Raw genomic sequence first — 93,757 nt, 5'->3', positions numbered from 1 at the left:
ACGCGTCGTCGTCATCGACTGCACCGACACCGGCGCGTCCCCACCCACCGCCACCGAACCGACCTGGATCTGCCGGCTGCGCCGACGCTCGGCGAGCTTGGTCGGAACGGACGGCATGCCGAGAGAAATCGCAGTCATCTGCTGTGCAACCCCAAGTCGTGGATCAGGATCCGGTCCCGGAACGGCGGGCTCCAGGGTCCGAGATTACGCCACGGCCCCCGACGCCAGCACATCCCTCCGGGAAACCCGCCCGATGGAGCACCGCCCGGAACCCGAGGTCCCGGGCCGCCGCCAACAAGGCATGACCAGGAGGTTCTGACCGGGTTAACGGCGTCCGGCCCCGCTCGGACCCTCGGGAGCGCTTCGGTGTCGAGCCCGGTACGCCAGAAGGCCGCGCTCTTCACTCGGTGAGTTTCCCGAGTGAAGAGCGCGGCCCCGGCCTCGTGGCGGAAGCTGTCCGTCTGTCAGCTGATCTTGACCGGGTTGACGACGTCGGCGACGAGGACCAGGAGGGTGAAGCAGATGAACACTCCGGCCACCACGTAGGCCACCGGCATCAGTTTCGCCACGTCGAACGGGCCCGGGTCCGGGCGGCGCAGGACCTTGGCGAGGTTGCGGCGCAGGGCTTCCCACAGGGCGCCCGCGATATGTCCGCCGTCGAGCGGAAGCAGCGGGAGCATGTTGAACAGGAACAGGGAGAGGTTGAAGCCCGCGACCAGCATCAGGGCCATCGCGAGCTGCTGGGTGGGCGGGATGTCCAGGGTGAAGATCTCACCGCCGACGCGGGCCGCCCCGACCACGCCCATGGGCGAGTCGGGCTGGCGTGGTGCGCCGTCGAAGGCCGCGTTCCACAGGGCCGGGATCTTGCCGGGCAGACTCGCGATGGAGTGGGCGGCCTCGCCGATGCGGTCGCCCATCCAGGTCACGGAGTCGCCGAAGTCCTGCCGGACGATGCCGGTGGCGGCGCTGAAGCCGAGGAAGCCGGCGGTGACGTACTGGCCCTGGACGATCTGGCCGCTGGAGTCCTTCTTGGCGACCTGGTTGGTGGCGATCGTCGCGTGCAGGGTCAGTCGCTCGCCCTTGCGGTCGACGACGATCGGGACCTTCTTGCCGGGGGCGGCGCGGATGAGGTCGGAGAGCTGGTTCCAGCTCTCGGTCCTGACCCCGCCGAAGGAGACGATCTTGTCGCCCGCCTTCAGGCCCGCCGCGGCGGCCGGGGAGGCGGCGTCGCCCGACGCACAGGTGTCCCGGTTCTCGCTCTGCGCGATGACGCACTGCGAGACCGAGCTGACGGACGTCGTCTGCTGCGAGATGCCGAAGCCCATCAGGACGGTGAGGAACAGCACGACCGCCAGGACGAGGTTCATGAAGGGGCCCGCGAACATCACGATGACCCGCTTCCACGGCTTGCGCGTGTAGAAGAGACGGGTCTCGTCACCCGGTTTGAGTTCCTCGAAGGCGGCCGAGCGGGCGTCCTCGATCATGCCGCGCCACGGTGAGGTGGAGCGCGCGCTGATCCGGCCGTCCTCGCCGGGCGGGAACATGCCGATCATGCGGATGTAGCCGCCGAACGGGACGGCCTTGATCCCGTACTCGGTCTCGCCCTTGTGCCGGGACCAGAGGGTCGGACCGAAGCCGACCATGTACTGCGGGACGCGGATGCCGAACATCTTGGCGGTGGACAGGTGCCCCAGCTCGTGCCAGGCGATCGAGAACAGCAGGCCGACCACGAAGACGACTATGCCGAGGATCATCATCAAGGCTGTCATGCACGCGCCTCCGCGGTCGCCTTCTGTGCGGTCAGTTCGCGGGCCCGGGCCCGGGCCCAGGTCTCCGCTTCGAGGACGTCCGACACCGTGAGCGAGGTTCCCGTGCGGGGGGTGCCGTGCTCCTCGACCACCCGGGTGACGGTCTCCATGATCCCGTTGAAGGGCAGCGCGCCGCCACGGAACGCCTCGACGCACTCCTCGTTGGCCGCATTGAACACCGCCGGGGCGGTGCCCGCGAGCCGCCCCACGTGCCGGGCGAGGTTCACCGACGGGAACGCCTCGTTGTCGAGCGGGAAGAACTCCCAGGTCGAGGCGGTGCTCCAGTCGAAGGCGGGGGCGGCGTCCGGGACGCGTTCGGGCCAGCCGAGACCGATGGCGATGGGTCCGCGCATGTCGGGGGGCGTCGCCTGGGCGAGCGTGGAGCCGTCGGTGAACTCGACCATCGAGTGGACGTAGGACTGCGGGTGCACGACGACCTCGATGCGCTCGAAGGGGATGTCGTACAGCAGGTGCGCCTCGATGACCTCCAGGCCCTTGTTGACCAGGGTCGCGGAGTTGATCGTGATCACCGGGCCCATGGCCCAGGTGGGGTGGGCGAGGGCGTCGTCGACGGTGACGTCGGCGAGTTCGGCCCTGCTGCGGCCGCGGAACGGGCCGCCGGACGCCGTGACGACGAGTCTGCGCACGTCGGCGCGGGTGCCGGCGGCGAGCGCCTGGAAGAGCGCCGCGTGCTCGGAGTCGACGGGGATGATCTGCCCCGGCTTGGCGAGCGCCTTGACCAGGGGGCCGCCGACGATGAGCGATTCCTTGTTGGCGAGCGCGAGGGTGCGACCCGCCTCCAGGGCGGCGAGGGTCGGCGCGAGGCCGATGGAGCCGGTGATGCCGTTGAGGACGGTGTGGCAGTCGGAGGCGGCGACCTGGGTGGCCGCGTCGGGTCCGGCAAGGACCTCGGGGACCGGCTCGCCCGCGCCGTACTGCGCGGCAAGGGCCTCGCGCAGCGCCGGTACGGCCTCCTCGCGGGCCACCGCGACGGTCTTCACCCGGAGCCGGCGGGCCTGCTCGGCCAGGAGGGACACCCGGCCGCCGTTGGCGGACAGGGCGGTGACCCGGAAGCGGTCGGGGTTGCGCAGGACGAGGTCGATGGCCTGGGTGCCGATGGACCCGGTGGAGCCGAGGATCACCACGTCCTTCGGCCCGTCTCCCGCGAGGGGGTCGTGGACGAGGTGCGGGTCGGCGAGGGGCGCCGGACTGGCGGGGCTGTCGGTCATCCCCCCATTGTTGCCGCAAGCGGCGCCCGGAAGGACAGCGCGTCCCTCGGGCGGGTGCCATGTCTGGGCTTGGTGGTGAAGGGACGGAAATCCTCCTTTGTGAAACAGCCGTGAAGATCATGTGATAACACTGCTGTTCTCAACGACTTCCCCGGGGGGATTTCCCATGCGTTTTCGCGCCACCCTGCCCGCGGCCCTCGCGGGCGCCGCGCTGCTCACCGGCACCCTGCTCAGCACCCCGGCCGAGGCGGCCGGGGGTGTGTCGATCCGCCATGTCTGGTTCGACAGCCCGGGCTCGGACAACGGGTCCAACACGAGCCTGAACGGCGAGTGGGTGCAGCTGAAGAACACCAGCCGTTCGGCGGTGTCCCTGAAGGGCTGGATCCTGAAGGACGCCGCCAACCACAAGTACGTCTTCCCGAACGTCCGGATCGGCGCGGGCAAGACCCTGAAGGTGCACACCGGCAAGGGCACGGACACCGCCTCGCACAAGTACCAGAACCGCCGCTGGTACGTGTGGAACAACACCAGCGACACCGCCACCCTCACCAAGGCGAGCGGCGCGAAGGTCGACTCCTGCTCCTGGACGAGGCGGGACCCGAGCGACAAGTGGTGCTGACCGGCACCCGCCGCGGGACGCCGGCCGTCACCTGACCGGCCGGGCCGTCACCCGGCCGGTCGGACCGTCACCCGGCCGGTCGGCCGCCCGGCCGTCACCTGATGGGCCGGTGCATGTTCTGCCGACGGCTCGGGCCGGGGGTCGCGTCCGCGATCCAGGGGCCGTCGCCCGACGGGTCGACGACCCCCTGCTCCAGCCACGCGTAGACGCCGCCGAGTACGCCCTTGACGACCTTGCGGTCGAGGCCGTCGGTGTTGGACCACAGCCGGCCGAACAGCTCGTCGACCCGGATGCGGGCCTGCCGGCAGAAGGCGTCGGCGAGCTGGTAGGCCTCGCGTCCGTGGTCGCCCTGGCTGCGCAGCAGTTCGGCCCGGACGCAGGCCGCGCTCATCGCGAACAGCTCCGCGCCGATGTCCACGACCCGGCCGAGGAAACCCTGCTTGGTCTCCATCCGGCCCTGCCAGCGGGACATGGCGTAGAAGGTGGAGCGGGCCAGCTTGCGGGCGTGCCGCTCGACGTAGCGCAGATGCCCGGAGAGGTCCACCTCGCGTTTGAACTCACCGTACGAGGAGGGCAGTTGCCCGGGTCCGGCGACCAGCCGGGGCAGCCACCTGGCGTAGAAGGCGCCGGCGTTCGCGCCCGCCCTCGCCTTGTCCGACAGGGTCTTGTCGGGGTCGATGAGGTCACCGGCGACCGCGAGGTGGGCGTCGACGGCCTCGCGCGCGATCAGCAGGTGCATGATCTCGGTGGAGCCCTCGAAGATCCGGTTGATGCGCAGGTCGCGCAGCAGTTGTTCGGCGGGGACCGCCCGTTCGCCGCGGGCCTTCAGCGAGGCGGCGGTCTCGAAGCCGCGGCCGCCGCGGATCTGGACCAGTTCATCGGCCATCCGCCAGGCCATCTCGGAGCCGTACAGCTTGGCGAGGGCGGCCTCGATGCGGATGTCGTTGCGGCTCTCGTCGGCCATCTGCGAGGACAGGTCGACGACGGCCTCCAGGGCGAACGTCGTGGCGGCGATGAAGCTGATCTTCGAGCCGACCGCCTCGTGCAGCGCGACCGGCTTGCCCCACTGCTCCCGGGCCGCGGACCACTCGCGGGCGATCTTCAGGCACCACTTGCCGGCGCCGACGCACATCGCGGGCAGCGACAGCCGGCCGGTGTTCAGGGTGGTCAGCGCGATCTTCAGGCCGGCGCCCTCCGGGCCGATCCGGTTGGCGGCCGGTACCCGCACCCGGTGGAAGCGGGTGACGCCGTTCTCGATGCCGCGCAGGCCCATGAAGGCGTTGCGGTTCTCGACGGTGATGCCCTCGGAGGACGCCTCGACCACGAAGGCCGTGATGCCGCCCTTGTGGCCCTCGGACTTCGGCACCCGGGCCATGACGACGAGGAGGTCGGCGACCACACCGTTGGTGGTCCACAGCTTCACCCCGTCCAGGATGTAGTCCTCCCCGTCCGGCACGGCGGAGGTGGCAAGGCGCGCGGGGTCGGAGCCGACGTCCGGCTCGGTCAGCAGGAACGCCGAGATGTCGGTGCGGGCGCAGCGCGGCAGGAAGGTGTCCTTCTGCTCCTGGGTGCCGAAGAGCTTCAGCGGCTGCGGTACGCCGATGGACTGGTGGGCGGAGAGCAGGGCGCCGATCGCCGGACTGGCCGAGCCGACCAGGGCGAGGGCCTTGTTGTAGTAGACCTGGGTGAGGCCGAGGCCGCCGTACTTGGTGTCGATCTTCATGCCGAGGGCGCCGAGTTCCTTGAGGCCGTCGACGACCTCGTCGGGTATCTGCGCCTCGCGCTCGACACGGGCCGGGTCGATCTTCGTCTCGCAGAAGTCGCGGAGCTTGGCGAGGAATTCCTCGCCGCGCTGTGCGTCGTCGTCGGCCGGGTGGGGGTGGGGGTGGACCAGGTCGAGGCGGAAGCGGCCGAGGAACAGTTCCTTGGCGAAGCTGGGCTTGCGCCAGTCCTGTTCCCGGGCGGCCTCCGCGACCTGCCGGGCCTCGCGCTCGGTGACCGTGGGTTTGCTGGTGGTTGCGGACATGAGGCTCACCTCGCCGCGAATAGGGATGTTGAGGACCGTTCGTTACCGACCAGTGCTACTGGATCGTTGGTACCCGAAACGGGCCGCGTCCACCAGTCCTCACGCAGTCTTCGTGCGGTCCTCGGGCGCCCGGCGGGGCGGGAGGCTCGGGGCCCGGCCCCGGGGCGCGGGCCCGGTTTCCCGGTGGTGCATCGTTACGCCGTCCGGGGGACGGCGGCCGGCACCGGCCCGCTCTCAATCTCCAGGGAAAAGGCGTCGAAGCGCTTCGACGGCAGCGCGGCATATGGACACCCCGCACTTGCTGGGGCTAAGGTCGACACACCCTCACTCACCCACTGTCGGACATGCGCATTGTCGAAGCGCTTCACACGTTGGAGAGCCGGATGGTCACCCTCGCCGAGGTCGCCCAGCACGCCGGAGTCTCGGCGAGCACGGTGAGCTATGTCCTCAGCGGCAAGCGGTCCATCTCCGCCACCACCCGGCAGCGGGTCGAGGAGAGCATCAGGGAACTCGGCTACCACCCGAACGCGGGCGCCCGTGCCCTGGCCAGCAGCCGGTCCAACATCATCGCGCTGATGGTTCCGCTGCGCACCGACATGTACGTACCGGTGATGATGGAGATCGCCATCGCGGTGGCCACCACGGCCCGCACCCACGGGTACGACGTCCTGCTGCTCACCGGCGAGGAGGGCCCGGACGCGGTGCGCCGGGTCACCGGCAGCGGGCTCGCCGACGCGATGATCCTGATGGACGTGGAGCTGGAGGACGAGCGGCTGCCGCTGCTGCGCGGCACGGACCAGCCGTCGGTGCTGATCGGGCTGCCCGCCGACACCGGCGGTCTGACCTGTGTCGACCTCGACTTCGGGGCGACGGGCGCGCTGTGCGTCGAGCACCTGGCGCGGCTCGGACACCGTGACATCGCTGTCATCGGCGAGGCGCCCGCCGTCTACGAGCGGCACACCGGCTTCGCCGAGCGCACCCTCGACGGGCTGCGCTCCCGCGCCCGGGAGCTGGGACTGCGGGTGCTGCACCGACCGTGCGAGGGCGGATACGACGCGATGGCCCTCACCCTCGCCCGGATCTTCGACGAACGCCCGGGCACCACCGGGTTCGTCGTGCAGAACGAGGCGGCCGTCGAGCCGCTGCTCGCCCTGCTGCGGCAGCAGGGCCGGGCCGTACCCGAGGACGTGTCGGTCGTCGCCATCTGCCCGGACCAGGTAGCCGTCCAGGCCTCGGTGCGGCTGACGTCGGTCGCCATCCCCGCGCAGGACATGGGCCGGTACGCGGTGGAACACCTGGTCGCCAAGCTGGACGGCCGCGGGAGCGACGACGTCGTGCTGATCGCGCCGGAGCTGACGGTGCGGGCGAGCACGGGCCCGGCGCCCGCCGCGCCCTGACCCACCGCGTATCCGCTTGCGGGCGGCCGGTGGACCGACGCGTGGACCGGCGTGGCTGCCGATCTCCGAGTGAGCACGGGACGGCGGACGGGCCGGCCCCCGGTGCGGGGGGCCGGCCCGTCGTGGCGGGCGGTGCCCGGTCAGCCGCCGCTGACCGTCAGGCTGTTGGTCGTGAAGTCCAGACCGCCGGAGGAACTGGTGATCTCGTAGCCGAACTGCACGTCACCGATGGTGACATTGCCGAACCAGCCCTTGGTGTCCTTGATCCATTTGAGGATCGGCAGGATGTCGACGGTGCCGGAGCTGGAGTTGGAGCCGCGCACGAACGAGAAGACGTCGTTCGAGCCGTTGTTGCCCTTGTAGACGGACCAGGTGGAGCCGCCGAGGGTGAGGCTGCCCTGCGAGGTGCCGAGCGGGCCGACGGCGCCGGTCTTGTTCACCCAGAGCATGACCTCGTACCTGTAGCCGGTGTCCCAGATGTCGTACGACGTGTTGTACGCGCCAAAGGACGGGACGGTCACGTTGTAGCTGCTGGTGAGGGAGGTCAGCGAGGTGATCGGCTTGTTGATGACCTTCTTGGCGTTGGGGTAGGACTTGATGCCGCCGGTGTTGGGGTGGTCGGCCCAGACGCCCCAGTTGGTGCCGGAGTTGGCCCAGACGCACTGGCTGCCGGCGCCGGAGCCCCAGATGTTGTTGTAGAGGGTGTAGCCGTTCAGCGTGGTGTTGCCCCACTGGTCGCAGGAGTTCCAGACCGCGGCGGAGGCGGGGGCCGAGGCGAGGCCGACGGTGGCGCCGAGCGCCAGGGCGGGGGCGAGCAGGGCCTTGGCGACCCTGCCGAGGGTGCGTGTTGCCATGGTGTCCCTTCCATGGGTGGGGGGAATTGCAGCGGTCACCGCGCCCCCGGGGTGAGGACGCGATCCTCTCCGGCGCCGACGCCGCACGGCCGCGCGCCGGAGGAAGTCCGCGGATCGATGCGTACGGTGGGCTGGGTCGCGGCCCGGGGCGGATGCCGGCCGAGGTCGACGGTGGCCCCGAACCGGGGCGGGTGCCGGGCGGGACGGCCGGGTGTGCTCGCCGTCGTTCGGGCGGACCGGGGTGTGGGGGGCGAGGATGACCCGGCCTCGGGCGGGGGCCGTGCGCGTGGGCGTCGTGGTGGTGCGGGTCGGTTCGGGGCCGGTGGCGCGCGTCATGGCGCCAGCACCGCCGTGCCGTGCCGGGACAGGGCGAGGGCGCCGTCGACTCTCTCTCCGGTGAGCAGGTCGCGGTGGGTGCCGGGCAGGCGCACGGTGACCGGTTCGCGGCCGTGGTTGAGCAGGAACAGCAGGTCGCCGCGGCGGACCGCCTCAACCCGTGCGGGCAGCCCGTCCAGTACGGGACGCGCCCCCGCCTCGGCGGCCACGCGGGCGAGCAGAGCGCGCAGCGCCTCGGGTTCGGGCAGCGTGGAGACGTACCAGGCGCGCCCCCTGCGCAGCACGGCGGGCAGCCCGTCGAGTTCGCCGCCCCGGTACGGCACGGTCTCCTCGGCGCCGTCGCCGGCCTCGATCTCCTCGGACCAGAGCGTGCCGCGAAAGCCCTCGCAGGCGACGGTCCTGCCGGGCTCCAGCGGCCACCACTCGTGCAGGGTGCGGATGCCGAACAGCTCGCGCAGCCGGGCGTCCATGCCGCCGGGCCGCACCCGGTCGTCCTCGTCGGCGATCCCGGTGAGGAAGCCGCACACCAGGGGGCCGCCGCCGCGGACGTACCGGAGGAGGTTCTCGACGGCCGTGTCGGTGAGGAGGTAGAGCTGGGGTACGACGACGAGCCGGTAGCCGGACAGGTCGTGCTCGGGGTGGGCGAAGTCGGTGGTGAGGTGGGACTCCCACAGGGCGCGGTGCCAGGCGTGCAGAACGGCGGCGTGGTCGACCTCGGTGGAGGGCCGGGCCTCCTGGGCGCTCGCCCACCAGGCGTGCCAGTCGTGCAGGATCGCGATGTCGGCGGCGATGCGGGTGCCGGCCACCGCGCCGCCGATCCGGGCGAGGTCGGCGCCGAGCCGTTTGACCTCCTGGTGGGTGCGGCTCTGCGGGCCCGCGTGGGGGACCATCGCGGAGTGGAACTTCTCCGCGCCCTGCCGGGACTGGCGCCACTGGAAGTAGCAGACGGCGTCGGCGCCGCGGGCCACGGCCTGCAGGGACCAGAGCCGGTTGAGTCCGGGCGGCTTCGGGTGGTTGACGCCGCGCCAGTTGACCGGTCCTGCCGCCTGTTCCATCAGCATCCAGGGCCCGCGGGCCTGGGAGCGGGTCAGGTCCTGGACGAGGGCGGCGTGCTGGGCGCCGAGCGGGTCCTGCGGGTCGGGATAGAGGTCGACGGAGACGACGTCCTCCTCCCCGGCCCAGCGCCAGCCGTCCTGGCCGATCCACAGCGGCATGAAGTTGGTGGTGACCGGGATGTGCGGGGTGTGCCGGGCGACGATGTCGCGTTCGGCGGTGTAGCACTCCAGGAGCATGTCGGAGGTGAAGCGGCGGAAGTCCAGCACCTGGGTGGGGTTCTTCAGGTAGTGGACGTGGCGGGGTGGCAGGATGCCGTCCCAGCTGTCGTAGCGCTGGCTCCAGAAGGCCGTGCCCCAGGCGGTGTTGAGCGCGTCGAGGGTGCCGTACCGGGCGCGCAGCCAGCGGCGGAAGGCGGCGGCTGCCTCGTCGCCGTGGTCGAAGGTGCAGTACTCGTTGTTGATGTGCCACATGGTCAGGGCGGGGTGCTCGGCGTAGCGGGCGGCCAGGTCCTCGGTGATCGCGGCGGCGTAGCGCCGGTAGGTGGCGCTGGAGTGGGAGAAGTGCTGACGGCCGCCCCACCATTCGGTGCGGCCGTCGGCGTCCCGGGGCAGGGTGTCGGGGTGCAGACGGCCCATCCAGGGCGGCGGCGCGGCGGTGGGCGTGGCCAGGACGACGTCGATGCCGGACCGGTGCAGCAGGTCCATGACCCGGTCGAGCCAGCCGAACTCCCGGGCGCCGGGACGGGGTTCGAGTGCGGACCAGGAGAAGACGCCGAGGGTCACGGTGGTGACGCCGGCGTCCCGCATCAGCCGCACGTCCTCGTGCCAGGTCTCCTCGGGCCACTGCTCGGGGTTGTAGTCGCCGCCGTAGAGGATCCGGCCGCGGGTGGCGTCGGCGAGCACGGGTGGTGTGCGTCCCGCCGTCACGCCGGTTCCCCGTGCGGGTCACGGCGGCGTCCGCCACGCCGGCTCGAATGGGACGCGCTCATGACACAAACCTCGCTCTGTGGACGGGGGCGGCGGGCTGCCCGCGGGGTCGGCACACCTTCATCCCTTCACGGCGCCGGTGAGCATGCCCTTCTTGAAGTGCCTCTGGACGAAGGGCGACAGGACGGCCACCGGCAGCAGGGCCATGACCATGACGGCCATCTGGATGGCGAGCGGCGACAGCTGCCCCGTGTTGATCTGCGCGGACAGCCCCACCGGGCGCTGCTGTTTCTGCACCAGCTGGATCATGACGTTCTGCAGCGGCATCATGTCCTGGTCGGTCAGGTAGATCGACGCGTTGAACCAGGCGCTCCAGTAACCGACCGCGTAGAACAGGGTGATCACGGCGAGCACCGCGCGGGACAGCGGCAGCACGATCCGCCACAGGATGCGCCAGTCGCCCGCGCCGTCGATGCGGGCGCTGTCGATGAGTTCGGGCGAGATGCCCATGAAGAAGCCGCGCAGCACGAGGATGTTGAAGACGCTGACGGCGCTGGGCAGGATCAGCGCCAGATAGGTGTCGGTCAGGCCGAGTGCCTGCACCAGCAGATAGGTGGGGATCAGGCCCGCGCCGAAGAACATCGTGGCGAGCAGCGTCAGCAGGATCCAGCGGTGGCCCAGCGAGCCGCGGCGGGACAGGCCGTAGGCGCACAGCACCGACACGGCCATGCTGAACAGGGTGCCGACGACGGTGACCCCGATGCTGACCAGCGCGGCCCGCTGCACCTGGCCGCCGCTGAGCAGTTCCCGGTAGGCGACGAGGGTGAGGCCCTTGGGGATCACCACCAGGCCGCCCGTGGCGTCGATGGTCTTCTTCGGGGACAGGCTGGTCACCACGACGATCCACAGCGGGAAGAGGATCGCGAAGCAGGCGAGGCCGAGCACCAGGCCCTTGCCGGCCAGGCCGGCCCTGCGCGGCGTCTCCTCCCAGACGGGCCGGGGCGGCGCGGACCAGCGGCTCGGCCTGCGCGGCTGGCGCTCCCCCGCCGCCACGGGGCGGTCGGCTACTGCGGTCATTTCCGGTACACCCCCTGCTCGCCCATGAGGTGGGCGACCTTGTTCGCCACGAGGACGAGGGTCAGTCCGACGACGCCCTTGATCAGGCCCGCCGCGGCGGCATAGCTGAAGTCCTGGTTGCGGATGCCGTTCCACCACACGTAGGTGTCCAGCACCTCGGCGGCGTCGGGTCCCACCGCCTGCCGCTGGAGCAGAAGCTGCTCGAAGCCGACGGTGAGGGCGTCGCCCACCCGCAGCACCAGGAGCAGGGCGATCACCGGGCGCAGCGCGGGCAGGGTGATGTGCCACATGCGGCGCCAGCGGCCGGCCCCGTCCATGGCGGCGGCCTCGTACAGGTCGGGGGAGACGGAGGCGAGCGCGGCGAGGAAGACGATGATGCCCCAGCCGGCGTCCTTCCAGACCATCTGGGCCGTCACCAGGTACTTGAAGATCCCGGGGTCGGTCATGATGTCGAAGCCGGTGTGCCCGTGTTCGCGCAGGGTCTGCGCGATGATGCCGGCGCCGCCGAAGACCTGCTGGAAGACGGTGACGACGAGCACCCACGAGAAGAAGTGCGGCAGGTACATGATCGCCTGGGCGACGGCCCTGACCCGGGGCCTGACCACGCTGTTGATGAGCAGCGCCAGCAGGATCGGGACCGGGAAGAACAGCACCAGCTGGAGGAAGAACAGGACGAACGTGTTCTGCACGGCGTGCCAGAACGCGGAGTCCTCGAAGACCCGCTGGAACTGTTCGAAGCCGATCCAGGGGCTCTGGAAGACGGCGACGAAACCGTTGTCGCTCAGATACGGGTCGTAGTCCTGGAAGGCGACCACGTTGCCGAGGATCGGTACGTAGTTGAAGACGAGGAGCAGCAGGAGGGCGGGCAACGTCATCAGGATCAGCGTCCGGTCCCGCCGGAACCTGATCCCGAGGCCCAGCTTCCCGCCGCGCCGGCGCGGCTCGCGTCCGGCGCCGCCTGGCGCCTGCGGTGTCTTCCCCGTCGTCTTGGCCTCGGCCCTGCTGCGAGGCACCGTGCTGTGCGACACGGCCGTTCTCCCTGCCTCAGCCCTGTATGCCCCGGGTCACCGCGCCGAGCCGGCGTCGTCGAGCAGCTTGCGGTACCAGTCGCGCAGGTCGTCGCCGCCCCGCTTCTTCCAGTCGGACACCGCCTGCTGCACGTCGCCGATCTTCTTGCGGCCGCGCACCACGTCGTCCTCCAGCTGTTCGAAATCGTCGGCGAGGTTGGACCAGCGGGTGGGCTCGGTGATGGTCAGGCCGTAGAAGGACGACTTCTTGGTGAACGCGCCCATGCGCTGCTGCCACTCGACCATCCCCTTGGTGACCTCGGGGAAGTCGGGGTGCGCGACGAAGGGCGCCGGGTCGCCGGTGTAGTCGAAGGCGCCCAGCACCTCGTTGACGCCCTTGGTGGTCTTGGTGGGTACGCCGTCCTTCAGGGTGAAGTCGGTGCTCTGCAGGCCGTAGTTGGTGAGCAGCCACTCCTTGGTGCCGTACGGCGCGGCGCAGAAGTTCGCGATCGCCAGCAGGTCCTCGATCTGCCGCTTGGACGCCTTCTTGCTGACGAAGGTGAAGATGTTCGCGGGCTGTACGGCCCACAGCAGCGGGTCGCCGCCGTCGTGGGTGAAGATGTCCATCGCGGCGGTCTCGAAGTCCGGGTTCTGGGCGCGCTGTTCGGAGGTCTTGCCGAACCAGTCGGACAGGTCCTGGTTGTAGACGAGGACCTTGCCCGCGGTGAACCGGGAACCGGCGTCGGAGGCGGTCTTGCCGGCCCGGGCGTCGGGGTGGACCACGCCCGCCGCGAACAGCTTGCGCGCCCACTCGACGGCCTCCAGGTACTCCTCGGTCTCCACCCGGTTGACCAGCTTGCCGCCCCGCAGGTTCCACCACAGCGCCTTGTCGCTGCCGTTGAGGACACCGAAGGCGTTGAACGCGGTCCACTTCATGTCGTCGCAGGCCCACACGCCGCCCTTGGCGTCGGTGGCCTCCTTCGCCCAGGCCAGGAACTCGTCGGTGCTCTTCGGGAGTTGGTAGCCCTTCTGGTCGAAGATGTCCTTGCGGTAGAAGGGCGCGATGTTGGTGACGTAGGAGGCGGGCATCGGGATGGCGCGCAACTGGCCGCCGAAGATGGCGCGCTGCCAGGCGTCGGTCGGCACCGCGGCGAGATTGGGGTAGTCCTTGACCTTGTCGCCGGACAGATGGGGGCCGAGGTCGGCGAACTTGGCGTTGACGGCGCTCGGTATCCGGCCGTTCAGGTTCCAGCCGGGGACGACCACCACGTCCGGGATGTCGCTGGAGGCGAGCACGGCGCCCAGCTTCTCGTCGTAGGTGTTGCCGTCCTGGTTCTGCCAGCCGACCTGCACGCCGATGGCGTCGTTCATGGCCCGGTAGTAGGGGTTGTCCCCGGACGGCGGGGTGCCCCACAGCGGGGCCATGACCGTCAGCCGGCCGCCGCTGCCGAGCTTCTTCGGCACCGATGTCTTCAACTCGTCCATCGCGATGGCCTTGGTGAAGCCGGCCGCCGAACCGTTCTTCGCCGGGATATCCGGGGCCACGACGCTCGACGCCACATACGCCGGCAGCAGCTTCTGCGCCGCCTTCCCGGAGGTGGTGCCCTCCTTGCGGCCCTCCTGGCCGCCGCCGCATGCGGTGAGCAGCGGCGTGCCGCCCGCCACCGCGGTGGCGACGACCGCCGTGGAGGCGAGGAAGGTTCTCCGGCTGGGCGCGGAGGCGGGGGCCTGCGCGGCGACCACCCGGTGTACTGGCGCACCGCCCCGGTGCTCAAGCACTGGCTCGCGCACAACAACGAGACCAGCCGGGACGTCACCTCCTCGTCGGTCCGCCCGCGCGTGCTGCGCGAGTACGACCTGCGCGCCTTCGAGGACGCCGTGCGGGCCGGTGCGGTGGCCGGCGTGATGCCCGCCTACAACCTGGTCAACGGCCGCCCCAACCACGTCTCCCCGTATCTGCGCGAGCATCTGCGCACCTGGACCGGACAGGACCTGCTGGTCTGCTCGGACGCCGGCGCACCCTCCAACCTGGTCGACTCCGGGCACTACTTCGACACTCACGAGGAGGCCACCGCCGCCGCCCTGCGGGCCGGCGTCGACAGCTTCACCGACCACGGCACCGACGGCTCGCAGATCACCGCCCGGCTCCACAAGGCCCTGGCGCAGGGCCTGTTGACCGAGTCGGACATCGACACGGCCGTGCGCCGCCAGCTCTCGGTGCGCTTTGGGCTCGGCGAGTTCGACCCGGCCGACGACCCGCACGCGGACACCGGCGCCTTCGACACCCCGGAGCACCGCTCGCTCGCGCGGGAGGCGGCCGAGCAGGCGGTGGTGCTGCTGAAGAACGACGGTGTGCTGCCGCTCGCCCACGACACCCGGATCGCGGTGGTCGGCCTGCTCGCCGACGAGTGCAAGCTCGACTGGTACAGCGGCACCCTCCTGCACCGGTCCACACCGCTGGAGGGCCTGTACGAGCGGTTCGGCGCCGAGCGGGTGGAGTTCACGGAGGGCGTGGACCGGGTGCGGCTGCGCACCCGCGCCGGGACCTTCCTGCGGGTGCCGCCCGCCGCCGACGCGCCCGACGAGGTACGCGGCGCCGAGGGCGCGCTCGACCCGGCGCTGCTCGCCGGCCGCACCGACCTGCCCCCGCTCACCACCGGTGCCACCGGCACCGAACTCGCGCTGATCGACTGGGGCGGGGGCGTGCTGACGCTGCGCGCCCCGGACGGCCGCTACCTCTCGGTCGCCGACGACGGCTTCGTGCGGGCCTCGGCGGACCAGCCGGGCGGCTGGGTCGTCCAGGAGACGTTCCGTCTTGAACCCCACGCCGGCGGTCACCTCCTGCGGCACATCGGAACCGGTCGTCATGTCCGGGTCGCCGCCGACGGGGTGAAGGTTGCCCCCGCCGGCGAAACGGCGGCTCCCGAGGTCTTCGAGCTGATCACCGACGAGCGCGGCGAGGACGCCGTCGCCCGGGTGGCCGACGCGGCCGACGTGGTCCTGGTGGTCGCGGGCAACGACCCGCACATCGGCGGCCGGGAGACCGAGGACCGTACGACGCTGGCCCTGCCCGCCCAGCAGGAGCGGCTGCTGCGCGCCGCCCGCGCGGCCAACCCGAACACGGTGCTGGTCCTGGTCTCCGCCTACCCGTACGCCGTGCCCGTCGCCGGGCTGCCCGCCGCGCTGTGGACCGCGCACGGCGGGCAGGCCGCGGGCACCGCGCTGGCCCGGGTGCTGGCCGGTGACGTCTCCCCCGCGGGCCGCCTGCCGCAGACCTGGTACGCGTCCGACGCCGACCTGCCCGATCTGCTCGACTACGACGTGATCGGCGCCCGCCAGACCTACCTCTACTTCGAGGGCACCCCGCTCTTCCCGTTCGGCCACGGCCTGTCGTACGCGTCCTTCTCCTACGCCGGCCTGTCGGCGGGCGCGGCGGACGACTCGGTGCGGGTCTCCTTCACGGTCACCAACACCGGTGACATCACCGCGGACGAGGTCGCCCAGCTGTACACGCGCGCCCTTGACCCGTCGGCCGTCCGCCCGCGCCGCGAACTGCTGGCGCACCGCCGGGTGACGCTCGCCCCCGGACAGCGGGCGGAGCTGGCCTTCGACGTCCCGCTGTCCGCCTTCGCGTTCTGGGACGTGGCGCGGGACGGCTGGCGCCGCGAGCCGGGCCCCTACGAGCTGCTGGCCGGCGCCTCCAGCGAGGACATCCGGCTGCGCCGCACCCTCGCCCTCGACGGCGAGCCCGCCCGGCCCCGCGCGGTGCTCGACCGGGGCCTGGACGCGGCGGGATTCGACGAGCAGTCCGGTGCCGCGCTGGTGGACCGCACCAAGGAGTCCGGCGACGCGGTGACCCCGGTCGACGGCGGGAGCGCCGAACTCCTCTACCGCGACTGCGACTTCGGCGCGGGTGCCCGGGAGGTGACCGTGCAGGTGTCCGGACGGGGCGAGGTCGAACTGCTCGCCGGCGGGGACTCGGCGCCGGTCACGCTGACCCTCGGCGCGCCCGGCACCGGCCCGTACGCCTACACGTCGCTGCGCGCGCGGATCGCCGTCGCGGGCGTGCGCGACGTCCGGCTCAGGCTGCGCGGCCCGTTGCGGCTCGCGCACGTCGGCTTCTCCGGCTGAGGGTCAAAAGCGACCGGCACGGAGAAGGGGCCCGGCACCGGAAGGCATCGGTGCCGGGCCCCTTCGGGGATGACGAGCGCGCGTCACGCACGACTGTACATGGAAACGGTTCTCATTAGCCAGTGACCGAGAGTCAGAGCGCGAGGCCGGTGAGGACCAGAACCCGCTCGTAGGTGTAGTCGTCCATCGCGAACTTCACGCCCTCGCGGCCGACGCCCGACTGCTTGGCGCCGCCGTAGGGCATCTGGTCGGCACGGTAGGAGGGGACGTCACCGATCACTACGCCGCCGACCTCCAGCGCGCGGTGGGCCCGGAAGGCGGCCTGCACGTCATGGGTGAACACACCCGCCTGGAGGCCGTACTTGGAGTCGTTGGCCGCCGCGAAGGCCGCGGCCTCCCCGTCCGCCTTCTGCACGGTGAGGACCGGGCCGAAGACCTCCTCGCAGGCGATCGTCACATCGGCCGGCACCTCGGTCAGGACGGTCGGCGCGTACGATGCGCCGTCCCGCTTGCCGCCGGTCAGCAGCCGCGCGCCCGCCGTGACCGCCTCGTCGACCCACGCCTCCACGCGCCGGGCCGCGTCCTCGCTGACCAGTGGGCCGACGTCGGTCTTCTCGTCCGACGGGTCGCCGGTGACCTGGGCCTCGACGGCGGCGACGATGCGCGGCAGCAGCCGGTCGTACACCGCGGCGTCCGCGATCACCCGCTGCACGGAGATGCAGGACTGGCCGCCCTGGTAGTTGGAGAAGGTCGCGATGCGCTGCGCGGCCCAGTCGAGGTCGGCGTCGCTCGCGTAGTCGGCGAGGACCACCGCCGCGCCGTTGCCGCCCAGCTCCAGCGTGCAGTGCTTGCGCGGCACCGAGTCCATGATCGCGTAGCCGACCTTCTCGGAACCGGTGAAGGAGATGACCGGCAGCCGCTCGTCCTGGACCAGGGCGGGCATCCGGTCGTTGGGGACCGGGAGGATGCTCCAGGCACCCGCGGGCAGCTCGGTCTCGGCCAGCAGCTCGCCGATGACCAGGCCGGACAGCGGGGTCGCCGGGGCGGGCTTGAGGATGATCGGGACGCCGGCGGCGATCGCCGGGGCGATCTTGTGGGCGCACAGGTTCAGCGGGAAGTTGAACGGCGCGATACCGAGCACGACGCCCTTCGGGAAGCGCCGGGTGAGCGCCAGCCGGCCCTGGCCGCCGGCGTCGGTGTCGAGCCGCTGGGCCTCGCCGCCGTTGAACCGGCGCGCCTCCTCGGCGGCGAACCGGAACACGGAGACGGCCCGGCCGACCTCGCCGCGCGCCCACTTGAGCGGCTTGCCGTTCTCGGCGGAGATCAGCCGCGCTATCTCCTCGGTCCGCTCCACCAGGCGCCTGCTGACGTGGTCGAGGGCGGCGGCCCGGACGTGGGCCGGGGTGGCGGCGAACTCGTCCCGCACGGCGTACGCGGCGGCCACGGCCTCCTCGACCTGGGCGTCCGTCGGCAGGCCGACCCTGCCGACGAGCCGGCCGTCCCACGGGGAGGTGACGTCGAAGGTGTCCTCGCCGGTGACCTGGCGGCCGGCGAGCCAGAAGGCGTGGGTGGAAGTCATCGTGAGAGTCCCGGCCCTTCCGCGTTGGGGGTGTTCCTTGCTTTCGTGCTCCACCGTAGGCCGAGGCCGCTCCACGGTCGCTTGTCCGACCCGTAGCAGTACGGACACGGGTTTCTACGCTTTGTCGTAACGTCCCCTGAAACCGGGTCACCCGAGCCGCCGGGGGCCGACGTCACTCCTGGGACGTTGTCTTCAGGGAGAGCCACAGGTCCATTCGGGTGTCCGGGTCGTCCAGGGAGCGGCCCAGGATCTCCTCGACCCGCCGCATCCGGTAGCGCAGCGTGTGCCGGTGCACGCCCAGGTCGGCCGCCGCCGCGTCCCACTGCCCGTGCCGCGACAGCCACGCCCGCAGCGAGGCCACCAGATCGCCGCGGCCGGTCGCGTCGTGCTCGTACAGCGGTCGCAGCAGCCCGTCCGCGAACGCCCGCACCGCATCGTCCGCGAGCAGCGGCAGCACGGACCCCGAGGCCATCTGGTCGTGCTCCACCAGCACCCGGCCGCGCCGCCGCGCCACCGACAGCGCCTGCTCGGCCTGCTTGTAGGCGGCCGCGGCCGCGATCGGCCCGGCAGGCGCCGACAGGCCCACGACCAGTTCGTCCTCCTCCGCGGCCGTCGGCTCGGGCGCGGCACGGGCCGCCTCCAGTGCCATCGCGTACCGCATGCCGGCCGCCGCGGCGGCGCCCCCGTCGGCGGCGAGCACCACAAGGCGCTCCCCCTCGGGCACCACCAGCACGGCCTCACCGGAGCGCGCCGCTGCGGACTCCACGGACTCCACGAGCCCGGCCAGCCGGTCGCCGCCCGCGTCCAGGGCGGCGAGCGCGGCGACCGAGTCCGGCTTGGTCAGGGGCACCCGCGCGTGCCCGTCGGCGTGCGCCCGCGCGGCCGTGCCGGAGGCCGACTCGGCGACGATCAGCCGGAACGGCGCGTCGAGGAGCCCGCCGTACAGGTCGCCGGCGACGGCCCGGGCGTGGTCCGGCTGCCCGGCGAGCAGCATGCGCAGCACGGCCGCGCCGATCCGCTCTTCCGCCGCGTGCAGCGAGCGGGAGCGCTCCGTGGTGAGGGTGAGCAGGGCGATGGCGGAGTGCACCGCGTACCGTTCGGCGGTGCCGAGGGGAGCGGCGGTGCCCACGGCGAGGGCACCCCGCGGGCGCCGTCCGGTGCCGAGCGTGTGCAGTTCGACCCGGTCCTCGTTGTCCGGGCCGCCGGCCACCGACGAGGCGGGCGCGGGCCGGTCCCGCAGCCGCTCCACGTCCGCGGTGAGCCGGGCGGCCCGCCGCCCCGCCCACTCCGGGGCGGTGGCGACCACCGCGCCCGAGGCGTCGTACAGCGCGGCCCAGCCGTCGACCTGTGCGGCGAGCGCGGTGAGCAGCCCCTCGGGGCCGGCGTTCAGGGCCTGCCGGGTCAGTTCCCGCTGGGCGGCGAAGCCGGCGGTCACCGACCGGTACTGGTCGGCGGCGATCGCGGCGGACACCGCCTTGCTGATCGCGAGGAACGGGGTGCGGCGCGGCACCTCGAGCAGCGGCAGCCCCTCCTGTGCGGCAGCGTCGACGAGGGCCGTGGGGATCTCCTCGTAGTTGACGCCGACGGCGAAGCCGAGCCCGACGACCCCGGCGCCCGCCAGCCGCCGCACATACCGGCGCATCGCCTCGGGATCCTCCGCGTCCAGCTTCAGCGCGGTGATCAGCAGCAGTTCCCCGCCCTCCATGTACGGAACGGGGTCCGCCAGCTCGCTCACGTGCGCCCAGCGGACGGGCACGTCGAGGCGGTCCTCGCCCGCGCGCACGGTGAGTTTGAGCGCGGAGTGGTGGACGAGCGAGGCGAGCGTCGGGGGCATGGGACCTTCAGGTCGAGTGGCAGTCGGGTGGCATCGGCGATCATGCGGAGATCGGGTGATCATTTTGACCTTTTGGCCGCCGCGTATGAACAGCCTATGCCGATTCTGACTGACCGTACGGTCGGCCTTGATCCGATGGACGAATCGGCCGATCGTCCCCGTCGCTTCTCAGCCGCGGAGGTCGACCAGCAGCGGCGGGGCGTGCTCGCCCCGGACCGTCGTCAGGGACAGCACCGCGTGCCCCGGCGGCAGCGCGTGCGCCAGCTCCGAGGCGGACCAGCGCTCCCGCTCGACCTGCCGGACGGTGACGGCCCGCGCGGTCGGCGCCTTGCCGGTGATCACCCGGCGCACCATGTGCAGGGCCTTGCCCGCCGGGGTCTCGGCGATGATCTGCCGGTCGGTCACGTCCCGTGCCTCGGTCCACTCCTTGCCCCACACCTCGGCGAAGCCCTGCCCGTCCCACGGCGTCAGCCCGGACAGCGCCATCCGGCAGCCCACCGACCCGAGCAGCGGACCGCGCAGCGGCCTGGGCACGTCGTCCAGGGTGCGCAGGGTGAGCACGGCCCCGGCGTTGCCCGACCGCAGCCGCTGGATGCCGCGCACCGCCTCGGGGGTCACCACGCCGGTGGCGTCGTCCAGGACCAGGCAGGCGAACAGCGACCGGTCCTCCCGTACCGCGACGCTCGCCGTGAACTGGGCGAGCACCAGCCGGGCCAGGATCCGCGAGGCGTCCGCGTGCCCGCGCTCGGGCAGGTCGATGCGGACCCGTACGGGATGGTCGAGGGCCTTGAGCGAGAAAGGCCGGGAACGGCCCGAGGTGTCGAAGAACCCGGCGAAGGCGGGCCGGTCGAGCAGCGCGATCCGGTCGGCGAGCACCGCGCCCACGTCACCGGGGTGTCCCAGCTGCCGCTCCCGTGCGTCGAGTTCGCGCAGCAGCGACTCCTGCCCGGTCTCCTGCACCGCCTTGCGCAGCGCGGCCAGCGGCCCCGGGGTGCCGTCGAGCAGCCGGCGCAGCTCCGGTACGGAGGGGAAGCGGCCGTGGACCGCCCGGAACGGGCCGAGCAGCTGGGCGAGGACGGTGGTGGAGCGGCGGCTGTCGCTCCCGGGGTGCGGGTCGGCGAGGTCGCCGACCAGGGCCTCGGCGAGGATGGCCGCGGCCTCGTCCGGGTCGGTGGTGCCGCCGTACAGGTCCAGGTCGTAGACCGAGTCGGGGTGGGCGATCCGTACGACGACGTCGTAGGCGTCGGCGGGGCCGAGTCCGGCGCCCGCCGCACCCACCACCACGACGCAGGCGCGGCCGGCGAGCGCGTGCAGGCACAGCGACTCGGCGAGCGGACGCACGATGCCGCCGGTCTTGCCGGCACCGGCCGGGCCCACGGCCAGCAGCGAGGTGCCCAGCAGTTCGGGGCCGAGGGCGAGGCCGCTGCCGCGGTACTGGTAAGGGTTGCGCGGATCGTCGGCGGTCGTACCGAGCCGCACCTGCCCGGTGACCAGGTCGTGCCGCGCCTGCCGCCCCGGCAGGTCGCGCGCGCCGGACGGGTGCGGGCAGGCGGCGGCGCCGTGCTTGACCACGGCGGCCGAGAAGGCGGCCAGGCTGTGCCGGCCGCTGTGCACGCCCTGCCAGGCGCGGGCGATCCGGGCCAGGTCGACGTCCCGCATCAGCCCGGCCCTGGCCTCCGCGCCCAGCCGCTCGGCGGCGTCCACCGCTCCTGCGGCCCGCAGCTGGGGCCACTGCGCGGGGTCCTCCTCGGGCGCGGGCGGGCGCTCGGCGACCGGGACGGCCCTGCTCCAGGCGGGCGGGCCGAAGCGGCGCCAGACCTCGCCCCAGCGGCCGAGCCTGCCCACGACGAGCATGATGGCGACGGCGATCAGGGTGTAGTAGCCGTACCAGAGAATCGCGTTCCCGACGCGGTTGTCGCTGTGCCGCCAGGAGCCCGGCGTGAACAGTTCGAGCGGCAGCACCCACCAGCCGCCGAGGTAGCCGTTCCACAGCAGCGACCAGACGAGCCAGCCCACCAGGAACGCGATCAGCGCCCCGCTCAGCAGCTGGCGTGCCGGGGTCTGCTCGGGCTCCTGGGCGGGGCGCGGCCGGTGCCCGAAGCGCCAGACGCCGGGTGCCGCGTCGGGGCGTGGCGCGCGCAGCCAGGACAGGAAAGCCGAGCCGTCCGGCAGCGGCGGCACCCCCGGCGGCAGGGCGGGGCGCGGGGGCAGCGCGGGGCCCTCCCGCGGCACCGGGGAGCCGGCCTGCGGCGCCGGGGAGCCGTCCTGTGGCACCGCCGGACGCGGCACGGGGTTCGCGTGTGTGCCCCGCGCGTCCTGCGTCCCGTCGCTGTCCATCGCCCTTGCCCCCTGACCAGCCGTTCCGATCACCATCAGCGAGTCAATCTAACGCTCCCGCAAGGGGAGTTCACCGCTTACGCGGCCGAGCCCGCGGACCTGGGGTCGGACCCGCTATGTCCACGGCGGACAACCGCGTCCCGCGACAACTCCCACATGGAGCATGCCCACCGTCCCGGCCCGGCCCTAGCCTGCGAAGAAAGAAGGCAAAGCGTCCGCAGACGCACCGCACCCGGCACCGCCCGGCAGACCGCCCGGTACGCAAGATCATCAGGGAGCCCCCATGTCCGCACTTCCGCAGGAGCGTCGCGTCGTCACCGCCATCCCCGGCCCGAAGTCGCAGGAGCTGCAGGCCCGCCGTAGTGCCGCGGTCGCCCAGGGCGTGGGCTCCACGCTGCCGGTGTTCGTCACCCGCGCGGGCGGCGGCGTCATCGGGGACGTCGACGGCAACAGCCTCATCGACTTCGGTTCCGGCATCGCCGTGACCTCCGTCGGCGCCTCGGCCGAGGCCGTGGTGCGCCGCGCCTCCGCCCAGCTCGCCGACTTCACCCACACCTGTTTCATGGTCACCCCGTACGAGGGCTACGTGGCCGTCGCCGAGGCGCTGGCCGAGCTGACACCGGGTGACCACGCCAAGAAGTCCGCGCTGTTCAACAGCGGCGCCGAGGCCGTCGAGAACGCGGTCAAGATCGCTCGCGCGTACACCAAGCGGCAGGCGGTCGTCGTGTTCGACCACGGCTACCACGGCCGGACCAACCTGACCATGGCGCTGACCGCGAAGAACATGCCGTACAAGCACGGCTTCGGCCCGTTCGCCCCCGAGGTCTACCGGGTCCCCGTCGCCTACGGCTACCGCTGGCCGACCGGCCCGCAGAACGCGGGTCCCGAGGCCGCCGCGCAGGCCATCGACCAGATGTCCAAGCAGGTCGGCGCGGACAACATCGCCGCGATCATCATCGAGCCGGTGCTCGGCGAGGGCGGTTTCATCGAGCCGGCGAAGGGCTTCCTGCCCGCGATCCGCCGGTTCGCCGCCGACAACGGCATCGTCTTCGTCGCCGACGAGATCCAGTCCGGCTTCTGCCGCACCGGCCAGTGGTTCGCCTGCGAGGACGAGGGCATCGTGCCCGACCTGATCACCACCGCCAAGGGCATCGCCGGCGGTCTCCCGCTGGCCGCCGTCACCGGCCGCGCCGAGATCATGGACGCGGCGCACCCGGGTGGCCTGGGCGGCACCTACGGCGGCAACCCGGTCGCCTGCGCCGCCGCGCTCGGCGCCATCGAGACGATGAAGGAGCTGGACCTCAACGCCAGGGCGAAGAACATCGAGTCGGTCATGAAGGGCCGGCTGGCCGCCATGGCCGAGAAGTTCGACGTCATCGGTGACGTACGCGGTCGCGGCGCCATGATCGCCATCGAGCTGGTCAAGGACCGCGCCACCAAGGAGCCGAACCCGGAGGCGACCGCCGCGCTCGCCCGGGCCTGCCACCAGGAGGGCCTGCTGGTCCTGACCTGTGGCACCTACGGCAACGTGCTGCGTTTCCTGCCCCCGCTGGTGATCGGCGATGACCTGCTGACCGAGGGCCTCGACATCATCGAGCAGGCGTTCGCGCGCATCTGATCCGACCGGCAGAGCCGCCCGGGGCGGCGGCCGTCGGGCCGTGTGAAGAAGGTGTGCGAGGTGGATGGCGGGATGCCGTTCCGTCTGTCTCAGGGCCATCCGCTGCCGTAGATTCTCACCAGATGAGAGATACACCCCGCCCACAGGGGACTGTGGGCGATCCCAGGCCGGGGCCTCCCCAGCTTCGACCTGGTCGTGCCCTCGCGCACACACCCGGGGCCCTGGGCCCCGGTTCTCCTCACCGATCGGACGGTCGCTCGCCCCAAACCCCCCGGGGCGCGCGGCGTTCCGATCCGGACGGCCGCCTCGGAACTACCCCCCCTGTTCCGGGGCGGCCGACCTCCTTCCTCCTTCCCGCGGGCCTCCCGGCCCTGCTCCTCGCCCTGATCACCTGGCAGGTCGTGGCCGGCGGCCCGCTGGTGCGCGCGGACGAACGGCTGAGCCGGGCCCTGCGGCACCCGGACCGGCTCTCCGGACTCCTCTCCGACCTCGGCAACGTCCAGGTCGCGGTCCCGGTGCTCGCGGCCGTCCTCGTGGCGGTGTCCTGGCGGGCCCGCCGGGCGGGCGCCGAGCGCTGGTGGGCGGCGCCCGCAGCGGCGGCCGTGCTGATGCTCCTCGTGCCGGCGTTCGTCGTGCCCCTGAAGGACTGGACCGCCCGCCCCGGCACCTCGGCGGTGCCGCCGGGGCTCGGCTACTACCCCTCGGGCCACACCGTCACCGCCGTCGTCGCCTACGGTGCCGCGGCGCTGCTCCTGCTGCCCCTGCTGAGGGGGGCCCGCGCCCGCCGCACCCTGGTCCTCGGCTGCGCCGCCGTGAATCTCGCGGTCGGCTTCGGTCTGGTGCGGCGCGGCTACCACTGGCCGCTGGACGTGCTGGCCGGCTGGTGCCTGGGCGCCCTGCTGCTGTGGGTGCTGTGGCGGCTCGCCCGACGGGACGGCGGCCCGGTCAGCCGAAGTAGGAGTCGAAGGTCTTCTGGAACTCCCAGCTCCCGAACCGGTCCCAGTTGACGGACCACGTCATCAGGCCGCGCAGCGCGGGCCAGGTGCCGTGGGTGGCGTAGGAGCCGCAGTTCGTCTTCTTGGTCAGGCAGTCCAGGGCCTTGGTGACCTCGGACGGTGCGACATGGCCGTTGCCCGCGTTCACGGACGCCGGCATGCCGATCGCGACCTGGTCCGGGCGCAGCGGCGGGAAGACGTTGCCGGCGTCGCCCGCGACCGGGAAGCCGGTCAGCAGCATGTCGGTCATCGCGATGTGGAAGTCGGCGCCGCCCATGGAGTGGTACTGGTTGTCCAGACCCATGATGGGACCCGAGTTGTAGTCCTGGACGTGCAGCAGGGTCAGGTCGTCGCGCAGGGCGTGGATGACCGGCAGGTAGGCGCCGCAGCGCGGGTCCTGGCCGCCCCACTTGCCGGTGCCGTAGTACTGGTAGCCCATCTGCACGAAGAAGGTCTCCGGGGCCATGGTCAGCACGAAGTCCGCGCCGTACCTGGCCTTGAGGGTCTTCACGGCGGAGATGAGGTTGACGACCACGGGGGTCTTCGGGTTCCTGAAGTCCGTGTCGTCGGCGTTCAGGGACAGCGAGTGGCCCTCGAAGTCGATGTCGAGGCCGTCCAGTCCGTACTCGTCGATGATCTTCGAGACGGAGGAGACGAAGGTGTCGCGGGCCGCGGTGGTGGTCAGCTGGACCTGGCCGTTCGCGCCGCCGATCGAGATCAGCACCTTCTTGCCCGCGGCCTGCTTGGCCCTGATGGCCGCCTTGAAGTCGGCGTCGCTCTCCACGTTCGGGCACTCGGTGACGGGGCAGCGGTTGAAGCGGATGTCGCCCGAGGTGGCGGAGGTCGGTTCGCCGAAGGCGAGGTCGATGACGTCCCAGCTGTCGGGTACGTCGGCCAGGCGGGTGTAGCCGGAGCCGTTGGCGAAGGTGGCGTGGAGGTAGCCGACCAGGGCGTGGGCCGGCAGGTCGGAGGTGTCTCCGCCGCCGGATCCCGCGGAGGTGGTCGCGGTCACGGCCGCCGATCTCGCGGACTCGCCCGCGTCATTGACGGCCGTCACCTGGAAGCTGTATGCCGTGGCCGCGGCCAGTGCGCTGACCGTCGCCGAAGTGGCGCTCACCGTCTGGACCTTGACGCCGTCCCGGTAGACCGCGTACCCGGTCGCGCCCGTGACGGCGGTCCAGGACAGGGCGACGCTGGAGGAGGTGACGGCGCCGGTGCGCAGGCCGGTGGGCGCGGCGGGCGGCTGTGCGGTGCCGGCGTCGGGGCCGGTCAGCGAGATGTCGTCGGCGTAGTAGGCGCCGGTGCCGTACCAGCCGTGTGTGTAGAGGGTGACCTTGGTGGTGCCGGGGCCGGTGCGGAAGGTGGTGGTCAGGCGCTGCCAGTCGGGGGCGGACTGGGTCCAGCTGGAGACGTCGGTGGTGCCGGTGCCGGTGGCGCCGAGGTAGACGTAGTCGCCGCGGACGTAGCCGGACAGGGTGTACTGCGCGTCCGGCCGCACGGTCACGGTCTGCGCGCACTGGGCGTTGTCGCTGCCGGCCGGGGTCGCCCGCAGCGCCGCGGCGCCGCTGTGCACGGGTGAGCCGACGGTCGTGCCCGCGGTGCAGGTCCAGCCGTCCAGGCCGGACTCGAAGCCGCCGTTGCGGGCGAGGTCCGCGTCGGCCGCACGGGCGGCCGACGAGAGCACGGTGATCGCGGGTACGGCCAGCAGGGCGGCCGTGAGCGCGGCGAGGAGGGGTCTGGTGCGATGGGGGCGGTCCACAAGTGCCTCCGGACTGGGGGATGGGAGGGCGGAGCGCGCCCAACTTGGTCCAGACCAATCGGAGTTGTCAAGACCTCCGGCGGCGGGCGGACCGCCCGCTACCCGTCCCGGTGCACCACCGCCCCGGCCGCCGCCTCGTGCATCGCCAGTTCCAGCAGCGCCGGGTCGGTGAGCGTCCCGGAGCCGTCCGGAGCCACCAGCCAGCGCACCCCGCGGGTGGCCCGGCCGGGGTACGGCACGACGATCCAGGTGCCCTGCCCGGCCGTGCGGACACCGGTGCCGAGCCAGCGCGCCGCGGTGCCCGGCGGAACGAAGAATCCCACCCGGTTGTCCCCGAAGTCGACGAGCACCGGGCCGGGTTGGTCGAGGACGCGGGTGAGCACGTCGAGCGTCGGAAAGCCGAGCCTGCCCGGCAGGATCAGCACGTCCCATGCCTTGCCGGCGGGCAGCAGCGCGATCCCATGGGGGCTGCGCTCCCATTCCCAGCGGCAGGACTCGGGGTCCGGTGCGACGGATGCCAGCCACTCGACGGCCGTCTTCGCCCCAGTCATCGCAAGACCTCCCTCTGTCGTGGACACCGTTGGCGTCACGAGGGAGACAGCGGACTCCACCGAGCATTACGCAGATTCCCCACCCCATCCCGAGTGAACTAGATCACAACCCCCAACAGCGCCCCAAAGGGGCGCAGGGAACTGCGCGACCACCCCGGCCACAGCAGCGCCCCGAAGGGGCGCGGGGAACTGCGCGACAAGCCCCCACCCACCCGCAGACGACCGACAACCCACAACGGCCCAACCCAGCGGAGCGCCTAGCTGTCGAAGCCCAGCCCCAACCGGTCCATCAGGCGGAGCCACCCGTTGCGCCGCCCGGCATGCGCATCCGCACGGGCCAGCGACCACTTGGTCAGCGCGATGCCGGCCCAGGCGAACGGCTCCGGCGGAAACGGCACCGGCTTACTGCGGACCATCTCCAGCGCGGTGCGCTCCGTGCGCTCCCCGGCCAGCAGGTCCAGCATCACATCGGCGCCGAACCGGGTGGCGCCGACACCGAGTCCGGTGAAACCCGCCGCGTACGCCACCTTCCCCTGGTGGGCGGTGCCGAAGAACGCCGAGAAGCGGGAGCAGGTGTCGATCGCACCGCCCCACGCGTGCGTGAAGCGGACGCCCGCCAGCTGCGGGAAGCAGGTGAAGAAGTGCCCGGCGAGCTTGGCGTAGGTCCGCGGGCGGTGGTCGTGCTCGGCCCGCACCCGGCCGCCGTACGGGTAGATGGCGTCGTAGCCGCCCCACAGGATCCGGTTGTCCGCGGTCAGCCGGAAGTAGTGGAACTGGTTGGCGCTGTCGCCGAGCCCCTGCCGGCCCCGCCAGCCGATCGACGCCAGCTGTGCGGGCGTCAGCGGCTCCGTCATCAGGGCGTAGTCGTAGACCGGGACGGTGTAGGCGCGCACCCGCCGGACCAGGTTCGGGAAGACGTTGGTGCCGAGCGCGACGTGCCGGGCGCGGATCGCGCCGTACGGGGTGCGCACCGCCATCTGGGCGCCGTACGGCCGCAGGGTCAGCGCGGGCGTGTGCTCGTACACCCGCACCCCGAGCCCCAGGCAGGCGCGCTTGAGGCCCCAGGCCAGCTTGGCGGGGTGCAGCATGGCCACGCCCCGGCGGTCCCACAGGCCGGCCCGGAAGGTCGGCGAGTCGACCTGTTCGCGGACCGCGTCCGCGTCCAGGTACTCGATACCGTCGGCGAGGCCCTTGTCGACCAGTTCCCGGTGCCAGGCGCGCAGTTCCTCGGCCTGGTAGGGCTCGGTGGCCACGTCGATCTCGCCGGTGCGCTCGAACTCGCAGTCCAGGGAGTAACGGGCGATGGCCTTCTCGATCTCGTCGAGGTTGCGGGCGCCCAGCTCCTCCAGCCGGTGGATCTCGTCCGGCCAGCGGGTCAGGCCGTTGCTCAGGCCGTGGGTGAGGGAGGCGGCGCAGAAGCCGCCGTTGCGGCCCGAGGCGGCCCAGCCCACCTCGTGGCCCTCCACCAGCACCACGTCCCGGCCCGGATCGCGCTCCTTGGCGATGAGCGCGGTCCACAGGCCGCTGTAGCCGCCGCCGACTACCAGCAGGTCGCAGGTTTCGGTGCCGGTGAGGGCGGGCTCGGGACGGGGCTTGCCGGGGTCGTCCAGCCAGTACGGGACCGGCTGGGCCTCGGAAAGGGACGCAGTCCACTGGTGGGTACGGCTCATGGCGCTCGGGGCCATGATGTCAACTCCCTACGGGTTTCCGGGGGGCCGCGCGGGCTATGCCTTCTGCCTGTTGCGGCGGTTGCCGATGACCATGGAGGCCAGGACGAACAGTACGGCGATCAGGAACATGGCCGTACCGATGACATTGATCTGGACGGGCGTTCCGCGCTGCGCCGAGCCCCACACGAACATGGGGAAGGTGACCGTCGAACCCGCGTTGAAATTGGTGATGATGAAATCGTCGAAGGAGAGCGCGAAGGACAGCAGCGCGCCAGCGGCGATCCCGGGGGCCGCGATGGGCAGCGTGACCCGGACGAAGGTCTGCACGGGCCCCGCGTACAGGTCGCGGGCGGCCTCCTCCAGGCGCGGGTCCATCGACATCACCCGGGCCTTGACCGCGGTGACGACGAAGCTGAGGCAGAACATGATGTGCGCGATCAGGATCGTCCAGAACCCGAGCTGCGCGCCCATGTTGAGGAAGAGGGTGAGCAGCGACGCCGCCATGACGACCTCGGGCATGGCCATGGGCAGGAAGATCAGCGAGTTGACGGCGCCGCGGGCACGGAAGCGGTAGCGGACCAGTGCGAAGGCGATCATCGTGCCGAGCGCGGTGGCGCCGACCGTCGCCCACACGGCGATCTGGAGGCTGAGGGAGAGCGAGCCGCACATGTCGGCGACCCCGCACGGGTCCTTCCAGGCGTCCGTGGAGAACTGCTGCCACGCGTAGTTGAAGCGCCCGTTCGGCTTGTTGAACGAGAACACCGTGACGATGACGTTGGGCAGCAGCAGATAGCCGAGGGTCAGCAGCCCGGCGATGACGACGAGATGGCGCTTGAGCCAGTTGACGAAGGGCATTTAGACCAGATCCTCCGTCCCGGACCTGCGGATGTAGAAGGTGACCATGAAGAGGATCGCGGCCATCAGGATGAAGGAGAGCGCAGCGGCCGTCGGGTAGTCGAGGATCCGCAGGAACTGTGTCTGGATGACGTTGCCGATCATGCGGGTGTCGGTGGAGCCGAGGAGTTCGGCGTTGACGTAGTCGCCGGTCGCCGGGATGAAGGTCAGCAGGGTGCCGGAGACCACGCCCGGCATGGACAGCGGGAAGGTCACCTTGCGGAAGGTGGTGAAGGGCTTGGCGTACAGGTCGCCGGCCGCCTCGTGCAGCCGCCCGTCGATGCGTTCCAGCGAGGTGTACAGCGGCAGGATCATGAACGGCAGGAAGTTGTACGTCAGACCGCACACCACCGCCAGCGGGGTGGCCAGCACCCGGTCGCCCGCGGTCCAGCCGAGCCAGTTCGTGACGTCCAGCACGTGCAGCGAGTTGAGCGCGCCGACAACCGGCCCGCTGTCCGCGAGGATCGTCTTCCAGGCGAGCGTGCGGATCAGAAAGCTGGTGAAGAACGGCGCGATCACCAGGACCATGATCAGGTTCCGCCAGCGGCCCGCGCGGAACGCGATCAGATAGGCCAGCGGGTAGCCGAGCAGCAGACACAGGACGGTCGCCGCGGCGGCGTAGAACACCGAGCGCAGGAACTGCGGCCAGTACTCGCCGAGCGCGTCCCAGTAGGTGGCGAAGTGCCAGGTGACCTTGTAGCCGTCCTCCAGGGAACCCGTCTGCACGGACGTGGACGCCTGGTAGACCATGGGCAGCGCGAAGAAGATCACGAGCCAGAGGATGCCGGGCAGCAGCAGCCAGTACGGCGTCCAGCGACCGCGCCTGCGCGGGGCCTTCCGCTCGGTCACGGCGGGGCTGGGAGGCGAGGGCGCCTCGGTGAGCGTCGACATCGCTACGCGGCCTCTTCCTCGACGGTCTCCACGCCGGCGTCGATATCCTGGGCCGCGTCAAGACCGAACGTGTGGGCGGGGCTCCAGTGCAGGACCACCTCGGCGCCGGGCACCAGCCGGCCGTCCCGCTCGACGTTCTGGACGTACACCGCGAGTTCGGGGCACACGGCGCTGTCCACGACGTACTGCGTGGAGACGCCGATGAAGCTGGCGTCCGCGATCCTGCCGGTGACGCGGTTGCGGCCCTCGGGGATCTCGCCCGCGTCGTCGGCGTGGGTGAGGGAGATCTTCTCCGGGCGGATGCCGACCAGCACCTTGTCGCCGGTGCGTGCCGAGACGGAACAGCGGGCCTCGGGCAGCAGCAGCTTTCCGCCGCCCGCCTTGAGGACGATGTCGCCGCCGCTACGGGTGTCCACCTCGGCCTCGATGAGGTTGGACGTGCCGAGGAAGTTGGCCACGAACGTGGTCCCGGGGTTCTCGTACAGGTCGGTGGGCGAGCCGAGTTGTTCGACGCGGCCCGCGTTCATCACCGCGACCGTGTCGGCCATGGTCATGGCCTCCTCCTGGTCGTGGGTGACATGGACGAAGGTGATGCCGACCTCGGTCTGGATCCGCTTCAGCTCCAACTGCATCTGGCGGCGCAGCTTGAGGTCGAGGGCGCCCAGCGGCTCGTCGAGGAGCAGCACCTTGGGGTGGTTGATCAGGGCGCGGGCCACGGCCACGCGCTGCTGCTGGCCGCCGGAGAGCTGGTGCGGCTTCTTGCGTGCCTGCTCGCCCAGTTGCACCAGGTCGAGCATCTCCTCGACCTGCTTCTTCACCGACTTGATGCCGCGCCTGCGCAGTCCGAAGGCGACGTTCTCGAAGATGTCCAGGTGCGGGAAGAGCGCGTAGGACTGGAAGACCGTGTTCACCGGCCGCTTGTACGGCGGCAGCCGGGTCACCTCCTGCTCGCCGAGGTGCACGCTGCCGGAGGTCGGCTCCTCCAGGCCCGCGATCATCCGCAGGGTGGTGGTCTTGCCGCAGCCCGAGGCGCCGAGCAGGGCGAAGAAGGAGCCCTGCGGCACGGTCAGGTCGAGCGGGTGCACGGCGGTGAACGAGCCGTAGGTCTTGCCGATCCCCACGAGGCGGACGTCGCCGCTGCTGTCTTTGGTGTTCATCCTCGTCACGCCCCTGTGAGCTTCGCGAACTTCTCTTCGTAGGCCGTCTCTTCCTTCTGCGTCAGCGCGCGGAAGGCATGGGACTTGGCCTGCATGGCCTTGTCCGGCAGGATCAGCGGGTTGTCCGCCGCCGACTTGTCGAGCTTCTGCAGATAGGGCTTGACGTCGTCGACCGGAGACACGTAGTTGACGTAGGCGGCGAGCGCCGCGGCCTCTTCCGGCTGGTAGTAGAAGTCGATCAGCCGCTCGGCGTTCGTCTTGTGCCGCGCCCTGTTCGGGATCAGCATGTTGTCGGTCGACGTCATGTAACCGCTCGCCGGGATGATGTAGTCGACGTCCGCGCTGTCCGCCTGGAGCTGGACGATGTCGCCGCCCCAGGCCACGCAGGCGGCCAGGTCGCCCTTGGTGAGGTCCGAGGTGTAGTCGTTGCCGGTGAAGCGGCGTATCTGGCCCTTGTCGACGGCCTTCTGCAGCCGGGCGATCACCGCGTCGAAGTCGTCGTCGGTGAACTTCTCCGGGTCCTTGCCCATGTCGAGCATGGTCATGCCGATGCTGTCGCGCATCTCCGACAGGAAGCCGACCCGGCCCTTGAGCTTCGGGTTGTCGAGCAGGTCGGAGACCGACCTCACCTCGATGCCGTCGAGCGCCTTCTTGTTGAACGCGATGACGGTGGAGATGCCCTGCCAGGGGTAGGAGTAGGCGCGGCCGGGGTCCCAGTCGGGGTTGCGGAACTGGGGCGACAGATTGGTGAAGGCGTGCGGCAGGTTGGCCGCGTCCAGCTTCTGGACCCAGCCGAGGCGGATCACCCGGGCGGCCAGCCAGTCGGTGAGGACGATCAGATCGCGGCCGGTGTCCTGGCCCGCGGCGAGCTGCGGCTTGATCTTGCCGAAGAACTCGTTGTTGTCGTTGATGTCCTCGGTGTACTTCACCTCGATGCCGGTCTGCCGGGTGAACGCGTCGAGCGTCGGATGCGTCTTGCCGCTGTCGTCGACGTCGATGTACTCGGGCCAGTTGGAGAAGTTGACGACCTTCTCCCGCGCCGAGCGGTCCTCGGCGGACGTGCCGCCCTGCGTCTTGCCCGCCGCGGGGATCCCGCAGGCGCTCAGCGCCCCGAGTCCGCCCACCGCGAGCGCGCCGCCCGCGGAGGCGCGCAGCAGCGAACGGCGGGACAGGGCGGCCCTGCCGTTGCGAAAGCTGCGCCGCATGGCGGCCACCTGGGCCGGGCTGAGGCGGTCGGGCTCGTACTGCTCCATGCGCGTGGTGCCCTTTCGGGAGGGATGGCGGGGCGGGCCGTGGTCGGCGACCGCCCCTGTCGTCTCTATCGGTCCCCGAAGATCGTGCGGTGCCAGTCCTTCCTGGCGACCGCCGTGTTGTCGAACATGACGTGCTTCACCTGCGTGTACTCCTCGAACGAGTACGCGGACATGTCCTTGCCGAAGCCGGACTGCTTGAATCCCCCGTGCGGCATCTCGCTGATGATCGGGATGTGGTCGTTGACCCAGACGCAGCCCGCCTTGATCTCACGGGTCGCGCGGTTCGCCCGGTAGACGTCCCGGCTCCACGCGGAGGCCGCGAGGCCGTACGGGGTGTCATTGGCCAGCCGGATCCCCTCGTCGTCACCGTCGAACGGCAGGACGACCAGCACCGGGCCGAAGATCTCGGACTGGACGACCTCGCTGTCCTGGGGCGCGTCGGCGATCAGGGTGGGCCGATAGTACGCGCCGTCGGCCAGATCGCCCAGGGGTGCCGCGCCGCCGGTCACCACGCGCGCGTAGCCGCGGGCCCGGTCGACGAAGCCGGCCACCCGGTCGCGCTGGACGTGCGAGATCAGCGGGCCGAGGTCGGTGCCGGGGGCGAACGGGTCGCCGAGCCGGACGCTCTCCATCAGGGCGGCGGTCCGCTCCACGAACGCCTCGTACAGCGGGCGCTGCACGTACGCGCGCGTGGCGGCCGTGCAGTCCTGCCCGGTGTTGATGAGGGCACCGGCGACCGCGCCGTTGGCGGCGGCGTCGAGGTCGGCGTCGTCGAAGACGACGAAGGGTGCCTTGCCGCCGAGTTCCAGGTGGATGCGTTTGACGGTGGCGGTGGCGATCTCGGCGACGCGCCTGCCGACCGCCGTGGAGCCGGTGAAGGAGGTCATGGCCACGTCGGGGTGGGCGACCAGGCGCTCCCCCGCCTCCTTGCCGGTGCCGGTGACGATGTTGACGACGCCGTCCGGGATGCCCGCGGCGGTCGCGGCCTCGGCGAACAGCAGCGAGGTCAGCGGGGTCAGCTCGGCGGGCTTGAGCACGATGGTGTTGCCCGCGGCGATCGCCGGAAGGATCTTCCAGGCCGCCATCTGGAGCGGGTAGTTCCAGGGGGCGATGGAGCCGACGACGCCGATGGGCTCCCGGCGGACGTACGACGTGTGGTCGCCGGAGTACTCGCCGGCGGACTGCCCCTGCAGATGCCGGGCTGCGCCCGCGAAGAACGCCGTGTTGTCGATGGTCCCGGGGACGTCGAACTCACGGGTCAGCTTGAGCGGCTTGCCGCACTGCAGGGACTCGGCGCGGGCGAACTCCTCGGCGCGGTCCGCGAGGACGGCGGCGAACCGGTGCAGGGCGTCGGAGTGCTCGCCCGGGGTGGCGGCGGCCCAGTCGGGGAAGGCCGCGCGGGCGGCGGCGACCGCGGCGTCCACGTCATCGGGGCCGGCCAGTTCGTAGCGGTACACGTCCGCGCCGGTGGCCGGATCGATCACGCGGTGGGTGCGGCCCGACGTACCCTTCGCCAGGCGCCCGGCGACGTACTGCGCCCCGTCCGCGAAGCGCTCCTGTGCCGGGAATCGTTCCGGGGTGGCGGTGCCCGGTTTGTGCATGTCGCTCTCCTCCGCCGTCGCCCCGTCCGGAAGGCGGGTGGCGTAGCTCCAGCTCGATTTGAGTGCCGATCCTGACAGAGCAAAGGGACGCCAACAAGTGATTCCGTTGTTGCCTTTTGGTTACGCAACGGAATCTGTCGACCAGGTGTCGAGTCGGCCTGGGAAACCGAGGACGGACTGTCAGTGGCGCCTGCCAAACTGGCGTGCATGGGGACGATCGATTCGGTGGAGACGCTGATCAGGGAGGTCCGCGCGGGGGCGCGCGTCACATACCTGCACTTCTGGGGGCACCGGCCGAGAGCGGACGGGCGTATCGGAGCGAGCTGTCTCAGCCAGTGGTGGCCGTCACCGTTCGTCGTGGACGCGGTGGAGTACGCGACGGCCGAACACTGGATGATGGCCGAGAAGGCGAGACTCTTCGGGGACGCGGAGGCGGAGCGCCGGGTGCTGGCCGCGGGGCATCCCTCGCAGGCCAAGAAGGCGGGGCGGCTGGTACGGGACTTCGACGAGAGGGTGTGGCAGCGGGAGCGCTTCCGGATCGTGGTCGAGGGCAGCGTGCACAAGTTCGGTACACATGCCGGCCTGCGGGAGTTCCTGCTGAACACCGGCGAGCGCGTGCTGGTGGAGGCGAGCCCGGTGGACCGCGTGTGGGGCATCGGCCTCGCGGCCGACGACGAGGCGGCCACCACCCCCGAACACTGGCGCGGTCCCAACCTCCTCGGCTTCGCCTTGATGACAGCCCGCGAACGACTGGCACACAGCGGCTGAGCCCCGGGCGGCCCGCGCGAGCCTGGGGGCCGGGCGAGCCTTGCCGCAAAGACTGCGCCCGCGCGAGCCGCTTCGTAGGCGGGCCCGCGACGCGAGCCTGCCGTAGAGGCGGGCGGGGGCGAGCCCGTCGTAGGGGCGGGCGCGGGCGAGCCGGCATGGAAACGGGGCCGGAGCGGGACGGGTTGTGTGGGTGAGGTGAGGTCAGGCGGAGGTGGCGATGAAGAAGGCGAGCAGGATGAGGGCGAGGACCATGCCGGTCGCGCCGCAGATGATGCCCGCCAGGGCCTGGCCGGGGTTCGTCGCCTCGCCACGGCGGGCCCTGCCGCGGCCGATCGCGCCGAAGATCACGGCCAGCGCGCCCAGCAGCAGCGCCACCGGCCACATACAGAAGCCGATCGCCGCGAGGATGCCCAGCACCAGCCCGGCCGTGCCCAGCCCGTTGCTCGGCATCGGCTGCATGCCGGGCCAGCCGTAGTAGCCGGGACCGGTGGCGGGCGGCGCCGGGTAGCCGTAGCCCGCGGGGCCGCCCGGGTAGCCGTACGGCACCTGGCCGGGGCCGCCGGGCGCGATGGGCGGCGGCGGGACCGCCGCCCCCTGCGGCTGCGCGGCGGGGGGTGCGAAGGGGGCGTCCGCCGGGGACTCCTGGCGCGGCGGGGCGAACGGATTGTCCGAACCGCCCGGGTGCGGCGCCACCGTCCCGGGCGCGGCGAAGGGGTTCGACGGCGGTGCCGCATGGGGTGTGCCGGCCGGCCCGGCCCAGGGCGGCGGCGCGCTCTCCTTCGGGAAGGAGACGACCGTCCGCTGATCGTGAACGGAGGACGAGACCTGCTGGTCGTGGGCCGAGGGCGGGACCTGGTAGGGCGGGGCCGGGGTGTCGGGGGCACTCGCGGCGATGGTGTCACCCGGTCCGGCCACCGGTGCGCCGGACACGGGGGCGGTGTCTGCCGGAGCCGCCCACGGGGCCTCGCCCGGGCCGGGCGTGGTGCCGGTCGGGGCCGGCGAAGTGGCCGCGGGTGCCCGGTCGGTGGGCGGGACCCACGACGCGGGGGTCGCGTCCCGGGTCGCGGAGGGCGAATGACCCGGGGCCGACCCGGCGCCCGCGTCCCACGGCCCCGCTGTGGTACCGGCCGGCTCGGGCCAGACGCCCGTGGCCGGAGCCGTGGACCCGGGGTCGGACCGGGGGTCCGCACCGGCCGGTGCCGGCCAGGCGACCACGTCCGCCCCACCGTCGGCTGCTGCGCCGCCACCCGTGGCCCCACCGCCCGCAACGGCACCACCGGCCGGCGTGGCGGACCGGGTGTCGGGCGAGGCAGCGTGGCCGGGTGTCGCTCCGCTCTCCGCGGCGTTCTGCGGTGCCTCGTCGGACATGTCGCACGGTCCCCTCTCATCGGCGTGCTGTCATGCTACGGGCAGGCCAGAGCCGCCCCCGGCACGGCTTACGATGACCCCCGACTCACCGATCAGCCGATCACCCGCGCCCGGACTCCGGTCCGCCGGCGCCTGCCCCGGGGAGGGACAACCTCTTGACCGACACCGCCGCACCCGTCGACCGCGACCCGCGGACCTTCATCGCCGGACTGCCCAAGGCCGAACTGCACGTCCACCACGTCGGCTCCGCCTCCCCGCGCATCGTCTCGGAACTCGCCGCCCGCCACACCGACTCCAAGGTCCCCGCCGACCCAAAGGCGCTGGCCGAGTACTTCACCTTCACGGACTTCGCCCACTTCATCGACGTGTACCTGTCCGTCGTGGACCTCGTCCGCACCCCGGAGGACGTCCGTCTGCTCACCTACGAGGTGGCCCGCGACCTCGCCCGGCAGCAGGTGCGGTACGCCGAGCTGACCATCACGCCGTACTCCTCGACCCGCCGCGGCATCGACGCGCGTGCCTTCATGGACGCGATAGAGGACGCCCGCAAGGCGGCCGAGGCCGAGTTCGGGACCGTGCTGCGCTGGTGCTTCGACATCCCCGGCGAGGCCGGCCTCGACTCCGCGGAGGAGACGATCCGGCTCGCCACGGACGACCGGGTGCGCCCGGAGGGCCTGGTCTCCTTCGGGCTCGGCGGGCCCGAGATCGGCGTGCCCCGGCCGCAGTTCAAGCCGTACTTCGACCGGGCCGTCGCCGCCGGGCTGCACTCCGTGCCGCACGCCGGTGAGACGACCGGCCCCGAGACGGTCTGGGACGCGCTGACCGAGCTGCGCGCCGAGCGGATCGGGCACGGCACCAGCTCGGCCCGCGACCCCAAGCTGCTCGCGCACCTCGCCGACCACCGCATTCCGCTGGAGGTCTGCCCGACCTCCAACATCGCCACCCGCGCGGTCCGCACCCTCGACGAGCACCCGATCAAGGAGTTCGTCGAGGCCGGCGTCGTGGTCACCGTCAACTCGGACGACCCGCCGATGTTCGGCACCGACCTCAACAACGAGTACGCGGTGGCCGCCCGGCTGCTCGGCCTCGACGAGCGCGGCATCGCCGACCTCGCCAAGAACGCGGTGGAGGCGTCCTTCCTCGACCCGGCGGGCAAGGCCCGGATCGCAGCCGAGATCGACACCTACACGGCTCAGTGGCTCGCCCGCTGAACCCGGCGTGCGGTGTTCATCCGCACAATGGGGTCCATGCAGACCGTGACCGCCGTCGCGCACCGCGGCGACCCCTATCGCTTCCGTGAGAACACGATCGACTCGCTGCGTTCCGCGCTCCGGCGCGGCGCGGACGCGGTCGAGATCGACGTACGGCTCACCCGTGACGGCGTACCCGTGCTGCTGCACGACGCGACGCTTGAGCGGCTGTGGGAGCACGACCGGCCGCTCGGCTCGCTGTCCGCAGCCGAGGTGCGCGGACTGACCGCGGGCGGCGTGCCGACGCTTGAGGAGGCGCTGGCCGCGACGGACGACAGCCGGGTGATGGTCGACCTGCCGGGCCTGGTCCAGCGCCGGACCGCACGGCGGATCGTGGAGGTCGTCCACGCGGCCGGGGCGCGGGACCGCGTCTACTACTGCGCGGGCGCGACGGCGATGCTGGCCGTCCGCGCCGCCGACCCGGCCGCCGAGATCGCCCTGACCTGGACGACGCTCGCGCCGCCGCGGCCCGCCCTGCTGGCGGCGGTGGGCCCGCGCTGGCTCAACTACCGTTTCAGCCTGGTCGGCCGGGATCTCGCCGCCCGCGTCCACCACGGCGGTCATCTGCTGTCCGTGTGGACCCCCGACACCCGCCGTGCCATGCGCCGCCTCCTCGGCCTGGGCGTCGACTCGATCACCACGAACCGCATCGACGCGCTCCACACCCTCCGCCAGGGCTGAGGGCTTCCGGCCGCCCCGCCGGGCTCACGGGGAGAGAAGCCTTGGTCACTCATTGCGGAATTCCATGACATACAAGTAAATTTCCAGCCGCCGTTTCGAGATGTCACCGGCGGACGGGGGCGAAGGATGAGCACGGCCGTACGCGCGGCGGGACCGCGCGGAAAAGGGCACCCCCGTCCATGACCGGTCGCGCGACGCGTTCCGGGGCCGTGATCCGCGGCTTTCGCGTGGGCGACGGTCCGCGGGTGGTGGAGGCGTGGCGCCGCAGCGCGCCGGCCGACCCGATCACGGCGGACCGCTTCCGCTCCCTGGTACTGCTCGACGCCAACTTCGATCCGGCGGGGCTCCGCGTCGCGGTCGACGGCGAGCGTGTCGTCGGCGCGGCCTACGCGGTGCGCCGGCTGACGCCGCTGACCGGCACCGACCTGGAGCCGGAGCAGGGCTGGATCCCGTTCTTCTTCGTCGACCCGGACGCCCGCGGGCGCGGCCTCGGCCGCCGGCTGCTGACCGACGCCCTCGGCTGGCTGCACGGCCACGGCCGCACCCGGGTGGACTTCTCCTCGTACACCCCGCACTACGTCCTGCCCGGCCTGGACGCCGAGGCGTACCCGGAGGCGGCCGGGCTCCTTGAGTCCCTGGGCTTTCGCACGCTGTACGAGGCGGCGGCGATGGACCGCGGCCTGGTCGGCTACCGCTTCCCTGAGGACGCGGCGCGCCGCCTGGCCGAACTGACGGCAGACGGCCACCGGTTCGGCACACCGTCCGACGACGACCTGGTGGACCTGGTGGCGCTCGCCGGGCTCCACTTCAGCCCGGACTGGGCGCGCGCGATCCGCGGGTGTCCGGCCTCGGGCACGCCGCTCGACCGGATCGTCGTCGTCCGGGACCCCGCGGGCCGCCTGGTGGGCTGGGCGATGCACGGCGCGTACGAGTCGGTGGACGAGCGGTTCGGCCCGTTCGGTGTGCTGGAGGACAGGCGCGGCACCGGACTCGGCAAGGTTCTGCTGCATCTGGTCCTGGAGCGGATGCGGGCGGGCGGTGCGCACTCGGCGTGGTTCCTGTGGACGGGTGAGCGGTCCCCTGCGGGCCGTCTGTACCGCGCCGCCGGTTTCCGCACGACCCGGCGGTTCCGTGTGCTGCGCCGGGAGGTCAGCCGATGACGCCGGGACGCCGCTCCACCGGTCTGAGCCGCCGTCACTTCGCGCTGGCACTCCCCTCGGCGCTGCTCGCCTCCGGGTGCGCCGCGCCGCACCGGGGCACCGGGCGCCCCGGGGATCCGATCGTCCTCACCCTGCTCTCCCACTACGCGAGCGGCGCCCTCAAGAAGGCCCTCCAGGGCCCGGTCGACGAGTGGAACGCCACCCACGAGCGGGTCAAGGTGCGCACGACGGCGGTCGAGTTCACGGACCTGCTGACCACGTTCATGGTCCGGCAGGCCGCGGGCCAGGGCGCCGACATCGTCCACCCGTACTGCCTGTGGAACGGCCAGCTGGTCCGGGCCGGTGTGCTGCGGCCGGCTCCGTCCGGGCACGCCGCGGAGATCAGGCGCGGCTACAGCGAGGCCGCGGTCGGCGCCTCCTCGGTGGGCGGCACGGTCTACGGCTACCCCACCGAGGTGCAGACGTACGCCCTCTACTACAACAAGCGGCTGCTGCGGGAGGCCGGCGTCGCCGGACCTCCACGCACCTGGCGGGAGTTGGAGGAGACGGCCTACCGCACCACCAGGCGGGACCGGTACGGCAACACACTGGTCCAGGGGTTCGGTCTTTCCACCTACGACGACTCCACCACCGTCGGCCAGACGCTCGCCCTGCTGAGCACGGCCGGCGGAAGGTTCGTCTCCGCGGACGGCAGGCGCACCGCCATCGACTCGCCGGCCGGCCGGGCCGTGTTCGGCCTGGAGCACCGCCTCGTCGGCATGGGCGCGAGCGCCCCCGGCGTCAACGTCTACAGGGCGTTCCCGTCCGGGCAGGTGGCCATGGTGGTCGGCGCCGGCTGGTGGACCGGGACCCTGAAGGCCCTGATGGGCGAGGACTACCGCGATGTGGGCGTCGCGCCCGTGCCCGTCCCCGCGGCGGGCGGCGAACGCGCCACGCTCTGCACCGGGTTCCTGCTGGGCGTCAACACGGCCAGTGAACACCCGCGTGAGGCATGGGAGTTCCTGCGCTGGCTCAACACCGAGAAGGTGGACGTGAAGAACGCCGCGAAGGGCGCGACGGCGACCCGGATGAGCCTGCTCCAGGTGTCGGTCGGCTCGCTGACCGGCCGCGCCGACGACATGCGGACCCTCCTGGGCGATGGCGACAGCGACGGTGTCGGCGGCGTAGACGCAGGCGCAGGGTCAAGTGCAGGTGCAGGCGCAGGCGGTGCAGGCAGCGGCGGCAGCCCGGGCCGCGATCCCAATCTGCGCCCGTTCCTGGACGCGCTGGCGTACGCGGTCCCCGAGCCGAACGGGCCGGGCGCGCAGCAGGCCAAGTCGCTGCTGCGCAAGAACATCGAGGCGCTGTGGACCGGTCAGCAGTCGGTCGACGAGGCGCTGCGCACCACCCGCCGCCAGGTCGACCAGGAGGTGTCGCGCCCATGGTGAACGCCCTGGTACCGGAGACGACCGAGCGGGCGCGGGGCAGGCGGTCCGCACCGTCCGCCGTCGTCGGGCATGGCCGGGCCCGGCGCCGCCAGGCCGTCGTCGCCTGTCTCTTCCTGGCGCCGGCGCTGCTGTTCTTCGCCGTGTTCCTGATCCTGCCGCTCGGCTTCGCGCTGCTGCTGTCGATGTCCCGCTGGACCGGGTTCGACCTCGGCGCGATCGATCCGGTCGGTGCGGACAACTTCACCGCTCTGTTCGCGGACGGCTCGACGTTCCTTGCGCCGGTCCTCACCAATACGCTGCTGTTCGCCCTGGGCACGGTGGCCCTCGCGCTCACGGGCTCCGTACTCGTCGCCACCTGCATCGACAAACTGCGCTTCCAGGGGCTGTGGCGCACCCTGTACTTCCTGCCGATCGTCACGACCGTCGTCGCCGTCGGCAACGTGTGGAAGTACATGTACGAGCCGGGCGGCCTGGTCAACGGCGTCCTCAACGCCCTCGGGCTCGGCTCGGTGGCGTTCCTCCAGGACCCGGACACCGCGCTGCCCTCCGTCGTGGTCGTCCAGGCATGGGCCTCGCTCGGCACGGCGATCCTCATCCTGACCGCCGGGCTGAAGTCCGTTCCCGAGTCGTACTACGAGGCCGCCGCGCTCGACGGCGCCGGGCCCGTCACCGTCTTCTTCAGGATCACCCTGCCGCTGCTGCGGCCGTCCCTGCTGCTCGTGTGCGTCACCCAGTTCCTCACCGGACTGCAGTCGTTCGCGCTGATCACCGTGATGACCCGGGGCGGACCGGGCGACGCGACCGAAGTGGCCGCGCTGGAGATGTACCGGCAGGCCTTCTCCTACGGCGACTGGGGCGCGGCGAGCGCCGCCGCCTTCGTGCTGTTCGTCGTGGTCCTGGTGGTCACCTTGGTGCAGTTGTGGTTCTTCCGGCGCAGCGGGGAGGACGCGTGATGCGCCGCCGGTTCCCGTGGCTGTCGTATCTGGTCGTCGGGGCCGGCGCCGTGCTCACGGTGGTGCCGTTCCTCGACATGCTGATGACGTCGTTCAAAGGGCCGGGCGAGTCCGGCACGCTGCCGTACCGGTTCCTGCCGAAGGCGTTCGACCTGTCCAACTACCGGGCGGCCATCGACCAGCTCGACCTGCCGGTGCTCTTCCGCAACAGCGTCGTCGCCACCGCCGTGATCACCGGGTCGGTGCTGCTGACGTCGTCACTCGCCGGCTACGCGCTCGCCAAACTCCGCTTCCCGGGGCGGCAGTTCGTCTTCCGGCTCGTGCTGTCCACGATGATGTTCCCGCCGTTCCTGTTCTTCGTCCCGCGGTTCCTGATCCTGGTGCACTGGCCGCTGGCGGGCGGCAACGACCTGTTCGGGCGCGGCGGCGCGGGCCTGACCGTCAGCGTCGTGGCGCTCACCGTGCCGTTCCTCGTCAACGGCTTCGGGATCTTCCTGATGCGCCAGTTCATGCTCTCGATCCCGGACGAGGTCCTGGAGGCCGCGCGCATCGACGGGGCGGGCGAGTTCGCCGTGTGGTGGCGGATCGTGGTGCCGCAGACCAAGCCGGTCGTGGTGACACTCGGGCTGCTGACCTTCGTCGACGCCTGGAACGAGTACATCTGGGCGCTGCTCGTCTCGACCGCCGACCCGGACGTGATGACCCTGCCCGTCGGCATTCAGCTCCTTCAGGACCACATCGACCCCACCCGCACGATGCCCGTCGTCATGGCCGGCCTCGTCCTCAGCGTCCTGCCGGTCCTGATCCTCTTCCTGCTGCTTCAGAAGCACTACATCCGCGGCGTCATGCTCAGCGGCCTCAAGTGACCGCGCCCGGGACGAACTCCGGCGCGGCACGGCCGATCCGGCGGAGCGCTCAGAGCCCCGCGATCCCATTCCACCGCTTGGCGAAGTCGGGCCGCTCCGCGGAGGTGATGTCGCGGGCGACGGCGAGGCGCCCGCGCATCGTGTCGTCGGGGAAGATCAGCGGGTTGTCGGCCAGGGCCGCGGTGTCCTTGTCCTTGGCGGCGGCGAGCACGTCCTTGGCCGCCGGGACCGGGCAGACGTAGTTCACCCAGGCGGCCAGCTCCGCGGCGGCTTCGGGTTCGTAGTAGTAGTCGAGGAGGCGTTCGGCGTTGGCCTTGTGGCGCGCCCGGTTGGGGATCATCAGCGAGTCGGCCCACAGCTCCGCGCCCTCCTCGGGGACGACGAAGCGGATGTCGGGGTTGTCGGCCTGGAGCTGGATGACGTCCCCTGAGTAGGCCTGGCAGGCCAGCACGTCCCCGCTGACCAGGTCCTTGGTGTAGTCGTTGCCGGTGAAACGGCGGATCTGGCCGCGACGGGTCTGCCGCTCCACCTGGTCGCAGACCGTGTGGAAGTCGTCCGCGGTCCACCGGGTGATGTCCACGCCGTTGCCCTGCATCAGCAGCGCGAAGACCTCGTCGAGACCGGACAGCAGGGTGACCCGGCCCCTGAGGTCGCTCGCCCAGAGGTCGTTCACCTGCCGGATCTCGCGGCCCAGCTTCCGGTGGTTGTAGGCGATGCCCGTGATACCCGACTGGTACGGCACGGAGAACCTGCGCCCCGGGTCGAAGGCGGGCGAACGCAGCAGCGGGTCGAGGTACTTCGCCACATGGGGCTGCCGGGCGCGGTCCATCTCCTGCACCCAGCCGAGGCGCACGAACCGCGCGCACATCCAGTCGCTGATGACGATCAGGTCCCGGCCGGTGGACTGGCGGTTCATCAGCGCGGGGCTGATCTTGCCGAAGAACTCGTCGTTGTCGTTGATCTCCTCGACGTAGTCGACGGAGATGCCGGTGCGCTTCTCGAAGGCGGCCAGCGTGGGCCGGCGGTTCGGGTGGTCGTCGTCGGTGTCGATGTACAGCGGCCAGTTCGCCCAGATCAGCCTCTTGTCGGCGGCGGACGTGTCCGGTACGGCGCGGTCGGCGGGCGCGACATAGGCGGCGGGCACCCCGCAACCGGCCAGTGCGCCGAGCGCGGCGGCGCCGCCCAGCGCCCGCAGCAGCGAACGACGGGGGAACGGGGGCATGTGCACAGGAGTCCGAGCCATCACCGCAGCATCCCGAACACCACCCCCCAGAACAATGGACGCACCGTCAACCACCCCCACCCCCACCCGACACGTTGTCGCCCCCCGCCGCCAGGGGCGCGGGGAACTGCGCGACCAGCCCCCACGGCGCCGCACCCAACCACCAACCGAACCCACCCCAACAGGGGCGCGGGGAACTGCGCAACCAGCCGCAACGCCCCCGCACCCAACCACCAACCGAACCCACCCCAACAGGGGCGCGGGGAACTGCGCGACCAACCACAACGGCGCCGCAGACGAACTGCCGGCCGGACGCGGCCAATTCCGCGCCCAGCCATAACACCAACGCCCACTGCAACCTCGGCCAAAGCCAAGCGCAGCGCCCGTCAGCCGTCCAGCGAAGTCATCACATGCTTGATCCGCGTGTAGTCGTCGAAGCCGTACGCCGAAAGGTCCTTGCCGTAGCCGGACTTCTTGAAGCCACCGTGCGGCATCTCGGCGACCAGCGGAATGTGCGTGTTGATCCACACGCAGCCGAAGTCCAGCTTCTTGGACATCCGCATGGCACGGGCGTGGTCCTTGGTCCACACGGACGAGGCGAGGGCGTACTCGACGCCGTTGGCCCACTGCACGGCCTGGTCCTCGTCGGAGAAGGACTGGACGGTGATGACCGGTCCGAAGACCTCGTTCTGGATGATCTCGTCGTCCTGCTTGAGACCCGAGACGACGGTCGGCGCGTAGAAGTAGCCCTGCTCGCCGACCTGCCGCCCGCCGGCCTCGACCTTGGCGTGCGCGGGCAGCCGCTCGATGAAGCCGGAGACCTGCTTGAGCTGGTTGGGGTTGTTCAGCGGCCCGTAGAGGACGTCCTCGTCGTCCGGCTGCCCGGTCTTGGTGTCGGCGGCGGCCTTGGCCAGCGCGGCGACGAACTCGTCGTGGATGGACTCCTGGACGAGGACGCGGGTCGCGGCCGTACAGTCCTGGCCGGCGTTGAAGAAGCCCGCGACGGAGATGTCCTCGACGGCCTTCGGGATGTCGGTGTCCTCGAAGACGACGACGGGTGCCTTGCCGCCCAGCTCCAGGTGGACCCGCTTGACGTCCTTGGCCGCGGACCCGGCGACGGAGATGCCGGCGCGGACGGAGCCGGTGATGGAGGCCATCGCCGGGGTGGGGTGCTCGACCATGAGGCGGCCGGTGTCGCGGTCGCCGCAGATGACGTTGAAGACGCCCTTGGGCAGGATCGAACCGAGGATCTCGGCGATCAGCACGGTGGAGGCCGGGGTGGTGTCCGATGGCTTGAGGACGACGGTGTTGCCCGCGGCGATCGCCGGGGCGAACTTCCACACGGCCATCATCATCGGGTAGTTCCACGGCGCGACCTGCGCGCAGACGCCGACCGGCTCGCGGCGCACGATCGAGGTCATGCCCTCCATGTACTCGCCGGCCGAGCGGCCCTCCAGCATCCGCGCGGCGCCCGCGAAGAAGCGGATCTGGTCGACCATCGGCGGGATCTCCTCGGAGCGGGTCAGGCCGACCGGCTTGCCCGTGTTCTCCACCTCGGCCGCGATCAGTTCCTCGGCGCGCTCCTCGAACGCGTCGGCGATCTTCAGCAGGGCCTTCTGCCGCTCGGCGGGCGTGGTGTCGCGCCAGCCGGGGAAGGCCGCGGCGGCTGCCGCCATGGCGGCGTCCACGTCCGCCTGGCCGGACAGCGGCGCGGTCGCGTACGCCTCGCCCGTCGCGGGGTTGACCACCTCGGTGGTCCGTCCGTCGGCGGCGTCCCGGAACTCCCCGTCGACGTAATTGCGGAGCTTGCGCAGCCGCCCCAGCTCGGTGCTCACTGCCGGCCTCCTGTCAGGTCAGATCTGTCCAGTCGCTGAGACACCCACCCTAGTCCGGGAGCCGACGTTTTCAACACCCCCGTTCGGGCCATAGCTGCGAAATCCGCAAGTCTCGATGTCATAAACAACGAATTTCATTGAAGGAGCCTTGCGGAACTGTCGAGACCTCGTGCACAGTGAGGGCGTGGCCAGTCGAAGCGCAGACCAGAGGGACTCGTCCCGCGAGCCCAGAAACGGCACCCCCCACCTGGACGCCGTCTCCCTCGCCATCATTGAGCAGCTCCAGGAGGACGGCCGTCGGCCCTACGCCGCCATCGGCAAGGCCGTGGGCCTGTCCGAGGCGGCCGTGCGCCAGCGCGTCCAGAAGCTGCTCGACCAGGGCGTGATGCAGATCGTCGCCGTCACGGACCCGCTCACCGTGGGCTTCCGCCGGCAGGCGATGGTCGGGATCAACGTCGAGGGCGATGTGGAGTCCGCGGCGGATGCGCTGACCGCCATGTCGGAAGTCGAGTACGTGGTGATGACCGCGGGCTCGTTCGACATCCTCGCCGAGATCGTCTGCGAGGACGACGACCACCTGCTGGACGTCATCAACAAACGCATCCGGGCCCTGCCCGGAGTGCGCTCCACCGAGAGCTTCGTCTACCTCAAGCTCAAGAAGCAGACCTATATGTGGGGAACCCGATAACCGTGAGCACAAAGGACCTGAGCCGCAGCGCGTACGACCACCTGTGGATGCACTTCACCCGCATGTCCTCGTACGAGGACTCCCCCGTCCCGACCATCGTCCGGGGCGAGGGCACCTACATCTACGACGACAAGGGCAAGCGCTATCTCGACGGTCTCGCGGGTCTGTTCGTGGTCCAGGCCGGTCACGGCCGCACGGAACTCGCCGAGACGGCCTTCAAGCAGGCCCAGGAGCTGGCGTTCTTCCCCGTGTGGTCCTACGCCCACCCGAAGGCCGTGGAGCTGGCCGAGCGGCTGGCCGACTACGCGCCGGGCGACCTGAACAAGGTCTTCTTCACCACCGGCGGCGGCGAGGCCGTCGAGACCGCCTGGAAGCTCGCCAAGCAGTACTTCAAGCTGACCGGCAAGCCCACCAAGCACAAGGTCATCTCCCGCGCGGTCGCCTACCACGGCACCCCGCAGGGCGCCCTGTCCATCACCGGCCTGCCGGCCCTGAAGGCCCCCTTCGAGCCGCTGGTGCCGGGCGCGCACAAGGTGCCCAACACCAACATCTACCGCGCCCCGATCTTCGGCGACGACCCGGAGGCGTTCGGCCGCTGGGCCGCCGACCAGATCGAGCAGCAGATCCTCTTCGAGGGCCCGGACACCGTCGCCGCGGTCTTCCTGGAGCCGGTGCAGAACGCCGGCGGCTGCTTCCCGCCGCCGCCCGGCTACTTCCAGCGGGTGCGCGAGATCTGCGACCAGTACGACGTGCTGCTGGTCTCCGACGAGGTCATCTGCGCCTTCGGCCGGCTCGGCACGATGTTCGCGTGCGACAAGTTCGGCTACGTACCGGACATGATCACCTGCGCCAAGGGCATGACCTCCGGCTACTCCCCGATCGGCGCCTGCATCGTCTCCGACCGCCTGGCCGAGCCGTTCTACAAGGGCGACAACACCTTCCTGCACGGCTACACCTTCGGCGGCCACCCGGTCTCCGCCGCGGTGGGCCTCGCCAACCTCGACCTGTTCGAGCGTGAGGGCCTCAACCAGCACGTGCTGGACAACGAGCCCGCGTTCCTGGCCACCCTGCAGAAGCTGCACGACCTGCCGATCGTCGGCGACGTCCGCGGCAACGGCTTCTTCTACGGCATCGAACTGGTCAAGGACAAGACCACCAAGGAGACCTTCAACGACGAGGAGACCGAGCGCGTCCTGTACGGCTTCCTCTCCAAGGCGCTCTTCGACAACGGCCTGTACTGCCGGGCCGACGACCGCGGCGACCCGGTCGTCCAGCTCGCCCCGCCGCTGATCTCCGACCAGGAGACCTTCGACGAGATCGAGCAGATCCTGCGCGCCACGCTGACGGAGGCATGGACCAAGCTCTGAGCGCCGAGCCCCGAGCCCCGGCGCGGCGGTGCGGCTCCGCCCGCTCCGCGCCGCTGATCAGCTGATCGACGGCCCCGGTGTCGCCCGTTCGAATGAAGAACGGCGGCCCGGGGCCGTGTGCTGTCCGGCCACCCCGCGGCGGCTGCCTAGCGTGCCAGTGACCGATCGGCCCGGCCTTCGTTCCCCCGGAAGGGGGACCAGGCGCCGGGAACAGCGGATCAGAACCGAGGTGTACGCCCATGGAGGCCCCGCCGGACAACGACGTGCTCTGGGCACGCTCCCTGCACTTCACCCACCACGACGGCTCACCCGCCCTCGGCGGTGTCTCGCTCGGTGTGCGGGAGGGCGAGATCATCGCCGTCAGCGGGCCGCGAGGCAGCGGCAAGACGACGCTGCTGCGCTGTCTGTCCGGGCTCCTGCCGGTCAGGCGCGGCGAGGTCTGGTTCAACAGCGCACCCGTGCACACCATGGGCCCGCTGGCCCGGGAACGGCTGCGCCGCGACCGGTTCGGCTGGATCGACCCGGTGCCGGCCCTGCTCCCGGAGCTGAACGTGTGGGAGAACACCGCCCTGCCCCTGATGCTGCGCGGCACCAGCCGCCGCCGCGCCAAGACCGCCGCCCTGGAGTGGCTGGAGCGGCTCGACGTCGGCCACAGGTCCCATCGGCATCCGCACCAGTTGCGGCAGTCCGAACGCCAGCGGGTCGCGATCGCCCGGGCGCTCGCCCCGGCCCCCACGGTGCTGTTCGCGGACGAGCCCACGGCCCCGCTGCACCGCGCCGACCGCGCCCAGGTGCTGCGTACGCTGACGACGGCCGCCCGCTCGCACGGCATCACCGTCGTCCTCGCCACCCACGACGCGGAGACCGCGGCCCTCGCCGACCGCACGGTGGCACTGCTCGACGGGCGGCGCGTGACCACCGTGCACCTGCCGCCGGTCACCGAGTCGGAAGGCCGGGCGGCGTGCTCGCTCTCCGTCTGAGCCGCGGCGCCCGTCCCGCGGTCCATCTGCGCCGCCTCCTGGTGGCGACGGCCGCGGCGGGCACGGGCTTCCTGCTGCTGAGCGCCCTCGCTCATGCCCTGGCGCACCCCGAGAACCCGACGGAGTCGGTGAACGGCCTGGCCTGGTGCGCGGTGCCGCTGGCCGCCACCGTCCACTTCGCGGTGGCGGTCGCCCGCACCGACCCGGGCACCAGGCCACGCCCCGGGCTCTCGGCCCTCGGCCTCGGACCGGGCCGGCTGATGGCGATCTCGGTCCTGACCACGGCCCTGTCCTGCACGCTGGGCTCGGCGGTGGCCCTGCTGGTCTTCCTCCATCTGCGCGGCGACCTGACGGGCATGCCCTTCGACGGGGCCGGGCGGCAGCTGCTGGCCGCGGGCGAGCCGCTGCCGTTGCCCGCCACCCTCACGCTGCTCCTGCCGGTTCCGCTGATCGCGTCGGGCACGGTGGCCCTGGCGCTGCGGCCCCGGGGCGCCCCTCCCGCGCGGCGCGCGGCATGGACGTACGGCCGCTTCGGCTCCTACGGGCGGGCGCGCTCACCCGAGGCCCTGGGGACGCACCCCGGGTTCGCCACCCGGTCGGCGGACGGCACCGTCCGAACGGCCGCCGCGACACGGGTCGTCAGTGCGGTGCCGGTCCCGCACCGGGGCGACACCTGGCAGCGGCCCGGCAGCGGGGACGAACGGCCCGCCCCGGTGGACGGCGAGTGGGACCCCGCACACCCCGACCCGGCCGCCGGCGGCCCCGCCGACCAGGCACCACCGGGTGCCGGCTGGACGCACGCCCTCACCGATCCGCGGCGCGCCCCCTCCGGCCTGCCCTGGGGCATCGCGGTCCTCGCCGTCGGCCTGAGCGTGGAGGCGTACGGCGACCGGTCCGCCGGCCCGGCCCTGCCCGGTGTGCTGATCGGCTGGGCCCTGACCGCCGTGGGTCTTGTCCTGGCCGGCCCCGGCCTCACCCATCTGTGCGGCCGGCTGCTGCAGACGGCCCGGCCGGGCGCGCTGCGGCTGCTCGCCGGGCGGGCGCTGATGGCGGAGGCCGTCCGTATCGGCCGCCCGCTCGGCGTCGTCTGCGCCGTCGTCTCCGGCGCGCTGGCCCTGACCGTGTTCTCGTCGTTCTCGTCGTTCTCGTCGTTCTCGTCGTTCTCGCAGTTCTCGTCGTTCTCCTCGGACTCCTCCGTCGTCCCCTCCTCCGGCCCGCTCACCACCCTCGGCGTCCTCCTCGTCACCGGCTGCACCGTGGCGACCCTGCTGACAGCGGCCGTGGAGGTCCGGCAGAGCCGCGCCGACACCATCGACGCCCTGGTGCGGCTCGGCGCCCCCGCGACCCTGCTGCGTGGCGCCGCGGCCCTGCGCGCGGGCGCCCTGCTCGCCCTGTTCGGACCGCTCACCGTGGCGGTGGCCGACCTGGTGGCGCTCCCGCTGCGCCGCTGAGGGATCCGCACGGCGGCACGAGGGGGCCGCGAGCGCCGATGAGTTTCCCGGCGGCCCCCGGTCTACCCCCTCGAACGGCACGCACCCGAGGGAAGAGGCCCCCATGTACCAGCAGATGATCTTCGTGAATCTCGCCACCACCGACGTCGAGGCGTCGAAGAGGTTCTTCACCGAGCTGGGGTACACGATCAACCCGCAGTTCAGTGGGGACGACTGCGCCTGCGTCGTCATCAGCGACACCATCGTCGCGATGCTGCTCGGCAAGCAGCGCTACGCCACCTTCACCTCGAAGGAGATCGTCGACTCGGCCAAGGCCAGCGAGGTGCTGCTGTGTCTGAGCGCCGAAAGCCGCGAGAAGGTCGACGAGTTGGTGGACCGGGCGATCGCGGCGGGCGGCACGGCGAGCGGCACCACCCAGGACCACGGCTTCATGTACGGCCGCGCCTTCGACGACCTCGACGGCCACACCTGGGAGGTCATGTGGATGGATCCGGCGGCGGTGCAGGGCTGACATCACGCCGGGCGGCCGGATCGAATCGGTTCCGAAGTCATTGAAACCTCCCGGGAGTTAACAAGAGTGCAAAGCCAGCGCCCGTGGGGGGCATCCGCATTGACAGTGCTTATGAACCGCTTATAGACCTGTGAGTCTCATGGGGGTGCTGAAGCGGGACTTCGTCGTTGCCTCATCACCCCCGCAAGCCCCCCGCAGATGCACTCTGTAAAGGACAAACGTGTCCATAACTCGCCGTAGCGCACGTCGTTCCGTGCGCATTCTGGGTGTTGCCTCCGCGACCGTGGCGCTCGCACTGGGCGTCACCAACTCCGCGCTCGCCTGCAACATCCGTGAGTTCTCCGCCGAAGCCAAGTGCGACGGCACCAACGGCGTCATCGTCGTCACCGACAAGGACGCCTCCGGTACGCCCGCTGTCATCACCGTGTTCCTGGAGAACAACGGTGCCGACGAGAAGCAGGTCGGTGAGCCCCAGGAGATCAAGGGCTCGCGTGAGGGCACCACCGTCACGTTCACCGAGGACTGGAAGCCCAACGCGACGTACCGGATCCACGTCAAGGCCGGCAACCAGGTGGACGAGGACATCAAGCCCGACCTCACCACCCCGTCCACGGCCTGCAAGACCGAGGACACCCCGACCCCGACGCCGCCGGAGGACACTCCGTCGCCGTCGGAGTCCGAGTCCACCCCGCCTGCCGAGTCCGAGAGCCCGACCCCGTCGGCCTCGCAGAGCACCAGCACCGCCCCGGCGGACACGTCGAGCAACGCGCCGTCCCCGGCGGCCGGTGACTCGAACCTCGCCGAGACGGGTGCGAACTCCAACACCGGTCTGATCGCCGGTCTGGCCGGAGCCTTCGTCGTCGTCGGCGGTGGCGCGGTGTTCTTCGGCATGCGCCGCCGCGGGGCGAACAGCGGTCGCTGACACCCCGGTTCGGCATGCCGCCGTGGCCCGTCCCCGCACTGCGGGGGCGGGCCACGGCCGCTCAGCCGAACGCCGTACGCTCCAGCCAGAACTCCAGCACCGCCCGCTCGCCCGCGATCTCCAACTCCGGGCTGTCCAGCGGCAGTCGGCGGTAGGAAGCGAGCAGCACCGAGGTCAGCGGGCCGCGCAGGGCCACCGTCGCCCGGGCATGGCCGCGGCTGTGCCGCACGCCGTTCTCATCGAGCCGGATCAGCCATTCGGCATCGAGCCCGGGCGGGGCGTCGGTGGCGTGCAGATGGATGCTCCGGACCGGGCCGCGCATCTCGCGCGCCGGATCGTGCGCGTTGTTGCGCTGCGCCCACTCCACCAGTTCCAGCCCCTCGTCGATCGCGTCGGCGGCGATGTCCGGCGCGACCTCGTAGGGCAGTTTGGCCGCCAGGGTGGCGTCCGCGCGGTGCACGGTGATCTCGTGTGCCATCCGGCGGGCCCAGAAGCCCGAGGAACGGTCACCGGCCCAGGCCCACACCTCGGTGTCGGGTCCGGCCTCGCGCAACGCGTCCACCGCCAGCCGGCCGCTGTCCGCGAACCACGCGTCCAGGACGGCGGGGGCGCTGCCCGGCCCCGGACCCGCGAACTCCGGGACCGCGGCGTCCGGAACCCTCTCCTGGGCCCGGCCGCCGACGAGCGCGGCGATCCAGCGCAGGGCGCCGCCGAGGTGGCACACCAGCTCCTCAAGGCGCCAGTCCGGGCAGGTCGGCACGGGCGCGGACAGATCGGCGCCGGAGGTCACCACGTTGCGCACCTGGGCGACCTGCTGGGCGATCTCGTCGACGTAACGGTCATGGGCAAGACGGGCCATGGCACTCACCCTAGGCGCACGGCCCTCAGTCCAGCACGACTGTTTCCGCCACATCGAAGACCACCCCGACCTCGGTCCCGGTCTCCGGGGCCGACCGCAGCGCGCACGCCGCCTCCAGGCGTGGCCCGTCCGCCGGCTTGAGGTGGACGGCGACATGGGTGCCCCTGAAGGTGCGGGCGGTCACCGTGCAGCGCAGCCCCTCGTCCGCCGGTCCGAGCCGCACACCGGCGGGCCGCACCAGCAGGGTGCGCCGGCCCTGCGGAGCGGGCTCGGGCACCGGCAGCTTCCCCCACGGGGTGACCGCCACGGCGCCGGTGACCTGTGCGCCGACGATGTTCTCGAAGCCGAGGAAGCGGGCCACGAACTCGTCCGCGGGCCGCTGCCACACCTCAAGGGGCGTACCGGACTGGGCGATCCGGCCGTCGCGCATCACCACCACCCGGTCGGCGAGCGCGAATGCCTCCCCCTGGTCGTGTGTGACGGCGAGCACGGTGGTGCCCAACCGGCCGAAAAGCTCCCGCAGTTCCACCACCAGCCGCTCCCGCAGCGAGCGGTCCAGCTGGCCGAGCGGCTCGTCCAGCATCAGCAGCCGCGGCCCCGGCGCCAGGGCCCGGGCCAGCGCCACCCGCTGCTGCTCGCCCCCGGAGAGCCGGTCCACGGCCCGCCGGGCGGCACCCGGCAGCCCGACCAGTTCCAGCAACTCCCGTACGCCGGAGTGCTGCCGCTCCTTCGACGCGCCGCGCATCCGCAGCCCGAACGCCACATTGCCGCCCACGTCCCGCTGCGGGAACAGCTGGTGGTCCTGGAACATCAGGCCGACCTCGCGCCGGTGCGCGGGCACGCCCGTCTGGTCCCGCCCGTCGAGCACCACCCGCCCGGAGTCCAGGGGTTGCAGCCCGGCCACCGCCCGGAGCAGCGTCGACTTGCCGCTGCCGCTGGGCCCGAGCACACACACGATCTCGTGCTCCGCCACCTCCAGGTCCACGGCGTCGAGCACGGTCCGCCCGCCGAGGCGGACGGTCGCGGACATGAGGCTCAGCAGCATCAGAACTCCCCGCTCCGGTGCGGGCGGAGCCGTTCGAGCCCCAGCAGCGCCGCCGCGCACACCACCATCAGAATCGTGGAAAGGGCCATCGCCTGACCGTAGTTGAGGTCTCCGGGCCGGCCGAGCAGCCGGGCCACGGCGACCGGCAGCGTGGGGCTGTCGGGCCGGGCGATGAACACGGTCGCGCCGAACTCCCCGAGCGACACGGCGAACGCGAACCCGGCCGCGACCAGCAGCGCCCGCCGCACCAGCGGCAGATCGACCTCCCGCCACACCCGCCAGGGCGACGCCCCGAGCACGGCCGCCGCCTCCCGCAGCCGCCCGTCGACGGCCCGCAGCACCGGCAGCATCGTGCGCACCACGAAGGGCACGCCGACCAGTGCCTGCGCGAGCGGGACGAGGATCCAGGACTGCCGCAGATCCAGCGGCGGTTCGTCGAGGGCGATCAGGAATCCGAAGCCGACGGTCACGGCCGAGACGCCGAGCGGCAGCATCAGCAGCGCGTCGAAGCCCCGGACGATCCGGTCCGCGACGGGGACGCCCCCGGTCTGGCGACGCCGGGAAGGGGGGAGCCGGGACAGCGCGGCGGCGGCCAGGGCGCCGATCAGCACCGCGATGGCGGTGGCGACGACCGCGTACCGCAGGGAGTTGCCGACCGCCGCGATCGGCGCCACCAGGAACGTGCCGCCGTCCTCGTGGGTCAGGGCCCGGTAGTAGCGCAGCCCGGGGGCGTCGAGGGAGCGCTGCACCAGCACCGCGAGCGGCAGCAGGACGAGCGCCGTGACGGTGACGAGGACCCCGGCGAGCAGCGCCCACTGCCCCGCCCCGCGCGGCCGGCGCGCCGTCAGCGAGGCGTCGACCAGGCGCAGCGCGGTCTCCCGCCGCCGTACCGTCCAGGCGTGCACGGCGAGGACCGCGCCCACCGCCGCGAACTGGACGAGGGTGAGGACCGCGGCCGTTGACAGGTCGAAGATCTGGGACGTCTGCCGGTAGATCTCCACTTCGAGCGTGGCGAAGGTGGGGCCGCCGAGGATCTGCACCACGCCGAAGGAGGTGAAGGTGAACAGGAACACCATCAGCGCGGCGGCGGCCACCGCCGGGGCAAGCGCCGGCAGGGTCACCTTGCGCCAGGCGGTCAGCGGCCCGGCACCCAGCATCCGCGCGGCCTCCTCCTGGCGCGGGTCCAGCCCGGACCACAGGCCGCCGACGGTGCGGACGACGACGGCGTAGTTGAAGAAGACATGCGCGAGCAGGATCGCCCACACCGTGGTGTCCAGCCGTACGCCCCACAGGTCGTCGAGGAGCCCGCCGCGCCCGACGAGGGCGAGGAAGGCCGTGCCGACCACGACGGTCGGCAGCACGAACGGCACGGTGACCACGGCCCGCAGCAGCCGCTTGCCGGGGAAGTCGAGGCGCGCGAAGACATACGCGCCGGGCAGCGCCACCAGCAGGGTGAGCGCCGTGGAGGCAAGCGCCTGCCAGGTGGTGAACCACAGCACGTGCCGGATGTCGGAGCGGGTCACGACGTCCGTGATCCGCCCCAACTGCCAGGCACCGTCCGGCTTCAGCCCGCGGGCGACGATGGCGGCCACCGGCCAGGCGAAGAAGACGGCGAAGAACGCGACCGGCCCGGCCATCAGCGCGAGCCGCGCCACGCTCCCCGCACGCCGCCCGTCCATGCCCGCACCGGCCGCTCCCGCGGTCCCGGTCTCCCGGTCCGTCTCGGCCGCCTCCGTGGCTTCGGCTACTTCAGTACGAGCGAGGTCCACGACTTGACCCACTGGTCACGGTTGGCGGCGATCCGGTCGGGCGCCAGAGTCTGGGGATCCTTGGCCTGCGGGCCGTACTTCACGAACTCCTGCGGCACCTTCGCGTCCGCGCGGACCGGATAGACGTACATGTTGAGCGGCATGTCCTCCTGGAACTCCTTGCTGATCAGGAAGTCGAGGAGGGCCTTGCCGCCCGCGCTGTTGCGGGCGCCGGTGAGCAGTCCGGCGTACTCGGTCTGCCGGAAGCAGGTGCCGGCGGCCACTCCGGTGGGCGCGGTGGCCGGCTTCGGGTCGGCGTAGACGACCTCGGCGGGCGGCGAGGAGGCGTAGGACACGACGAGCGGCCGGTCGCCGCCCGCCTTACGGCCGCCGGCCGAACCGGAGAACTCCTCGTCGTAGGCCTGCTCCCAGCCGTCCACCACCTTGACGCCGTTGGCCTTGAGCTTCTTCCAGTACTCCGGCCAGCCCCCGTCGCCGTACCGGGCGGCGGTGCCCAGCAGAAAGCCGAGGCCGGGCGAGGAGGTGGCGGCGTTCTCGGTGACGAGGAGGTTCTTGTACGCGGGTTCGACCAGGTCGTCGAAGGTCTGCGGCGGGGTCAGCCCGTGCCGGTCGAAGTAGGCCTTGTCGTAGTTGACGCAGATGTCGCCGGTGTCGATGGGGGTCACCCGGTGCCCGGACGTGCCGGACCGGAACTCGGGCCGCAGCCCGTCCAAGCCCCGGGCCTCGTACGGCTGGAACAGCCCGTTGTCCAGGGCCCGCGACAGCAGGGTGTTGTCGACGCCGAAGAAGACGTCGCCCTGCGGGTTGTCCTTGGTCAGGATCGCCTTGTTGACGGCCTGTCCGGCGTCGCCGTCCTTGAGGACCTTGACGGTGTAGCCCGACCGCTGCTCGAAATCCTTGAGGACGTTCTTCGAGACGGCCCATGAGTCGTGGCTGACAAGGGTGACGGTCTTGGAGTCCGCGGCGGCCCCGTCGTCGCTGGACCCGCACGCGGACAGTGTGACCAGTGCGAGCCCGGCCGCGGCGGCCACCAGGGTCTTGGTGTGCAACTGGATTCCTCCTGGGGTTGACCAGGAAGAGACGCGGCCCTGCCCGGACTTCGCGAGGGATGTCCGGGCAGGGCGCAACAGCTTGAGTGAGGACCGATCTCCCTACCCAGAATGACCTGGGCGAGGTTCGGAGGGTCTGCGGCCCGTGTGCCGCACTCTCAGCGCTGTGGCGCTCCCCTGTCGGAAATTATGAAGGTATGACGTAATGGACGCCCTCAGACTACCGTCCGGCTACCGCTCGGTGGCAGCCAGCTGACCGCAGGCGCCGTCGATCTCCTGACCGCGGGTGTCCCGGACGGTCACCGGCACCCCGTGCGCCTCGATGGCCGCCACGAAGGCCTTCTCGTCCTCGGGCCTGGACGCGGTCCACTTGGAGCCCGGCGTCGGATTGAGCGGGATCAGATTGACGTGCACGGGCCTGCCCTTGAGCAGCCGGCCGAGCCGGTCGCCGCGCCACGCCTGGTCGTTGATGTCCCGGATCAGCGCGTACTCGATGGACAGCCGGCGCCCGGACCGCGCGGCGTACTCGAAGCCGGCGTCCAGCACCTCGCGCACCTTCCACCGCGTGTTGACGGGCACGAGGGTGTCGCGCAGCTCGTCGTCGGGCGCGTGCAGGGAGATGGCGAGGCGGCACTTGAAGCCCTCGTCGGCGAACCGGTGGATGGCCGGGACGAGTCCGACGGTGGAGACGGTGATGCCGCGCTGGGACAGCCCGAGCCCGTCCGGCTCGGGATCGGTGAGGGCCCGGATGGCGCCCACGACCCGCTTGTAGTTGGCGAGCGGCTCGCCCATGCCCATGAAGACGATGTTGGACAGCCGGGCGGGGCCGCCCGGCACCTCGCCGTCCCTGAGCGAACGCATGCCGTCCACGATCTGGTGCACGATCTCGGCGGTCGACAGGTTCCGGTCCAGCCCGGCCTGCCCGGTGGCGCAGAACGGGCAGTTCATCCCGCAGCCCGCCTGCGAGCTGATGCACATGGTCACCCGGTCCGGGTAGCGCATGAGCACCGACTCGACGAGCGTCCCGTCGAACAGCCGCCACAGGGTCTTGCGGGTGGTGCCCTGGTCGGTCGACAGATGCCGTACGACCGTCATCAGCTCGGGGAACAGCGCCTCGCGCAGCCGGGCCCGCGAGGCGGCCGGGATGTCGGTCCACTGCTCCGGGTCGTGCGTGTACCGCGCGAAGTAGTGCTGCGCGAGCTGCTTCGCCCGGAACGGCTTCTCACCGATCGCGGCGACCGCCTCCTTGCGTTCGGCGGGCGACAGATCGGCAAGATGCCGCGGCGGCCGCTGAGCACCGCGCGGGGCGACAAAGGTGAGTTCTCCGGGCTTAGGCATGGCTCGACCAGTGTCGCACGAGTGGGCCGGTGACCACTTCGGTGGTGCCGGGGGACGCGCAGTGCCCGGCCCCGGAAGGGGGGCAGGGGACTGCGCGGACGGACGACGACCCGTCACCGCCCCGGCAGCGGAGGTTCACGTGGAGCCGACGAACAGGACCATCAGCAGCCACACCACGGGCGCCGTCGGCAGCAGCGAGTCGAGGCGGTCCATGATGCCGCCGTGACCGGGAAGCAGCGTCCCCATGTCCTTGATGCCCAGGTCCCGCTTGATCATGGACTCGCCGAGGTCGCCGAGGGTGGCGCTGGCCGCGACCGCGAGGCCGAGGAGCAGTCCCTGCCACCAGGCGCCGCCGTCGATCAGCAACTGCATGCACAGGGCGCCGGCGACCATCGCGAACAGCACCGCGCCGAGCAGCCCTTCGCGGGTCTTGCCGGGGCTGATCCGCGGGGCGAGCTTGTGACTGCCGAAGCGCCAGCCGACCGCGTACGCGCCGGTGTCGCTGACGACGGTGAGGATCAGGAAGGTCAGGACGCGGCGCGGACCGTCGTCGGCGTCCAGCATCATTGCCACGAACGTGGCGAGGAACGGCACGTAGAAGGCCGCGAAGACGCCCGCCGTGACGTCTCTGAGATAGCCCTCAGGCGGCTGCGTCATGCGCCACACGAGGACCGCGAGCGCGGTCAGCGCCATGGCCACCCAGGCGCCCTGGGCGCCCCGGACATAACCGGCGACGACCATCGCGGCGCCGCCGAGCGCCAGCGGGACCAGGGGTGCCCTGATGCCCTTGCGCTCCTGTAGCCGGTTGGTCAGCTCCCACAGCCCGACCACCACGGCGACCGCTATGACGCCGACGAAGACGGCCTTGACGATGAACAGGGACGCGAGGATGACCACACCGAGCCCGACGCCGACGCCTATGGCGGCACCCAGGTCCCGGCCCGCACTCTTCTTCTGCGGTGCGGGAGCGGGCTGTCGTGCGTCGGGCATGGGCTCCGGATTCTGCGGCGCCGCCCCGTGGGGCTGCGCCGACGGGGTCTCGGTGTAGTACGCACCGTCGTGGTACGCACCGCTGCGGAACGTCTCGTCGCGGGCCGGGGGGCCGCTCAGCCGAGCGGCCCCCCGGTCCCGGTCCTGGTCTCCGCCCTGCGCGGGTACGTCGTCGGGGACGATGGGCATGGGGCGAGTCTGCTGCGCGTCATGCGCATCGTACGCGGGACCCGCCGGGGCGGCCCCCCGGCCGTACCCCTGCCCGGGGCCGTGCTCGGCGGGCCCCCAGTACCCGGCTTGTGGCGGCGCCCCCCAGGAAGAGTCGTTCATCAGACCTCAAGCAGCTCCGCTTCCTTGTGCTTGAGGAGCTCGTCCACCTGGGCGACGTACTTCGCCGTGGTGTCGTCCAGCTCCTTCTCCGCACGGCGGCCCTCGTCCTCGCCGACCTCGCCGTCCTTGATCAGCTTGTCGATGGCTTCCTTGGCCTTGCGCCGCACGGAGCGGATGGAGATCTTGGCGTCCTCGGCCTTGCCCTTGGCGACCTTGATGTACTCGCGCCGGCGTTCCTCGGTGAGCTCGGGGAACACCACACGGATGATGTTGCCGTCGTTGCTGGGGTTGACCCCCAGGTCGGAGTCGCGGATCGCCTGCTCGATGTTGCGCAGCGCGCTCTTGTCGAACGGGGTGACGACCGCCATGCGCGGCTCCGGCACGGAGAACGAGGCCAGTTGGTTGATCGGCGTCGGCGCGCCGTAGTAGTCGGCCACGATCTTGTTGAACATGGCCGGGTGTGCACGGCCGGTGCGGATCGCGGCGAAGTCCTCCTTGGCGACCACGACGGCCTTCTCCATCTTCTCCTCGGCTTCGAGGAGGGTCTCTTCGATCACCACTTGCTCCTGCGTGTCTTGAGTAGGCCCGGCTGCGGTTCCTGGTCGGGGCCCACGGCCGGCTGCGTCGCGTCTTCTTCCTGCACGGTTCCCGACCGGGCAGGTGATTGTCCATCCCCCGGTCAGGGTCCGGGTGATTCTCCGGTCAGTGCCGACCGTCCTGGTCACCCACGAGTGTGCCGATCTTCTCACCCTTGACGGCACGGGCGATATTGCCCTCCGCGAGAAGCTCGAAGACAAGGATGGGGAGCTTGTTGTCGCGGCACAGCGTGATGGCGGTGGCGTCGGCGACCTTGAGGTCGCGGGTGATGACCTCGCCGTAGCCGAGGGAGTCGAACTTGACGGCGTCCGGGTTGGCCTTCGGGTCCGAGTCGTAAACCCCGTCCACCCCGTTCTTGCCCATCAGCAGCGCCTCAGCGTCGATCTCCAGGGCGCGCTGGGCCGCGGTGGTGTCGGTGGAGAAGTACGGCATGCCCATACCGGCGCCGAAGATCACCACGCGGCCCTTCTCCAGGTGCCGCACCGCACGCAGCGGGATGTACGGCTCGGCGACCTGCCCCATGGTGATGGCGGTCTGCACCCGGGACTGGATGCCCTCCTTCTCCAGGAAGTCCTGGAGGGCGAGGCAGTTCATCACCGTGCCGAGCATGCCCATGTAGTCGGAGCGGGCCCGGTCCATGCCGCGCTGCTGGAGCTCGGCGCCGCGGAAGAAGTTGCCGCCGCCGATGACGACCGCGATCTGCGCGCCGTCCCGGACGACGGCGGCGATCTCACGGGCGATCTTGTGCACCACATCGGGATCCACGCCCAGGCCCCCGCCACCGGAGAATGCCTCTCCGGACAGCTTCAGCAGAAACCGGCCGCGAACTTTGCCGTCGTCGCTCTTTTGGGGCTTGGTGGTCATGGGATCCGCCTCTTTCACGTGGTGCGCATGCGAAGAAGGCCATTGCCGATGGGGTCGCTCTTCGCTCCCATGCGCGGCAATGGCCTCCTCGTCAGATCTGCTGCCGTCCGCCGCGTGCCCGGGTGCGGCGGTGTGCGCGGACGACTGCTGTCGACCCTATCGGGGTCGCGTGTCGATCGCGGTACGGACTCAGATGCCGACCTTGATGCGCGTGAAGCGCTTCAGGGTGACACCGGCCTCCTCCAGAACCTTCTGGACCGACTTCTTGTTGTCGAGGGCGTACGGCTGGCCGAGCAGCGTCGCGTCCTTGAAGAAGCCGTTCAGACGGCCCTCGACGATCTTGGCGATCGCGGCCTCGGGCTTGCCCTCGGCGCGGGTGGTCTCCTCGGCGATGCGGCGCTCGGACTCGACGACCTCGGCCGGGACGTCCTCCTTGGAGAGGTACTTGGGCGCGAAGGCGGCGATGTGCTGGGCGACGCCCTTGGCGATCTCGGCGTTCGGCTTGTCCAGCTCGACCAGGACACCGATCTGCGGGGGCAGGTCGGGCATGGTGCGGTGCATGTACGCGGTCACGAAGCCGTCGGCGAACTGCGCGAAGCGGTCCAGGACGATCTTCTCGCCGAGGTTGGCGTTGGCCTCGTCCACGAACGCCTGGACGGTCTTGCCGGCCTCGATCTCGGAGGCGAGCAGCGCCTCGATGTCGGCCGGGGAGGTCTTCGCGACATGCTCGGCGATCGCGCCGGCCACGGACTGGAACTTCTCGCCCTTGGCGACGAAGTCCGTCTCGCACTTCAGCTCGACGAGGACGCCGGAGGAGTTGTCGTCGGCGATGACCGAGACCACGGCGCCGTTCTCGGCGGAGCGGCCCTCGCGCTTGGCGACGCCCTTCTGGCCCTTGATGCGGAGCGCCTCGACGGCCTTCTCGACGTTGCCCTCGGCCTCGTCCAGCGCCTTCTTGCAGTCCATCATGCCGGCGCCCGTGAGCTCGCGGAGCTTCTTGACGTCGGCGGCGGTGTAGTTCGCCATGAGTCTGTGAATCTTTCTCGAAGTCTGGAGAATCGAAGATCTGCACGGTCTGCGATCTACATGTAGGGGCAGATCCCCGACTCGGTGCTGACCTACGGGTGAACGGCGGGAGCGGACTTCATGTCGCCGCTCCCGCCGTCAACGCTGGCGCTGACGGGGTCAGGCCTGCTCGCCCTCGGCGGCCGGCGCCTCAGCGGCGGCGGGAGCCTCCGCAGCCGGGGCCTCCGCGGCGGGAGCCTCCGCAGCCGGGGCCTCCGCGGCAGGAGCCTCCGCGGCGGGAGCGTCCGCGGCGGGAGCCTCCTCGGCCTTCTTCTCGCCCTCAAGCAGGTCGCGCTCCCACTCGGCCAGCGGCTCGCCCGCGGCCTTCTCGCCCTTGCCCTCGGTGGCGACACCGGAGCGGGCGATCAGGCCCTCGGCGACGGCGTCGGCGATCACGCGGGTGAGCAGCGTGACGGAGCGGATCGCGTCGTCGTTGCCCGGGATCTTGTAGTCGACCTCGTCGGGGTCGCAGTTGGTGTCGAGGATGGCGACGACCGGGATGTTGAGCTTCCGGGCCTCGCCGACCGCGATGTGCTCCTTCTTGGTGTCCACGATCCAGACGGCGCTGGGCACCTTCTGCATCTCGCGGATACCACCGAGGGTCTTCTCCAGCTTGGCCTTCTCGCGCGAGAGCACGAGAAGCTCCTTCTTGGTCAGACCGGAGGCGGCGACGTCCTCGAAGTCGATCTGCTCAAGCTCCTTCAGGCGCTGCAGACGCTTGTAGACGGTCGAGAAGTTGGTGAGCATGCCGCCCAGCCAGCGCTGGTTGACGTACGGCATGCCGACGCGGGTGGCCTGCTCGGCGATGGCCTCCTGCGCCTGCTTCTTGGTACCGACGAACATGACCGTGCCGCCGTGGGCGACGGTCTCCTTGACGAACTCGTAGGCGCGGTCGATGTACGACAGCGACTGGAGCAGGTCGATGATGTAGATGCCGTTGCGCTCAGTGAAGATGAAGCGCTTCATCTTCGGGTTCCAGCGACGGGTCTGGTGACCGAAGTGGACGCCGCTCTCCAGCAGCTCCCGCATCGTGACGACGGCCATGGCCGTATCTCCTTGAGTTTCTCGGTTGTGCCGCGGATGCCGGACGGCTTCCGCGCCTGACGCCCACATGCGCCGTTGCCACAGGAGGACCGAGGGGCGCTGACACCGTCGGACCGTTGCCGGCCGGTGGGTGTCGGGGCGTGCGAAGTCGACCCGGTGACCCGGGTCGCCACCAGAAGTGTACGGGACCGGCGGGGCACCGGGTGACGCCGCTGTCCACAACCGGTGAGTAGTCCACGGGTCCCGGCCATGATCGGCGCGGCTGCGGGACGGTTCTCGCATGAATGCGATGTCAGCGATGCGTGCGGTGGTCATGGCGGCGGTGGTGACGGCGGCCCTGGGCGGTTCGGCCCTGCCGGCCCGGGCGCAGCCGCCACGGCCTGCGGCCCCGGCGCCCCTACCCGCCGCTTCCCCACCTGCCGCTTCCCCGCCTCCCGCTCCGCCTCCTGCCGCGCCCCCGCCGGCCTCGGTTCCGGCGCTCGCCCGGTTCTGGCCGGTGGGGACGCGACCCGTCGTGGTACGGGGCTGGGAGCCCCCGGCCACGGCATACGGACCCGGGCACCGGGGCGTCGACCTGGGCGCGCCGCCCGGCGCTCCGGTACGGGCGGTGGCGGCGGGCCGGGTGTCCTTCGCCGGCCGGGTGGCGGGGCGGGGCGTGGTCGCGATCGAGCTGGCGGGCACGGAACTGCGGACGACCTACGAGCCGGTGGACCCGTCGGTGCGTACGGGCGACGAGGTGGCGGCGGGCGAGATGGTGGGGCGGGTGGAACCGGCCGGATCGCACTGCACCGCCGGCACCTGTGTCCACTGGGGCCTGCTCAGCGGCGACACCTATCTGAACCCGCTCCTGCTGCTCCCCCCGTGGCTGCTGCACCGGGGCCCGTCAAGACTCCTGCCGATCCCGACCACACCCCCGCCAGGGCACAGAGCCCCGACGGGACTCAGCCCCGCACACCCCCCAACGGCATCGCCACTGCCGCCTCGCTGATCTCCGCACGACCCTCGGCCGCACCCGACGTGACCCACCGCGACCCGCCCCCGCCCGGGCCCCCTCGCACCCCGGCCGGCTCAGCCCCGCACACCCCGCAGGGCCATCGTCACGGCCGCGTCGGTGATGTTCTCGGGGGTCTCGGCCGCGCCCAGTTCGATGCGTCGGACCGCCGCGTCGACCACGCCCTGGACCAGCATCGCCGCCAGTCGCGGCTGGGCGTGGCCCAGCTCCTCCAGCGCCTCGACGATCATCGCGACGAGCCCGCCGTGCGCGGCCCGGATCTTCTCCCGGGCCCCGGCGTCCAGCTCGCTCGCCGAGATCGCCACGACGGCCCGGTGCCGCCGGTCCCCGACCAGCGCCAGCTGCGTGCGCACATACGCCTCGATCTTGCCCTCGGCCGAGTCCGCCCGCTCCATCGCCGCCGACACCTCGGCGGCCCACACGGGGAAGTCGACCTCGCACAGCTCCTCGACGACAGCGGCCCGCGAACGGAAGTACTCGTACACGGACGACCGGGCGAGACCCGTGCGTTCGGCGAGGGCCGGGAAGCTCAGCGCCTCCGTACCGCCCTCGGACAGCAGGCTCCGAGCCGCGTCCAGCAGGGCGGCTCGCTGCATCGACCGGTGCTCGGCCACGGAGGCCGCTCGAATCCTAGGCACGCCCACCACTGTACGGACGCGCCCGCCCCGGCGGGAGTCGCACGGTGCCACGCGGAGCGTCCGCGCCGCTCCGCCCGCACGCCGGCCCGGGCGGCTCAGCGGCCGAAACTGGCCAGCTTCGCCCGCAGCTGGAGCACGGACTTGGTGTGGATCTGACTGACCCGGCTCTCGGTCACCCCCAGCACGTTGCCGATCTCGGCCAGCGTCAGTCCCTCGTAGTAGTACAACGTCACCACGGTCTTCTCCCGGTCGGGCAGCGTGTTGATCGCCCGCGCCAGAAACCGCCGCAGCTCCCGGTCCTCCGCGACCTCCACCGGGTTGTCCGCCGCGGTGTCCTCCAGCGTGTCCATCAGGCTCAGCCGGTCCCCGCCCTCGCCCCCCACATGCAGCAGCTCCTCCAGCGCCACCACGTTCGCCAGGGACAGCTGACCGAAGACCGCGTGCAACTCGTCGATCCCGATGCCCAGCTCCGCCGCCACCTCGCCCTCCGACGGCGTACGCCGCAACCGCGCCTCAAGCGTCGCGTACGCCCGCTCCACGTTGCGCGCCTTCTGCCGCACCGAGCGCGGAATCCAGTCCAGCGCCCGCAGCTCGTCGATCATCGCGCCCCGGATCCGCGTGATCGCGTACGTCTCGAACTTGATCTCCCGGCCGATGTCGAACTTCTCGATCGCGTCGATCAGTCCGAACACACCGGAGGACACGAAGTCCGCCTGCTCCACGTTCGGCGGGAGCCCCACGCTCACCCGGCCCGCCACGTACTTCACCAGCGGTGAGTAGTGCAGGATCAGCTGCTCCCGCAGCCGCTCGTCCCCCGTCGCCTTGTACGACCGCCACAGCTCGTCGAGCGTCGAGGGAGCGGGCGGCCGCGCGCTGCCACCGTCGCGGGCGGCTGGGGGGATGGCCGCCCGGTCGGACCCGGAGGTGTGCTGGGGCATTCGTCGCCTTGTGCCGTTCTGCCGTGAAGTGCCGTGAAGTGCTGTGGAGAGGGGTGCCTGGGTGGGCTGTCGGTCTGGTATCGAGTTGGGCCGGTCTGCGCCGGAGGTCCTCGTGAGCGTAGCGTGACTGAGGAGTCGCGGTGTGCGAACCTCGGGGCTCCACCCGTGGACGGACCCGCTTCAGGACGCGCCCCGGCGGCCCCGGCACATCGCGGTGCGTGACCGGTGCGGCGGGTCAACTCCCAGAAATCCCAAGGACGTCGGGATTCCCCCGGACGGCCGAACACGCTCGGTCAGCAGCCGGCCCGACCGACCCGGACCGATATCACCGCCTGGCGTGTCAACTTCCAGCCATCGCCGTGTCGTTCGACGTATCCAAGTGCTCTGAGTTCGTACAGCCTCGCGATCGCCTCGTCCGGTGTGGTCTGTGCGCCCGACGCGATCTCCCGCGGCCCTGCCGCCCGACGCGCCGGCAGGGCGGCCAGGACCCTCCGGGCGCCGGGCTCCAGCAGGTCGCGCGGGAGCACCGGGCCACGCCGGGCCGGTGCCAGCTCGCCCATGTCCCCCACCAGCTCCACGACATCCGCCGCGTCGGTGACCAGCACGCCCTCCCCGCGCAGCAGCTCGTGCACCCCCGCGGAGAGCGCGCTGGTGGCGGGCCCGGGCACGCCCATCGTGAACCGGCCGAGGCGCAGTGCCGCCCGCGCGGTGACCAGGGAGCCGCTGCGGTGGGCGGCCTCCACGACGACCGTGCCCCGGGTGAGCGCCGCGATCACCCGGTTGCGCAGGATGAACCGGCTCGGCGTCGGGTGGTCGCCTGGCGGCAACTCCCCCACCACCAGCCCCTGTTGTGCGATCCTGCCGATCAGCTCGGCGTGTCCGCGGGGGTAGGGCCGGTCGACACCGCAGGCCAGGACGGCGACGGTGGCGCCGCCCGCGCCGAGGGCGCCCCGGTGGGCGGCGCCGTCGATGCCGTAGGCGCCGCCGGACACCACGACCCAGCCGCGCTCGGCGAGCCCCGCGGCGAGGGTGGCCGCCATGTGGGCGCCGTACTCGGTGCAGGCCCGGGCGCCGACGACCGCGACCGATCTGAGCGCCCACATCCGCAGGCTGGGCCGGCCGCGCAGCCACAGCCCCAGGGGCCGGGCGTCCCCGAGGTCGTCGAGCTGGGCCGGCCACTCGGCGTCCCCGGGGGCGACGAACCGCACCCCTGCGGCGCGCGCGACCTCCAGGTCCCGGCGCGGCTCGGCCCGTGCGGCGCGTGCCCGCAGCCCGGCCCAGCGCGTTCCGCTGACCCCCGGCAGCGGCTCCCCGCCGTCCCCGAGCCGCCGGGCGACCTCCCGCACCCCGTACTCCCGCGCCCAGCGCCCCGCGACCTCGTCACCGGGCTCGATGACCCGGGTGAGCAGCACACGCGAGAGCAGGCCGTCGTCCGGATCGGGGTCCGTGGTCACGCCGGTGCCCCGATGGCCATGGGCACGCCCCGTGGGACGCCGGTGCGCAGTTGCAGGGCGAGCGCGACGTCGGTGGCGTCGGGCCGGTCATGGCCGGCGAGGTCGGCCACCGTCCAGGCGACCCGCAGGACCCGGTCGAGCCCGCGGGCGGTCAGCACGCCCCGCTCCAGGTTCCGCTCCGCCTCGTCCATGGCACCGCTCGCGGCGTGCCAGCGGCTGCGCAGCTCCCGTCCGGGCACTTCGCTGTTGGTACGCCACGGACTTCCCGTGAACCGCGCGGCGGCACGCTCCCGCGCCTCCCGGACCCGGTCGGCGACCGTCGTGGTGGCCTCCCCTCGCGCACCGGGCTGGGTGAGTTCGGCGCGTGTGACGGGGTCCACCTCGACGCGGAGGTCGACCCGGTCGAGCAGCGGGCCGGACAGCCGCATCTGGTAGCGGCGGATCGCCGACGGCGGGCACTCGCACAGCGTGTCCCGCTGCGAGAAGCGCCCGCACGGGCACGGGTTGGCGGCCAGCACCATCAGGAACCGGGCCGGGAACCGGACCACTCCGGCGCTGCGCGCGATCACCACGTGCCCCGCCTCCAGGGGCTGCCGCAGGGCGTCCAGGGTCTGGCTGTGGAACTCCGGCGCCTCATCGAGGAAGAGCACGCCCCGGTGGGCCAGGGACACCGCCCCGGGGCGCGCGATGCCGGGGCCGCCGCCGACGAGGGACTGCATGGTCGCCGAGTGGTGCGGGGCGCAGTAGGGCGCGACATCGATCAGCGGTTTGCCCGGCGGCAGCAGCCCGGCCACCGAGTGGACGGCCGTGACCTCCAGTGATTCCTCCCGGCCGAGCCGGGGCAGCACGGCGGGCAGCCGCTCCGCCAGCATCGTCTTGCCCGCGCCGGGCGGTCCTTCGAGGAACAGGTGGTGCCCTCCGGCGGCGGCCACCTCCACCGCCGTGCGCGCCGAGTGCTGCCCCACCACGTCGGCGAGATCGTGGTCGTGGTCGTGCTGGGCGGCGCCGATGCTGTGCATGCCGGTGGCCGCGCCGGTGCCGGGCACCCGCAGACCGGCGAGGAGCGGATCCGGACGGCCCAGGTCGTCGGGTTCCTCGTCGGACACGGGTTCGTCCGTCAGCAGGGCGATCAGCTGGCGCAGGCTGCGGATGCCGAGCACCGAAACGCCGGGCACCAGCGATGCCTCGGCCGCGGCGCACTCGGGCACCACCACCTGCTCGTATCCGGCGTCGGCCGCGGCCAGCACCGCCGGCAGGATGCCCCGGACCGGACGCACCCTGCCGTCGAGCCCGAGTTCGCCGATCATCACGATGTCGGCGAGCACCCTGGGATCGATCCGTTCGGCGGCGCCGAGCACCGCGCAGGCCACGGCGAGGTCGAAGCCGCTGCCGGCCTTCGGTACGGAGGCCGGACTGAGGCCCACCGTGAGCTTCTTCTGCGGCCAGTCGGCGCCCGAGTTGACGACGGCCGCCCGGACCCGGTCGCGGCTTTCCGTCAGGCTCTTGTCCGGCAGCCCCACCAGCGTGAACGCCGCCACTCCCGGCTCCAGGTCGGCCTGGACCTCGACCACCACGCCCTCGACGCCCACCAGGGCCACGGAGCACGTACGGGCGAATCCCATCTCAGGCCACCCCCCGTGCGTGTTCGACCAGGGGGGCGCCGCGGTCCGGGAGGAGGACTCCGACCAGGTCGATGCGGACGCCGCCGGGCGGGGCGCCGCCGTGGCTCTGGATCCAGCGTTCCGCGAGGTCACGCAGGCGTTCCGCCTTCTCCGGCGTCACCGCGGCCATCGGATGCTCGTAGCACCCGCCGCGGCGCGTCTTGACCTCGCAGACGACGAGCGCGTCCCCGTCCCGGGCCACGATGTCGATCTCGCCGGACCTGCCGCAGCGCCAGTTGCGCTCCAGGACCGTCATCCCGGCGTCGGTCAGCCGCCGGACGGCCAGATCCTCGCCGTACCTGCCGAGTGCGTTGCGTGCCTGATCCGGCCGCTGCGGCTGCTGTGACCGGCGCTTGTGCTGTGCGTTCATGTGGGCACCACCTCCGACGCCCACCGTCGCGCACCCGGCCGCAAGCAGTTGATCTTGGTGGGTTACCCGCCGGTTGTGGACAACCCCGTCACCCGTGCGGGGACCCGAGTCTCAGCCGCGGGGAGACCTTCACCCGCCCGGCAGCTCCAGATCGCTCTTGTTCAGCTCCTCGATGTTCACGTCCTTGAACGTCAGGACGCGCACCTGCTTCACGAAACGGGCCGGGCGGTACATGTCCCAGACCCAGGCGTCCGCCATGGACACCTCGAAGAAGACCTCACCCTGCACCGAGTGCACCTGCATCTCGTAGTCGTTGGTGAGGTAGAAGCGCCGCTCGGTCTCGATCACGTATTTGAACAGACCGACGACATCGCGGTACTCCCGGTAGAGCTTCAGCTCCATCTCGGTCTCGTACTTTTCGAGGTCCTCGGCGCTCATGGCATGTTCCCCTTCAGCCGTGCGATCCCACCATTGTGCGCCAGTTCCGCGCGCCTCTAGACGATTTCCGTGTCAAGGGTTATGGGACCGGCCGGGGGACCTTCGTCGAGCAGCGTCCGCAGCAACTCGGCGAGTCTGGTCGGGTACACCGTCTCATGCGACCGGGCCAGTTCCCGACACGTCCACCAACGCGCTCCGACGACGCTGCGCCGCTCCAGCTCCGTCAGGGCCACCGCCTCGGTCGCCGTCTGCGCCGTACGGGCCAGGTAGTACCACTCGTCCTGGTCCCAGCGGCGGCCGGCGAACGGGAAGGAGCACCGCCGCCGCCACAGCACCGGACCGAGTGCGACATCGGTGATGCCGGTCTCCTCGGCCAGCTCCCGCAGCGCGGCCTGCTCGCGGGTCTCGTCGCCCTCCAGGCCCCCGCCGGGCGTGAACCACCAGTCGTCGGCCGGGTCGTCCGGTTCGTGGCCGTGCAGCAGCAGGATGCGGTCGTCGGGGTCCAGCAGCACCACCCGGGCGACCCTGCGCAGACCGCCCGCGTACGCGTCCTCGCCCGCGTCCCGGGCCTCAGTGGACACCGGCGGGCTCCCGGCGGGTACGGGAGCGGCCCAGCCGCCCCGCGACCGGCCCGTAGGCGGCGCCGCCGAGGACCAGGACGGCGCCGACGACGATCAGGACGACGATGGTGCGCAGCGGGCCCGGCGCGGAGAGGGTGCCAAGGGCCTCGAAGCCGGTGGGGGTTTTGAGCATGCCCTTCATGGGCCAGGCCACGGCGTCGACGCGGGCGGACACGGCACCGCGGGCGACGGTGCCGCGGGCGGCGTCGGTGAGGTGGGCGGTGGAGTCCAGCGAGCCCTGCCGTTCGTCGCCGAGGAGGAAGAGGCGGCCCTCGGGGACCTTGACGGTCGGGAAGTCCGTGATCTCGGCGAGGCTGCCCTTGGGGAGGTAGGGCTCCTCGATCTGTCTGCCGTTGACGGTCAGCTTGCCGTCCGTGCAGCAGCCGACGGTGTCGCCGCCGACCGCGACCACCCGCTTGACCACGTCGGAGTTGGTCACCCAGTTCGTGTCGCGGAAGACGACGACGTCGCCCCGGCGTATCTCGCCGCCGTCGACGCGCTGCGCGAGGACCCGGTCACCGGCGTCGATCGTCGGGGCCATCGAGGTCGTGGGCACGGTGTAGGGCCGGTAGACCACCGCTCCCCACGCGAATCCGCCGAGGAACAGCACCAGGCCCAGTGCCACGGCCACCCCTGACAGCCGCTGGCCGAGCGGGCTGCCGATGCGCTCAGCGCCGGTGCCGCGCGGGGCCGTGTGTGTCGTGCTCTCGCCACCCATGGACCCGCACCCTACCCGGCGGTACCGAAGCGGGCCCAGCCTCCCTCCCGACTCGTTCGGGAGCGGGACCGGACCCAGGCTTCCCCAGACGTACGGGCCGGGCCGGCGCTCAGCGGGTGCGGCTCGCCGTGGCGCGCCGGCGGCGCCACACCGCCACGGGCAGCACGCCCACGAGCGCGACGCCCTCGGGTGCCACCGACAGCGAGGCGGCGCCGGAGGACCGCTGGTCGAGGCCGGACTGGTCGAAGGTGTCCGGGACCGGCAGGGTGCCCCAGCGGTTGATCGGCCAGGCCTTGACGATGGCACGGCCGACGACCTTGTCGACCGGGACCATGCCGTGGTTCTTGTCGGACTGGTTGTAGCGGGAGTCACGGGAGTTCTGGCGGTGGTCGCCCATCACCCACAGGTAGCCCTCGGGGATCTTCACCTTGAACTGGCCGCCCTGGTCGTCCATGCTGCACGGGGTGTTGCCGGGGTAGACATACGGCTCGTTCAGCGCCTTGCCGTTGATCAGCAGCGGGCCGGTGTTCTTGCACTCGACCGTGTCACCGCCGACGCCGACGACCCGCTTGATCAGGTCCTTCTCCTCCGCGGACGGCATCAGGCCGATCCAGCTGAGGACCTTCTGCATGGCGTTCGGAGTGGGCGTGGGCTCGCCTGCCAGCCAGTTGTCCGGGTCGTGGAAGACGACGACCTCGCCGCGCTCCGGCTCGGAGCCGAACCACGGGGTGAGCTTGTCGACCAGGACACGGTCCCCCTGCTGCAGGGTGTTCTGCATCGAGTCCGACGGGATCGAGAACGCCTGCACCAGGAACGTCTTGATCAGCAGCGCGAGCACCAGCGCGATGCCGATCAGGATCGGCAGTTCCTTCCAGAAGGAGCGCGGCTTCTTCGGCCCGGGGGCCGCATCGCCACGCCCCGCGGCGCCGTCCACCGGGGGCTCCCCGTCGGCAGCGGCGTCCTGCGCCGCCCCCGCGTCATCACCTGAGGTCACGGCGCCGCCCGAGGTGGGGCCGTCTGCTTCCACGGGGCGCCCGCGGTGTTCCTCGCCGTCGTGTCCCGACCGTGCGCCGACCGCCACATCCCCCACGCCAACTCCTTACTCTGTGCCGCCGCCTGCTCCGGGTACGGTGCAGGCCCACCACTCCCATAACGAGCGGGAGTTCCGCAGGAGTCGGGAGCTGGATCATTCCGTTCGGATCGTCGGAGGCAACCCTATGCGACGGCGGGGGAGCCGCGGTCGACCCCGACACGGAGTTCGACACGCTTGCGAAGGTTTTAGGTTCGGTCAGGCTGGACCAGTGGCCGATGGGCCAGCCGATGACCATGGCCCGGCCGACCACGGAGTCCACGGAGACCGTCCCGCCGTAGCCGGTGTCCTGGTGGGCGCGCGAGTCCGCGGAGTTGTCGCGGTGGTCGCCCATCACCCACAGCCGCCCCTTGGGGACGGTGACGTCGAACGGCGTCGCGGAGGGCGCGCTGCCGGGGTACAGGTAGTCCGTCTCGGCCAGGGGGACGCCGTTGACGGTCACCCGGCCCTGTGCGTCGCAGCACTTGACGTGGTCGCCGCCGACGCCGATGACCCGCTTGATCAGGTCCTTCTCGTCGTCGGAGGGCAGCAGACCGATGAAGGTGAGCCCTTCCTTGATCTGCTTGACGCCGACGGGGTCGTTCTTCTTGGTGGTCTGCTCGTCGGCCAGCCAGCCGCCCGGGTCGTGGAAGACGACGACGTCCCCGCGCTCCGGCTTGGAACCGAACCACGGGGTGAGCTTGTCGACCAGGACGCGGTCGCCGATCCGGATCGTCTGCTCCATGGAGCCCGACGGGATCACGAAGGCCTGGACGAGGAAGGTCTTCAGGACCAGCGCTATCAGCACGGCCACACCGACCAGCAGCGGTATTTCACGCACCGCGCTGCGTCTGCGCTTGCGCTTGACCTTGCGCTGGAGCTTGCGCCGCTCCGCGCGGGTGCGGCCACTGCCGGGGCCGGCCGCGCGCCGGGCGCCGGTGGGCAGCAGGTTGTCGGCGGCGCCGCTGGGCACACCGCGCGGCCTGCCCCGGTTACCCATGCGTGTCCTCCGCGGCGGCGGGCACGCGCGCGTAGGCGGCCGGGCGGTGCAGGTGGGTCCAGTGGCCGAAGGGCCAGGCGATCCAGTCGGCGCGTCCGATCACCTCGCCGACGGGGACCATGCCTCCGCCCGGGGAGCCGAGGTGGTCACGGGAGTCGCTGGAGTCGCTGCGGTGGTCGCCGAGGACGAACAGCCTGCCCGCGGGCACCACGACGTCGAACGGCACGGTGGACGGGCTGTCCCCGGGGTAGAGGAACGCCGTCTCGTCGACCGCTCGGCCGTTCACTTCGATCCTCCCCTCCTTGTCGCAGCACACCACATGGTCTCCGCCCACACCTACAACGCGTTTGATGTAGTCCGCGTCCCCGAAATACCCGGTTCCGTCGAACACGACGACGTCACCGCGCCGCGGTTCGGCACCGAAACGGTACGCCAACTTATTTACGACGACGCGGTCCCCGATCCTCAATCCGCCTTCCATGGATCCGCTCGGGATCTGGAACGGCTGCGCCACGAACGTGTTGAGGAGCAGCAGGAACAGCAGGCAGACGGAGAGGGTGAGGGTGATCCGTCCGCCGGGCAGCCAGTCGGTGAACCGCGAGACCAACGCGAAACGCGACCGTCCCTCCGTGCCCGTGGTGCCGGGTCTGGAGGTGCGGTCGCGTTGCGTCGGCTGTGCTTCGGTGTCCATCGGGGGCTGATGCTATCCGGCCCCGCCGCGAACTCCGACGAGCGTTCAGTTCTCGCGCTTCTCCTTGATCTTCGCGGCCTTGCCGCGCAGGTCACGGAGGTAGTACAGCTTGGCGCGGCGCACGTCACCCTTGGTGACCAGCTCGATCTTCTCCACAATCGGGGTGTGCACCGGGAAGGTGCGCTCGACGCCGACGGAGAAGGAGACCTTGCGGACCGTGAAGGTCTCGCGGACACCGGAGCCCTGGCGGCGGATCACCACGCCCTTGAACTGCTGCACACGGGAGCGGTTGCCCTCGATGACGCGGACGTGCACGTTGACGGTGTCACCCGGGCGGAAGGCCGGGACGTCGCTGCGCAGCGACGCGGAGTCGACGGAGTCGAGCAGGTGAGACATGTCGTCTGCTTTCTTCGTCGATGCCACAGGTCATCGACGGGAACTAGATGTTCGGAAGGTGGGCCGTGCGGTTCGGGGCGGGCGTCGTGTCCCCCTGTGGCAGGGGCGCACGCCGGACGGACGCACAACAGCCGCCTATTGTTCCATGCCCTGTGGCCTGCGCCAAAATCGGCCGTACGGCTCCCCGTCCGGGTCGGGTGCCCAGCCCAGGATGGAGAGCATTTCGCGGTCCTTCTTGTCGAAGGTCTTGGGGTCGCAGCGCTCGATGAGGTCGGGCCGGTTGGCCGTGGTGCGCTTCAGGGCCTCGTCCCGGCGCCAGCGGGCGATCTTCCCGTGGTGGCCGCTGAGCAGCACGTCCGGGATGTCACGGCCGCGCCAGACGGGCGGCTTGGTGTAGACGGGGCCCTCCAGGAGGCCGGCCATCGCGCCGGGCGCGAACGAGTCGTCCCGGTGGGACTCGGCGTTGCCGAGGACGCCGGGCAGCAGCCGCGCCACGGCCTCGGTGACCACGAGGACGGCCGCCTCCCCGCCGGCCAGCACATAGTCACCGATGGACACCTCGTACACCGGCATCCGGGTCGCGTACTCGTCCGTGACGCGCCGGTCGATGCCCTCGTAGCGGGCGGGCGCGAAGATCAGCCAGGGGCGTTCGGAGAGTTCGACGGCCAGTTCCTGGGTGAAGGGCCGGCCGCTCGGCGTGGGCACGATCAGCGCGGGCGCGTGGGAGCCGGTCTCGTAGCCGTCGGCCAGCACCGTGTCCAGCGCGTGCCCCCACGGCTCGGTCTTCATGACCATGCCGGGGCCGCCGCCGTACGGAGTGTCGTCGACCGTGTTGTGGCGGTCGTACGTCCAGGCCCGCAGGTCGTGCACGTGCACGTTCAGCTGCCCGCGCGCGCGTGCCTTGCCGACGAGGGAGACGTTCAGCGGTTCCAGGTACTCGGGGAAGATCGTGACGACGTCGAGCCTCATGCGCCGCCGTCCCCCGGCTCGGCACCGCGTCCCTCGGCGACTTCGTCCGCGCGGTCGTCGATGAGGCCGGGCGGGGGCGCGATGACGGCCTTCTGCTCCGCCAGGTCGACCTCGGTGACGATCTCCTCGACGAAGGGGATCAGCACCTCGCTGCCATCGGGCCGCTCCACGATGAGCAGGTCCTGCGAGGGCAGGTGCGAGACCTCGGTGATCCGGCCCACCTGCGTGCCGTCCTCGGTGACCACGTCGAGGTCGATCAACTGGTGGTCGTAGTACTCGTCCTCGCCCTCGGGCACTTCGTCCGGGTCGATCTCGGCGATCAGGAGGGTGTTGCGGAGGGCTTCGGCGGCGTTGCGGTCCTGGACGCCCGCGAAGCGCAGGAGCAGACGGCCGCTGTGGACGCGGCCCGTCTCGATGGTGAGCGGTCCCGCGGCGGCGGGATCGGTGGCGAGCACGGCACCGGGCGCGAGCCTGAGTTCCGGTTCGTCGGTGCGTACCTCGACGGTGACCTCACCCTTGATGCCATGGGCACGGCCGATCCGTGCGACTACCAGCTGCACGTGTCCAATTCTCCTGTCGGTCTCCTGCTCATACGACTGCGGGCCGGGGAGGGCCCAGTGGCCCTCCCCGGCCCGAGCCGGTTGCGAAAAGCGTCAGCGGACGTGGTCGACGTCGACGAGGTCGACGCGGACTCCGCGGCCGCCGATGGCACCCACGACGGTGCGCAGGGCGCGTGCGGTGCGGCCGTTGCGGCCGATCACCTTGCCGAGGTCGTCGGGGTGCACCCGGACCTCCAGGACGCGCCCGCGACGCAGGTTGCGCGAGGCGACCTGCACATCGTCGGGGTTGTCGACGATGCCCTTCACGAGGTGCTCAAGCGCCTCTTCGAGCATGCTGCTCAGGCCCCGGTCGACTCGGAGGACTCGGCGGCGGCCTCGTCCTTCTTCTCGGCCTTCTTCTTCTGGGTGATCGCCTCACCCTTGCCCTCGTCCTCGCCGCCGAGCGCCTCGAACGACGGACGCGTGGTCTTCGGCTCGGCGACGAGCAGCGGCGCCGGAGCGGGCTCGCCCTTGAACTTCTGCCAGTCGCCGGTCTTCTTCAGGATGGCGAGCACGGGCTCGGTCGGCTGCGCGCCGACACCGAGCCAGTACGCCACACGCTCGGCGTCCACCTCGATGACCGACGGGTGGTAGGTCGGGTGGTACTTGCCGATCTCCTCGATGGCCCGGCCGTCACGGCGGGTACGGGAGTCGGCGACGACGATGCGGTAGTGAGGCGAACGGATCTTGCCCAGACGCTTCAGCTTGATCTTGACTGCCACGGGAGTGGGTTCTCCTGGATTTGACGTGGTGGGGCACAACGAGATGCCGCGTGGGGTTGCGGTGCCCGAGTGGCCCGATGGACGCGTCAGCCGGAGGAGAGAGGGGTCCTGTGCGGCTGTCGAGTACAGCTAGCCATTGTGCCACACCCTGCGGGCCGCTCTCGGCCAGGCGGGAGTGCCCGCGGGCAGCCCGCAGCGGCACCCGGCGTGGGAGTGAGTCACGTCGGGTGCGCTGCCCGGTGCCCTGCGGTTGCCGACCGCGTCGGCCCGTGCCGCCCCCGGCACGGGCCGACGCGGTCGGCGAGGCCACTTCCGGCACCCACGAGATGCCGGTGTGCAGCGGCCGGTGGATTACGCCGCTCCCACGACCTCCGGGATCCGGAACGGCTTGCCGCAGCCGCCGCACACGATCGGCGCCTGCGCCAGCACCGACGGGACCACCCGGACGTTGCGCCCGCAGTCGCAGACGGCCTTGACGCGGACACCGCCCCCGGAGGACCCGTGACGTGCGGCAGGCCCGCGGAAGGTGCGGGAGGTGTCCGCCGAGGTGGCCGCCATGTGGGCCTTGAGGGCGCGCTGGAGCCGCTCCATGGTCGGGCGGTAGCGCCGCTTCGCCTCGGGGTTGAGCGTGACCAGCGAGAAACCGCTGCTGGGATGCGGTTCGTCGGGATGGTCCAGACCCAGCTCCTCGGCGATGGCGAGGAATCTCCGGTTGTGGTAGCGGCCGGCTCGGGAGGTGTCGCGTACGCCGCGGGCGGCGGCGATGCCATGGACTGCCTCATGGAGCAGTCGCTCGAAGGAGAGTTCGTGTCCGCACGCGGACGACGACTCTCCGATCAGGGACTCTGGCGCGGCAAGGTCCGGCAGCTCGGGGTGGTACCGCTGAATGTCGGCCCACGCCTGCGCCAGCTCTGCGGCGAGAACAGGTGGTGTCTGTGTCGTGCTCACGTAATGACAACGAGCCAGAGTGCCGCTGTGTTCCGATTCCGGGGCATCCCAAATAATTTGCACGTACCCGTCAGTTGCCGCTGATGCGTCCTGACGAGGGCGGGTGCGCTGATCTGCACAGAAGCGGAACAGCTCGTACCAAGCCGGTACGTAGTCCGACGTAGAACCCGGCGCGCGGACCGTGTCCGCGCGCCGGGGCGGCCGGCGTCGGCTGGTGCGCAAGAGACGTTTCGGTCGCTCTCGCGGCCGCGGTCTCAGTATGCGCGCGCGACGACCGCGACGTTACCGGGGGCGTCGTCCGCGTCCGGCACCGACCCGTCCGCGGCGACCAGACACCGTACGGTGACGGCGTGCTCGGCGAGCCTGGCCTCGCCCTCCTCGCCGAGATCGGCCCACGGGATGCGCGCCCAGCCGCCGGCGCCGACGGCCTCGACGGCCTCCTCGACGCTGGTCACGTCGCTGGTGCGGGACTCGCGGCGCTGCCTGGCCTGTCTCAGGAGCAGCGCCTGGTCCTCTTCGAGGATCTTCGGAAGCAGCCCGGCCAGCGCGTCCAGGGCGACCGGCGCCTTGCCACCGGGGATCCGGCGGGCCAGCATCGCCGTGCCGTTCTCCAGGTCACGCGGGCCGACCTCGATGCGGACCGGCACACCCTTCAGCTCCCAGTCGACGGCGCGCCGGCCGAACGGGGTGTCCGTGCGGTCGTCCACCCGGACCCGGATCCCGGCCGCCTTCAACCGGTCGCCGATCTCGCGGACCTCGGCCAGGACCGCCTCGTCGTCCTTGACCGCGAGCACGACGGCCTGGGTCTGCGCCAGGCGGGGCGGGACGCGCAGCCCGTCGTCGTCGCCGTGCATCATCACCAGGGCGCCGATCATGCGGGTGGTGGAGCCCCAGGAGGTCTGCCACACATACTCCTGCCGGCCGTCCTTCGACAGGTACTGGGTGTGGAAGACCTTGGCGAAGTTCTGGCCGAGTTCATGGCTGGTGCCCAGCTGCAGGGCCTTGCCGTCGCCCATCATGCCCTCCAGGGTGAGGGTGTTGATGGCGCCGGCGAACCGCTCACGTGCGGTCTTGCGGCCCGGCAGGACGTCCATGGCGAGGACGTTCTCCATGAAGTCGGCGTACACGTTCCGGTGGATGTGCGCCGCGTAGTCGCGCGCGTCCTCGTAGGTGGCGTGCGCGGTGTGGCCCTCCTGCCACAGGAACTCCGTCGTCCGCAGGAACACCCGCGGGCGCAGCTCCCAACGCACCACGTTCGCCCACTGGTTGATCAGCAGCGGCAGATCGCGGTAGCTCTGCACCCACTTGGCGAAGTAGTCGTTGACGATCGTCTCCGAGGTGGGCCGGACGACGACGGGCTCCTCCAGCTCCTTGCCGCCGCCGTGGGTGACGACGGCCAGCTCCGGCGCGAAACCCTCGACGTGCTCGACCTCCCGGGTCAGATACGACTGCGGGATGAACAGCGGGAAGTAGGCGTTGGCGGCACCGGCCTCCTTGATCCGGGCGTCCATCTCGGCCTGCATCCGCTCCCACAGCCCGTACCCGTACGGTCGGATCACCATGGTGCCGCGCACCGGACCGTTGTCGGCCAGCTCGGCCTTGTTGATCAGATCCTGGTACCAGCGGGGGAAGTCGACCGCCCGGGGTGTGAGAACGGGTGCCTTTGCCATGGCGCGATGGTACGGGTCCACGTTGCCGGGATGTGAATTCTCGCCACAGCCGCCCGGACACCGCACACCGGGCCCCACGACCCCTGGACGCCGTCGCGAGCCGGGAGTTACCTGGCATACGTGGAGAGTGCGAGCACGGCACGGGGGCCACGCAACGCGCACACCGGCAACCTTCGGCGGATTGGGGCGCTTATCCATGACACCTACGCTCGTGCGGCAGCACCCGTCCCCCGCGGGGCCCGCGCCCCGTACGGACCGGGGTGCACGCGCGCGTGACTGGTCCGAGATCCAGGAGCGGATGCTGGTCCCGCTCCACGAGTCCGTCTACGAACGTCTAGAAGTGGGCCCCGCCACCAGGCTGCTGGGCCTTCGCTGCGGTTCCGGGCTCGCCCTGCTGACGGCAGCGTCCCGAGGGGCCATGGTGACCGGCGTGGACGCCGGCCGTCCGGAACTGCTCGCCCTCGCCCGGCAACGTCTGCTGCCGGAGACCCACGAGACATCGCAGACGCCATGGCGTACCCGCGCGCGTGCGCGCGCCCGAATCGTCGACGGCGGGCCCGCGGACGCCGCCGACGCACAGACGCCCGCGTTCACCCTGGTGACCGCCTTCCAGCCGATCGGGTGCACGGCGGGCGACGCCGCGGAACTCGGCGACCTGCTCACCGACGCGGTGCCGCTCGCCGAGCGCGGGGCGGCCGTGGTGCTGACCGGCTGGGGCCCGCCGGAGCGCTGTGCCACCTCCACCGTGCTGCGGGTGGCCGCCAAGCTGGCCGATCCCCTGCGCGGCGCGGACAGTTGGCGACCGGCCCGGCGCGACGACCTGGAGGAGGCCGCCCAGCGGGCCGGCCTGCGGCCGGACGGTTCGGGGCGGGTGGCCTGCCCGTTCGGGTACGCGGACCTCGACAGCGCGGTACGCGGACTGCTGTCGACGGGGCTGTTCGACGCGGCGATCGCGGCCACCGACCAGGAGCAGGTGGACAAGGAACTCCGGGAGACGCTGCATCCCCATCGGCGGCAGGACGGGACGGTGTGGATGCCGAACGTCCTGCGCTATCTGATCGCCCGCGTTCCGTAGCCGCCCGGCCCGGGGCGGACAGCGGACGACGCACACGGCCGGCAGCACTTTGGCCGGAATCCCGCGGTGCCGGACGACCGGCTTCGCCGCCACGGTGACGTGGTGCCGGGTCGAGTCCCCCCGCAGCCGGTCAACGCCGAGGGCGTCCTTCCCGCCGAAGCGGGAGGGACGCCCTCACGGTCGTGGCGCGGCCTCAGCCCATGAACTTCTTGAACTCGTCCGGCAGTTCGAACTCCTGCCCGCCCTGCTGCGGCAGGCCGAAGGCGCCGCCCTGCTGGGCCGCGGCCTCCCGCCGCTGGGCCGCCTCCAGTTCCTGCTGCTTGCGCTTCATCGGATTGCCCGAGCGCTGCTTGCCCTTGGCCTTCTTCGGCTGCTTCTTGGTCCGGCCAGGGCCGCCGCCCATACCCGGGATCCCCGGCATGCCGGGCATGCCGCCACCCTGGGCCATCCGGGACATCATCTTGCGCGCCTCGAAGAACCGTTCGACAAGCCCCTTGACCGCGCTGACCTCGACACCGGAACCCTTGGCGATCCGAGCGCGGCGCGAGCCGTTGATGATCGTGGGGTCCTGGCGCTCCCCCGGGGTCATCGACTTGATGATCGCGGCGGTGCGGTCGACGTCCCGCTCGTCCAGGTTGTTGATCTGGTCCTTGATCTGCCCCATGCCGGGCAGCATCCCGAGCAGCTTGCTGATGCTGCCCATCTTCCTGACCTGCTCCATCTGGGCCAGGAAGTCGTCCAGGGTGAAGTCCTGGCCCTTCTTGGACGCCAGCTTGGAGGCCATCTTCTCGGCCTCTTCCTGGCTGAACGTCTTCTCCGCCTGCTCGATCAGGGTGAGCAGGTCACCCATGTCGAGGATGCGGGAGGCCATCCGGTCCGGGTGGAAGGCGTCGAAGTCCTCCAGCTTCTCCCCGTTCGACGCGAACATGATCGGCTTGCCGGTGATCTGCCGGATCGACAGGGCCGCACCGCCGCGGGCGTCGCCGTCGAGCTTGGAGAGCACCACGCCGTCGAAGCCGACGCCGTCACGGAAGGCCTCGGCGGTGTTGACGGCGTCCTGGCCGATCATCGCGTCGACGACGAAGAGGATCTCGTCGGGGCTGACGGCATCGCGGATGTCCGCGGCCTGCTGCATCATCTCCTGGTCGATGCCGAGGCGGCCGGCGGTGTCCACGATCACGATGTCGTGGACCTTGGACTTCGCGTGGTCGATGGAGTCCTTGGCGACCTTGACCGGGTCGCCGACGCCGTTGCCCGGCTCGGGCGCGTAGACCGCGACGCCGGCGCGCTCGGCGACGACACTGAGCTGGTTGACGGCGTTCGGGCGCTGGAGGTCGGCGGCGACGAGCAGCGGCGAGTGGCCCTGCTCCTGGAGCCAGCGGCCGAGCTTGCCCGCGAGGGTGGTCTTACCGGCGCCCTGGAGGCCGGCCAGCATGATCACGGTGGGCGGCTGCTTGGCGAAGCGCAGCCGGCGGGTCTCGCCGCCGAGGACGGTGACCAGCTCGTCGTTGACGATTTTCAGGACCTGTTGGGCGGGGTTCAGCGCCCGGGAGACGTCGGCGCCGAGGGCCCGCTCCTTGACGTTCTTGATGAACGTCCGCACGACGGGCAGTGCCACGTCCGCTTCGAGGAGCGCGATGCGGATCTCGCGCGCCGTGGCGTCGATGTCCGCCTCGGACAACCTGCCCTTGCCGCGGAGGTTTTTGAAAGTCGCGCTGAGGCGGTCGGAGAGGGTATCGAACACGGTGGCGTCGGTCCTCGGGGTCGGAGTCGGTCGGGGGCTGCCCTCCAGGGTATCCGGCCCTGCGAGCGAATCGGTCCCGCCCGCTGTGAAGAGCAGGCGAGACCGCAAACCCCGCAGATGCAGGGAGCATATGTTCCGTGCCTCCGAGAACCGCTCAACCAGCGGACCATCCCCACGTCAGTGGGGAGCCACGTCCGGTAAACGCACAGCCGCCCGCAAGGTCACGCGCGCAGCGTCTCCTCCAGTGCCCGGGCCGTCGATGCCGCGTCCTGAGCCGGCAGCGGCGTGCCCGCGTCCGTCGTGACGTAGAACGCGTCCACCGCGTTGGAGCCCAGCGTCGACACATGCATGCTGCGTACCCGCACCCCCGCCTTCTCCAGGGCCATCCCGATCCGGTACAGCAGCCCGGGCGCGTCCTGGGCCCGCACCTCGATCACCGTCGCGTGGTGGGAGGCCGCCGGGGCGACCGTCACCCGTGGCGGCGGGGCCACCCAGCCGCGGCGGCGCGGGTAGGCCGCGTCGCGTTCGGCGAGGCGGCCCGCGATGTCCAGGGTGCCGTCCAGCGCCCGCACCAGGTCGGCGCGCAGCCGCGCGGCCTGCGGCAGCGATCCGTACTCCGCCGCGACCCGCCAGTTCAGCAGCAGTACCGAGCCGTCGTCGACGTCGTCCGGCAGGCGCAGGGCCCGCAGCTCCGCCGTGCGGACCGTGAGGCGGTGGACGGCGAGGACGCCGGCCACCGCGGGCAGTACACCCGGCTGGTCGGGCACCGCGATGAGGAGTTCGACGCCCAGCGGCTCGGGCTCGCCGGCGGGCTCCTCCGTGACCGGTTCCGTCTGCGCGCGCAGCGCGAGCACCGGTCCTTCGGTGCGGAACGCCTCGATGGCGAGCCGTTCCTGTTCGGCGGTGGGCGCGGCGGGCTCGGGCTCCTCGGGTGCGTCCCCCGCGAGCACGGCGGCGACCCGTTTCACCAGGTCGGCGACCAGGGAGCCGCGCCAGGACGACCAGGCGGCCGGTCCGGTGGCCAGCGCGTCCGCCTCGGTCAGCGCGTGCAGCAGCTCCAGCGTGCCCTGGGTGCCGACCGCGTCGGCGACCGCGCGCACGGTGGCGGGGTCCTCCAGATCGCGCCGGGTGGCGGTCTCGATCAGCAGCAGGTGATTGCGTACGAGGGTGGAGAGCACGGCGGCCTCGGCGCGGTCGAAGCCGATGCGCGTGGCCACGTCCTTGGCGATGATCTCGCCGGCCACCGAGTGGTCGCCGGGCCAGCCCTTGCCGATGTCGTGCAGCAGGGCGGCGACCAGCAGGAGGTCGGGGCGGCCCACCCGGCGGGTCAGCTCGGAGGCGCGGACCGCCGTCTCGATCAGGTGCCGGTCCACGGTCCACACATGGACGGCGTTGCGCTGCGGGCGGCAGCGCACCCGCTCCCAGTCCGGCAGCAGCCATGTGACCAGGCCCTCGGCCTCCAGCGCCTCCCAGACGTCCACCGTCGGACGGCCCGAGCCGAGCAGGGTGACAAGCTGTTCGCGGGCCTCGGCGGGCCAGGGCGTGGGCAGCGGGCGGACGGTGGCCGCCATGCGCCGTACGGCGTGCAGGGAGAGCGGGAGGCCGGCCTGCGCGGCGGCGGCCGCGGCGCGCAGCGGAAGCACCGGGTCGCGTTCGGGGCGCGCGGCGCGGGCGAGCACCACCTCGCCGTCCTGCTCCACCACACCCTCGGCGAGCGGCGAGCGTTCGGTGACCGGCTTGCCGCCCAGCATGGCGCGCAGCCGCGGGCGCACGGCCCGCGAGCGCAGTACGCGCCCCACTTCGCGCCAGGTGACGTCACTGGCGTACGCGATGACGCGCGCCGCCTCGTACACCTGCCGCAGCAGTGTGTCGGCGTCCAGCAGGCCCAGGTCCGCCGCCACCTGGTCCTGCTCCTGGAGGGCGAGGCGGTCGGTGGCGCGGCCGGTGGCCAGGTGCAGCGCGTCCCGGACGTCGAGCAGCCGCCGCCGGGCGTCCGCCAGGCCCTCGCGGGGCGCGTCCGCGAGCCAGGACGCGGCGACGGCGCGCAGCGCGGTGGCGTCCCTGAGGCCGCCGCGGGCCTCCTTGAGGTCCGGTTCCAGGAGGTACTGCAGCTCCCCCTGGCGTGCGGCGCGCTCGGCGCACAGCTCCTGGAGTTCCGGCAGGCGTTTCGGCGCCTGGTTGCGCCAGTCGGCGAGCACGGCCGTGCGCAGTGCGGTGGTGAGTCCGAGATCGCCCGCGATGTGCCGGGCGTCGAGCAGCCCGAGCTGGACCTTGAGGTCGTCGCCTGCCGTCCTGCGGGCCTCCGACGGCGTACGCACGGAGTGGTCGAGGGCGAGGCCGAGGTCCCAGACCGGGTACCAGATGCGGTCGGCCAGGGCGGCGACCGCCTTGGTGTCGCCGCCGTCGTGCAGCAGCAGGAGGTCGAGGTCGCTGCGCGGGGACAGCTCGCCGCGGCCGTAGCCGCCGACGGCGACCAGGCAGACGCCCCTGAGGCCGTCGGCCGCCGCGCTGAACAGGCCGCTCAGCCAGTCGTCGGTCAGCTCGGCGAGGGCCGCACGGCGCGGCGGCCCGGACAGCGCCCCCTCGGTGAGGAGGCGCAGCCGGGCCGCCGCGTAGCCGCCGGGTCCCGAGTGCTCCGCGTCTTTCCGACCATCCGTACCCGTCACCCAGCGACTCCTGTCCTTCATCGTCGGACGGCCTTGCACCGGACGGCGCGTCCGTCAGAGGGCGTCCGGGCCGCGCTCGCCGGTGCGGACCCGGACGGCCGTCTCGACCGGCAGGGACCAGACCTTGCCGTCACCGATCTTGCCGGTGCGGGCCGCCTTGACGATGACGTCGATCAGCTGCTCGGCGTCGTCGTCCTCGGCCAGCACCTCGATACGGATCTTGGGTACCAGGTCGACGGTGTACTCGGCGCCCCGGTAGACCTCGGTGTGTCCCCGCTGCCGTCCGTAGCCGCTCGCCTCGGTGACCGTCAGACCGTGCACCCCGAAGGCCTGCAGGGCTTCCTTGATCTCGTCGAGCCGGTGGGGCTTGACGACGGCGGTGATGAGCTTCATGCGTCCACCTTCTTGCTCTGCGTGGCGGTCAGGGAGGGCGCGGCGGTGCCGACGACTCCGCCGCCGGCGCCGCTGAAGTCGTATGCGGTCTCGGCGTGCTCGGCCTGGTCGATGCCGGAGACCTCTTCATCCTCGGTGACCCGCATGCCGATGGTCCTGTCGAGGAGGAAGGCGAGGACAGCCGAGGCGATCAGGGAGTAGGCGAGGACGCCGAAGACGCCGGCGCACTGCTTCCAGAACTGGTCCAGGCCGCCGCCGTAGAACAGGCCCTTGACGTCGGACTGGCCCTTGCCGCTGGCGAAGAACCCGATGAGCAGGGAGCCGACGATACCGCCGACCATGTGGACGCCGACCACGTCGAGGGAGTCGTCGTAGCCGAACCGGTACTTCAGGCCCACGGCCATCGCGCACAGGACGCCGGCGATGGCGCCGACGGCGATCGCGCCGAGCGGGGAGACGGCGCCGCCGGACGGGGTGATCGCGACCAGTCCTGCGACCGCGCCGGAGGCGGCGCCCAGCGTGGTGAACGCGCCGTGCCTGATCTTCTCGTAGGCGAGCCAGGCCAGCATGGCGGCGGCGGTGGCGACCTGGGTGTTGACGAACATCAGCGCGCCGACGCCGTCCTCGTTGCCGAGCCAGGAGCCGGCGTTGAAGCCGAACCAGCCGAACCACAGCAGACCGGCGCCGAGCATGACCAGCGGGAGGCTGTGCGGGCGCATCGGGTCCTTCTTGAAGCCGACGCGCTTGCCGATGACGAGGATCACGCCGAGTGCCGCGGCACCCGCGTTGATGTGGACCGCCGTACCGCCGGCGAAGTCGATCACACCGAGGTCGAAGGCCCAGCCGCCGGAGCCCCACACCCAGTGCGCCACCGGGAAGTAGACGACCGTGGCCCACAGCACCAGGAAGACGGCCCACGCCGAGAACTTCACGCGGTCCGCGAGGGCGCCGCTTATCAGGGCGGGCGTGATGATCGCGAACATCAGCTGGAAGACCGCGAAGACGAAGACCGGGATGGTGTAGCCGTCCCAGAGGGCCAGCTTGTCGATCCCGCTGAAGCCGACGAAGTCGGAGGTCCAGCCGACGATGGAGCCCTTGTCGGCGCCGAAGGCCATGGAGAAGCCGTAGAGCACCCACAGGATGGTGACGATGCCCAGGCTGATGAAACTCATCATCAGCATGTTCAGGGTGCTCTTGACCCGGACCATGCCCCCGTAGAAGAAGGCCAGGCCCGGGGTCATGAGCATCACCAGGGCGGAACAGATGAGCATGAAGCCTGTGTCCGCGGCGGACAGCTTGGGTGCCTCCGCGGCAAGCGTGATGGCTGGTGCCATCGGCGTCTCCTCGTCGGTTGGTACGGCCCGTGCGGGCGAAGCCTGAGTGTGGTCCGGTCATGAGGGGTGGGCCGGTTATGCGCCCTGAGACTGGCGCAGCGCCGTTTCGGTCGAGGCCCCTCGTTGTTTCACCGGAGTGACGAAGACGCCGTGCGTGTTACGCGTCGATGAACTGCCGGATTCGGGCGGCGCCCGTCGTTATCGTGGCGCAACCTTCTGGGCGGGAAACGGACCGGCCGCGGGCGACCCTCCGATGACCTGGCGTGGGGGAGCCGAGTCGGGCTGTGCGGGAGGGCCGGCCGCGGCCGGGGTTCTGGGGGTTCAGACCGCTTCCGCGGTCTCCGGGAGGGTTCCGGCGAGCTGGTCGGTGAGGTCGATGACCTCGGCGAGGTCGCCGAAGTCGCGCACGGCCGTGTCGACGGTCTTCCGGATGCGTGTGTTCACCCGCTCGGAGCGCACCTTCTTGGCGACGCTCATCGCCTGTGCGGCGTACGCGGTGCCCTGCTCGGGCTCGCGGCGCAGCAGGTGCACGGTGGCCATGCCGATCAGGTTCAGTGCGTACGACCGCTGGTGCTCGTGGTCCGTGGCGAACAGCTCGACGGCCCGCTGCATCAGGGGCTCGGCCAGGGAGGCGTAGGCGGGGCTGCGGCCGGCCACGTAGGCGAGGTCGCGGTAGGAGTGGGAGTTCTCGCCGTACAGCTCGGCCTCGGAGAAGAAGCGGATCCAGTCGGGGTCCGGCTCGTCCCACTCGTCGGCCTCGGCGAAGGCGTCCTCGGCCATCCGGACCGCCCGCTTGCACTTGCCGGGCTGCCCCATGTTGGCGTAGGCGCGGGCCTCCATCGCATACAGCATGGACTGGGTGCGCGGGCTCGCGCAGTCCCGGCTGCCGTACTGGGCGAGGTGGATCAGTTCCAGGGCGTCGTCGGGCCGGCCGAGATGGATCATCTGCCGGCTCATGCTGGAGAGGATGTACGAGCCGAGGGGCTTGTCGCCCGCCTCCTTGGCGGCGTGCAGGGCGAGGACGAAGTACTTCTGCGCGGTGGGCTGGAGCCCGACGTCATAGCTCATCCAGCCGGCCAGTTCGGCGAGTTCGGCGGCGACCTTGAAGAGCTTCCTGGTGGTGGCCTCCGGCTGGGGCTCCTGGAGCAGGTCGGTCACCTCGTGCAGCTGGCCGACGACCGCCTTGCGGCGCAGGCCGCCGCCGCACTGGGCGTCCCACTGGCGGAACATCATCGCGGTGGAATCCAGCAGGTCCAGCTCGGGCTTGGACAGCCGGCCGGGGCGCCGGGACTCGGCGGGGGTCTCGGGTCCGGACCGCGGGGAGGGCGGCGAGGGGACGAGCCAGCGCTGCATCGGCTCGATCAGGGAGGGGCCCGCGGACACGGTCAGCGAGTTCCCGAGGAAGCCGCGCCGCGCCAGCATGAGGTCGCTGCGCGAGAACTCGCTGAGCAGGGCCACCGTCTGCGGGCCCGTCCAGGGCAGGTCGACGCCGGTCGCGGAGGGTGTGGGGCGGGCGGTGCGCAGGCCGAGGTCATCGACGGAGACGACGCAGCCGAACCGCTCGGAGAACAGCTCGGACAGGATCCTGGGGATCGGCTCGCGGGGGTTCTCGCCGTCGAGCCAGCGGCGCACCCGGGAGGTGTCCGTCGAGATGTGGTTGGCGCCCAACTGGCGGGCCCGGCGGTTGACTTGGCGGGCCAGCTCGCCCTTGGACCAGCCGCTGCGCACGAACCACGAGCCCAACAGCTCATTGGGGCGCCTGTCAGCGTTCGTCCCGCCACCGCCGTTGCCGCCCACTGGAACGCCCCCATTCCTGAGACCACTTGTCACCGCGTGCGCCAAGCCCTATCAGAATGCCGGTGGGCAAGGCCGCCCGTCCGGCGATTCTCACCCTTCGAACGGGATGCCGAGATGCCTCCGGCATACCCGAAGTTGCATGTGCCCCGGGCCTCGTGCACTCAAAGTAATCCTACGATCACCCGCCCAGCCATGGCGATCCCGGAAACGCCACCATTCGCCACCCCTTCGAATGAACTCACTGTCACCCAGGCACGATTCACTTGACACAGGACGGCCGAAAGTAGATGCAGCGGTGCACTTGGGGGCGCGTAGGCCCCCATGTACCACCGGGGACGCTTCATGGCGCCGCTCGGCTCCCGTGGGAAGCGGGGGTAGACGGAGCCATATGGTCACGTTCCGCTTCCGTCTCGTTCCACGTCGTAACCATCGGCGTGCCGGACCCGTTGGAGGGGGCATGGGCTTCACGATCGGCGGCATTCGCGAGATCCGCTCCGGTACGCGGCGGCGCGGCCGCTCGTCGGAGTGCACCACGGTCGCCGAGTTCACCGGGCTGTGGGGCTGGGACGTGGTGCCGGGCGCGCGGACCGTGGGGGGCACGTGTTCCTGCGGGCGGCCGGACTGCGGTGCGCCGGGCGCGCATCCCCTGGAGTTCGCGCCCCTGATCCCCGCCGGGGCCACGCTCGACGCAGTCACCAAGTCCTGGGGCGAGTTCCCCGGCGCCGCGGTGATGCTGCCGGTCGGCCGCGCGTTCGACGTGCTGGAGGTGGCCGAGCCCGCCGGGCGGCGGGCCCTGGCCCGCCTGGAGCGGATGGGTCTGCCCCTGGGACCGGTCGTCGCGACCCCTGACGGCCGCGCCCAGTTCCTGGTCGCCCCCGGCGCCGCCGCCGGGCTCCCCGCGCTCCTCTACCGCCTGGGCTGGGACGACCCGTCCGCGCTCGACCTGCGCGGCCTCGGCCCCGGCGAGTACATCACGGCACCGCCCTCCGACCGGGGCGGCCTGGGCCCGGCCCGCTGGCTCCGCCCGCCGGCCCTCGACACGGCGACCAGCCCCCCGGCGGCCCGCCTGCTCCTGGGCACCCTGGCCTACGTAGCCCACCGCTCCCGCCCCTGACCCCCGGGGGCCACCGCGCGGAGGCTTTCGGGGTTCCCGGACCGGCGTGCCGGACGGAACGAACGCCGACAAAAGGGGCGCCGCGGTCGGCCGGACACGCCCGTACGATTCGCCCCCGAACCCCGCGACCGGCCAAGTACCACCCGCACCCAACAACACACCGCACCACCCCAGGGGCGCGGGGAACTGCGCGACCAACCACGAACCACCCGCACCCGACAACACACCCACACCACCCCAGGGACGCGGGGAACTGCGCGACCGGCCAAATACCACCCGCACCCGGCAACGCGGCGGCAGCCCCCACCCCCGCCGCCGAAAACCCCCGCTCCGGGGTGGGGGCGGGGGCGGGCGCAGGTTGCCTTGTGGGGGTGTCGCGGGTGAGGGTCACTCTCCGATCAGGGCGTCGACGAACGCCTCCGGCTCGAACGGCGCCAGGTCGTCCGCGCCCTCGCCGAGCCCGACGAGCTTGACCGGGACGCCCAGCTCGCGCTGGACGGCGACCACGATGCCACCCTTGGCCGTGCCGTCGAGCTTGGTCAGCACGATGCCGGTGATGTCGACGACCTCGGCGAAGACCCGGGCCTGTACCAGCCCGTTCTGCCCTGTGGTGGCGTCGAGGACGAGCAGCACCTCGTCGAGCGGGGCGTGCTTCTCGACGACGCGCTTGACCTTCCCCAGCTCGTCCATGAGCCCGGTCTTGGTGTGAAGCCGCCCGGCGGTGTCGATGAGCACCACGTCGACGCCCATCTCCTTGCCCTCCTTCACCGCGTCGAACGCGACGGAGGCCGGGTCCCCGCCCTCCGGCCCGCGCACGGTGTAGGCGCCGACCCGCTCGCCCCAGGTCTGCAACTGGTCGGCGGCGGCGGCCCGGAAGGTGTCGGCGGCGCCGAGGACGACCGTGCGCCCGTCGGCGACCAGGACGCGGCCCAGCTTGCCGGTGGTGGTGGTCTTGCCGGTGCCGTTGACGCCGACAACCATGACGATCCCCGGCTTGCGGCCCTCCGGCTCGGTCTTCACCGTACGGTCCACATCGGTGCCGACCAGCTTGAGCAGTTCCCCGCGCAGCAGCCCGCGCAGTTCCTCGGGGGTCCGGGTGCCGAGCACCTTCACGCGCTCGCGCAGGCCCTCGACCAGTTCCTGGGTGGGCTGCACACCGACGTCGGCGGTCAGCAGGGTGTCCTCGATCTCCTCCCACGTCTCCTCGTCCAGGTGCTCGCGCGACAGCAGCGTGAGCAGCCCCTTGCCGAGGGCGTTCTGCGAGCGGGACAGGCGGGCGCGCAGCCGCACCAGGCGGCCGGCGGTGGGCTCCGGGACCTCGATCTCGGGCGCCGGCAGTTCTTCGACGGCCGGCGGTTCCGCGACGGCGGTCGGGGCCGAGCCGCCCGGGAGGTCCACCTCCTCGATCGTGCGGCGCGACTCGTCGTGCGGCGTCTCGGCCTCGTCGCCGACGTGCGGTTCGGCCGGTGGGGCGGTGATGTCGGGCGCGGCGGGCGGGGGCGGGGGCAGCGACCTGCGGCGCCGGCTGCCGATGACGAGCCCGCCGATCGCGCCGAGCACGACCACGGCGATGACTACAGCAAGGATGACGGTTTCCATAACCCGACCAGTATCAGCCATGGGTCCCGGCCGGACCCAGCTTGTGCGTTCCTCCAGGCGGCAAAGGTCGCTTAGGGAAGTTTGCCGACTTACGCACCATGGTGTCCCATGGGCACCACCGGCGGCCACGATGGCGCCTCGGTCCCGCTGCCGACCATGGGCGCGGGCCTGACCGTGCCGAGCACCCCGGCCAGGCCGAAGGAGACGAGCGGCGCCACGCTGCGATGATCGCGACCTGGCCCTGCTCGACATGGCGCGAACCGGGCGAGCTCGGCCGAGAAGTCCACAGCTCTGGCTGTCTGACGCATCGTCAGCTAACGTCCCCGCGACCGCACCAACCCACCCGGTGACAGGGGGACCTGCCATGCCCGCAACGGTCGTCCGTTTCAACCTCGTCGAACCCGGCGCCACCCCCGCCGCGCTCGCCGCCCGCTACCGGGCCGCCCTGGAGATGGCCGGCTACGCCGACGAGCAGGGCATCACCACCATCCAGACCGAGGAGCACCACGGCGTCGCCGACAACTGGATGCCGTCGCCGTTCGTGTTCGCGGGCGCGGTGTTCGGGGCGACACGGCAGATCGCGGTCACGGTGTCCGCGGTCATCGGCCCGCTGCACGACCCGCTGCGGCTGGCGGAGGACATCGCCGTGCTCGACCTGCTGAGCGGCGGCCGGCTGGTCACCGTCGCCGGGATCGGGTACCGGCCCGAGGAGTACGCCCGCAGCGGCGTGGACTGGAAGCGGCGCGGCCGGCTCCAGGACGAACTGCTGGAGACCCTGCTGAAGGCGTGGACCGGCGAGGAGTTCGAGTACCGGGGCCGGACGGTCCGGGTCACCCCGCGTCCGTGCACCGAGCCGCACCCGCTGCTCCTGGTCGGCGGCTCCTCCCGGGCCGCGGCCCGCCGCGCGGCCCGGCTCGGCCTGCCGTTCTTCCCCAGCGCGCACCTGCCGGAGCTGGAGGCGTACTACAAGGAACGGCTGGTCGAGTACGGCACGCAGGGCTGGACGATGATGCCCGCCGCCGAGACCCCGCTGCTGCACATCGCCGAGGACCCGGACCGGGCGTGGGCCGAGTACGGCCGGTACTTCCTGCACGAGGCCCGCACGTACGCGTCCTGGCAGTCCGGGGACATCCGCTCGGCGGTGCGCTCGGCGGCCACGACGGTGGACGAGCTGCGCGCGGAGGGCGTGTACCGGATCCTCACCCCCGAGGAATGCGTGGCGCAGGACCTGGACAACCTGGTCCTGCACCCCCTGGCGGGCGGAATGCCCCTGGACGAGTCCTGGCGCAGCCTCCGCCTCTTCACCACCCAGGTACTCCCGTCCCTCAAGAACTGACCCATTGGCAACACGCCGCTCCACGGGCGCCCCATAGGGGCGCGGGGCTGTATCAACATGCGGCTCCGCCGCGCGGGCGCGACCAGCCACAACGAACCCGCAGCAGACCGACGACCCATGGCGCCCAGCCCGCGCCCACCCACAAGGAAACCGCACACCGACGCCGGCCCGTCTCGGCTGGACCGGCGGAGCCCTCCGCCCAACCGGCGGAGCCGCTAGCCCATCTCCTCCAGCGCCTTGCCCTTCGTCTCCTTGACGAACTTCAGGACGAACGGGATGGAGAGCGCGGCGAACACCGTGTAGATCACGTAGGTCGCGGACAGATTCCAGTCGGCCAGCGAAGGGAAGCTCGCGGTGATGGCCCAGTTGGCGATCCACTGCGCGGAGGCGGCCACGCCGAGCGCGGCGGCACGGATCCGGTTCGGGAACATCTCACCGAGGAAGACCCAGACGACCACGCCCCAGGAGAGCGCGAAGAAGAGGACGAAGACGTGGGCGGCGATCAGGGCGACCCAGCCCTGCGTGGCCGGCAGCTTCCCGTCGACCAGGTGGTGGGAGAAGGCCCATGCCTCCAGCGCGAGGCCGACGACCATGCCGACCGAGCCGATGAGCGCGAGCGGCTTGCGGCCGATGCGGTCCACGAAGATCATCGCGATGACGGTGCCGACGATGTTGATGATCGACGTGGTGAAGGAGTACAGGAACGAGTCCGTCGGGTCGACGCCGACCGACTGCCACAGCGTCGAGGAGTAGTAGAACGCGACGTTGATGCCCACGAACTGCTGGAACACCGACAGGCCGATGCCGATCCAGACGATCGGCTTGAAGAAGAAGGAGCCGCCGAGCAGGTCCTTGAAGCTGGACCGGTGCTCGCTCCGCATGGCGTGCTCGATCTCGGCGACCCGGGCGTCGAGATCGACTCCCTTGCCCTCGACCTCGGCAAGGATCTCGCGGGCCCGCTCGCGCCTGCCGACGGAGAGCAGGAAGCGGGGCGACTCGGGGATGGCGAAGGAGAGCAGTCCGTACAGGACGGCCGGGATGACCATGACGCCGAGCATGACCTGCCAGGCTTCCAGACCCATCAGCTTGCCGCGCTGGTCGCCGCCGGCTGCGTTCAGCAGGCCCCAGTTGACCAGCTGCGAGACGGCGATGCCCACCACGATCGCGGCCTGCTGGAAGGAGCCGAGCCGGCCGCGGTAGGCCGGCGGGGCGACCTCGGCGATGTAGGCGGGGCCGATGACCGAGGCCATGCCGATGGCGAAGCCGCCGACGATCCGCCACAAGGCGAGGTCCCAGAGCGCGAAGGGCAGCGCGGAGCCGACGGCGCTGATCGTGAAGAGGAGCGCGGCGATCTGCATGCAGCGGATGCGGCCGATGCGGTCCGCTATCCGGCCGGCGGTCGCGGCGCCGATGGCGCAGCCGATCAGGGCGATGGCGATGACCTGGGCGAGGGCCGCGGAGCCGATGTCGTAGCGGCTGCGGATGGCCTCCACGGCGCCGTTGATCACGGAGCTGTCGTATCCGAAGAGGAAGCCGCCCATCGCGGCCGCCGCCGCGATGAAGACGACGTGCCCGAGGTGGTCGGGGTGGGCCGTTCCGGCCCCTGACTGGGGTGCCTGCGCTGTGCTGGTCACGTTGATACTCCTCGGGCCGCCGGCAACGCCGCCGGGGTGGGGTGAGCCCTTCAGGTACCAGTGGCACACAAGATCAAACCGCTCACACCTGAAGACAAAAACAACGTTGCAGAGACTATGCCTTCAAGTTTCGAAGTCAATAGCCGAT

Annotated in this window: 79 protein-coding genes, 1 pseudogene and 1 riboswitch; of the genes and pseudogenes, 22 read left to right on the top strand and 58 right to left on the bottom strand. The window is 71.6% G+C overall.

Features of this window, described 5'->3' with window-relative positions:
- The 3 genes and pseudogenes from ACIRFL_RS13875 to dxr form a co-directional block, all read right to left on the bottom strand.
- A pseudogene (locus ACIRFL_RS13875) lies at nt 1-138 on the bottom strand (4-hydroxy-3-methylbut-2-en-1-yl diphosphate synthase); the annotation flags it as partial.
- 326 nt (nt 139-464) lie between these two features.
- The gene (locus ACIRFL_RS13870; protein WP_404027653.1) at nt 465-1,757 is read right to left on the bottom strand and encodes a M50 family metallopeptidase; all 1,293 of its coding nucleotides are present in this window, start codon (nt 1,755-1,757) and stop codon (nt 465-467) included.
- An 8-nt stretch (nt 1,758-1,765) separates the two neighbouring features.
- On the bottom strand, nt 1,766-3,037 hold the full coding sequence (dxr, locus tag ACIRFL_RS13865) for a 1-deoxy-D-xylulose-5-phosphate reductoisomerase (protein ID WP_404027635.1): 1,272 nt from the start codon (nt 3,035-3,037) through the stop codon (nt 1,766-1,768).
- 166 nt (nt 3,038-3,203) lie between these two features.
- Between dxr and ACIRFL_RS13860 the strand changes: the two genes are divergently transcribed.
- Entirely contained in the window at nt 3,204-3,656 is a 453-nt protein-coding gene (locus tag ACIRFL_RS13860; protein WP_404027632.1) for a lamin tail domain-containing protein, read from the top strand.
- Nucleotides 3,657-3,750: 94 nt separating this feature from the next.
- Here the strand turns inward: ACIRFL_RS13860 and ACIRFL_RS13855 are convergent, their stop codons facing one another.
- The gene (locus tag ACIRFL_RS13855) at nt 3,751-5,682 is read right to left on the bottom strand and encodes an acyl-CoA dehydrogenase family protein (RefSeq protein WP_404027629.1); all 1,932 of its coding nucleotides are present in this window, start codon (nt 5,680-5,682) and stop codon (nt 3,751-3,753) included.
- Between the two features lie 383 nt (nt 5,683-6,065).
- On the opposite strand from ACIRFL_RS13855, the gene ACIRFL_RS13850 reads away from it, so the two are divergent.
- Entirely contained in the window at nt 6,066-7,079 is a 1,014-nt protein-coding gene (locus ACIRFL_RS13850; protein ID WP_404027651.1) for a LacI family DNA-binding transcriptional regulator, read from the top strand.
- A gap of 140 nt (nt 7,080-7,219) precedes the next feature.
- Here ACIRFL_RS13850 and ACIRFL_RS13845 read toward each other — a convergent pair whose 3' ends face one another.
- The 5 genes from ACIRFL_RS13845 to ACIRFL_RS13825 form a co-directional block, all read right to left on the bottom strand.
- On the bottom strand, nt 7,220-7,933 hold the full coding sequence (locus tag ACIRFL_RS13845; protein ID WP_404027627.1) for a hypothetical protein: 714 nt from the start codon (nt 7,931-7,933) through the stop codon (nt 7,220-7,222).
- Between the two features lie 332 nt (nt 7,934-8,265).
- The gene (locus ACIRFL_RS13840; RefSeq protein ID WP_404027625.1) at nt 8,266-10,251 is read right to left on the bottom strand and encodes a beta-galactosidase; all 1,986 of its coding nucleotides are present in this window, start codon (nt 10,249-10,251) and stop codon (nt 8,266-8,268) included.
- A 120-nt stretch (nt 10,252-10,371) separates the two neighbouring features.
- Nucleotides 10,372-11,328 carry a carbohydrate ABC transporter permease gene (locus ACIRFL_RS13835; protein WP_404027622.1) on the bottom strand — a complete coding sequence of 319 codons (957 nt, stop codon included), beginning with the start codon at nt 11,326-11,328 and terminating at the stop codon, nt 10,372-10,374.
- Nucleotides 11,325-12,356: an ABC transporter permease gene (locus ACIRFL_RS13830; RefSeq protein ID WP_404027619.1), complete on the bottom strand. Its 1,032-nt coding sequence runs from the start codon at nt 12,354-12,356 to the stop codon at nt 11,325-11,327. The genes ACIRFL_RS13835 and ACIRFL_RS13830 overlap by 4 nt, the downstream gene beginning before the upstream one ends.
- A 36-nt stretch (nt 12,357-12,392) precedes the next feature.
- The gene (locus tag ACIRFL_RS13825; protein WP_404027617.1) at nt 12,393-14,078 is read right to left on the bottom strand and encodes a Tat pathway signal sequence domain protein; all 1,686 of its coding nucleotides are present in this window, start codon (nt 14,076-14,078) and stop codon (nt 12,393-12,395) included.
- Between the two features lie 3 nt (nt 14,079-14,081).
- Here ACIRFL_RS13825 and ACIRFL_RS13820 point away from each other — a divergent pair, with 3 nt between their 5' ends.
- Nucleotides 14,082-16,466, top strand: coding sequence for a glycoside hydrolase family 3 C-terminal domain-containing protein (locus ACIRFL_RS13820; protein WP_404027614.1), 2,385 nt, complete (start codon nt 14,082-14,084; stop codon nt 16,464-16,466).
- Between the two features lie 133 nt (nt 16,467-16,599).
- On the opposite strand, the gene ACIRFL_RS13815 is transcribed toward ACIRFL_RS13820, so the two are convergent.
- The 3 genes from ACIRFL_RS13815 to ACIRFL_RS13805 form a co-directional block, all read right to left on the bottom strand.
- On the bottom strand, nt 16,600-18,045 hold the full coding sequence (locus tag ACIRFL_RS13815; protein WP_404027611.1) for an aldehyde dehydrogenase family protein: 1,446 nt from the start codon (nt 18,043-18,045) through the stop codon (nt 16,600-16,602).
- A gap of 172 nt (nt 18,046-18,217) precedes the next feature.
- Complete coding sequence (locus ACIRFL_RS13810; RefSeq protein ID WP_404027608.1) at nt 18,218-19,879, bottom strand: PucR family transcriptional regulator; 1,662 nt, start codon at nt 19,877-19,879, stop codon at nt 18,218-18,220.
- 168 nt (nt 19,880-20,047) lie between these two features.
- Nucleotides 20,048-22,216: an ATP-binding protein gene (locus tag ACIRFL_RS13805; protein ID WP_404027606.1), complete on the bottom strand. Its 2,169-nt coding sequence runs from the start codon at nt 22,214-22,216 to the stop codon at nt 20,048-20,050.
- Nucleotides 22,217-22,499: 283 nt separating this feature from the next.
- Here ACIRFL_RS13805 and gabT point away from each other — a divergent pair, with 283 nt between their 5' ends.
- Together gabT and ACIRFL_RS13795 are read left to right on the top strand one after the other, a co-directional pair.
- Nucleotides 22,500-23,834 carry a 4-aminobutyrate--2-oxoglutarate transaminase gene (gabT, locus tag ACIRFL_RS13800; protein ID WP_404027604.1) on the top strand — a complete coding sequence of 445 codons (1,335 nt, stop codon included), beginning with the start codon at nt 22,500-22,502 and terminating at the stop codon, nt 23,832-23,834.
- Nucleotides 23,835-23,986: 152 nt separating this feature from the next.
- A complete protein-coding gene (locus ACIRFL_RS13795; protein WP_404027648.1) occupies nt 23,987-24,841 on the top strand; it encodes a phosphatase PAP2 family protein in 855 nt (284 codons plus the stop codon).
- Here the strand turns inward: ACIRFL_RS13795 and ACIRFL_RS13790 are convergent.
- The 8 genes from ACIRFL_RS13790 to ACIRFL_RS13755 all read right to left on the bottom strand — a co-directional run bounded on the left by ACIRFL_RS13790 (nt 24,780) and on the right by ACIRFL_RS13755 (nt 34,605).
- Nucleotides 24,780-26,588 carry a chitinase gene (locus tag ACIRFL_RS13790; RefSeq protein ID WP_404027601.1) on the bottom strand — a complete coding sequence of 603 codons (1,809 nt, stop codon included), beginning with the start codon at nt 26,586-26,588 and terminating at the stop codon, nt 24,780-24,782. The two genes, ACIRFL_RS13795 and ACIRFL_RS13790, sit on opposite strands and share 62 nt — an antisense overlap.
- 98 nt (nt 26,589-26,686) lie before the next feature.
- Nucleotides 26,687-27,139 (bottom strand): hypothetical protein, encoded by a 453-nt coding sequence (locus ACIRFL_RS13785; protein ID WP_404027599.1) that lies wholly within the window; start codon nt 27,137-27,139, stop codon nt 26,687-26,689.
- A gap of 257 nt (nt 27,140-27,396) precedes the next feature.
- Nucleotides 27,397-28,824, bottom strand: a complete 1,428-nt coding sequence (locus ACIRFL_RS13780; RefSeq protein WP_404027597.1) for an NAD(P)/FAD-dependent oxidoreductase — start codon at nt 28,822-28,824, stop codon at nt 27,397-27,399.
- Between the two features lie 39 nt (nt 28,825-28,863).
- A complete protein-coding gene (locus ACIRFL_RS13775) occupies nt 28,864-29,664 on the bottom strand; it encodes an ABC transporter permease (protein ID WP_404027594.1) in 801 nt (266 codons plus the stop codon).
- The gene (locus ACIRFL_RS13770; RefSeq protein WP_404027591.1) at nt 29,665-30,594 is read right to left on the bottom strand and encodes an ABC transporter permease; all 930 of its coding nucleotides are present in this window, start codon (nt 30,592-30,594) and stop codon (nt 29,665-29,667) included.
- Nucleotides 30,595-30,596: 2 nt separating this feature from the next.
- Nucleotides 30,597-31,751 carry an ABC transporter ATP-binding protein gene (locus ACIRFL_RS13765; RefSeq protein WP_404027589.1) on the bottom strand — a complete coding sequence of 385 codons (1,155 nt, stop codon included), beginning with the start codon at nt 31,749-31,751 and terminating at the stop codon, nt 30,597-30,599.
- A gap of 5 nt (nt 31,752-31,756) precedes the next feature.
- Nucleotides 31,757-33,004, bottom strand: a complete 1,248-nt coding sequence (locus tag ACIRFL_RS13760; protein WP_404027587.1) for a spermidine/putrescine ABC transporter substrate-binding protein — start codon at nt 33,002-33,004, stop codon at nt 31,757-31,759.
- Between the two features lie 65 nt (nt 33,005-33,069).
- Nucleotides 33,070-34,605, bottom strand: a complete 1,536-nt coding sequence (locus ACIRFL_RS13755) for a gamma-aminobutyraldehyde dehydrogenase (RefSeq protein WP_404027584.1) — start codon at nt 34,603-34,605, stop codon at nt 33,070-33,072.
- A 207-nt stretch (nt 34,606-34,812) separates the two neighbouring features.
- Between ACIRFL_RS13755 and ACIRFL_RS13750 the strand changes: the two genes are divergently transcribed.
- Nucleotides 34,813-35,373, top strand: a complete 561-nt coding sequence (locus ACIRFL_RS13750) for an NADAR family protein (RefSeq protein WP_404027582.1) — start codon at nt 34,813-34,815, stop codon at nt 35,371-35,373.
- A 201-nt stretch (nt 35,374-35,574) separates the two neighbouring features.
- Here the strand turns inward: ACIRFL_RS13750 and ACIRFL_RS13745 are convergent, their stop codons facing one another.
- Nucleotides 35,575-36,303 (bottom strand): DUF4190 domain-containing protein, encoded by a 729-nt coding sequence (locus ACIRFL_RS13745; RefSeq protein WP_404027579.1) that lies wholly within the window; start codon nt 36,301-36,303, stop codon nt 35,575-35,577.
- Between the two features lie 593 nt (nt 36,304-36,896).
- Here ACIRFL_RS13745 and ACIRFL_RS13740 point away from each other — a divergent pair.
- From ACIRFL_RS13740 to ACIRFL_RS13715, 6 genes are all read left to right on the top strand, one after another.
- Nucleotides 36,897-37,952, top strand: a complete 1,056-nt coding sequence (locus ACIRFL_RS13740) for an adenosine deaminase (protein WP_404027576.1) — start codon at nt 36,897-36,899, stop codon at nt 37,950-37,952.
- 36 nt (nt 37,953-37,988) lie between these two features.
- Nucleotides 37,989-38,672 (top strand): glycerophosphodiester phosphodiesterase, encoded by a 684-nt coding sequence (locus ACIRFL_RS13735; protein ID WP_404027573.1) that lies wholly within the window; start codon nt 37,989-37,991, stop codon nt 38,670-38,672.
- A gap of 179 nt (nt 38,673-38,851) precedes the next feature.
- Nucleotides 38,852-39,832 carry a GNAT family N-acetyltransferase gene (locus tag ACIRFL_RS13730; protein ID WP_404027571.1) on the top strand — a complete coding sequence of 327 codons (981 nt, stop codon included), beginning with the start codon at nt 38,852-38,854 and terminating at the stop codon, nt 39,830-39,832.
- On the top strand, nt 39,829-41,259 hold the full coding sequence (locus ACIRFL_RS13725; protein WP_404027569.1) for an ABC transporter substrate-binding protein: 1,431 nt from the start codon (nt 39,829-39,831) through the stop codon (nt 41,257-41,259). The genes ACIRFL_RS13730 and ACIRFL_RS13725 overlap by 4 nt, the downstream gene beginning before the upstream one ends.
- Nucleotides 41,253-42,212 carry a carbohydrate ABC transporter permease gene (locus ACIRFL_RS13720; protein WP_404027567.1) on the top strand — a complete coding sequence of 320 codons (960 nt, stop codon included), beginning with the start codon at nt 41,253-41,255 and terminating at the stop codon, nt 42,210-42,212. The genes ACIRFL_RS13725 and ACIRFL_RS13720 overlap by 7 nt, the downstream gene beginning before the upstream one ends.
- The gene (locus ACIRFL_RS13715; protein ID WP_404027564.1) at nt 42,212-43,078 is read left to right on the top strand and encodes a carbohydrate ABC transporter permease; all 867 of its coding nucleotides are present in this window, start codon (nt 42,212-42,214) and stop codon (nt 43,076-43,078) included. Before ACIRFL_RS13720 ends, ACIRFL_RS13715 begins: the two co-directional genes overlap by 1 nt.
- Before the next feature lie 49 nt (nt 43,079-43,127).
- Here the strand turns inward: ACIRFL_RS13715 and ACIRFL_RS13710 are convergent, their stop codons facing one another.
- The gene (locus ACIRFL_RS13710; RefSeq protein ID WP_404027562.1) at nt 43,128-44,321 is read right to left on the bottom strand and encodes a spermidine/putrescine ABC transporter substrate-binding protein; all 1,194 of its coding nucleotides are present in this window, start codon (nt 44,319-44,321) and stop codon (nt 43,128-43,130) included.
- 365 nt (nt 44,322-44,686) lie between these two features.
- On the bottom strand, nt 44,687-46,135 hold the full coding sequence (locus ACIRFL_RS13705; protein ID WP_404027559.1) for a gamma-aminobutyraldehyde dehydrogenase: 1,449 nt from the start codon (nt 46,133-46,135) through the stop codon (nt 44,687-44,689).
- Nucleotides 46,136-46,304: 169 nt separating this feature from the next.
- Between ACIRFL_RS13705 and ACIRFL_RS13700 the strand changes: the two genes are divergently transcribed.
- The 6 genes from ACIRFL_RS13700 to ACIRFL_RS13675 all read left to right on the top strand — a co-directional run bounded on the left by ACIRFL_RS13700 (nt 46,305) and on the right by ACIRFL_RS13675 (nt 52,054).
- Nucleotides 46,305-46,823, top strand: coding sequence for an Lrp/AsnC family transcriptional regulator (locus ACIRFL_RS13700; RefSeq protein WP_404027646.1), 519 nt, complete (start codon nt 46,305-46,307; stop codon nt 46,821-46,823).
- Nucleotides 46,808-48,190, top strand: coding sequence for an aspartate aminotransferase family protein (locus ACIRFL_RS13695; protein ID WP_404027557.1), 1,383 nt, complete (start codon nt 46,808-46,810; stop codon nt 48,188-48,190). Before ACIRFL_RS13700 ends, ACIRFL_RS13695 begins: the two co-directional genes overlap by 16 nt.
- 239 nt (nt 48,191-48,429) lie before the next feature.
- Nucleotides 48,430-49,170 carry an ABC transporter ATP-binding protein gene (locus ACIRFL_RS13690; RefSeq protein WP_404027555.1) on the top strand — a complete coding sequence of 247 codons (741 nt, stop codon included), beginning with the start codon at nt 48,430-48,432 and terminating at the stop codon, nt 49,168-49,170.
- Entirely contained in the window at nt 49,152-50,621 is a 1,470-nt protein-coding gene (locus ACIRFL_RS13685) for a hypothetical protein (protein ID WP_404027553.1), read from the top strand. The genes ACIRFL_RS13690 and ACIRFL_RS13685 overlap by 19 nt, the downstream gene beginning before the upstream one ends.
- A 103-nt stretch (nt 50,622-50,724) precedes the next feature.
- Entirely contained in the window at nt 50,725-51,132 is a 408-nt protein-coding gene (locus ACIRFL_RS13680) for a VOC family protein (protein WP_404027551.1), read from the top strand.
- A 220-nt stretch (nt 51,133-51,352) separates the two neighbouring features.
- A complete protein-coding gene (locus ACIRFL_RS13675) occupies nt 51,353-52,054 on the top strand; it encodes an LAETG motif-containing sortase-dependent surface protein (RefSeq protein WP_404027549.1) in 702 nt (233 codons plus the stop codon).
- A 61-nt stretch (nt 52,055-52,115) separates the two neighbouring features.
- Here the strand turns inward: ACIRFL_RS13675 and ACIRFL_RS13670 are convergent, their stop codons facing one another.
- The 10 genes from ACIRFL_RS13670 to rpsB all read right to left on the bottom strand — a co-directional run bounded on the left by ACIRFL_RS13670 (nt 52,116) and on the right by rpsB (nt 63,004).
- Entirely contained in the window at nt 52,116-52,913 is a 798-nt protein-coding gene (locus ACIRFL_RS13670; RefSeq protein ID WP_404027547.1) for a maleylpyruvate isomerase family mycothiol-dependent enzyme, read from the bottom strand.
- A 25-nt stretch (nt 52,914-52,938) separates the two neighbouring features.
- Nucleotides 52,939-53,958, bottom strand: coding sequence for an ABC transporter ATP-binding protein (locus tag ACIRFL_RS13665; protein WP_404027544.1), 1,020 nt, complete (start codon nt 53,956-53,958; stop codon nt 52,939-52,941).
- Complete coding sequence (locus ACIRFL_RS13660; RefSeq protein ID WP_404027644.1) at nt 53,958-55,595, bottom strand: ABC transporter permease; 1,638 nt, start codon at nt 55,593-55,595, stop codon at nt 53,958-53,960. Before ACIRFL_RS13660 ends, ACIRFL_RS13665 begins: the two co-directional genes overlap by 1 nt.
- A 107-nt stretch (nt 55,596-55,702) precedes the next feature.
- A complete protein-coding gene (locus tag ACIRFL_RS13655) occupies nt 55,703-56,776 on the bottom strand; it encodes a thiamine ABC transporter substrate binding subunit (protein ID WP_404027542.1) in 1,074 nt (357 codons plus the stop codon).
- Between the two features lie 81 nt (nt 56,777-56,857).
- Nucleotides 56,858-56,965, bottom strand: a riboswitch (TPP riboswitch).
- A 42-nt stretch (nt 56,966-57,007) separates the two neighbouring features.
- Nucleotides 57,008-58,114 (bottom strand): 23S rRNA (adenine(2503)-C(2))-methyltransferase RlmN, encoded by a 1,107-nt coding sequence (gene rlmN, locus ACIRFL_RS13650; RefSeq protein WP_404027539.1) that lies wholly within the window; start codon nt 58,112-58,114, stop codon nt 57,008-57,010.
- A 135-nt stretch (nt 58,115-58,249) separates the two neighbouring features.
- On the bottom strand, nt 58,250-59,434 hold the full coding sequence (locus ACIRFL_RS13645; RefSeq protein WP_404027537.1) for a phosphatidate cytidylyltransferase: 1,185 nt from the start codon (nt 59,432-59,434) through the stop codon (nt 58,250-58,252).
- Entirely contained in the window at nt 59,434-59,991 is a 558-nt protein-coding gene (gene frr / locus ACIRFL_RS13640; protein ID WP_351735682.1) for a ribosome recycling factor, read from the bottom strand. The genes ACIRFL_RS13645 and frr overlap by 1 nt, the downstream gene beginning before the upstream one ends.
- 145 nt (nt 59,992-60,136) lie before the next feature.
- The gene (pyrH, locus tag ACIRFL_RS13635) at nt 60,137-60,895 is read right to left on the bottom strand and encodes a UMP kinase (RefSeq protein ID WP_351735680.1); all 759 of its coding nucleotides are present in this window, start codon (nt 60,893-60,895) and stop codon (nt 60,137-60,139) included.
- A 189-nt stretch (nt 60,896-61,084) separates the two neighbouring features.
- The gene (gene tsf / locus ACIRFL_RS13630; RefSeq protein ID WP_404027534.1) at nt 61,085-61,921 is read right to left on the bottom strand and encodes a translation elongation factor Ts; all 837 of its coding nucleotides are present in this window, start codon (nt 61,919-61,921) and stop codon (nt 61,085-61,087) included.
- A 159-nt stretch (nt 61,922-62,080) separates the two neighbouring features.
- Entirely contained in the window at nt 62,081-63,004 is a 924-nt protein-coding gene (gene rpsB / locus ACIRFL_RS13625; RefSeq protein ID WP_404027532.1) for a 30S ribosomal protein S2, read from the bottom strand.
- A gap of 289 nt (nt 63,005-63,293) precedes the next feature.
- Here rpsB and ACIRFL_RS13620 point away from each other — a divergent pair, with 289 nt between their 5' ends.
- Nucleotides 63,294-63,992: a murein hydrolase activator EnvC family protein gene (locus ACIRFL_RS13620; RefSeq protein ID WP_404027642.1), complete on the top strand. Its 699-nt coding sequence runs from the start codon at nt 63,294-63,296 to the stop codon at nt 63,990-63,992.
- Nucleotides 63,993-64,072: 80 nt separating this feature from the next.
- On the opposite strand, the gene ACIRFL_RS13615 is transcribed toward ACIRFL_RS13620, so the two are convergent.
- The 18 genes from ACIRFL_RS13615 to proS form a co-directional block, all read right to left on the bottom strand.
- Complete coding sequence (locus ACIRFL_RS13615) at nt 64,073-64,630, bottom strand: TetR/AcrR family transcriptional regulator (protein ID WP_404027639.1); 558 nt, start codon at nt 64,628-64,630, stop codon at nt 64,073-64,075.
- A 119-nt stretch (nt 64,631-64,749) separates the two neighbouring features.
- Nucleotides 64,750-65,592: an RNA polymerase sigma factor WhiG gene (gene whiG / locus ACIRFL_RS13610; RefSeq protein ID WP_388712397.1), complete on the bottom strand. Its 843-nt coding sequence runs from the start codon at nt 65,590-65,592 to the stop codon at nt 64,750-64,752.
- A 293-nt stretch (nt 65,593-65,885) separates the two neighbouring features.
- Nucleotides 65,886-67,046, bottom strand: a complete 1,161-nt coding sequence (dprA, locus tag ACIRFL_RS13605; RefSeq protein ID WP_404027529.1) for a DNA-processing protein DprA — start codon at nt 67,044-67,046, stop codon at nt 65,886-65,888.
- Complete coding sequence (locus tag ACIRFL_RS13600; RefSeq protein ID WP_404027527.1) at nt 67,043-68,668, bottom strand: YifB family Mg chelatase-like AAA ATPase; 1,626 nt, start codon at nt 68,666-68,668, stop codon at nt 67,043-67,045. The genes dprA and ACIRFL_RS13600 overlap by 4 nt, the downstream gene beginning before the upstream one ends.
- A gap of 1 nt (nt 68,669) precedes the next feature.
- A complete protein-coding gene (locus ACIRFL_RS13595) occupies nt 68,670-69,077 on the bottom strand; it encodes a YraN family protein (RefSeq protein ID WP_404027524.1) in 408 nt (135 codons plus the stop codon).
- A gap of 129 nt (nt 69,078-69,206) precedes the next feature.
- Nucleotides 69,207-69,515 (bottom strand): DUF2469 domain-containing protein, encoded by a 309-nt coding sequence (locus ACIRFL_RS13590; RefSeq protein WP_003965949.1) that lies wholly within the window; start codon nt 69,513-69,515, stop codon nt 69,207-69,209.
- Nucleotides 69,516-69,571: 56 nt separating this feature from the next.
- Nucleotides 69,572-70,096 carry an NUDIX hydrolase gene (locus tag ACIRFL_RS13585; protein WP_404027521.1) on the bottom strand — a complete coding sequence of 175 codons (525 nt, stop codon included), beginning with the start codon at nt 70,094-70,096 and terminating at the stop codon, nt 69,572-69,574.
- Nucleotides 70,086-70,853, bottom strand: a complete 768-nt coding sequence (gene lepB, locus ACIRFL_RS13580; protein ID WP_404027520.1) for a signal peptidase I — start codon at nt 70,851-70,853, stop codon at nt 70,086-70,088. Before lepB (ACIRFL_RS13580) ends, ACIRFL_RS13585 begins: the two co-directional genes overlap by 11 nt.
- Before the next feature lie 109 nt (nt 70,854-70,962).
- Nucleotides 70,963-71,943: a signal peptidase I gene (gene lepB / locus ACIRFL_RS13575; RefSeq protein WP_404027517.1), complete on the bottom strand. Its 981-nt coding sequence runs from the start codon at nt 71,941-71,943 to the stop codon at nt 70,963-70,965.
- Complete coding sequence (gene lepB, locus ACIRFL_RS13570; RefSeq protein ID WP_404027515.1) at nt 71,834-72,922, bottom strand: signal peptidase I; 1,089 nt, start codon at nt 72,920-72,922, stop codon at nt 71,834-71,836. Before lepB (ACIRFL_RS13570) ends, lepB (ACIRFL_RS13575) begins: the two co-directional genes overlap by 110 nt.
- Nucleotides 72,915-73,613 carry a signal peptidase I gene (lepB, locus tag ACIRFL_RS13565; RefSeq protein WP_404027512.1) on the bottom strand — a complete coding sequence of 233 codons (699 nt, stop codon included), beginning with the start codon at nt 73,611-73,613 and terminating at the stop codon, nt 72,915-72,917. The genes lepB (ACIRFL_RS13570) and lepB (ACIRFL_RS13565) overlap by 8 nt, the downstream gene beginning before the upstream one ends.
- A 45-nt stretch (nt 73,614-73,658) precedes the next feature.
- Complete coding sequence (gene rplS, locus ACIRFL_RS13560; protein ID WP_121890862.1) at nt 73,659-74,009, bottom strand: 50S ribosomal protein L19; 351 nt, start codon at nt 74,007-74,009, stop codon at nt 73,659-73,661.
- Between the two features lie 135 nt (nt 74,010-74,144).
- A complete protein-coding gene (gene trmD, locus ACIRFL_RS13555) occupies nt 74,145-74,978 on the bottom strand; it encodes a tRNA (guanosine(37)-N1)-methyltransferase TrmD (protein WP_404027510.1) in 834 nt (277 codons plus the stop codon).
- Nucleotides 74,975-75,538, bottom strand: coding sequence for a ribosome maturation factor RimM (rimM, locus tag ACIRFL_RS13550; protein WP_404027507.1), 564 nt, complete (start codon nt 75,536-75,538; stop codon nt 74,975-74,977). Before rimM ends, trmD begins: the two co-directional genes overlap by 4 nt.
- Nucleotides 75,539-75,631: 93 nt before the next feature.
- Complete coding sequence (locus tag ACIRFL_RS13545) at nt 75,632-75,871, bottom strand: RNA-binding protein (protein WP_003973401.1); 240 nt, start codon at nt 75,869-75,871, stop codon at nt 75,632-75,634.
- A gap of 5 nt (nt 75,872-75,876) precedes the next feature.
- Nucleotides 75,877-76,299 carry a 30S ribosomal protein S16 gene (rpsP, locus tag ACIRFL_RS13540; protein WP_404027504.1) on the bottom strand — a complete coding sequence of 141 codons (423 nt, stop codon included), beginning with the start codon at nt 76,297-76,299 and terminating at the stop codon, nt 75,877-75,879.
- A 351-nt stretch (nt 76,300-76,650) separates the two neighbouring features.
- Entirely contained in the window at nt 76,651-77,247 is a 597-nt protein-coding gene (locus ACIRFL_RS13535) for a hypothetical protein (protein ID WP_388712432.1), read from the bottom strand.
- A 254-nt stretch (nt 77,248-77,501) separates the two neighbouring features.
- Nucleotides 77,502-78,917 (bottom strand): proline--tRNA ligase, encoded by a 1,416-nt coding sequence (proS, locus tag ACIRFL_RS13530; RefSeq protein WP_404027502.1) that lies wholly within the window; start codon nt 78,915-78,917, stop codon nt 77,502-77,504.
- Between the two features lie 196 nt (nt 78,918-79,113).
- Here proS and ACIRFL_RS13525 point away from each other — a divergent pair, with 196 nt between their 5' ends.
- The gene (locus tag ACIRFL_RS13525; protein WP_404027500.1) at nt 79,114-79,992 is read left to right on the top strand and encodes an SAM-dependent methyltransferase; all 879 of its coding nucleotides are present in this window, start codon (nt 79,114-79,116) and stop codon (nt 79,990-79,992) included.
- A 193-nt stretch (nt 79,993-80,185) separates the two neighbouring features.
- Here ACIRFL_RS13525 and ffh read toward each other — a convergent pair whose 3' ends face one another.
- The 5 genes from ffh to ACIRFL_RS13500 all read right to left on the bottom strand — a co-directional run bounded on the left by ffh (nt 80,186) and on the right by ACIRFL_RS13500 (nt 87,926).
- The gene (gene ffh, locus ACIRFL_RS13520; protein WP_404027498.1) at nt 80,186-81,736 is read right to left on the bottom strand and encodes a signal recognition particle protein; all 1,551 of its coding nucleotides are present in this window, start codon (nt 81,734-81,736) and stop codon (nt 80,186-80,188) included.
- Between the two features lie 221 nt (nt 81,737-81,957).
- Complete coding sequence (locus ACIRFL_RS13515; RefSeq protein ID WP_404027495.1) at nt 81,958-84,402, bottom strand: [protein-PII] uridylyltransferase; 2,445 nt, start codon at nt 84,400-84,402, stop codon at nt 81,958-81,960.
- 54 nt (nt 84,403-84,456) lie between these two features.
- Entirely contained in the window at nt 84,457-84,795 is a 339-nt protein-coding gene (locus ACIRFL_RS13510; protein WP_003997576.1) for a P-II family nitrogen regulator, read from the bottom strand.
- Nucleotides 84,792-86,129 carry an ammonium transporter gene (locus ACIRFL_RS13505; RefSeq protein WP_404027492.1) on the bottom strand — a complete coding sequence of 446 codons (1,338 nt, stop codon included), beginning with the start codon at nt 86,127-86,129 and terminating at the stop codon, nt 84,792-84,794. The genes ACIRFL_RS13510 and ACIRFL_RS13505 overlap by 4 nt, the downstream gene beginning before the upstream one ends.
- Nucleotides 86,130-86,450: 321 nt before the next feature.
- Nucleotides 86,451-87,926, bottom strand: coding sequence for a hypothetical protein (locus ACIRFL_RS13500; protein WP_404027491.1), 1,476 nt, complete (start codon nt 87,924-87,926; stop codon nt 86,451-86,453).
- 457 nt (nt 87,927-88,383) lie between these two features.
- Between ACIRFL_RS13500 and ACIRFL_RS13495 the strand changes: the two genes are divergently transcribed.
- Nucleotides 88,384-89,040, top strand: coding sequence for a bifunctional DNA primase/polymerase (locus tag ACIRFL_RS13495; protein WP_404027489.1), 657 nt, complete (start codon nt 88,384-88,386; stop codon nt 89,038-89,040).
- Nucleotides 89,041-89,427: 387 nt separating this feature from the next.
- On the opposite strand, the gene ftsY is transcribed toward ACIRFL_RS13495, so the two are convergent.
- Complete coding sequence (ftsY, locus tag ACIRFL_RS13490) at nt 89,428-90,639, bottom strand: signal recognition particle-docking protein FtsY (RefSeq protein WP_404027486.1); 1,212 nt, start codon at nt 90,637-90,639, stop codon at nt 89,428-89,430.
- Between the two features lie 364 nt (nt 90,640-91,003).
- Here ftsY and ACIRFL_RS13485 point away from each other — a divergent pair, with 364 nt between their 5' ends.
- A complete protein-coding gene (locus ACIRFL_RS13485) occupies nt 91,004-91,975 on the top strand; it encodes an LLM class flavin-dependent oxidoreductase (protein ID WP_404027484.1) in 972 nt (323 codons plus the stop codon).
- A gap of 215 nt (nt 91,976-92,190) precedes the next feature.
- On the opposite strand, the gene ACIRFL_RS13480 is transcribed toward ACIRFL_RS13485, so the two are convergent.
- Nucleotides 92,191-93,609, bottom strand: coding sequence for a sugar porter family MFS transporter (locus ACIRFL_RS13480; RefSeq protein ID WP_404027481.1), 1,419 nt, complete (start codon nt 93,607-93,609; stop codon nt 92,191-92,193).
- Between the last annotated feature and the right edge of the window lie 148 nt (nt 93,610-93,757).

The organism is Streptomyces sp. NPDC102462, from assembly GCF_044765425.1.
In the GTDB taxonomy this organism is placed as follows: Bacteria; Actinomycetota; Actinomycetes; order Streptomycetales; family Streptomycetaceae; genus Streptomyces.
The sequence above is the reverse complement of the archived record's forward strand: the minus strand, read 5'-3'. Positions and strand labels throughout refer to the sequence as shown.

What these genes read in the sequence shown, in the direction of transcription:
- ACIRFL_RS13870 (WP_404027653.1), bottom strand. Translation starts at nt 1,757, where the DNA reads ATGATGATCCTCGGCATAGTCGTCTTCGTGGTCGGCCTGCTGTTCTCG.
- dxr (WP_404027635.1), bottom strand. Translation starts at nt 3,037, where the DNA reads ATGACCGACAGCCCCGCCAGTCCGGCGCCCCTCGCCGACCCGCACCTC.
- ACIRFL_RS13860 (WP_404027632.1), top strand. Translation starts at nt 3,204, where the DNA reads ATGCGTTTTCGCGCCACCCTGCCCGCGGCCCTCGCGGGCGCCGCGCTG.
- ACIRFL_RS13855 (WP_404027629.1), bottom strand. Translation starts at nt 5,682, where the DNA reads ATGTCCGCAACCACCAGCAAACCCACGGTCACCGAGCGCGAGGCCCGG.
- ACIRFL_RS13850 (WP_404027651.1), top strand. Translation starts at nt 6,066, where the DNA reads ATGGTCACCCTCGCCGAGGTCGCCCAGCACGCCGGAGTCTCGGCGAGC.
- ACIRFL_RS13845 (WP_404027627.1), bottom strand. Translation starts at nt 7,933, where the DNA reads ATGGCAACACGCACCCTCGGCAGGGTCGCCAAGGCCCTGCTCGCCCCC.
- ACIRFL_RS13835 (WP_404027622.1), bottom strand. Translation starts at nt 11,328, where the DNA reads ATGACCGCAGTAGCCGACCGCCCCGTGGCGGCGGGGGAGCGCCAGCCG.
- ACIRFL_RS13815 (WP_404027611.1), bottom strand. Translation starts at nt 18,045, where the DNA reads ATGACTTCCACCCACGCCTTCTGGCTCGCCGGCCGCCAGGTCACCGGC.
- ACIRFL_RS13810 (WP_404027608.1), bottom strand. Translation starts at nt 19,879, where the DNA reads ATGCCCCCGACGCTCGCCTCGCTCGTCCACCACTCCGCGCTCAAACTC.
- ACIRFL_RS13805 (WP_404027606.1), bottom strand. Translation starts at nt 22,216, where the DNA reads ATGGACAGCGACGGGACGCAGGACGCGCGGGGCACACACGCGAACCCC.
- gabT (WP_404027604.1), top strand. Translation starts at nt 22,500, where the DNA reads ATGTCCGCACTTCCGCAGGAGCGTCGCGTCGTCACCGCCATCCCCGGC.
- ACIRFL_RS13785 (WP_404027599.1), bottom strand. Translation starts at nt 27,139, where the DNA reads ATGACTGGGGCGAAGACGGCCGTCGAGTGGCTGGCATCCGTCGCACCG.
- ACIRFL_RS13780 (WP_404027597.1), bottom strand. Translation starts at nt 28,824, where the DNA reads ATGGCCCCGAGCGCCATGAGCCGTACCCACCAGTGGACTGCGTCCCTT.
- ACIRFL_RS13775 (WP_404027594.1), bottom strand. Translation starts at nt 29,664, where the DNA reads ATGCCCTTCGTCAACTGGCTCAAGCGCCATCTCGTCGTCATCGCCGGG.
- ACIRFL_RS13770 (WP_404027591.1), bottom strand. Translation starts at nt 30,594, where the DNA reads ATGTCGACGCTCACCGAGGCGCCCTCGCCTCCCAGCCCCGCCGTGACC.
- ACIRFL_RS13765 (WP_404027589.1), bottom strand. Translation starts at nt 31,751, where the DNA reads ATGAACACCAAAGACAGCAGCGGCGACGTCCGCCTCGTGGGGATCGGC.
- ACIRFL_RS13760 (WP_404027587.1), bottom strand. Translation starts at nt 33,004, where the DNA reads ATGGAGCAGTACGAGCCCGACCGCCTCAGCCCGGCCCAGGTGGCCGCC.
- ACIRFL_RS13755 (WP_404027584.1), bottom strand. Translation starts at nt 34,605, where the DNA reads ATGCACAAACCGGGCACCGCCACCCCGGAACGATTCCCGGCACAGGAG.
- ACIRFL_RS13750 (WP_404027582.1), top strand. Translation starts at nt 34,813, where the DNA reads ATGGGGACGATCGATTCGGTGGAGACGCTGATCAGGGAGGTCCGCGCG.
- ACIRFL_RS13735 (WP_404027573.1), top strand. Translation starts at nt 37,989, where the DNA reads ATGCAGACCGTGACCGCCGTCGCGCACCGCGGCGACCCCTATCGCTTC.
- ACIRFL_RS13730 (WP_404027571.1), top strand. Translation starts at nt 38,852, where the DNA reads ATGACCGGTCGCGCGACGCGTTCCGGGGCCGTGATCCGCGGCTTTCGC.
- ACIRFL_RS13725 (WP_404027569.1), top strand. Translation starts at nt 39,829, where the DNA reads ATGACGCCGGGACGCCGCTCCACCGGTCTGAGCCGCCGTCACTTCGCG.
- ACIRFL_RS13720 (WP_404027567.1), top strand. Translation starts at nt 41,253, where the DNA reads ATGGTGAACGCCCTGGTACCGGAGACGACCGAGCGGGCGCGGGGCAGG.
- ACIRFL_RS13715 (WP_404027564.1), top strand. Translation starts at nt 42,212, where the DNA reads ATGCGCCGCCGGTTCCCGTGGCTGTCGTATCTGGTCGTCGGGGCCGGC.
- ACIRFL_RS13710 (WP_404027562.1), bottom strand. Translation starts at nt 44,321, where the DNA reads ATGGCTCGGACTCCTGTGCACATGCCCCCGTTCCCCCGTCGTTCGCTG.
- ACIRFL_RS13690 (WP_404027555.1), top strand. Translation starts at nt 48,430, where the DNA reads ATGGAGGCCCCGCCGGACAACGACGTGCTCTGGGCACGCTCCCTGCAC.
- ACIRFL_RS13680 (WP_404027551.1), top strand. Translation starts at nt 50,725, where the DNA reads ATGTACCAGCAGATGATCTTCGTGAATCTCGCCACCACCGACGTCGAG.
- ACIRFL_RS13670 (WP_404027547.1), bottom strand. Translation starts at nt 52,913, where the DNA reads ATGGCCCGTCTTGCCCATGACCGTTACGTCGACGAGATCGCCCAGCAG.
- ACIRFL_RS13665 (WP_404027544.1), bottom strand. Translation starts at nt 53,958, where the DNA reads ATGCTGCTGAGCCTCATGTCCGCGACCGTCCGCCTCGGCGGGCGGACC.
- ACIRFL_RS13660 (WP_404027644.1), bottom strand. Translation starts at nt 55,595, where the DNA reads ATGGCCGGGCCGGTCGCGTTCTTCGCCGTCTTCTTCGCCTGGCCGGTG.
- rlmN (WP_404027539.1), bottom strand. Translation starts at nt 58,114, where the DNA reads ATGCCTAAGCCCGGAGAACTCACCTTTGTCGCCCCGCGCGGTGCTCAG.
- ACIRFL_RS13645 (WP_404027537.1), bottom strand. Translation starts at nt 59,434, where the DNA reads ATGAACGACTCTTCCTGGGGGGCGCCGCCACAAGCCGGGTACTGGGGG.
- pyrH (WP_351735680.1), bottom strand. Translation starts at nt 60,895, where the DNA reads ATGACCACCAAGCCCCAAAAGAGCGACGACGGCAAAGTTCGCGGCCGG.
- tsf (WP_404027534.1), bottom strand. Translation starts at nt 61,921, where the DNA reads ATGGCGAACTACACCGCCGCCGACGTCAAGAAGCTCCGCGAGCTCACG.
- rpsB (WP_404027532.1), bottom strand. Translation starts at nt 63,004, where the DNA reads ATGGCCGTCGTCACGATGCGGGAGCTGCTGGAGAGCGGCGTCCACTTC.
- ACIRFL_RS13620 (WP_404027642.1), top strand. Translation starts at nt 63,294, where the DNA reads ATGTCAGCGATGCGTGCGGTGGTCATGGCGGCGGTGGTGACGGCGGCC.
- whiG (WP_388712397.1), bottom strand. Translation starts at nt 65,592, where the DNA reads ATGCCCCAGCACACCTCCGGGTCCGACCGGGCGGCCATCCCCCCAGCC.
- ACIRFL_RS13600 (WP_404027527.1), bottom strand. Translation starts at nt 68,668, where the DNA reads ATGGGATTCGCCCGTACGTGCTCCGTGGCCCTGGTGGGCGTCGAGGGC.
- ACIRFL_RS13595 (WP_404027524.1), bottom strand. Translation starts at nt 69,077, where the DNA reads ATGAACGCACAGCACAAGCGCCGGTCACAGCAGCCGCAGCGGCCGGAT.
- ACIRFL_RS13590 (WP_003965949.1), bottom strand. Translation starts at nt 69,515, where the DNA reads ATGAGCGCCGAGGACCTCGAAAAGTACGAGACCGAGATGGAGCTGAAG.
- lepB (WP_404027520.1), bottom strand. Translation starts at nt 70,853, where the DNA reads ATGGGTGGCGAGAGCACGACACACACGGCCCCGCGCGGCACCGGCGCT.
- lepB (WP_404027515.1), bottom strand. Translation starts at nt 72,922, where the DNA reads ATGGGTAACCGGGGCAGGCCGCGCGGTGTGCCCAGCGGCGCCGCCGAC.
- lepB (WP_404027512.1), bottom strand. Translation starts at nt 73,613, where the DNA reads ATGGACACCGAAGCACAGCCGACGCAACGCGACCGCACCTCCAGACCC.
- rplS (WP_121890862.1), bottom strand. Translation starts at nt 74,009, where the DNA reads ATGTCTCACCTGCTCGACTCCGTCGACTCCGCGTCGCTGCGCAGCGAC.
- trmD (WP_404027510.1), bottom strand. Translation starts at nt 74,978, where the DNA reads ATGAGGCTCGACGTCGTCACGATCTTCCCCGAGTACCTGGAACCGCTG.
- ACIRFL_RS13545 (WP_003973401.1), bottom strand. Translation starts at nt 75,871, where the DNA reads ATGCTCGAAGAGGCGCTTGAGCACCTCGTGAAGGGCATCGTCGACAAC.
- proS (WP_404027502.1), bottom strand. Translation starts at nt 78,917, where the DNA reads ATGGCAAAGGCACCCGTTCTCACACCCCGGGCGGTCGACTTCCCCCGC.
- ACIRFL_RS13525 (WP_404027500.1), top strand. Translation starts at nt 79,114, where the DNA reads ATGACACCTACGCTCGTGCGGCAGCACCCGTCCCCCGCGGGGCCCGCG.
- ACIRFL_RS13510 (WP_003997576.1), bottom strand. Translation starts at nt 84,795, where the DNA reads ATGAAGCTCATCACCGCCGTCGTCAAGCCCCACCGGCTCGACGAGATC.
- ACIRFL_RS13505 (WP_404027492.1), bottom strand. Translation starts at nt 86,129, where the DNA reads ATGGCACCAGCCATCACGCTTGCCGCGGAGGCACCCAAGCTGTCCGCC.
- ACIRFL_RS13495 (WP_404027489.1), top strand. Translation starts at nt 88,384, where the DNA reads ATGGGCTTCACGATCGGCGGCATTCGCGAGATCCGCTCCGGTACGCGG.
- ftsY (WP_404027486.1), bottom strand. Translation starts at nt 90,639, where the DNA reads ATGGAAACCGTCATCCTTGCTGTAGTCATCGCCGTGGTCGTGCTCGGC.
- ACIRFL_RS13485 (WP_404027484.1), top strand. Translation starts at nt 91,004, where the DNA reads ATGCCCGCAACGGTCGTCCGTTTCAACCTCGTCGAACCCGGCGCCACC.